This window comes from Mesorhizobium kamtschaticum (genome assembly GCF_056174585.1).
Genome location: NZ_CM149691.1, coordinates 3,351,160 through 3,457,576, shown reverse-complemented (window position 1 = coordinate 3,457,576; position 106,417 = coordinate 3,351,160). Strand labels below are relative to the sequence as shown.

General features: G+C 63.2%; 123 protein-coding genes and 9 pseudogenes (1 of these 132 cut by a window edge). 66 read left to right on the top strand and 66 right to left on the bottom strand.

Going from position 1 to position 106,417, the window contains the following annotated elements; genetic code table 11:
• Positions 1-55: 55 nt before the first annotated feature.
• The gene (locus AC0V7N_RS17040) at positions 56-1,225 is read left to right on the top strand and encodes a DUF1972 domain-containing protein (protein WP_475459537.1); all 1,170 of its coding nucleotides are present in this window, start codon (positions 56-58) and stop codon (positions 1,223-1,225) included.
• On the top strand, positions 1,222-2,526 hold the full coding sequence (locus tag AC0V7N_RS17035; RefSeq protein ID WP_475459534.1) for a glycoside hydrolase family 5 protein: 1,305 nt from the start codon (positions 1,222-1,224) through the stop codon (positions 2,524-2,526). Before AC0V7N_RS17040 ends, AC0V7N_RS17035 begins: the two co-directional genes overlap by 4 nt.
• Before the next feature lie 71 nt (positions 2,527-2,597).
• On the opposite strand, the gene AC0V7N_RS17030 is transcribed toward AC0V7N_RS17035, so the two are convergent.
• A complete protein-coding gene (locus tag AC0V7N_RS17030; protein ID WP_475459531.1) occupies positions 2,598-3,041 on the bottom strand; it encodes a MerR family transcriptional regulator in 444 nt (147 codons plus the stop codon).
• Positions 3,042-3,117: 76 nt separating this feature from the next.
• Here AC0V7N_RS17030 and AC0V7N_RS17025 point away from each other — a divergent pair, with 76 nt between their 5' ends.
• Genes AC0V7N_RS17025 through AC0V7N_RS17010 form a run of 4 tightly spaced genes read left to right on the top strand, consistent with a single transcriptional unit; the run spans position 3,118 to position 5,179 of the window.
• Positions 3,118-3,726, top strand: a complete 609-nt coding sequence (locus AC0V7N_RS17025; protein WP_475459528.1) for a hypothetical protein — start codon at positions 3,118-3,120, stop codon at positions 3,724-3,726.
• 1 nt (position 3,727) lies between these two features.
• A complete protein-coding gene (locus AC0V7N_RS17020; RefSeq protein WP_475459525.1) occupies positions 3,728-4,117 on the top strand; it encodes a thioredoxin family protein in 390 nt (129 codons plus the stop codon).
• 1 nt (position 4,118) lies between these two features.
• The gene (locus AC0V7N_RS17015) at positions 4,119-4,826 is read left to right on the top strand and encodes a cytochrome c biogenesis CcdA family protein (protein ID WP_475459522.1); all 708 of its coding nucleotides are present in this window, start codon (positions 4,119-4,121) and stop codon (positions 4,824-4,826) included.
• 14 nt (positions 4,827-4,840) lie between these two features.
• Positions 4,841-5,179, top strand: a complete 339-nt coding sequence (locus AC0V7N_RS17010) for a YnfA family protein (protein ID WP_475459520.1) — start codon at positions 4,841-4,843, stop codon at positions 5,177-5,179.
• Between the two features lie 30 nt (positions 5,180-5,209).
• On the opposite strand, the gene AC0V7N_RS17005 is transcribed toward AC0V7N_RS17010, so the two are convergent.
• On the bottom strand, positions 5,210-6,628 hold the full coding sequence (locus AC0V7N_RS17005; RefSeq protein ID WP_475459517.1) for a VpsF family polysaccharide biosynthesis protein: 1,419 nt from the start codon (positions 6,626-6,628) through the stop codon (positions 5,210-5,212).
• A 1-nt stretch (position 6,629) separates the two neighbouring features.
• Complete coding sequence (locus tag AC0V7N_RS17000; RefSeq protein WP_475459514.1) at positions 6,630-8,708, bottom strand: GumC family protein; 2,079 nt, start codon at positions 8,706-8,708, stop codon at positions 6,630-6,632.
• 354 nt (positions 8,709-9,062) lie between these two features.
• Here AC0V7N_RS17000 and AC0V7N_RS16995 point away from each other — a divergent pair, with 354 nt between their 5' ends.
• Together AC0V7N_RS16995 and AC0V7N_RS16990 are read left to right on the top strand one after the other, a co-directional pair.
• Positions 9,063-10,580, top strand: coding sequence for a glucosamine inositolphosphorylceramide transferase family protein (locus AC0V7N_RS16995; RefSeq protein ID WP_475459511.1), 1,518 nt, complete (start codon positions 9,063-9,065; stop codon positions 10,578-10,580).
• 153 nt (positions 10,581-10,733) lie between these two features.
• The gene (locus tag AC0V7N_RS16990) at positions 10,734-11,882 is read left to right on the top strand and encodes an FAD-dependent monooxygenase (protein WP_475459508.1); all 1,149 of its coding nucleotides are present in this window, start codon (positions 10,734-10,736) and stop codon (positions 11,880-11,882) included.
• Positions 11,883-11,894: 12 nt separating this feature from the next.
• Here the strand turns inward: AC0V7N_RS16990 and AC0V7N_RS16985 are convergent, their stop codons facing one another.
• The 5 genes from AC0V7N_RS16985 to AC0V7N_RS16965 all read right to left on the bottom strand — a co-directional run bounded on the left by AC0V7N_RS16985 (position 11,895) and on the right by AC0V7N_RS16965 (position 16,751).
• The gene (locus AC0V7N_RS16985) at positions 11,895-12,749 is read right to left on the bottom strand and encodes a sugar phosphate isomerase/epimerase family protein (protein WP_475459505.1); all 855 of its coding nucleotides are present in this window, start codon (positions 12,747-12,749) and stop codon (positions 11,895-11,897) included.
• 1 nt (position 12,750) lies between these two features.
• A complete protein-coding gene (locus tag AC0V7N_RS16980; protein ID WP_475459503.1) occupies positions 12,751-13,527 on the bottom strand; it encodes an ATP-binding cassette domain-containing protein in 777 nt (258 codons plus the stop codon).
• Positions 13,524-14,495, bottom strand: a complete 972-nt coding sequence (locus AC0V7N_RS16975) for an ABC transporter permease (protein ID WP_475459501.1) — start codon at positions 14,493-14,495, stop codon at positions 13,524-13,526. The genes AC0V7N_RS16980 and AC0V7N_RS16975 overlap by 4 nt, the downstream gene beginning before the upstream one ends.
• 131 nt (positions 14,496-14,626) lie before the next feature.
• Positions 14,627-15,616: a sugar ABC transporter substrate-binding protein gene (locus AC0V7N_RS16970; RefSeq protein WP_475459499.1), complete on the bottom strand. Its 990-nt coding sequence runs from the start codon at positions 15,614-15,616 to the stop codon at positions 14,627-14,629.
• A gap of 73 nt (positions 15,617-15,689) precedes the next feature.
• Complete coding sequence (locus tag AC0V7N_RS16965; protein WP_475459497.1) at positions 15,690-16,751, bottom strand: LacI family DNA-binding transcriptional regulator; 1,062 nt, start codon at positions 16,749-16,751, stop codon at positions 15,690-15,692.
• A gap of 204 nt (positions 16,752-16,955) precedes the next feature.
• Here AC0V7N_RS16965 and AC0V7N_RS16960 point away from each other — a divergent pair, with 204 nt between their 5' ends.
• From AC0V7N_RS16960 to AC0V7N_RS16950, 3 genes are all read left to right on the top strand, one after another.
• A complete protein-coding gene (locus AC0V7N_RS16960; protein ID WP_475459495.1) occupies positions 16,956-17,987 on the top strand; it encodes a hydroxyacid dehydrogenase in 1,032 nt (343 codons plus the stop codon).
• An 834-nt stretch (positions 17,988-18,821) separates the two neighbouring features.
• Positions 18,822-18,911, top strand: a complete 90-nt coding sequence (locus AC0V7N_RS16955; RefSeq protein WP_475459493.1) for a putative RiPP precursor — start codon at positions 18,822-18,824, stop codon at positions 18,909-18,911.
• A 293-nt stretch (positions 18,912-19,204) separates the two neighbouring features.
• Complete coding sequence (locus AC0V7N_RS16950; protein ID WP_475459490.1) at positions 19,205-19,420, top strand: CsbD family protein; 216 nt, start codon at positions 19,205-19,207, stop codon at positions 19,418-19,420.
• 13 nt (positions 19,421-19,433) lie between these two features.
• Here the strand turns inward: AC0V7N_RS16950 and AC0V7N_RS16945 are convergent, their stop codons facing one another.
• Positions 19,434-19,568 carry a hypothetical protein gene (locus tag AC0V7N_RS16945; protein WP_496627977.1) on the bottom strand — a complete coding sequence of 45 codons (135 nt, stop codon included), beginning with the start codon at positions 19,566-19,568 and terminating at the stop codon, positions 19,434-19,436.
• Here AC0V7N_RS16945 and katE point away from each other — a divergent pair.
• On the top strand, positions 19,567-21,675 hold the full coding sequence (gene katE, locus AC0V7N_RS16940) for a catalase (protein ID WP_496627976.1): 2,109 nt from the start codon (positions 19,567-19,569) through the stop codon (positions 21,673-21,675). The two genes, AC0V7N_RS16945 and katE, sit on opposite strands and share 2 nt — an antisense overlap.
• A 200-nt stretch (positions 21,676-21,875) precedes the next feature.
• Here katE and AC0V7N_RS16935 read toward each other — a convergent pair whose 3' ends face one another.
• On the bottom strand, positions 21,876-22,226 hold the full coding sequence (locus AC0V7N_RS16935; protein ID WP_475459486.1) for a low affinity iron permease family protein: 351 nt from the start codon (positions 22,224-22,226) through the stop codon (positions 21,876-21,878).
• Positions 22,223-22,453 (bottom strand): hypothetical protein, encoded by a 231-nt coding sequence (locus AC0V7N_RS16930; RefSeq protein WP_475459484.1) that lies wholly within the window; start codon positions 22,451-22,453, stop codon positions 22,223-22,225. The genes AC0V7N_RS16935 and AC0V7N_RS16930 overlap by 4 nt, the downstream gene beginning before the upstream one ends.
• 281 nt (positions 22,454-22,734) lie before the next feature.
• On the opposite strand from AC0V7N_RS16930, the gene AC0V7N_RS16925 reads away from it, so the two are divergent.
• A complete protein-coding gene (locus tag AC0V7N_RS16925) occupies positions 22,735-23,691 on the top strand; it encodes an NAD(P)H-dependent oxidoreductase (RefSeq protein ID WP_496627975.1) in 957 nt (318 codons plus the stop codon).
• 26 nt (positions 23,692-23,717) lie between these two features.
• Here AC0V7N_RS16925 and AC0V7N_RS16920 read toward each other — a convergent pair whose 3' ends face one another.
• Both AC0V7N_RS16920 and AC0V7N_RS16915 read right to left on the bottom strand, forming a co-directional pair.
• Positions 23,718-23,897, bottom strand: a complete 180-nt coding sequence (locus AC0V7N_RS16920; protein ID WP_475459481.1) for a hypothetical protein — start codon at positions 23,895-23,897, stop codon at positions 23,718-23,720.
• Positions 23,898-24,023: 126 nt separating this feature from the next.
• Positions 24,024-24,227 (bottom strand): hypothetical protein, encoded by a 204-nt coding sequence (locus tag AC0V7N_RS16915; protein WP_496627974.1) that lies wholly within the window; start codon positions 24,225-24,227, stop codon positions 24,024-24,026.
• A gap of 320 nt (positions 24,228-24,547) precedes the next feature.
• Between AC0V7N_RS16915 and AC0V7N_RS16910 the strand changes: the two genes are divergently transcribed.
• The 6 genes from AC0V7N_RS16910 to AC0V7N_RS16885 all read left to right on the top strand — a co-directional run bounded on the left by AC0V7N_RS16910 (position 24,548) and on the right by AC0V7N_RS16885 (position 27,681).
• Entirely contained in the window at positions 24,548-24,940 is a 393-nt protein-coding gene (locus AC0V7N_RS16910; protein WP_475459478.1) for a hypothetical protein, read from the top strand.
• Between the two features lie 275 nt (positions 24,941-25,215).
• A complete protein-coding gene (locus tag AC0V7N_RS16905) occupies positions 25,216-25,905 on the top strand; it encodes a helix-turn-helix domain-containing protein (protein ID WP_496627973.1) in 690 nt (229 codons plus the stop codon).
• A gap of 100 nt (positions 25,906-26,005) precedes the next feature.
• Positions 26,006-26,194: a hypothetical protein gene (locus AC0V7N_RS16900; RefSeq protein ID WP_475459476.1), complete on the top strand. Its 189-nt coding sequence runs from the start codon at positions 26,006-26,008 to the stop codon at positions 26,192-26,194.
• A gap of 245 nt (positions 26,195-26,439) precedes the next feature.
• Complete coding sequence (locus AC0V7N_RS16895; protein ID WP_475459474.1) at positions 26,440-26,700, top strand: hypothetical protein; 261 nt, start codon at positions 26,440-26,442, stop codon at positions 26,698-26,700.
• 7 nt (positions 26,701-26,707) lie between these two features.
• Positions 26,708-27,181: a hypothetical protein gene (locus AC0V7N_RS16890; RefSeq protein WP_475459471.1), complete on the top strand. Its 474-nt coding sequence runs from the start codon at positions 26,708-26,710 to the stop codon at positions 27,179-27,181.
• 308 nt (positions 27,182-27,489) lie between these two features.
• Positions 27,490-27,681, top strand: a complete 192-nt coding sequence (locus tag AC0V7N_RS16885) for a hypothetical protein (RefSeq protein WP_475459468.1) — start codon at positions 27,490-27,492, stop codon at positions 27,679-27,681.
• Positions 27,682-27,747: 66 nt separating this feature from the next.
• Here AC0V7N_RS16885 and AC0V7N_RS16880 read toward each other — a convergent pair whose 3' ends face one another.
• Positions 27,748-27,906, bottom strand: a complete 159-nt coding sequence (locus tag AC0V7N_RS16880) for a hypothetical protein (RefSeq protein WP_475459465.1) — start codon at positions 27,904-27,906, stop codon at positions 27,748-27,750.
• Positions 27,907-28,097: 191 nt separating this feature from the next.
• Here AC0V7N_RS16880 and AC0V7N_RS16875 point away from each other — a divergent pair, with 191 nt between their 5' ends.
• Entirely contained in the window at positions 28,098-28,328 is a 231-nt protein-coding gene (locus AC0V7N_RS16875; protein ID WP_496627972.1) for a hypothetical protein, read from the top strand.
• A 25-nt stretch (positions 28,329-28,353) separates the two neighbouring features.
• Here the strand turns inward: AC0V7N_RS16875 and AC0V7N_RS16870 are convergent, their stop codons facing one another.
• Positions 28,354-28,647 (bottom strand): hypothetical protein, encoded by a 294-nt coding sequence (locus AC0V7N_RS16870; RefSeq protein WP_496627971.1) that lies wholly within the window; start codon positions 28,645-28,647, stop codon positions 28,354-28,356.
• 269 nt (positions 28,648-28,916) lie between these two features.
• Between AC0V7N_RS16870 and AC0V7N_RS16865 the strand changes: the two genes are divergently transcribed.
• A complete protein-coding gene (locus AC0V7N_RS16865; RefSeq protein ID WP_475459457.1) occupies positions 28,917-29,162 on the top strand; it encodes a hypothetical protein in 246 nt (81 codons plus the stop codon).
• A 10-nt stretch (positions 29,163-29,172) separates the two neighbouring features.
• Here the strand turns inward: AC0V7N_RS16865 and AC0V7N_RS16860 are convergent, their stop codons facing one another.
• Together AC0V7N_RS16860 and AC0V7N_RS16855 are read right to left on the bottom strand one after the other, a co-directional pair.
• The gene (locus AC0V7N_RS16860; protein ID WP_475459454.1) at positions 29,173-29,355 is read right to left on the bottom strand and encodes a hypothetical protein; all 183 of its coding nucleotides are present in this window, start codon (positions 29,353-29,355) and stop codon (positions 29,173-29,175) included.
• On the bottom strand, positions 29,352-29,549 hold the full coding sequence (locus AC0V7N_RS16855; protein WP_475459452.1) for a hypothetical protein: 198 nt from the start codon (positions 29,547-29,549) through the stop codon (positions 29,352-29,354). Before AC0V7N_RS16855 ends, AC0V7N_RS16860 begins: the two co-directional genes overlap by 4 nt.
• Before the next feature lie 91 nt (positions 29,550-29,640).
• Between AC0V7N_RS16855 and AC0V7N_RS16850 the strand changes: the two genes are divergently transcribed.
• Positions 29,641-29,967: a hypothetical protein gene (locus AC0V7N_RS16850; protein ID WP_496627970.1), complete on the top strand. Its 327-nt coding sequence runs from the start codon at positions 29,641-29,643 to the stop codon at positions 29,965-29,967.
• On the opposite strand, the gene AC0V7N_RS16845 is transcribed toward AC0V7N_RS16850, so the two are convergent.
• Positions 29,951-30,163 carry a hypothetical protein gene (locus AC0V7N_RS16845; RefSeq protein WP_475459447.1) on the bottom strand — a complete coding sequence of 71 codons (213 nt, stop codon included), beginning with the start codon at positions 30,161-30,163 and terminating at the stop codon, positions 29,951-29,953. The genes AC0V7N_RS16850 and AC0V7N_RS16845 overlap by 17 nt on opposite strands.
• Positions 30,164-30,282: 119 nt before the next feature.
• On the opposite strand from AC0V7N_RS16845, the gene AC0V7N_RS16840 reads away from it, so the two are divergent.
• Positions 30,283-30,633, top strand: a complete 351-nt coding sequence (locus AC0V7N_RS16840) for a low affinity iron permease family protein (RefSeq protein ID WP_475459445.1) — start codon at positions 30,283-30,285, stop codon at positions 30,631-30,633.
• On the opposite strand, the gene AC0V7N_RS16835 is transcribed toward AC0V7N_RS16840, so the two are convergent.
• Complete coding sequence (locus tag AC0V7N_RS16835; protein ID WP_475459442.1) at positions 30,608-30,802, bottom strand: hypothetical protein; 195 nt, start codon at positions 30,800-30,802, stop codon at positions 30,608-30,610. The genes AC0V7N_RS16840 and AC0V7N_RS16835 overlap by 26 nt on opposite strands.
• Before the next feature lie 170 nt (positions 30,803-30,972).
• Here AC0V7N_RS16835 and AC0V7N_RS16830 point away from each other — a divergent pair, with 170 nt between their 5' ends.
• A complete protein-coding gene (locus tag AC0V7N_RS16830; protein ID WP_475459439.1) occupies positions 30,973-31,167 on the top strand; it encodes a hypothetical protein in 195 nt (64 codons plus the stop codon).
• A 361-nt stretch (positions 31,168-31,528) separates the two neighbouring features.
• A pseudogene (locus AC0V7N_RS16825) lies at positions 31,529-32,261 on the top strand (Crp/Fnr family transcriptional regulator).
• A 127-nt stretch (positions 32,262-32,388) separates the two neighbouring features.
• Here AC0V7N_RS16825 and AC0V7N_RS16820 read toward each other — a convergent pair.
• A complete protein-coding gene (locus tag AC0V7N_RS16820) occupies positions 32,389-32,658 on the bottom strand; it encodes a hypothetical protein (protein ID WP_475459437.1) in 270 nt (89 codons plus the stop codon).
• Between the two features lie 278 nt (positions 32,659-32,936).
• Between AC0V7N_RS16820 and AC0V7N_RS16815 the strand changes: the two genes are divergently transcribed.
• Both AC0V7N_RS16815 and AC0V7N_RS16810 read left to right on the top strand, forming a co-directional pair.
• A complete protein-coding gene (locus AC0V7N_RS16815; RefSeq protein WP_475459435.1) occupies positions 32,937-33,680 on the top strand; it encodes a helix-turn-helix domain-containing protein in 744 nt (247 codons plus the stop codon).
• A gap of 64 nt (positions 33,681-33,744) precedes the next feature.
• Positions 33,745-34,410: a GntR family transcriptional regulator gene (locus AC0V7N_RS16810; protein ID WP_475459433.1), complete on the top strand. Its 666-nt coding sequence runs from the start codon at positions 33,745-33,747 to the stop codon at positions 34,408-34,410.
• 28 nt (positions 34,411-34,438) lie between these two features.
• On the opposite strand, the gene AC0V7N_RS16805 is transcribed toward AC0V7N_RS16810, so the two are convergent.
• Positions 34,439-35,440 (bottom strand): NADP-dependent oxidoreductase, encoded by a 1,002-nt coding sequence (locus tag AC0V7N_RS16805; protein WP_475460358.1) that lies wholly within the window; start codon positions 35,438-35,440, stop codon positions 34,439-34,441.
• A 32-nt stretch (positions 35,441-35,472) separates the two neighbouring features.
• Positions 35,473-36,287, bottom strand: a pseudogene (locus AC0V7N_RS16800) (oxidoreductase).
• A gap of 107 nt (positions 36,288-36,394) precedes the next feature.
• On the opposite strand from AC0V7N_RS16800, the gene AC0V7N_RS16795 reads away from it, so the two are divergent.
• Positions 36,395-36,982 (top strand): TetR/AcrR family transcriptional regulator, encoded by a 588-nt coding sequence (locus AC0V7N_RS16795; RefSeq protein WP_475459427.1) that lies wholly within the window; start codon positions 36,395-36,397, stop codon positions 36,980-36,982.
• 29 nt (positions 36,983-37,011) lie between these two features.
• Entirely contained in the window at positions 37,012-37,200 is a 189-nt protein-coding gene (locus tag AC0V7N_RS16790; RefSeq protein ID WP_475459425.1) for an ABC transporter permease subunit, read from the top strand.
• A 269-nt stretch (positions 37,201-37,469) separates the two neighbouring features.
• On the opposite strand, the gene AC0V7N_RS16785 is transcribed toward AC0V7N_RS16790, so the two are convergent.
• Positions 37,470-38,180, bottom strand: a complete 711-nt coding sequence (locus AC0V7N_RS16785) for a hypothetical protein (RefSeq protein WP_475459423.1) — start codon at positions 38,178-38,180, stop codon at positions 37,470-37,472.
• Positions 38,181-38,188: 8 nt separating this feature from the next.
• Positions 38,189-38,938, bottom strand: coding sequence for a hypothetical protein (locus AC0V7N_RS16780; RefSeq protein ID WP_475459421.1), 750 nt, complete (start codon positions 38,936-38,938; stop codon positions 38,189-38,191).
• 214 nt (positions 38,939-39,152) lie between these two features.
• Here AC0V7N_RS16780 and AC0V7N_RS16775 point away from each other — a divergent pair, with 214 nt between their 5' ends.
• Complete coding sequence (locus AC0V7N_RS16775; protein WP_475459418.1) at positions 39,153-39,650, top strand: DUF2306 domain-containing protein; 498 nt, start codon at positions 39,153-39,155, stop codon at positions 39,648-39,650.
• 39 nt (positions 39,651-39,689) lie between these two features.
• Here AC0V7N_RS16775 and AC0V7N_RS16770 read toward each other — a convergent pair whose 3' ends face one another.
• The 3 genes from AC0V7N_RS16770 to AC0V7N_RS16760 form a co-directional block, all read right to left on the bottom strand.
• Complete coding sequence (locus AC0V7N_RS16770) at positions 39,690-39,782, bottom strand: putative RiPP precursor (protein ID WP_475459416.1); 93 nt, start codon at positions 39,780-39,782, stop codon at positions 39,690-39,692.
• A 152-nt stretch (positions 39,783-39,934) separates the two neighbouring features.
• Positions 39,935-40,033: a putative RiPP precursor gene (locus AC0V7N_RS16765; RefSeq protein WP_475459414.1), complete on the bottom strand. Its 99-nt coding sequence runs from the start codon at positions 40,031-40,033 to the stop codon at positions 39,935-39,937.
• A gap of 88 nt (positions 40,034-40,121) precedes the next feature.
• On the bottom strand, positions 40,122-40,457 hold the full coding sequence (locus tag AC0V7N_RS16760) for a hypothetical protein (protein WP_496627969.1): 336 nt from the start codon (positions 40,455-40,457) through the stop codon (positions 40,122-40,124).
• 11 nt (positions 40,458-40,468) lie between these two features.
• Between AC0V7N_RS16760 and AC0V7N_RS16755 the strand changes: the two genes are divergently transcribed.
• The 3 genes from AC0V7N_RS16755 to AC0V7N_RS16745 all read left to right on the top strand — a co-directional run bounded on the left by AC0V7N_RS16755 (position 40,469) and on the right by AC0V7N_RS16745 (position 44,660).
• A complete protein-coding gene (locus tag AC0V7N_RS16755; RefSeq protein ID WP_475459413.1) occupies positions 40,469-42,430 on the top strand; it encodes an acyltransferase family protein in 1,962 nt (653 codons plus the stop codon).
• A 102-nt stretch (positions 42,431-42,532) separates the two neighbouring features.
• Positions 42,533-44,131 (top strand): GmrSD restriction endonuclease domain-containing protein, encoded by a 1,599-nt coding sequence (locus AC0V7N_RS16750; RefSeq protein ID WP_496627967.1) that lies wholly within the window; start codon positions 42,533-42,535, stop codon positions 44,129-44,131.
• Positions 44,132-44,357: 226 nt separating this feature from the next.
• Positions 44,358-44,660, top strand: coding sequence for a hypothetical protein (locus AC0V7N_RS16745; RefSeq protein ID WP_475459408.1), 303 nt, complete (start codon positions 44,358-44,360; stop codon positions 44,658-44,660).
• Positions 44,661-44,719: 59 nt separating this feature from the next.
• On the opposite strand, the gene AC0V7N_RS16740 is transcribed toward AC0V7N_RS16745, so the two are convergent.
• The 3 genes from AC0V7N_RS16740 to AC0V7N_RS16730 all read right to left on the bottom strand — a co-directional run bounded on the left by AC0V7N_RS16740 (position 44,720) and on the right by AC0V7N_RS16730 (position 46,458).
• A complete protein-coding gene (locus AC0V7N_RS16740) occupies positions 44,720-45,313 on the bottom strand; it encodes a DUF6456 domain-containing protein (protein WP_475459406.1) in 594 nt (197 codons plus the stop codon).
• 301 nt (positions 45,314-45,614) lie between these two features.
• The gene (locus AC0V7N_RS16735; RefSeq protein ID WP_475459403.1) at positions 45,615-45,827 is read right to left on the bottom strand and encodes a hypothetical protein; all 213 of its coding nucleotides are present in this window, start codon (positions 45,825-45,827) and stop codon (positions 45,615-45,617) included.
• Between the two features lie 13 nt (positions 45,828-45,840).
• Entirely contained in the window at positions 45,841-46,458 is a 618-nt protein-coding gene (locus tag AC0V7N_RS16730; protein ID WP_475459401.1) for a YdaU family protein, read from the bottom strand.
• Between the two features lie 86 nt (positions 46,459-46,544).
• On the opposite strand from AC0V7N_RS16730, the gene AC0V7N_RS16725 reads away from it, so the two are divergent.
• Together AC0V7N_RS16725 and AC0V7N_RS16720 are read left to right on the top strand one after the other, a co-directional pair.
• Positions 46,545-46,826, top strand: a complete 282-nt coding sequence (locus AC0V7N_RS16725) for a DUF982 domain-containing protein (RefSeq protein WP_475459398.1) — start codon at positions 46,545-46,547, stop codon at positions 46,824-46,826.
• Between the two features lie 99 nt (positions 46,827-46,925).
• The gene (locus AC0V7N_RS16720) at positions 46,926-47,234 is read left to right on the top strand and encodes a DUF982 domain-containing protein (protein ID WP_475460356.1); all 309 of its coding nucleotides are present in this window, start codon (positions 46,926-46,928) and stop codon (positions 47,232-47,234) included.
• 2 nt (positions 47,235-47,236) lie between these two features.
• On the opposite strand, the gene AC0V7N_RS16715 is transcribed toward AC0V7N_RS16720, so the two are convergent.
• Positions 47,237-47,911, bottom strand: coding sequence for a GcrA cell cycle regulator (locus AC0V7N_RS16715; RefSeq protein ID WP_475459396.1), 675 nt, complete (start codon positions 47,909-47,911; stop codon positions 47,237-47,239).
• Between the two features lie 128 nt (positions 47,912-48,039).
• Entirely contained in the window at positions 48,040-48,471 is a 432-nt protein-coding gene (locus AC0V7N_RS16710; protein ID WP_475459394.1) for a hypothetical protein, read from the bottom strand.
• A 26-nt stretch (positions 48,472-48,497) separates the two neighbouring features.
• On the opposite strand from AC0V7N_RS16710, the gene AC0V7N_RS16705 reads away from it, so the two are divergent.
• From AC0V7N_RS16705 to AC0V7N_RS16695, 3 genes are all read left to right on the top strand, one after another.
• Entirely contained in the window at positions 48,498-49,202 is a 705-nt protein-coding gene (locus AC0V7N_RS16705) for an XRE family transcriptional regulator (protein ID WP_475459391.1), read from the top strand.
• A 2-nt stretch (positions 49,203-49,204) separates the two neighbouring features.
• Positions 49,205-49,384, top strand: coding sequence for a hypothetical protein (locus AC0V7N_RS16700; protein ID WP_475459389.1), 180 nt, complete (start codon positions 49,205-49,207; stop codon positions 49,382-49,384).
• Positions 49,385-49,521: 137 nt separating this feature from the next.
• Entirely contained in the window at positions 49,522-50,472 is a 951-nt protein-coding gene (locus AC0V7N_RS16695; protein WP_475458680.1) for an IS481 family transposase, read from the top strand.
• Between the two features lie 171 nt (positions 50,473-50,643).
• Here the strand turns inward: AC0V7N_RS16695 and AC0V7N_RS16690 are convergent, their stop codons facing one another.
• Positions 50,644-51,594 carry an IS481 family transposase gene (locus tag AC0V7N_RS16690; RefSeq protein ID WP_475460078.1) on the bottom strand — a complete coding sequence of 317 codons (951 nt, stop codon included), beginning with the start codon at positions 51,592-51,594 and terminating at the stop codon, positions 50,644-50,646.
• A 142-nt stretch (positions 51,595-51,736) separates the two neighbouring features.
• Positions 51,737-52,039 carry a hypothetical protein gene (locus tag AC0V7N_RS16685; RefSeq protein WP_475459385.1) on the bottom strand — a complete coding sequence of 101 codons (303 nt, stop codon included), beginning with the start codon at positions 52,037-52,039 and terminating at the stop codon, positions 51,737-51,739.
• 180 nt (positions 52,040-52,219) lie between these two features.
• Here AC0V7N_RS16685 and AC0V7N_RS16680 point away from each other — a divergent pair, with 180 nt between their 5' ends.
• Entirely contained in the window at positions 52,220-52,582 is a 363-nt protein-coding gene (locus AC0V7N_RS16680) for a hypothetical protein (protein ID WP_475459383.1), read from the top strand.
• A 103-nt stretch (positions 52,583-52,685) separates the two neighbouring features.
• Entirely contained in the window at positions 52,686-53,264 is a 579-nt protein-coding gene (locus AC0V7N_RS16675) for a flagellar basal body-associated protein FliL (protein ID WP_475459380.1), read from the top strand.
• 232 nt (positions 53,265-53,496) lie between these two features.
• Here the strand turns inward: AC0V7N_RS16675 and AC0V7N_RS16670 are convergent, their stop codons facing one another.
• From AC0V7N_RS16670 to AC0V7N_RS16655, 4 genes and pseudogenes are all read right to left on the bottom strand, one after another.
• The gene (locus AC0V7N_RS16670) at positions 53,497-54,510 is read right to left on the bottom strand and encodes an ABC transporter permease (RefSeq protein ID WP_027044287.1); all 1,014 of its coding nucleotides are present in this window, start codon (positions 54,508-54,510) and stop codon (positions 53,497-53,499) included.
• A 249-nt stretch (positions 54,511-54,759) separates the two neighbouring features.
• Positions 54,760-55,824 (bottom strand): sugar ABC transporter ATP-binding protein, encoded by a 1,065-nt coding sequence (locus AC0V7N_RS16665; RefSeq protein ID WP_475460354.1) that lies wholly within the window; start codon positions 55,822-55,824, stop codon positions 54,760-54,762.
• A gap of 42 nt (positions 55,825-55,866) precedes the next feature.
• Positions 55,867-56,247 (bottom strand): annotated as a pseudogene (locus tag AC0V7N_RS16660) (ATP-binding cassette domain-containing protein); the annotation flags it as partial.
• Between the two features lie 317 nt (positions 56,248-56,564).
• Positions 56,565-57,512: a substrate-binding domain-containing protein gene (locus AC0V7N_RS16655; RefSeq protein WP_475459377.1), complete on the bottom strand. Its 948-nt coding sequence runs from the start codon at positions 57,510-57,512 to the stop codon at positions 56,565-56,567.
• A gap of 372 nt (positions 57,513-57,884) precedes the next feature.
• Here AC0V7N_RS16655 and AC0V7N_RS16650 point away from each other — a divergent pair.
• From AC0V7N_RS16650 to AC0V7N_RS16640, 3 genes and pseudogenes are all read left to right on the top strand, one after another.
• Positions 57,885-58,071 (top strand): annotated as a pseudogene (locus AC0V7N_RS16650) (type II toxin-antitoxin system HicA family toxin).
• Positions 58,072-58,076: 5 nt separating this feature from the next.
• Complete coding sequence (locus AC0V7N_RS16645; protein WP_475459375.1) at positions 58,077-58,478, top strand: type II toxin-antitoxin system HicB family antitoxin; 402 nt, start codon at positions 58,077-58,079, stop codon at positions 58,476-58,478.
• A 65-nt stretch (positions 58,479-58,543) separates the two neighbouring features.
• Positions 58,544-59,242, top strand: a complete 699-nt coding sequence (locus AC0V7N_RS16640) for a RibD family protein (protein ID WP_475459373.1) — start codon at positions 58,544-58,546, stop codon at positions 59,240-59,242.
• 120 nt (positions 59,243-59,362) lie between these two features.
• Here AC0V7N_RS16640 and AC0V7N_RS16635 read toward each other — a convergent pair.
• Together AC0V7N_RS16635 and AC0V7N_RS16630 are read right to left on the bottom strand one after the other, a co-directional pair.
• Positions 59,363-59,857: pseudogene (locus tag AC0V7N_RS16635) on the bottom strand (SGNH/GDSL hydrolase family protein); the annotation flags it as partial.
• 121 nt (positions 59,858-59,978) lie between these two features.
• Positions 59,979-60,867, bottom strand: a pseudogene (locus tag AC0V7N_RS16630) (SDR family oxidoreductase).
• An 89-nt stretch (positions 60,868-60,956) separates the two neighbouring features.
• Between AC0V7N_RS16630 and AC0V7N_RS16625 the strand changes: the two are divergent.
• Positions 60,957-61,799: a helix-turn-helix transcriptional regulator gene (locus AC0V7N_RS16625; protein WP_475459367.1), complete on the top strand. Its 843-nt coding sequence runs from the start codon at positions 60,957-60,959 to the stop codon at positions 61,797-61,799.
• An 18-nt stretch (positions 61,800-61,817) separates the two neighbouring features.
• On the opposite strand, the gene AC0V7N_RS16620 is transcribed toward AC0V7N_RS16625, so the two are convergent.
• From AC0V7N_RS16620 to AC0V7N_RS16570, 11 genes are all read right to left on the bottom strand, one after another.
• Entirely contained in the window at positions 61,818-62,723 is a 906-nt protein-coding gene (locus AC0V7N_RS16620; RefSeq protein ID WP_475459364.1) for an SDR family NAD(P)-dependent oxidoreductase, read from the bottom strand.
• Between the two features lie 53 nt (positions 62,724-62,776).
• The gene (locus AC0V7N_RS16615) at positions 62,777-63,343 is read right to left on the bottom strand and encodes a TetR/AcrR family transcriptional regulator (protein WP_475459361.1); all 567 of its coding nucleotides are present in this window, start codon (positions 63,341-63,343) and stop codon (positions 62,777-62,779) included.
• Positions 63,344-63,466: 123 nt separating this feature from the next.
• Positions 63,467-63,913, bottom strand: a complete 447-nt coding sequence (locus AC0V7N_RS16610; protein ID WP_475459358.1) for an SRPBCC family protein — start codon at positions 63,911-63,913, stop codon at positions 63,467-63,469.
• Entirely contained in the window at positions 63,910-64,692 is a 783-nt protein-coding gene (locus AC0V7N_RS16605; RefSeq protein ID WP_475459355.1) for an IclR family transcriptional regulator, read from the bottom strand. The genes AC0V7N_RS16610 and AC0V7N_RS16605 overlap by 4 nt, the downstream gene beginning before the upstream one ends.
• Positions 64,693-64,736: 44 nt before the next feature.
• The gene (locus AC0V7N_RS16600) at positions 64,737-65,945 is read right to left on the bottom strand and encodes an adenosylhomocysteinase (RefSeq protein ID WP_475459353.1); all 1,209 of its coding nucleotides are present in this window, start codon (positions 65,943-65,945) and stop codon (positions 64,737-64,739) included.
• Positions 65,946-66,051: 106 nt separating this feature from the next.
• A complete protein-coding gene (gene arsK / locus AC0V7N_RS16595) occupies positions 66,052-67,332 on the bottom strand; it encodes an arsenite efflux MFS transporter ArsK (RefSeq protein ID WP_475459351.1) in 1,281 nt (426 codons plus the stop codon).
• A complete protein-coding gene (locus AC0V7N_RS16590) occupies positions 67,329-68,714 on the bottom strand; it encodes an NAD(P)-binding protein (protein ID WP_475459348.1) in 1,386 nt (461 codons plus the stop codon). The genes arsK and AC0V7N_RS16590 overlap by 4 nt, the downstream gene beginning before the upstream one ends.
• Before the next feature lie 42 nt (positions 68,715-68,756).
• A complete protein-coding gene (locus AC0V7N_RS16585; protein ID WP_010910714.1) occupies positions 68,757-69,077 on the bottom strand; it encodes an ArsR/SmtB family transcription factor in 321 nt (106 codons plus the stop codon).
• A 65-nt stretch (positions 69,078-69,142) separates the two neighbouring features.
• Complete coding sequence (gene arsC, locus AC0V7N_RS16580) at positions 69,143-69,565, bottom strand: arsenate reductase (glutaredoxin) (RefSeq protein WP_475459344.1); 423 nt, start codon at positions 69,563-69,565, stop codon at positions 69,143-69,145.
• On the bottom strand, positions 69,562-70,248 hold the full coding sequence (locus tag AC0V7N_RS16575; protein WP_475459342.1) for an aquaporin: 687 nt from the start codon (positions 70,246-70,248) through the stop codon (positions 69,562-69,564). The genes arsC and AC0V7N_RS16575 overlap by 4 nt, the downstream gene beginning before the upstream one ends.
• A gap of 10 nt (positions 70,249-70,258) precedes the next feature.
• Positions 70,259-70,591, bottom strand: coding sequence for an ArsR/SmtB family transcription factor (locus AC0V7N_RS16570; RefSeq protein ID WP_475459339.1), 333 nt, complete (start codon positions 70,589-70,591; stop codon positions 70,259-70,261).
• A 125-nt stretch (positions 70,592-70,716) separates the two neighbouring features.
• On the opposite strand from AC0V7N_RS16570, the gene AC0V7N_RS16565 reads away from it, so the two are divergent.
• Entirely contained in the window at positions 70,717-71,502 is a 786-nt protein-coding gene (locus AC0V7N_RS16565) for a sulfite exporter TauE/SafE family protein (RefSeq protein WP_475459337.1), read from the top strand.
• A gap of 23 nt (positions 71,503-71,525) precedes the next feature.
• Here the strand turns inward: AC0V7N_RS16565 and AC0V7N_RS16560 are convergent, their stop codons facing one another.
• Complete coding sequence (locus AC0V7N_RS16560; protein ID WP_475459334.1) at positions 71,526-73,439, bottom strand: diguanylate cyclase; 1,914 nt, start codon at positions 73,437-73,439, stop codon at positions 71,526-71,528.
• Between the two features lie 275 nt (positions 73,440-73,714).
• Complete coding sequence (locus tag AC0V7N_RS16555) at positions 73,715-74,548, bottom strand: SDR family oxidoreductase (protein WP_475459331.1); 834 nt, start codon at positions 74,546-74,548, stop codon at positions 73,715-73,717.
• 96 nt (positions 74,549-74,644) lie between these two features.
• Here AC0V7N_RS16555 and AC0V7N_RS16550 point away from each other — a divergent pair.
• Positions 74,645-75,525, top strand: a pseudogene (locus tag AC0V7N_RS16550) (LysR family transcriptional regulator); the annotation flags it as partial.
• Positions 75,526-75,542: 17 nt separating this feature from the next.
• On the opposite strand, the pseudogene AC0V7N_RS16545 reads toward AC0V7N_RS16550, so the two are convergent.
• The 4 genes and pseudogenes from AC0V7N_RS16545 to AC0V7N_RS16530 all read right to left on the bottom strand — a co-directional run.
• Positions 75,543-75,881, bottom strand: a pseudogene (locus AC0V7N_RS16545) (type 2 periplasmic-binding domain-containing protein); the annotation flags it as partial.
• A 69-nt stretch (positions 75,882-75,950) separates the two neighbouring features.
• Positions 75,951-77,333 carry a virulence factor family protein gene (locus tag AC0V7N_RS16540; protein ID WP_475459329.1) on the bottom strand — a complete coding sequence of 461 codons (1,383 nt, stop codon included), beginning with the start codon at positions 77,331-77,333 and terminating at the stop codon, positions 75,951-75,953.
• On the bottom strand, positions 77,330-79,798 hold the full coding sequence (gene mprF, locus AC0V7N_RS16535; protein ID WP_496627966.1) for a bifunctional lysylphosphatidylglycerol flippase/synthetase MprF: 2,469 nt from the start codon (positions 79,796-79,798) through the stop codon (positions 77,330-77,332). The genes AC0V7N_RS16540 and mprF overlap by 4 nt, the downstream gene beginning before the upstream one ends.
• Complete coding sequence (locus AC0V7N_RS16530) at positions 79,791-80,105, bottom strand: hypothetical protein (protein ID WP_496627965.1); 315 nt, start codon at positions 80,103-80,105, stop codon at positions 79,791-79,793. Before AC0V7N_RS16530 ends, mprF begins: the two co-directional genes overlap by 8 nt.
• A 159-nt stretch (positions 80,106-80,264) precedes the next feature.
• Between AC0V7N_RS16530 and AC0V7N_RS16525 the strand changes: the two genes are divergently transcribed.
• Positions 80,265-80,498 (top strand): hypothetical protein, encoded by a 234-nt coding sequence (locus AC0V7N_RS16525; RefSeq protein ID WP_475459325.1) that lies wholly within the window; start codon positions 80,265-80,267, stop codon positions 80,496-80,498.
• Between the two features lie 219 nt (positions 80,499-80,717).
• On the opposite strand, the gene AC0V7N_RS16520 is transcribed toward AC0V7N_RS16525, so the two are convergent.
• The gene (locus tag AC0V7N_RS16520) at positions 80,718-81,623 is read right to left on the bottom strand and encodes a LysR family transcriptional regulator (protein WP_475459322.1); all 906 of its coding nucleotides are present in this window, start codon (positions 81,621-81,623) and stop codon (positions 80,718-80,720) included.
• Positions 81,624-81,716: 93 nt separating this feature from the next.
• On the opposite strand from AC0V7N_RS16520, the gene AC0V7N_RS16515 reads away from it, so the two are divergent.
• The 7 genes from AC0V7N_RS16515 (at position 81,717) to AC0V7N_RS16485 (ending at position 87,361) form a co-directional block, all read left to right on the top strand.
• On the top strand, positions 81,717-82,598 hold the full coding sequence (locus tag AC0V7N_RS16515; RefSeq protein ID WP_475459320.1) for an aldo/keto reductase family oxidoreductase: 882 nt from the start codon (positions 81,717-81,719) through the stop codon (positions 82,596-82,598).
• Between the two features lie 146 nt (positions 82,599-82,744).
• Positions 82,745-83,080 (top strand): ArsR/SmtB family transcription factor, encoded by a 336-nt coding sequence (locus AC0V7N_RS16510; RefSeq protein WP_475459318.1) that lies wholly within the window; start codon positions 82,745-82,747, stop codon positions 83,078-83,080.
• A complete protein-coding gene (locus AC0V7N_RS16505; RefSeq protein WP_475459316.1) occupies positions 83,077-83,571 on the top strand; it encodes an SRPBCC family protein in 495 nt (164 codons plus the stop codon). Before AC0V7N_RS16510 ends, AC0V7N_RS16505 begins: the two co-directional genes overlap by 4 nt.
• Positions 83,561-84,385 carry an alpha/beta fold hydrolase gene (locus AC0V7N_RS16500; protein WP_475459314.1) on the top strand — a complete coding sequence of 275 codons (825 nt, stop codon included), beginning with the start codon at positions 83,561-83,563 and terminating at the stop codon, positions 84,383-84,385. The genes AC0V7N_RS16505 and AC0V7N_RS16500 overlap by 11 nt, the downstream gene beginning before the upstream one ends.
• 307 nt (positions 84,386-84,692) lie before the next feature.
• Positions 84,693-85,100 carry an esterase/lipase family protein gene (locus AC0V7N_RS16495; protein ID WP_475459312.1) on the top strand — a complete coding sequence of 136 codons (408 nt, stop codon included), beginning with the start codon at positions 84,693-84,695 and terminating at the stop codon, positions 85,098-85,100.
• Between the two features lie 11 nt (positions 85,101-85,111).
• A complete protein-coding gene (locus tag AC0V7N_RS16490; protein ID WP_496627964.1) occupies positions 85,112-86,521 on the top strand; it encodes a hypothetical protein in 1,410 nt (469 codons plus the stop codon).
• Positions 86,522-86,608: 87 nt separating this feature from the next.
• Positions 86,609-87,361: a pseudouridine synthase gene (locus AC0V7N_RS16485; RefSeq protein ID WP_475459306.1), complete on the top strand. Its 753-nt coding sequence runs from the start codon at positions 86,609-86,611 to the stop codon at positions 87,359-87,361.
• A 946-nt stretch (positions 87,362-88,307) separates the two neighbouring features.
• Here the strand turns inward: AC0V7N_RS16485 and AC0V7N_RS16480 are convergent.
• Together AC0V7N_RS16480 and AC0V7N_RS16475 are read right to left on the bottom strand one after the other, a co-directional pair.
• The gene (locus AC0V7N_RS16480) at positions 88,308-88,490 is read right to left on the bottom strand and encodes a hypothetical protein (protein ID WP_475459304.1); all 183 of its coding nucleotides are present in this window, start codon (positions 88,488-88,490) and stop codon (positions 88,308-88,310) included.
• A gap of 79 nt (positions 88,491-88,569) precedes the next feature.
• Entirely contained in the window at positions 88,570-88,839 is a 270-nt protein-coding gene (locus tag AC0V7N_RS16475; protein ID WP_475459301.1) for a cyclase, read from the bottom strand.
• A 220-nt stretch (positions 88,840-89,059) separates the two neighbouring features.
• On the opposite strand from AC0V7N_RS16475, the gene AC0V7N_RS16470 reads away from it, so the two are divergent.
• From AC0V7N_RS16470 to AC0V7N_RS16460, 3 genes are all read left to right on the top strand, one after another.
• A complete protein-coding gene (locus tag AC0V7N_RS16470; RefSeq protein ID WP_475459299.1) occupies positions 89,060-89,806 on the top strand; it encodes an SDR family NAD(P)-dependent oxidoreductase in 747 nt (248 codons plus the stop codon).
• Positions 89,807-89,816: 10 nt separating this feature from the next.
• On the top strand, positions 89,817-90,923 hold the full coding sequence (locus AC0V7N_RS16465) for a sigma-70 family RNA polymerase sigma factor (protein WP_475459297.1): 1,107 nt from the start codon (positions 89,817-89,819) through the stop codon (positions 90,921-90,923).
• Between the two features lie 91 nt (positions 90,924-91,014).
• On the top strand, positions 91,015-91,416 hold the full coding sequence (locus AC0V7N_RS16460; protein WP_475459295.1) for a VOC family protein: 402 nt from the start codon (positions 91,015-91,017) through the stop codon (positions 91,414-91,416).
• Between the two features lie 169 nt (positions 91,417-91,585).
• Here the strand turns inward: AC0V7N_RS16460 and AC0V7N_RS16455 are convergent, their stop codons facing one another.
• The 3 genes and pseudogenes from AC0V7N_RS16455 to AC0V7N_RS16445 all read right to left on the bottom strand — a co-directional run bounded on the left by AC0V7N_RS16455 (position 91,586) and on the right by AC0V7N_RS16445 (position 96,522).
• The gene (locus tag AC0V7N_RS16455) at positions 91,586-92,167 is read right to left on the bottom strand and encodes a histidine phosphatase family protein (protein WP_475459293.1); all 582 of its coding nucleotides are present in this window, start codon (positions 92,165-92,167) and stop codon (positions 91,586-91,588) included.
• Between the two features lie 83 nt (positions 92,168-92,250).
• A pseudogene (locus AC0V7N_RS16450) lies at positions 92,251-95,447 on the bottom strand (efflux RND transporter permease subunit).
• A gap of 4 nt (positions 95,448-95,451) precedes the next feature.
• Positions 95,452-96,522 carry an efflux RND transporter periplasmic adaptor subunit gene (locus tag AC0V7N_RS16445; RefSeq protein WP_475459288.1) on the bottom strand — a complete coding sequence of 357 codons (1,071 nt, stop codon included), beginning with the start codon at positions 96,520-96,522 and terminating at the stop codon, positions 95,452-95,454.
• A gap of 286 nt (positions 96,523-96,808) precedes the next feature.
• On the opposite strand from AC0V7N_RS16445, the gene AC0V7N_RS16440 reads away from it, so the two are divergent.
• Positions 96,809-98,341, top strand: a complete 1,533-nt coding sequence (locus AC0V7N_RS16440) for an alkaline phosphatase family protein (protein ID WP_475459285.1) — start codon at positions 96,809-96,811, stop codon at positions 98,339-98,341.
• Positions 98,342-98,552: 211 nt separating this feature from the next.
• Here the strand turns inward: AC0V7N_RS16440 and AC0V7N_RS16435 are convergent, their stop codons facing one another.
• Positions 98,553-99,404, bottom strand: coding sequence for a VirK/YbjX family protein (locus tag AC0V7N_RS16435; RefSeq protein WP_475459283.1), 852 nt, complete (start codon positions 99,402-99,404; stop codon positions 98,553-98,555).
• A 459-nt stretch (positions 99,405-99,863) separates the two neighbouring features.
• On the opposite strand from AC0V7N_RS16435, the gene AC0V7N_RS16430 reads away from it, so the two are divergent.
• The 3 genes from AC0V7N_RS16430 (at position 99,864) to AC0V7N_RS16420 (ending at position 101,345) form a co-directional block, all read left to right on the top strand.
• Positions 99,864-100,313 carry a universal stress protein gene (locus tag AC0V7N_RS16430; RefSeq protein ID WP_475459281.1) on the top strand — a complete coding sequence of 150 codons (450 nt, stop codon included), beginning with the start codon at positions 99,864-99,866 and terminating at the stop codon, positions 100,311-100,313.
• Between the two features lie 105 nt (positions 100,314-100,418).
• Positions 100,419-100,694 (top strand): type II toxin-antitoxin system TacA family antitoxin, encoded by a 276-nt coding sequence (locus AC0V7N_RS16425; RefSeq protein WP_475459279.1) that lies wholly within the window; start codon positions 100,419-100,421, stop codon positions 100,692-100,694.
• Between the two features lie 93 nt (positions 100,695-100,787).
• Positions 100,788-101,345, top strand: a complete 558-nt coding sequence (locus tag AC0V7N_RS16420; protein WP_475459277.1) for a sugar O-acetyltransferase — start codon at positions 100,788-100,790, stop codon at positions 101,343-101,345.
• A 7-nt stretch (positions 101,346-101,352) separates the two neighbouring features.
• Here AC0V7N_RS16420 and AC0V7N_RS16415 read toward each other — a convergent pair whose 3' ends face one another.
• Together AC0V7N_RS16415 and AC0V7N_RS16410 are read right to left on the bottom strand one after the other, a co-directional pair.
• Entirely contained in the window at positions 101,353-102,102 is a 750-nt protein-coding gene (locus AC0V7N_RS16415) for a sulfite exporter TauE/SafE family protein (protein ID WP_475459274.1), read from the bottom strand.
• A 15-nt stretch (positions 102,103-102,117) separates the two neighbouring features.
• Positions 102,118-102,321: a hypothetical protein gene (locus AC0V7N_RS16410; RefSeq protein ID WP_475459272.1), complete on the bottom strand. Its 204-nt coding sequence runs from the start codon at positions 102,319-102,321 to the stop codon at positions 102,118-102,120.
• Positions 102,322-102,444: 123 nt separating this feature from the next.
• On the opposite strand from AC0V7N_RS16410, the gene AC0V7N_RS16405 reads away from it, so the two are divergent.
• The 5 genes from AC0V7N_RS16405 to AC0V7N_RS16385 form a co-directional block, all read left to right on the top strand.
• On the top strand, positions 102,445-103,320 hold the full coding sequence (locus AC0V7N_RS16405) for a LysR substrate-binding domain-containing protein (protein ID WP_475459269.1): 876 nt from the start codon (positions 102,445-102,447) through the stop codon (positions 103,318-103,320).
• Between the two features lie 168 nt (positions 103,321-103,488).
• The gene (locus AC0V7N_RS16400; protein WP_258582368.1) at positions 103,489-103,989 is read left to right on the top strand and encodes an Lrp/AsnC family transcriptional regulator; all 501 of its coding nucleotides are present in this window, start codon (positions 103,489-103,491) and stop codon (positions 103,987-103,989) included.
• Complete coding sequence (locus AC0V7N_RS16395) at positions 103,986-105,146, top strand: saccharopine dehydrogenase family protein (protein WP_475459266.1); 1,161 nt, start codon at positions 103,986-103,988, stop codon at positions 105,144-105,146. Before AC0V7N_RS16400 ends, AC0V7N_RS16395 begins: the two co-directional genes overlap by 4 nt.
• A 99-nt stretch (positions 105,147-105,245) precedes the next feature.
• Positions 105,246-106,034 (top strand): ABC transporter substrate-binding protein, encoded by a 789-nt coding sequence (locus tag AC0V7N_RS16390; protein WP_475459264.1) that lies wholly within the window; start codon positions 105,246-105,248, stop codon positions 106,032-106,034.
• Positions 106,035-106,235: 201 nt separating this feature from the next.
• Positions 106,236-106,417, top strand: partial view of an amino acid ABC transporter permease gene (locus AC0V7N_RS16385; RefSeq protein WP_475459262.1) — the 5' end (the start) only. 490 nt of this gene lie beyond the right edge of the window; 182 of the gene's 672 nt are visible here — the first part of the coding sequence; it begins with the start codon at positions 106,236-106,238; its stop codon lies off the right edge, out of view.

Sequence of the window (106,417 nt, the reverse complement as noted above, 5' to 3'; positions counted from 1 at the left end):
TGAAATGGGACAGCCGCGCATCGCGGATCGGGCGGACTTGAAAGTGCCAGCAGTCATGAAATCGGAACAGCCTGCCATCCTGATCCTGGGAACGCGCGGCATCCCCGCCGCCCATGGCGGCTTTGAAACCTTCGCCGAGAAGCTGGCGCTTTTTCTGGTCGGGCGCGGCTGGAAGGTCGGCGTCTACTGCCAGGACGAGGTCGAGCGGGTCGACCAGAGGGTGCGCACCGAAACCTGGAACGGCATCGACCTCATCCACATCCAGGTCGCCTCGAAAGGCCCGCGCGCGACGCTGGAATTCGACTGGCAATGCGTGCTCGACGCCGCGCGCCGGCCCGGCGTCTGCCTGGTGCTCGGCTATAATGGCGCGGTCTTCCTGACCTGGCTCAGGCTGATGCGGCGCAAGATCATCACCAATATGGACGGCATCGAGTGGCGGCGCCCCAAATGGGGGCGCGCGGCGCGCACATGGTTCTGGCTCAATGAATGGATCGGCGCCTGGGCCTCGCACCGCCTGGTCGCCGACCATCCTGTTATCGCCGATCACCTGGCGACACGCCGGCCGCGCAGCGCCATCACCACCATCGCTTATGGCGCCGACCCGGTGACCTCGGCACCCGAGGCGCCAGTGCGCGCACTCGGCCTCGAGCCTGGAAAATACCTGATCTCGATTGCGCGCATCGAGCCCGACAACAACATCCTGCCCATCGTCGAAGCCTTCTGCAGCCAGAAGCGCGACATGAAGCTGGTGGTGCTAGGTACGCTGTCCGACCAGATTCCCTATCATGTCGCCGTCCGCAAGGCGGCGAACGCCTCGGTGGTCCTGCCGGGCGCCATCTACGACCAGGCGGCGGTGAAGGCGCTGCGGTATCACGCGCGCGCCTATATGCATGGCCATACGGTCGGCGGCACCAACCCGTCGCTGGTCGAGGCGCTGGCCGCCGGCAACATGGTGATCGCGCACGACAATCCCTACAACAGGTGGGTCGCGGGTGCTGCCGCCATCCATTTCACCGACAGGCAAAGCTGCGCCGAGCGGATGCAGCAGGCGATGGAGGATGACGCGCTGGTCAAGGCCTGCGGCGAAGCCGCCAGGACGCGTGCCCGCGAAGCCTTCCGCTGGGACGATGTCCTGCTGGCCTACGAGAACGAAGCCTACCGGCTTCTCGGCGTGAGCGCCCCAAGAACGGCCGCGATCGACCGTCCCTCGCCCGGCGCCGTATGACGGGCTGGTCGCGACGGCGGGTTCTGAGCACCGCGCTGTCGACCGCGCTGGTGCCCGCTGCCGCGGTGCTGGCGCCGCTGTCGTCCGCACCGCCCGCGCTTGCCGCCAGCGGCGAGTGGCGGTTCCGCCGCGGCGTCAATGCCTGGCCCTGGTTTGCGCTGACGCGTGAGTTTCCGGCACCGCGCACCGACTATGACTGGCCGCCCTTCCAGTCGCAGCGGCCGGTGCCGACCCCAGACGACCTCCGTCGGCTGCGTGCGACAGGGCTCGATTTCATCCGCCTGCCCGTCGATCCCGGCCCGTTCCTTGCCTTTGAGGGCGAGCGCCGCCGCGAGCTGATGGCGATGCTGATCGAGGCCGTAAACGCAGCCCTTGCCGCCGATCTCGGTGTCATCGTCAATGTACAGCCCAACGCCGCCACGCATTACTGGACCCCCGACCGCATGATTTCCAGCAGGCTGGCGCCGGAATTCGGACGCTACGCGATGTTCATCTCCGAGTTGGGCGGTCACCTTAGTATCATTCACGAGAAGGCGCCCGGCAAAGTAGCGTTGGAGCCGGTCAACGAGCCGCCGCAGGACTGTTCTTCGGAAGAATGGGTGGAAGTTCAAAAGCAGCTGCTTTTAATGGCGCGGTGGCCTATTGGCGCAATGGCTGGGCCTCCGTTCCTGCCGCTGGTCGTCACCGGCGGCTGCGGCTCGATGGTGCGCGGTCTCACCGCGCTCGACCCGGGGCCGCTGGCGGGCGCTGAGCCGATCCTGTTCACCTTCCACTTCTACGAGCCCTATCTGTTCAGCCATCAGGGCGCGCCGTGGATGCGCGAACCCGTCTACCGCGCGCTGAACAATGTGCCGTGGCCGGCCTCCGCCGGCTCGCTCGAACAGACACTGGCCTCCGTCAGGGCACGCATGGCTGCGGATACCGAGACCTCCGAAGCAGACAAACAGGCCGCCTATGCGGAAACCGAGCGCGTGCTGAAAGTCTATTTCGACGCCCAGCCCGACCGCCGCTTCGTCGACAGCTATCTCAGCCAGGTCAGCGCTTGGGCCGACAGCCATGGCATTGCGCCCAGCCGCATCATCATGGGCGAGTTCGGCGCGCTGCGCACCGACGCCCGCTACACCGCCGCCCCCAACCCCGACCGCGCCCGCTATATCGCCGATGTCAGGCAGAGCGCCGAGTCGTTCGGCTTCCCCTGGGCGTTCTGGGATCTCTTCGACGGCATGGGCATGATGGACGGCCCCACCCGCGCGCTCGACCCGGCGATGGTCGAGGCGCTTGGGTTGAGGATGCCGCAGTAGGCCAAAGCCCATTCTTTTGAACAACCGAATTCAATCGTCCCGGACTGACGAGCAACCGCGACAGCCAGCTATCAACCACAGCAGCCGCCCTTGGTCGGCGCCGCCATTTCCTTGAAGATCACGCAGTCCTGGCCGGCCCCGCCGACGCAGGCGACATTGCAGCGGGTAACAAAGCTCTCTAGCCGTCGTTCGAGCAAGCGCAGTTCGGCGAGTTTCTGGCGCACCTGGTTGAGATGTTGCTGGGCGATGTCGCGTGTCTCGACGCAGTCGCGGCTGCTGCTGATCGACAGGTCCAACAACACACGCACCTGATCGATACCGAAGCCAAAGTCGCGGCATTGCTTGATGAACGTCAACCGCCCCAAATCGTCGTTGTCATAGGTGCGCTGACCTCCGGCCGTTCGCGGCGCGGGAGGCAACAAACCGATCTCCTCGTAGTAGCGGATGGTGGGCGTCGAGACGCCGGCAGCCTTGGCGAGCGCGCCAATGGTGAACACGCGGATGTGAAGGTTCATCGAAAAATACTCCTTGAACCTCAAGTTACTTGAAGGAGTAAGCCATTGCAAAGGTAGAAACCGGAAGGCCACTTTGATGAACAACACCGTGAAATGGGCCGGTGCTGCCACCGTCGCCTGTGGAGCCTGCTGCGCGGTCGCCGTCGTGCCGGCAGCTCTTGTCGGGACGAGCTTGGCAACTATCGCCGGTGCCGCATGCACTTGGGGCCTTGGCCTGCTCGCACTCGCCGTTCCTGTCGGTGGGATCTATCTCCTATCTCGTCGCAAAGCAGCAACGGCCGCCACATTTCAGTCATTGATGGCACAAGGCGAGTGCGGCTGCGGTCCATCCTGCACCTCCGCGGACGACAATGACGCTCTGTCCATCGCCTGCACCCTTGGTGCCTCTGATTTCAAGGAGCGAGTTGCAGGCATTCGCGCGTTGGCCCGTCGCTCACTGCATCACGCCGAGCGTACGACGCTATCGCTCAAGCTGACCTATGGAGCGGAAGTACTCGAAGAGGTCGCCGACCTGATGCGCAAGGAGCAGGCTTGCTGCTCATTCCTAACCTTTGACCTGAAGACAAGCCCGCGCGCCGTTGTTCTCACCATCACCGCACCACAGGCAGCGGCCGATGCGGCCGACCTGTTGTTTGACCACTTTGCCCCTGAACTCGCTGCATCCAACCCTAGGGAGACCGCATAACATGCAACGTCGTCACTTTCTGATCCTCTCGGCTGCTGCCGGTATTGCGGCGGCTGTCTTGCCTGCGCTGGCCCACAATGGCGACGAAACCATTCCCGGCTTTGACGAAGCCCTCAAGGCAGGCGGCCCTGTGATGATCCATGTCACCGCGCCGTGGTGCGAAACCTGTCAGGCGCAAAAGCCCATCGTGGCGTCGCTGCTGGCGTCGCCTGACTTCAAGAGCATGAAGAAGTTCGATGTCGACTTCGACACGCAAAAGGAAATCCTGGCTCGCTATCGCGTGCAGATGCAAAGCACGATGATCGTCTACAAGGGTGGCAAGGAAGTCGACCGACAGACTGGCCAGACCGACCCGGCGGTCATCGAGGCCCTGCTGCGCGAGGCGCTGTAGCATGCTGCTTGCGCTCCTTGCTGGCGTCCTGTCGATCCTCTCGCCCTGTGTGCTGCCGCTGCTGCCGGTCGTCCTGACTGGGGCGGTGGCCGAACACCGGCTGGCACCATTGGCCCTAGCCGCAGGCGTCGCCGTCTCTTTCACCGCGATAGGCGTGTTCGTCGCCACCATCGGCTTTTCAATCGGCCTCGACATGACCGTGTTTCGTACCGCTGCCGCTGTGCTGCTGATACTGGTTGGCGCGGTGCTGCTCGTCCCTCGGTTCCAGACGCAGTTCGCGACGGCGGCCGGTCCGGTAAGCAACTGGACGCAGAGCCGTTTCGGCGGGTTCTCGACGTCCGGCATCTCTGGTCAATTCGGCGTTGGATTGCTGCTCGGCGCGGTATGGACGCCTTGCGTCGGACCGACTCTCGGCGCCGCGTCCATCATGGCCGCGCGGGGTGAGAACCTTGGCATGGTGGTGCTGACGATGCTGGCTTTCGGCATCGGCACATCATTGCCGCTGCTGGCTCTAGCTCTAATGTCCCGCGAAGCGTTGCTCCGCTGGCGGGGTCGAATGCTCGGCGCGTCCAGTGGCATCAAAATGGCCCTCGGCGCGCTGCTTGTCGTGGCCGGAGTCATGACCCTGTCGGGGTTTGACCGCACTATACAAATCGGCCTTGAACAGGCTTTGCCGGACTGGCTGGTGGCTATCACCACGCGCTTGTGAGAAATTCAGACTTCATGCCTATTCTACTAAGCACGTTCCTGACGTTTGCATCTGCTGCGCTCGCCGAGATTGCAGGCTGTTTTGCCTTCTGGGTTTGGCTGAGGCAGGGGAAATCGATCCTGTGGCTGGTGCCGGGTATCGCCTGCCTGGTGCTGTTCGCATATTTGCTTACGCTTATTCCCAGCGACTATGCCGGCCGCGCATACGCGGCCTATGGCGGCATCTACATCGTCGCGTCGCTGCTTTGGCTGTGGCTGGCCGAGGGGCATCGGCCGGACACATGGGATCTCGTCGGCGGGGTAATCGCGATACTGGCGGCCGCGATTATTCTGTTTGCGCCTCGAGGAACATGACCACGTGCTATAGAACGCCCTCTTTCGCACTCAATGGCGGCAGCCTGTTGGATTTGCGTCAAGACAAAGAGTTGGAGCGGTTTTGCGCTTGCCGGGCGGGATGAACCGCTCTGTTCGCCCCACCACCTTGCCCACCGGCCGGTAAAGCACCAGCGCGATCACCACGAATTTGGTCATCAGCGTCGTCTTCGACGCCAGGCTTTCGGAGGTGTTGAGCAGGATCAGCCAGCCCAGCATCGTCAGCCAGAGGCCGGAATGGCAGCGGCGCGCCACTTCGTGCATGAACAGGGCGAAGCCGACAAACAACAGCAAGGTGAAGAAGGCGCCCTGGTAGAGGATCAGGCGGATGACCGGGTTCTCGATGCCCTGTTCGAGGCCGCTGATGCGGCGCAGGCTTTCGATGAGATCGATATCGGGCCCCACGATCAGGTCGCGCAGTTCGAAATGTTTGAAGAGCTCGAACATTTCGACGCGGGCGTTGGCGCTGCCACTGTCCGACACGAAGCGCTCGAGCAGCGCGTCGAAGAAGCCGTATGACGCCGCGACCGCGATGACGACCGGCACCAGCGCGGCAAGGATGAGGCCGAGTGCCGCGCCAAGCAGGTTGACGCGCCCCGTGCGCAGGCTGCGCAGGCCCTGGATGAGCAGATAGCAACCGCCGAGCACGATCGTCGTCACCATCGCCGAGCGGCCGCCGAAGGCAACGAGAGCCGCGCATTGCAGGCCGATAAGGCCGAGCCGCAGTGGCGTGGACAGGGATTTCGAACCGGAGAGCAGCGCCAGCACATAGACCGAGGTGACCGTGGCATTGGACAGCGGATGGCCCTGAAGCGCCGTCGAGCGCAGGTCGGCCATGAACACCTCGCCGTCGAGGCGATAGGGAAAGATCAGCGTCTTGGTGGCGAACTCGAACAAAGCGAGCAAAGCGTTCACGGTCATGATGGCGTGAACGACGGTCTGCATCCGGGCGAATGTCTTTTCGTCGTCCTCGCCCAGCATCATCACCAGCAGTGCCGGCGCCACGAAGGTGTCGATCATGCCGGCCATGCCGGGACGCTGCCTGGCGATGACGATGACCAGCAGCACGATCGAGATGACCGCCATCAGCGTGCTGGCCGGCCGCCGGTCGGCGACGGCGACCATATAGCCGATCGGATTGCCGAAAGTGCAGGCGCGCCAGGCAAACACCAGCACGAGCAGATAGGTCGAGGGATGGATCTTGGTCGCCGGATTGCCGGTCAAGCCATCGTAATTATAGCCCACCAGCCACAGCATGCCGCCGGAGATGCTGAACAGCAACGCCACCGTTGCGACCAGGCCGAAGCGGGTCAGCCAGTCGACGGAGCTGCCCGCGCGCCCAGTGGCCTGACCCGAACCGCCTTGACCCGAACCGGGCCAGCCGGCAGCCGGGTTGGCGGCCCCCCCGGTGGCTGTCCCGGTGGTGGCCATGTCAGGCCGCCTCGTCGACCAGCAAGGCGCCGGTCGGCAACCGCCCCATGACGGAAATGGCCTGCGAGGCCGCCGTGACGTCGGCCATCGGCGTCGAGTTGAGCGTCGCGACCATCACGATCTCGTCGACCATGGCGACCAGCGGCGAGGCGTTGAGATTGTCGGCCAGCGCGCCGCCGTCGACGACGACGAGGTCGAAGTTGCGGCCGGCCTGGGCCAGCATGTGCTGCGTGAAATAGACACCCTGCGCTTCGGAGAAGACGGCCGTCTGCCGGCCCCTGCCCAGAACAGCGACATTGCTGCCGGCCGTGTACTGGCTCAGCGCCTCGAAGGCATATTCGCCGCGCAGCACGTCGAGGAGACCGGGCTGCGACTCCTTCTTGCCGCTGCCGGCATTGGTGTCGATGAACAGGACACGGCTGCCCCTGGCAGCCGCGGCATTGGCGAGCAGGCGTGCCACCCGGCTCCGATGCGCGGCGTCCTCGGGCGGCGACGTCAGCAGTATGGACGGCACCAGCGGCCAGTTCGGCGGACGCCGGCTGGAGGCGAACAGGCGCCTCAGCGCCAGGCCCGCGACCGCATCCGTCTTCTGCCCTGCAGCAGTGGCGGCGCCGAAAGGCCACCAGCGGCGACGGGACGATTTTGCCGGCAGCACGCCGAACACCGGCGCGTCGATGGCCGATTGCATCTGCGCGCTGGAAAGCACGGTCGGCGAGGAATATTCCGCGATCAGCGCCAGCGCGGTGCCCAGCCCCAGCCCGCCGAAGAGAGCGCCGAAAAGCAGCAGCGGCAAAGGCGGCCAGCTCTTCTTCAGGGCGGGCATGGCGTTGGAGATGATGCGCGCATTGGTGCTGTCGACATTGATCTGCTCGCGCGTCTCCTGCGCCCGCTGCAGATAGGTGGCGTAGACCGAGCGCACCGCCTCGAGATCGCGCTGCAATTCGCGCAGCTTGACCGAAGCCTGGTCGGTGTCGAGCGACTTGCTCTTCATGCCGGCGACCTTGGCTTCGAGCGCCTGCTGGTTGGCCAGCGCCCGCTCATAGTCGGTTTCGGCGGCGGCGCCGATGCGGCCGAGTTCACGCGCGATGAGCGCGCGCGTGTCGCGCAGCTGCTGCTGGGCGGCGATCATCGAGGGGTGGCGCGGCCCGAGTTCGGTGCCAAGCTGCGAGACCTGGTCGACAAGCGTCGCCTCCTGTGCCCGCAGGCTGGAGATCACCGACGAGCGCATCGCTTCCGAGGTGGCGTCCGGCGCGCCGCCGGACCGGCGCAATTGGTCGACCTGCGCCTTCAGCGTCGCGGTGCGGCTCTGCGCGGCCGAGAGCTGCGTGTTGATCTCGGTCAGTTCCTGGTCGCTGACCAGATTGCCCGCCGCCATCACCATGTTGTTGGCGGACTTGTAGGCCTCGACAGCGTTCTCGGCCTTCTGCACGCGCTTGCGCTGCTCGTCCAGCCGCGCGGTGATGGAATCGGAAGCGTCCGTGGCCATCTTGGCGCGCGCGCTCGCCTGGTCGGCCAGATAGGCCTGCGCGATGGCATTGGCGAGCTTCGCCGCCTTGTCGGCGCTCTTGGCGGTGACGATCACGTCGAGGACCAGCACCTTGTCGGCCCGTTTCACCGCCAGCCGCCGGCGCAGCGCATCGAGCGTCTTGCCCGTCCTGTCGGTTTCGGCCGAGCCCGAGCCCAGCACGCCGCCGAGCAAACGGCTCAACAACCCGCCCTGCCCGTTGAATTCCGGATCGTCGGTCAGGTTGGTTGCCTGGATCGCCTTGAGCAGCACGCCCGTCGACTGGACGACACTGACCTGGCTTTCCACCATGGTGATGCCGCCATCGGGCGGAACGCGGCTCGGATTGACGTCGTTGGTGACCACCTGCAGGTCTTGTGGATCGATGAGGATTTCCGAAACCGAACTGTACAGCGCCGGCGTGAGCAATCCATAGGCCAGCGTCACCAGGGTCAGCAACGCGGCGGTGGCGAGGATCAGGAAACGGCGGCGCACCAATATGCGCTTCAGGTCACCCAGTTCGACGGTCGAGGATGAATAGGTCGGCATCGGCACCGGCTCCGGGGCATATTGCATCGCCTCCGGAGCGTTTTGTTGCGGCAACGAGAGCAGGGATGATTGCAACGGTCGCTCCGACAACACTCCATGTGCCTGCAAAGATTAAATTGCGGCTTCAGCCTAGCTATTCCTCCAACTGTTAAAACACTGTTAATTATGTTGGGAGCTCTTCTGATTTTCGGCAGGGAGTTTACGCATTTTTGGCATGGAGTTTGCGTAATATTAGGCACAGGCGCTGATACGGGCGCGAGCGAGCAGGAGACGAATGGAAATGGGGCAGCACTTCAGTCCAGCCCTCCCGTGCCGCCATCTCCCCTGCCCTGATATCGAACGCCGGCCAGATACAAGACATCACAACGCCAGGGGTGCGACATGCAAGTGAGCCTGCGCCTGGACGGCGAATGCGTCCGTGCTTTTCACCTGACGCTGCTGCAGCGGCTGGCGGCGCTTGCGCAGGTCGAGGTGTCCGTCGACGCCAGGCCGGCCGGGGGCGGCATTCCGGGCAGCGCCGCGGCATTGTTCCAGCTTGAAACGGTCCTCCATGGCCTGCCGGCGGACGGGCTTGCCAAGCGCCTGCCGCTGTCGGCGCTCGCGCCCTACCGGACGCAGCCGCCCGCTTCACCCGATCTGGTGATCGACCTCTGCGGCGACGTGAGCTTGGAAGCAACGCGGGTCTGGCCCGTCACCTATGACGGCGCCGCCGGCGAAGCGGCTCTGCTGGCGCTGATCCTCGACGGCCGCACGCCGATTGCCCGCATCGAGGAAAGCGGCACCATTGTTGCCGAAGGACGCCTGGGCACCGAATATGGCGGCATCGCGCTGGCCTCCTTCCAGGACATGCTGGCACGCACGGCAAGCCTGATCGTCGCGGCAATGCCCCCCTCAGCAATGAATGGCGCGGCGCGGGCCGTGCCCGTGCTGCCCGAACCGGCGCAAGCCGGTGCCTCGCCGCAGATACCCTCCGCCGCCAAGCTTGGCATCAGGGCGGGCAAGGCGCTGGCGCGGCGCATCGTCCAGAAGATCTACCACCTCTGCTACAACGCCCCGCACTGGAAGGTCGGCTGGCGCCAGACCAATGGCCGCGACCTCTACGACCTGCGCGCCCATCCGGCATCCGGCTGGCAGGTGCTGCCCGACGACGGCAGCCGCTTCTACGCCGATCCGTTTCCGATCCTGTATCAGGGACAGGTCACCCTGTTCGTCGAGGATTATATCCACCGTCTGGGCCGGGCCATCATCTCCGCCGTGCCGTTCGGCCCGTCAGGGCCGATCGGACGTCCCGAGCCGGTGCTCGACCTGCCCTTTCACCTCTCCTACCCCTTCGTCTTCGAGCGCGACGGCGAGGTCTGGATGGTGCCGGAAAGCTGCGCCAACGGCACGGTCGACCTCTACCGCGCCACCGCCTTCCCCGGCGGCTGGGTCAAGGAAGCGACGCTGCTGTCCGACATCGTCGCCAGCGACGCCACTTTGGTCGAGGATGGCGGGCGCTGGTGGCTGTTCGCCACCGTCCGCGACGGCGGCGGCGCCTTCTCCGATGCGCTGCATCTGTGGTCGGCGCCGGACTTTCGCGGCCCGTGGACGCCGCATCCCAAAAATCCCGTTTTGGTCGACATTGCCTCGGCGCGGCCGGCCGGCCGCATGGTCAAGCGCGGCAACGATCTGCTGCGTCCGGTGCAGGATTGCCGCAGGAGTTATGGCGCCGCACTTGGTATCGCACGCGTCGCTCACCTTGATTTGAACGGCATGGAGCAGGTTGTCGAGACCATCTTAACTCCTGGCGCGCTATGGAATGGGCGCAAGCTGCACACGCTCAACGAGGCGGGCGGCCTGGAATTCATCGATGGCTCGGCGATCGCGCCGCGCTGGAAACAGAAGGGCGACCGTCGTTAACCTAAACGTTCGTTACTACCAGCCACGCGCGCTGGTTGCTTGAGGTTGATATGGGTCCACGAGATATTTCCACCACAGATTGTGGAGACGGAAGATGACTAGCATGAAGGGCGGTGACTTGCCCCCGCCGAGCCCGCCCCGGCTGAAGTCGACGTGGCAATCATTGGCGCCGGAATGGCCGGCACCACCCTGGCAACGGTGTTGGGAAACGCCGGCCGCAAGGTGGCGCTGATCGACCCGCACCGCGTTCATCACGACGAGTTCCGGGCCGAGAAGATCGGCGCGAACCAGATGCAACTGTTCGAGAAGCTCGGTCTCGACAAGATGGTCATGCCTCTCGTCACCCCGTTTACCGACATCGATGTCTTCCGCCTCGGTCAATTCTTCGCGCGTGAAAAGAAGTGGGAATACGCATTTTCCTACGGCGCGCTGATCAATGGCCTGCGCGATGCCTTGCCGTCGCAGGTACCGCTAACGGTCGGCAAGGTAACCGAGGTCTCGACCGGACCGGACCGGCAGCGGCTTGTGCTGGGCGACGGCACCGTCATCAATGCCCGCCTGCTGGTGGTGGCCACCGGCTACAGCGAATTGGTGCGGCGCGCCATCGGCGTCGAGCGCATCGAACTGTCGAAGGCGCATTCGCTGTCGATGGGATTCGACCTCGCCATTGCGCCGCGTGACTGCGCCTATCAGGCCGTCACCTGCTACGGCAAGCGGGCCTCGGACCGCATCGCCTATCTCACCGTCTTTCCCATCGGCGACAAGATGCGGGCGAACATGTTCGTCTATCGCACCGTCGCCGAACAGTGGACGCGGGATTTCCGCGCCGATCCGCAAAAGATGCTGTGCGAACTGATGCCCGAAATAGCGGCGCAGTGCGGCAACTTCGAAGTGGCGAGCCCCGTCGAGGTCAGGCAGGTCAATCTGACCACGACGCAAGGCCATCGTCGCGACGGTGTCGTCTTCATTGGCGATGCATTCGTGACGACATGCCCGACGCCGGGCGTCGGCATCGGGCGGGTCATGATCGATGTCGAACAGCTCCATTCGGTTCACATTCCGCGCTGGCTGGAAACGCCAGGCATGGCGGCTGACAAGATCGGCGCTTTCTATGACGACCCGGTCAAGGTGGCCTCCGATGAGGAAGGCATGCGCGTGAGCGTCTACGCCAAGCGGATCACCACCGAAACCGGACTGGAATGGCGCGTGCGGCGCCTGCGCAACAACACGGCGCGGCAGCTGATGATCCTCGGCCGCAAGGTGCGCCATCTGGGACCGCGGCGGCAGCCCGGCATGGCGTGAGGGTCTTCCCCCTCACCCCAGTTGCAAGCCGGCCTTCCTCGCCTCCTCGCGCAGGAACGGCAGGCCGACGCCGATCACATCATCGGGATTGTCCGCTACCGGCCGCCACACCGCGAGCCCGCCGGCAATGTCGACATCGACATGGTTCATGCTTTCCAGCGTAATGGCGCCGGTGTAGCCGATGGCGGCGATTGCGTTCATGCAGGCCGCCCAGTTGAGCATGCCGCGCCCGGGCACGCCGCGATTGGCTTCCGAGACATGGACATAGCCGAGATAGGGTGCCGCCGCCCTGAAGCCGGCGTCGAAACTCTCCTCCTCGATATGCATGTGGTAAGTGTCGAGATGGATGAAGATGTTGTCGGCGCCGACGCGCTCGATGATGTTGGTCGCATCGATGCCGCGGTTGATCAGGTGCGTCTCGTAGCGGTTGCAAGGCTCGATGCCGAGCTTCAGCCCATGCGCCTTGGCGGCCTTGGCCGCGCGCACCAGGAAGCGGCACATGCCGTCGATCTCTTCTTCCGTCGGCGCGCGGCCGGACGTCTTGCCGATCGTGCCATAGGTGACGCCGCCAAGTGCTGCGCTGCCCACCGCTTCGCAGACGCCAAAGGCCGGTTCGAGAAAGGCCAGCGCCTGGTCCGGCCGCGCCACAACGTCAAGTGAAGCCGGCAGGCCAAGCGACGGAATAAGCTCGACATTCCACCGCTCAGCGAAAGCGCGCGTGCGCCGAGTGTCGATCTCCTCGGGACGCAGCAGCGGGATTTCCAAGAGGCCGATGCCGAGCCCCTTCAGCCGCTCCATCTGCGGCTCGATCAGGTTCAAATCCCAGACCGGGGCGATGGCGAAAGTGTGCAGTCCAAAGGTGTTCATCTCAGCCTCTCTGTTCATGCGCCGCCGCGGCGCTGGTGTCGCCGCCGCCGACGATGCGGCCGACGACTTCGTTCATGTTCGTTTTCGCCGTGACGAGATTGGCCTCGGCGCGGCCGTGGCGCAGCACGACGATGCGGTCGGTGACGGCCAGCACGTCGTTCAGCCGGTGCGAGATCAGGATGACGGCGATGCCTTCCGATTTCAGCCGGCGGATGAGATCGAGCACGCTCTGCACCTCGCGCACGGCAAGTGCCGCCGTCGGTTCGTCCATGATCACCAGCTTCGGGTTGAAGGTCAGCGCCCGGGCGATCGCCACCGTCTGCTGCTGGCCGCCCGAGAACGAGCCGACCGAGCGGTTGATCGACGGCAGATGCGCGCCGAGCCGCTCAATCATTTTTGTCGCCTGGCGGTCCATCTCGGCCTTGTCGACAAAGCCTGGGATGAGACCGAACAGTTTCTTCACCGGCTCGCGGCCGAGGAAGATGTTGGCCGCCACGTCCTGCTGCTTGGCCAGCGACAGGTCCTGGTAGATCATCTCGATGCCGAGCTGGCGCCGCTGGCCGGGATCGAGCGGCAGGATATCCCGGCCGTCGAGCTGGATCGAGCCGGCATCGGCGCGATAAATGCCGGTGATGGTCTTCATCAGCGTCGACTTGCCGGCGCCATTGTCGCCGACCAGGCCGATCACTTCGCCGGCCTCGACCGAGAGGTCGACGCCATGCAGCACGTCGACCGCGCCGAAGCTTTTGCGGATGCCTTGCAGGGTAAGGAGGGTCATACGCGTGACTCCTTGCGCACCTGATACTGGTCGATGAACACCGCCAGGATCAGAACCGCGCCGATCGCCATCTGCTGGTAGTAGGATTGCACGGCAAGCAGCGTCAGCCCGTTCTGCAGCACGCCCATGATCAGCGCGCCGATCATGGTGCCGAGGATCGAGGCGCGGCCGCCGAACAGATTGGTGCCGCCGATGATCGCCGCGGTGATGGCGGTCAGTTCGTAATTGATGCCTGCGGTCGGGTCGCCGGCATTGACGCGGGCGGTGAACAGCAGGCCGGCGAGACCGGCGAGCGCCCCGGACAGCGTGTAGATGATGCGGCGGTGGTGTTCGACGCGGATGCCGGCGGCGCGCGCCGCGCCCTCGCTATCGCCGAGCGCCAGCGTGTGGCGGCCAAAGCGCGTGTAGGCGAGCAGGCAGTGCGCGACAACAGCCGTCAGCACCAGAAGGATGACCGGCATCGGCACGCCGAACGGGCGGCCTTGGCCGATATAGACGATTTCGGGCGGCAGGCCGTAGATCGCCCTGCCCTGCGAGATGACCAGCGCCAGCCCGCGCGCCAGGCCCAGCATGCCGAGCGTGACGATAAAGGCCGGCACGAAGGCGCGGGTGACCAGCTGGCCGTTGATATAGCCGGCAATGCCGCCGGCGATGATGCAGGCGGCAACCGCCAGCGGCGACCACCAGCCAAGATTGACCGCGACGAAGGCGCCGGCGACGCCGGACAGGCCCATCACCGAGCCGAGCGACAGGTCGAGCCCACCCGAGCCGATGACGAAGGTGGCGGCGATCGCCAGCACGCCGATCGTCGAGGTCGCCAGCAGGATGTTGAGGAAATTGCTCAGCGACAGGAAATACGGCGACAGCACCGCCATGACGGCGCTGAGCGCCACCAGCACCAGCAGCGATTCCAGCCTGATATGAAGCCGTTCAACGGCTGCACGCTGCACCCGGGACCAGAATGACATTTGGTTGCACCTTTGAGAGAGGGCAGTAGGGCAGTAAGGCAGTAGGGCAGTAGGTGAAATAGAATAGAGCCGCGACGCGCAAACCGTCTGGTTCCCCTACTGCCTTACTGCCCTACTGCCCTATTCCCTTCCTACTTGACGTATTCCAGCATCGGCTCCTTGCCGGCGTCGATGACCTCTTTGGTCAGCACCAGGGTCGGCACGGCGATGCTGTCCTCGACCTTCTCTCCGGCCAGCGCCTTCTTGACGTTTTCGACCGCCTGCTTGCCGACGAGATAGGGCAGCTGCGCGACGGACGCATTCAAGCGGCCTTCCTTGATCGACTTCACGGCATCGGAATTGCCGTCGACGCCGATGATCGTCACTTGCGGCCCCTTGCCGGCGGCGTAGACGGATTCCACGGCACCCAGAGCCATGCCGTCATTGGCGCAGAAGATGGCGACGAGGTCGGGATGCGCGGTCAGCGTGTCGGTGGCGATCGAGGCCGCCTTGCCGCGATCCCAGTCGCCGGGCAGCGAGGCGACGATTTCCAGGCCGGGCGCCAGTTCCTTCAACTTGTCGGCAAAGCCCTTGGCGCGCTTCTCGCCGGTGATGTTGCCCGACAGGCCTTCGATCACCAGCACCGGACCCTTGGCGTCCTTGCCGAGCTTCGAGACCAGATACTCGGCGCCTTGCGCGCCGGCGGCATTGTTGTTGGAGCCGATGTGGAATGTGACCTTGATGCCTTCCTTGTCGAGCACCGCCTGGTCGAGATTGTTGTCGAGGTCGACGATCTTGACGCCGGCCTCCTGCGCCACCTTCAGGCACGGCAGAAGATTGGTCGAGTTGATGGCGGCGGTGATCATCGCCGCCGGCTTGCGCTCCAGCATGGTGTTGCAGAGGTTCAGCTGCGGCTCGGCCGCCTGGTCGCTCTCGGCCGCCTGCTCGAAGATGTTCACGCCGGCGCCCTTGGCGCCGGCTTCCACGCCCTGGCTCATCGCGCCCCAGAACGGATTGGCCAGCGTCTTCATCAGCACGCCGTATTCGGCATCGTCGGCCTTCGCCGAAGTCGCGGCGCAAAGCGCCATGGCAACGCCAAAAGCCAGAGTAAATCGATTTATCTTCGGGATGAACGAGGTCATTTGTTTCTCCTCCGGTTGATGTCTGATGCCGCGAGCCGAGGCCAGGCGCGGCTTTGGTTGTCGACAATGGGGGCTATTGTCGGTTTCCTCCCCCGGAATGCGGGCCGCTGCCTGGCGAGCCAACGGATTCCCGCATCAAAACCCGGCAAGGCTCGAGCCGCGCTCTCGGCGGCCCCTCCTCGCCTTCAATCCTGGCAAACAGCGCCTCCATGGCGTGGACGGCGATCTGCCGCACCGGCTGCACCACGGCGGCGATGGCCGGCCATGTCACCTGCATCCATTCGGCGTCGTCGAAGCCGACCAGCGAAATATCGTTCGGACAGTGCCAGCCGCGCCGGCGGAATTCCGACAGCGCCACCAGCGTGCCCTTGAGGAAAAGCGAATAGACCGCCGTCGGGCGCTCGCCTTTTGCGAAATAGTCGCGCAACTGCGCCCTGAGCGGCTCGACATCGGTTTCGGCAAGCACGACATCGATGCGCACGTCCGGCGCCAGATGGAGCGCGGTGGCGCGAAACCCGTCGAGACGGGCGCGCACCGTCGCCGCCTGCTCGCCGAGGCCCACCACCAATATGTGGCGGTGGCCCTTGCCGATCAGTTGGCTCGCCACCTCGGCGCTGGCGGCAGCACTGTCGGCCGACACGGTGTCGAAGGCGTCGTCGGACAGCACGCGGTCGATCAGCACGCCGGTCATACCATTGGCCTTCATGAACGCGGCCGCCGGGCCATGCTCGTTGCGCACCGGCGCCAGCACCACGCCGGCCACGCGCCAGTCATGCATGCGGGCCAGGATTTCCGTTTCGCGCGCTTCGGATTCGCGGCTCGACGCCGCCACCAGCGTGTAGCCGCGCTGTTCGGCCAGGCTCTCGAGCTGGGTGACCATCTGGCCGAAGAATTCGCTTTCGAATTCCGGCATGATGGCGCCGATGATGCGGCGCTTGGCCCGGCGCATGTCGGAGGCCAGCGGATCGACGCGGTAACCAAGCTGTTCAATGGCATCGAGGACGCGCTGCGCGTTCTCGGGCTTGACCGTGGTGACGCCCGCCATGACCTTGGAGACGGTGGCGGCGGACACGCCGGCACGGCTGGCCACGTCGTGGATCGACGGACGCCGCTGCTGGTCCTGCCTATGCGCCATTGCTCCTCCTCCCGAGGCGCGGACAGAGGCATCTTCGTGTCCGCTGAGAAATGAGTAAATCGATTTTTCGCAGTTGTAAATCGGTTCATCGGCGGTATTTTAGCCGCCGAGCCACATGCCACCCAAAAACTATACAGCGGTTTTGGGATAACGACATGTGCAAAGCAAAAACGCGCGGGTAGCATCGCGCCGGGAGGAATCGTCATGCCGAACAAGGATTTGCCGCTGGTCATCAGCGCGCCGGAACCACGCTCGCTCGAGCTGATCTTCACGCCACCGCAGCTGGCGCGCTTCAGGGCGAAGTACCGCATCGTCGAGACGACGGACGAGGGCTTCGCCAAGCTGCCGGCCGATGTGCTGGCAGAGGCCCGCTACATCGTCGGCCAGCCGCCGATCTCGCCCGAGACGCTGGACACGATGAAGGCGCTGCGCTGCGTCTTCAATGTCGAGACCAACCTCCTCAACAACATGCCCTACGAGACGCTGTTCGCGCGCGGCATCCATGTCGTCACCACCGGCCTCGTCTTCGCCGAGCCGGTGGCCGAGCTTGGCCTTGCCATGGCGCTCAACCTTGCCCGCAATATTGTCGATGCCGACCTCGCCTTCCGCAAAGGCGAGGAGCTGTGGGGCGGCGACGGCAATCTGACAGCGCGGCTCTTGTCGGGCGCCGATGTCGGCATCATCGGCTTCGGCGATCTCGGCCGCGCTCTGAACCGCCTGCTCACAGGCTTCCGCACCCGCACCAAAGTCTTCGATCCCTGGCTGCCGCCGTCGATCCTGATCGACAATGGCGTCGAGCCGGCATCGCTGGACGAGGTGCTGACGCAGAGCGACTTCATCTTCGTCGTCGCCTCGGTGACCTCCGAGAACCAGGGTTTTCTCGGCGCGGACGCTTTTGCCTCGATGCGCAAGGGCGTCGCCTTCATCCTGCTCAGCCGCGCCGGCGTCGTCGATTTTCCCGCGCTGATGGCGGCGGTCAAAAGCGGCCACATCGTCGCCGCCAGTGACGTCTTTCCAGAAGAGCCGCTGGCGAGCGACCACCCGGTTCGCGCCCTCCCCGGCTTCCTGCGCTCCGCTCATCGCGCCGGCGCATTGGACATCGCCTTCAAGCGCATGGGCGACATGGTGCTGGAGGACATGGACCTGATCGACCGCGGCCTGCCGCCGCTGCGCTCCAAGCGCGCCGAGCGCGAGACGGTGTCGAGGATGCGGTCCAAGCCTGTGGACAGGAATTGAGGGCAAGCGAGAGTCGTTTCCGCGCCCGCATTTGCGAAAGGCCTATGACAAGCCGACCCTCGTCAAGCGGCAGAAGCTGTCGGCGGTAACGGCACAAGAAGTGATCTCGGGCTCAATCGGCCCAGCCGGCTAGTTGTCCACCCTCGATAGCAGCAAATGCCTGGTCGCTCGGCCCAGCGCCGCGCGGCCAAACAAACCGACCGACGCCCCGGCCATCGGAACCTTTTCCGCAACGTTTGCGTTTTTATCCGGATCGTCTCCCATTCGATCCGTTGATCCTCCAATCAACACCCCGTCAGGCTCCGGCGGGCGGGGTTTTTTGCGTCTGTTTGCGGCGACAGAAACTGTTGGCCAGCCCTTCTTCTCGGCGAAATCCAGCCATTTCGCGCCATTTTGTGGGGTTTTAGCATCAGCAGGCCCTAAAACAACGAACGCCTCGTGTCCCAGGGACCGAAACGTTTTGACACCGCGTTTTCTCCGGCGTCATGTGGACTGGCTAACGATGGGGTAAGGGGAAATAAAATGAAGAAAAACTACGCAAAACCAACACTTTTGAAACGCCAGAAACTGTCGTCGGTTACCGCGCAACTTTGTCCAATCTCGCAGTGCGTGGACGTTTGAAATCATCGTGCGCCCGGGGTTAGGGGCGCCTTGTTGACACCTGAATAACAGCGGCCCGGGACAGAGCGCTCCTCGGGCATATCAGAACGGGGATTGCATGAAAAAGACCTACCAGAAGCCACTTTTGGTGAAGCGTGACAGGCTGTCGGCTGTGACCGCCAACTGCACCCCTTCGAACCCTTGCCAAAGCTGACCTGACATAGGGGATAGGCCATGAAGAAAACCTACGCCAAGCCGACGCTTTTGAAGCGCGAGAAACTCTCGGCGGTTACCGCGGGTAACTGCACCTCGATTTGCATCTGAAGCTTGAGACATAGGCGTGGTCTTGCGACCTCGCGCCAGCAAGACCGGCACGATCGGCAAGGCCCGAAGCCCGCTCCCCTGAGGAGGTGGCTTCCTGTTGTGATGGAACGATCATGGCGCCGTGAAGTTTTCCAGACAGCCGGGCGGTGGGACGCCCGGTGTACTCCAGAAGGCCCGTCACGATTCGCGTCGGTGGCGGGCCTTTTCGTTTTGCTTGGTTCTCTCCACGGCATGCGGAACTTTCCAAACAAAGCGACGTTGGTCCTCGCAAACAATCCGCGAAAGGAACTCCCATGGGAAGCACCAGCGACAAGGCATCGGGTCTCGCCAATCAGGCCGTCGGCAAGGCCAAGGAAGGCGTCGGCAAGGCCGTCGGCAATGACCGCCTGCGCGCCGAAGGCGCGGCACAGGAAGCCGAGGGCAAGGTCCAGAAGGCCGTCGGCGACGCGAAGTCCGCCGTCAAGGACGCGACCAACAAGACCGCCGCCGCGATCAACAAGAACCTCTGAGGGTTCTTCGCTCTCAAAGTTGAAGGCCGCCGTGCCAACCGGCGGCCTTCTTCATTTGCGGATTTGAAACGGCAGGGAACGCATTGCCATTCCAGAGATTGAGGACCCAGCGCAGCCCGCGCATTTGGCCCCAGGGATTTTCAGTCATGGCGAAGCAAGCATCCAAATTGGCCGGGACGGCCACGACCATCCACGATCAGAAACTGCAGCGTGGCGAAGGCGGCGAACTGCACCAGACCGCCTCCGGTTCGACAGAGGTACTGACCACCGCGCAGGGCGGCCCTGTCGCCGACGACCAGAACTCGCTGAAGATCGGTGCCCGTGGCCCGACAGTGCTCGAAGACTTCCATTTCCGCGAAAAGATCTTCCATTTCGATCACGAGCGCATTCCCGAGCGCGTCGTCCATGCGCGCGGCTATGGCGCGCACGGCTATTTCGAAACCTATGAATCGCTGGCCAAATACACGCGTGCCGACATCTTCCAGCGCGCCGGCGAAAAGACACCGGCTTTCGTGCGCTTCTCCACCGTGGCCGGCAACAAGGGCTCGGCCGACCTTGCCCGCGACGTGCGCGGCTTTGCCGTCAAACTCTACACGCAGGAAGGCAATTGGGACATTGTCGGCAACAACATGCCGGTGTTCTTCATCCAGGATGCGATCAAGTTTCCCGACCTGATCCATGCCGCCAAGGCCGAGCCCAACAGCGACTTCCCGCAGGCGCAGACCGCGCATGACAATTTCTGGGATTTCATCTCGCTCACGCCTGAAAGCATGCACATGATCATGTGGGCGATGTCGGACCGCGCCATCCCGCGCTCGCTGCGCTTCATGGAAGGGTTCGGCGTTCACACGTTCCGGCTGCTCAACGCCAAGGATGAATCGACCTTCGTGAAGTTTCTCTGGAAGCCCAAGCTCGGCCTCCAGTCGGTCGCCTGGAACGAGGCGGTCAAGATCAACGGCGCCGATCCCGACTTCCACCGCCGCGACCTCTGGGACGCCATCCACGCCGGCAATTTCCCGGAATGGGAGCTGCAACTGCAGCTGTTCGACCAGGCCTTCGCCGACAGTTTCGATTTCGACATCCTCGATCCCACCAAACTCATCCCCGAGGAGGTGTTGCCGCCGATCGCGGTCGGCCGCCTGGTGCTCGATCGCATGCCCGACAATTTCTTCGCCGAGACCGAGCAGGTGGCGTTCATGACGCAGAACGTGCCGCCGGGTGTCGACTTCTCCAACGACCCGCTGCTGCAGGGCCGGAATTTCTCCTATCTCGACACGCAGATCAAACGGCTGGGCAGCACCAACTTCACCCATCTGCCGATCAACGCGCCGAAATGCCCCTTCCACAATTTCCAGCAGGATGGGCACATGGCGATGCGCAACCCGGTCGGCCGCGCCAACTACCAGCCCAATTCATGGGATGAAGGCCCGCGTGAATCCCCGGCCAAGGGGTTCCGGTCGTTCGCTGAAGCCGAAGCCGGACCAAAGGCGCGGTTGCGGTCGGAGACCTTTGCCGATCATTACAGCCAGGCGCGCCAGTTCTACATCAGCCAACAGCCCGTCGAGCAAGGCCACATCGCCGCCGCGCTGACCTTCGAGCTGAGCAAGGTGCAAACGCCTGTTATTCGCGAGCGCATCGTTTCCCACCTTCTCAACATCGATGATGCGCTGGCTCGCAAGGTGGCGGATGCGCTCGGCTTGAAGGCGATGCCGAAGCCTGCCGATGCGGCGGTGCCGACGCGTCGGGATCTTCCCGCGTCGGATAAGCTCAGCATCCTCAAGAACGGCCCCGGCCGTTTCGAGGGCCGCAAGCTCGGCATACTGGTGACCGACGGCACCGACGCGGCTCTTCTCAATGCACTGAAGCAGGCGCTGACCAAGGCCGCCGCCAAGTTCGAGATCATCGCGCCGAAGGTCGGCGGGGCCAAGGCGAGCGACGGCAGCTGGATCGACGCGCAGCAGATGATATCAGGCGCGCCGTCGGTCCTCTACGACGCGGTCGCACTGTTGCCGGCGAAACCCGCAATGGCCGACCTACTGAAGGAATCCACCGCCCGCGACTTCGTCGCCGACGCCTTCGCGCACTGCAAGTTCATCGGCTTCGTCGAGGCGGCGGCCCCGCTGCTGGACAAGGCCGGCGTTGCCGAGGATGAGGCGGTCATTGCGGTTGCATCCGCCAAAGATATTGCAGGCTTCGTCACCAGGCTCGGCGACCTGCGCTTCTGGGCGCGCGAACCGAAGGTGAAGCTGGGGTAAAATGCCGGCGGCAACTGGATTTGGCCGTGGTCGCGTCATACCGCCAAGCCAAATCCAGTCGCTCGTTCTTGAGGCAATTATTTAACAAACCCGCCCATGACGTCGAGCATGTCTCGGCCTTCGCCTTCGACGTGGTGCCGCAAGCTTTCGGAAGTCCGTCCGCGACCGTGGTTTTCAACCGCGATCATAGATCAAACAAATCAAACGGGCCGATTCCGCCCAACTGTTCGTGCCGCTTCCCCTTCGAGCATGGTAAGCTTTTCCCGGATTTCTTCCGGTTCAGCATGCTCCAATCCGACAACGTCGTTTCTGGTCTCGTCCAGTGAAACGATGATCTCATCGAGCTTGGCGTGGATGGCAGCAGTGTCGCGATAGCCCTGTATCAGGACCACCCCGGTGATCACGATGGCCGCGACCGATAGTGCGTAGGTCACCGCATTTGTCATGCCGAAAGGCACCAGCGCGGTGCACAACACCATCACAATCATCATGACGTAGAAACCCGGTGGCCGAGAAAGAAAGTCGGCCGCCACGAACAAGATGCGGTTCATACCCTGGCCAAGGTTAACAATGCGAGCAGTGCAGTGATGGCTACGCAAATCGGCACTGCCGCGAGCAATCCTGCCTCAAGGAACCGGGTCTCTTTGTCGCGGAACATCAGAACCTCACGCTCGAATTTGGTTTGGATAGAGGGTTCGCTCGCCACATGGGCGGCGGAGCGAACCCTATCAGCGCAGGAAGGGACATAGCTGCGCGGATCAGCACGAATGTCAGCCAACGATCATCCCCATGAGTAGAAATGTGAGGGCAGTTGCGAAGATTGGCGCGAGCAACCAGCGCGCTTGGCCGACACTCCTATCCATCTGTTTTCTCCCAATTTTCGGAGAGACAACCTCACGAAGAGAGAGCGGTTCCACGGGTCGGCATCCCCCGGACCATTGCGTTTTTTTCATCGGACTTAGGTCCGGTACAACGTCTGACTGAGGCGGAAATATCGGAACGATGCCCGCTCGGCCCCGTTCTCCACTGGTTCGGACAATGCAAGCGATCGGAGCCGTCATGTCGATAAATGTCGCCGTCTTTGTTGGCAGCCTGCGCAAGGCCTCGTTCACGCGCAAGGTGGCGAACGCACTGATCGAAATGGCGCCGCCAGGCTTGACGTGCCGGGTGGTCGAAATCGGCGATGTCGCCATGTTCAATGAGGACCTGGAAAGCCACACGCCGGCGGCTTGGGCGCGGCTCCGGCGCGATGTTGCCGCCGCCGATGCCTTTCTGTTCCTGACGCCCGAATACAACCGGTCGATCCCGGCCTGCCTGAAGAATGCGCTGGACGTTGCTTCCCGCCCCGAGGGCAAGAATGTGTGGGCAGGCAAGCCGGCCGCCATTGTCAGTGTCACGCCTTACAAGATGGGTGCCTTTGGCGCCAATCACGCACTGCGCCAGGCACTGGTTTTTCTGAACGTTCCGGCCATGCAGCAGCCGGAAGCCTATATTGGCGAGGTCGCCTCCCTGTTCGACAAGGCCGGCAACCTGACCAACCAGAAGACCAAGGCCTTCCTCGGCAAATTCCTGACCGCCTTCGAACAGTGGGCTTCGGTGCTCGGCAAGGCTCACACCGGTGGCAGCTTCGACGACTTCATGGCGCAACGCGAAAAGATCGCCGCGGCCTATTCGAGCGGCGACGCCAGCCTGCTCGACGCGATCGTCACCCGCGAAGGCAAAGCCACCTTCTTCCCGCCAACCGGCGGTTCGGTTTCCGGCGCGGCAAAAGTCGCGGCACGCTATGACAGCGATGCGAAGGCGTTCTCGTCCGGAAACGACACGAAACTGAAGGTGTTGCAGGCCTCTCAGGACGTTGCCTTCTGGACCGGCTTCCAGGATTTCGACGGCAAGATCGGCGGACACGCCGCCAAGATGAAGCTGCGCATCACCGAGATATTCCGGCGCGACGGTAGTGAATGGAAGCTGATCCACCGCCACGCTGATCCCGCTTCAGCCCCGTCAAAACCGAAATAGCCGGAACCCAGCCTCGCCGGTGCAAATCAGGACGACCCCGAAGCCTGCAACTTGGTCAATTGCTTCTCGGCTTCCTCGACCGCGTTGGCCATCAGCCTGTCGAAGTCGATCATCGCTTCGAGGTGGCCATGGTCGGTGATGGATTTTCGTAGCATCCGGATCGCCAGGATCGCGTCAGCCATCGCCTGTTCGATACTTACCACCATGGACGCAATCCTCGCTTTGCAAGTAAACCCTTCTGGAAGGGTGCGGTTCCCGCCCGCGCGACAACAAGACGGCATTTTGCCAAACCGGTACTTGCCTGGTCTCGCATCGATGCGACGGCCTGCGCCCTACGCGTCCGAAGGGTCGCTCCTCCCCGTGTTCGGCCTGGTCCGGAAGATCCGCCTGAGAATGTCGCGCGCGATCTCGGCCCGATGCCTGTCCTGGCCGCGCAACTCAACGCCTCCGAGTTTTGCGGGCGCCCCGCCCTTGTGATCCCACACCATCCAGTCGCCGGAATCCTCCTTCAGGCACTCGAATCTCGTCCCTGGCATCAGGCAGATCTATCTCTCGGCATCAGCGTCTCCATTCACAGGCCCGCAATCGAGGCATTTTCACCGATGGCCATGCCGGCTTGGATGGTGGCCGTGTCCCGTGTCGGCCAAGGCGGCACCTGAGGTCCACCGCGTCGCGAAGCTAGCGAGTTGCCGGTGGCCGAACAATGAAGGAGGTCGCTTGGTACGTTTCCGAACAGTTCGCGGGACTGGCTAACCGATTGTCGGAAGCGTACAGTCGCCCCGTCGCCGGCCGTGGAATGGGCGCTGGCGCTTGAAAGAGCCGTTCGCGCTTTCGCCCCAACGATGGGAGAAGCGTGATGATATCAAACAGTTCGGCGGATTCAGATCAACTTTCGGTTTTGGCCAAAGTGCTCGATGACTACTGCCGACAGGCCGGCATCACCACCGGCCACCGGGCCAGGGAACGTCTTGGCCGTCGCGCCATGGAGCTGTTCCAGGGCGGCATGGACAATCCCACGGAACTGCATGCGGCCATTAACTCCAGCTACGACGAGTGGCTCGGCGAGGTCGATCTCGTATCCCCATCTCCACAACAGCCTGTCCTGTGGGCGATCGAACCGGCAATAACGGAACCATCGCCTGCCGAGGCAGTTGGTTCAGGTGGCGGCGGAGCATTGCGCTTCCCTCAAGCTGATGATGCGGATCACTCCGCCATTTCGTCGCCACGCCCCTCCACGGAAGAGTTGTAAGTAAGCAGCGCATCCAGCTGCAGGTCCGCTTGGGTTTTCCTTGGCCATGCTACCGTCCCGGAACGGAATGACTCGCTATTGGAATGTCGGAAGCGTACAGTTCTCCTGTCGCTAGCCACTGAACGGGCGCTGGCGCTTGAGAGTGTCGATCGTACTCCCGCCCCTGCGGGAGCTACGCGATGAATTACGAGATCCCAAAATCGACTGTCACCGGTCAGGCACTGGCCGACGAAACCTTCGCGCAGCCAAGATTCCGCAATGAATTGTTGCGCAAGATGAGCGAGCAGGATCTTGCGCTGCTGGAGCCCGGTCTGCAGCGGATAGCCCTGCCGCTGAGAATGCCACTTGTGACGCCCGGCGTGCCGATTGCAGCCGTCTACTTCATCGAGCACGGCATTGCGTCGGTGGTCGCGCACACGTCCGGCGGCCAGGAGGCGGAGATCGGGTTCATCGGCTTTGAGGGAATGGCTGGATGTTCGCTGGTGATGGCCGACAACCGCTCGCCGCAAGCCTGCTTCGTGCAACTCGAAGGCGAAGCAATGCGCATTGACGCAAACAGCTTTGACGCGGCTCTGACGACCAGCCCTACATTGCGATTGTTCCTGTTGCGCTTCGTCAATTCTCTGCAGATCCAGACCGGGTATACCGCACTCGTCAACGCGCGGCTGAAGTTGGCGGGTCGCCTGGCCCGGTGGTTGCTGATGTGCGACGACCGCGTGGTGGGCGTGCGGTTTTCCATTACCCACGAATTCCTCGCCACGATGCTGGGCGTCAGGCGGCCAGGCGTCACCATCGCCCTGCAGGAATTGGAAGGTCTCGCTCTGATCCGGTCGCGCCGGGGTGAGGTTGTCGTCCTGGACCGGCCTGGGCTGATTGCGCTGGCGGGTGGCGGGTATGGAGTGCCGGAAGCCGAATATGCCAGGCTTTTGGGAGCGATCGGTTCGGAGCCTGAATTGACTGGCTAATGGATTGTCGGAAGCGTACAATTCTCAAGTCGTCCGCCGTCTGCGGCACACGGACGCTTGGGAGCCAAATCAGGTGCTTTCGCCCTTCGGGAGGAAAGTCATGGCTGAAGCAGAACAACCTATTCCGGATGGCGTCGAAGTCACCGAGATCATGGGCGAATGGCGTGTTCGGGTCGTCATCAACGGCAACGTGCACTTGAGCACGTTTGACGTGGAATCCTACGCCCGGTCCTTTGCCGATAGCCAGCGCATGCGCGTAGGGCTGACCCGGCTCGCTTCGCGCATTTAATGCGAGTTGCCCGCGCCGCTCAGATTGTCGGCTTGGTACCAATACTAACCAAAGAAATGTCGGAACCGTACGGTTTTCACCAAGTAAACCTAGAAGTTTATAAAAATTGAATATTATTAGACTGATGCGTCATAGTTAATAGACGACGCCTTGTTTAAGTGCTTAGTCAAGACGTCATCAGCTTTTGCACGGGCGCTGGTGCTTGAGAGCGCTTAACATTCTCCCGCCCAAGCGGGAGCTATGCAGTGACCGTCAACCGGCCAAACATGTTTTCCGGAATTCCCATCGAGCGAAGTGACGGCTCCATTTCGGTGCTTTGTACACTTCCGCAAATGGCCGACGCCTTGGCAGACGACTGGCCGTCCAATGGTTCCATGTTTCTGGCGGCACTTGCCGCCCTGGTGGGGGAACGGGTGGGATGCTGCAGCACAAGGGAAGTCCACCGGGCTTTCATTGCGGCCGCGGTCGAAGCCGATTGTCTTCCTGACAGCTACATGAAGGAGTGAACGCGAAATGCCCCTCACCCTGCGCACGACACTTTGCGAAACGAGAGATGCGTTACACGTGCTGCGACGGGCTTTGTTTGTCCGCGGGCACATCGAAGCCATGGAAGAGATCGATTCCCTCATAGGCGTCGCGGAAGACAAGGCAGTCCACGCGATCGGCAACATTGACCGGGCGGAGATAAGAAAGCCTGTCCTGGTGGCGGTCGCACATCCGGCGGAGCCGGCAGGTATTGTTCTGCCGATTGCGCAGCCGAAGAACCTTGGCGAACTTCGCCAACAGGGCATGGGCCTCAGCGTGTATTGCGGCAATGCGCGCTGTGGTCATTTGCGTTCGCTGGACCTCGATGGCCTGATCGAGACCTACGGCACCCACTATGATTTCAACACCGAAAGGCGGCTGGCATCGAAGCTCGTCTGCAAACGGTGCCAGCATGTTGGAGGGAGATTGGTCGTCGTTTCCGACAAAAGGCCCCGCTATTGAAGACCGGGCGACGGACTAACCTCTGAGCCGCTCGCGCTTTTCGTGCGCGGGCGGAACCTCCTGCGTGACAGCCCGTTCCTGTCTGCGCCTCGGAAGCCCCCCGGCCGAAAAGGCGCAGGAAAGTTAGTCAAACAACTTTTCATTGAGCCCGCCACTGACCCCTCGGTGGCGGGCTCACATTTGTCGGTTTCGTACCAAGGCTCGCTATCGGATTGTCGGAAGCGTACAGTGTTGTTGTCGCTGGCCACTGAACGGGCGCTGGCGCTTGAGAGTGTACATCGTACTCCCGCCCTGAGGGAGTTGAGACGATGAACGACCACACCGACAGCCCGGTTTCTGCCCTCGATTTCCATACCCTTCGCAGCGCATTCAAAAGTCTGGTCGCCGAAGGCTTGTTGCCTGAAGCCATGTGGGTTGGCCATGCCGAGGAAATGGTCAGGAACCTGACCGGATCGAGTGTTGTCGACCCCGAGATTATCCTTCAGATCATCCGAAAGTGACGCCACGAGAATTGGGGAGCATGATCGGGGCAAGTTTGGAAGTTCGGTAGTGGGTCAATTTGAAATTTAGCGCCTTCCAGCCAGAATGCGGGCTTCCCGCAACAGTGACGGCCAATTGCGCCCAAGGAAGGCGATAAGATCGCGGGCTTGATCCTCAGTGATGCCGGTCACTTCGACCAGACGGTGAACAAGATCGTCCGGTGGGCTTGCCTGCTCGTCAGTCATTTGGATGAATTCCCTTCAGCTGGATCAACGCTACCCACACCAGCCAGTTCCTGGTCGCAAACGTACCAGCATCAGTGAATTGACTCGCTTACCAAGTGTCGGAAGCGTACAATTGCTACGTCGCCCGCCTCCAACGGCATACGGGCGCTTGGAAGAGTAGATCACGCTTTCGCCCTATGGGGATATGCGCGATGACCTTTCGCGGAACGGCTGACGAAATCCAGTTGGCAACCCTTACCAGAATTCTAGACGAATATTGCGAGCAAGCCGGGATCGAAGGCTCTCACCCTGCACGAGAGCACCTGGCACGCCGCCTGATCGCCCTTTTCACCGGCGGCATCGATAACCCGGACCATATCAGGACGGCTATGGATGGCATCGCAAAAGACTGGAAACCTGTTCACATGCCGAGAAACGGCTAGGCCGTCGGAAGCCTACAATCGAGGCTCAGGCGGCGCGACCAAACTCGTTCTGGACGATGTCGAGAAGCAGGCCGTCATTGTCCCAACCGACAGGCTCTTTCAGCCGCCAATCGCAGCCCGAGCGGTCGAACACGATCGGTGCCGAATAGAGCTGGGCGAAGCCAAGCACCAACCGTTCGGCGTCGGCGAAGGACAGGTCGCCGTGCCGGTCGGCCAGTTGAGCGGCCAGGACCGGAACGTTAACGATTCCAAACTCGTAGATTGTCTTGACCAGCGTGTAATTCAGGTCGTCGCGCAATTCGATGGGATAGTGGTGCATGGCAAACTCCTGTCCGAAGGACTGGGTTTTCCCTCACTTTCACCATGTGCCAGACGATTCGTTAAAGCAAGACAAATCTCAAAAAATAATTAATAAAATCAATTAGTTAGTATGTTTAGCCAGTGACGCAACAGAGGCACTTTGAGTAGCTGATGCAACAAATGTATTTGGCTACCTCGGAACCAAATAGGCCATTGGCAGATTGTGAGGCACATAAGTCACTTACTCATTCGGCTCACCGGCTGGATTGCCGGAAGCAGGAGGCCATGATGACCGACAATCTTGAACGCCCCGAACGGCTGCAGGTGATGCTGAACGAAGAAGAATTCGCGGCGCTCGACACATGGCGTTTCGACAAGCGTATGCCGAGCCGCGCGGCTGCGGTGCGTGAGCTGCTGCGTCGCGGCCTGGCCGCCGAGGGCTTTCTGCATGCCAACAGCGGCACCCGTTCAGCCGACTTCGGGCTTCTGAGCGACGAACAGGGCGCCGGCAAGACCAAGCGTGCGGATGGGTGAGGATATCAGCCTATCGCGCCGACGGCGGCGCGATAGCGTCCGCCGGGGCTTCGAAGCTTAAAACCTCGATCAGCATGTCGGCAGGTGCGGTCAGGCCCTTGAGGGTGGCATGGATGCCCAACGTCACCGCAGCAAGATGATCTTCAGGCTTGGCGTTGTCGTTCGCCAGCTTGGCGGCGGGCTGCCTTTTCACTTGCGGATGATCCACTCGATGAAGCCGGTATCGACGTGAAGACTGCCGGTGAGTTCGCGCATCATCGCCGTGGCATGCTCCACCCATTGCCCTTCAGGTAGTTGCAACTCGGCGATCGATGCCTTGAAGGCCTTTCTCAAAATGTGGGAATCGTGAGCGGATATCATACCGCCCGGGCCTTGGCCGTCTTCCATCTCATGCCTCCCGGCAGGGCGGGAGTACACGACACTCTCAAGCACCAGCGCCCGTTTCGTGGCCGGTGACCCCTTGGCCTCTAAGGCGATCGTGCGTGCGCGCAACAACAAATGTGATGTCGTTTTGTACCGAGTTGCGCGGCTGCCGGAACGTTTTCTGCCGACCCGCATTTTGAGTGCCATCGAAGCAAAGGAGAATGCCGTGGCCCGACTGCCTCAGGACAAGGACCGAATTGAACGCGCCACCCGCGAAGCCCAATCGATCATTGCCGTGGAACGCCAGGCGCGTGAGGCAAAGACTGCGCGGCTGCGTGAGCAGCGGCTTTCGGCGGGGGCCCCGGTTCCCGCCGGCGCCACTGCGGCAAAACGCAAGCCCAGCGCCCGAAAGGCGACGCACAAAACTACCGACGCGAGGTGAGCTCGTGCTCGACGCTGTATTCGAACACGTCGCCCTCGCCTTCGTCGACCACTCTGAACCAACGGTTCTGCAAGGCCGGCGTCCAAATCGTTTTGCCAGTGATCTTCTGCAGGGCTTCAAGAGCGTTTGTGCCGCTGGCGATATGCGATGCCGAAAGCTCACCGCCGTCCATTTCGTGGATCTGATAGCGTGGCATGGCTGTCCTTCCTCTCAGCCAAACTTCGAGAGGTCGCCTGGGTTCCTGGAACGAAATTCCTTCGACGAACTTGCTGGCATCATGGGCTTCTGTGCACAACACGACCATTGGTGGGCAGCATGAACAAATTCCTCTTCATCGCCGCTGATTTCCTGTCTCGCCCGCCGGGCTTCTACGTCATGATCGTCGCCATGGTGGTGTGTACCGCCTTGGTGCCTTTCGGCCTGACAAACGCCGTCACCTATGCCCTGTCGGTCGCGGCCATCGTCATCACCGGCGTCGTCCTGATCCAGGGCTACCGTGACACCGCCGCCATCCACGCCAAGCTCGACGAGATCATCGTCGCCCTCAACGACACCAGAAACGAAGTCGTCGGGCTGGAACATGCCGACCCGAAGGAAATCAAGGCGAAGCTCGTCAAGCTCGAGGAAGAGGCGGCGAAATCTACTTGCGCAAGATCCAGTCGATAATGTCGTCATCGACATCGTCAATCTCGGTCAGTTCGCGTGCCAGCAGTCTTGCATATTGGCGCCTGTCCCTTTCAGCGACGCGTCGTTCGACGACCGATCGTCTAAAGGCGCCGCGAAGGATCTCGCAGTCGAACGCCGTTACCCCATTGCCTGAATGGTCCTCTGCCATGTCAGTCTCCGCATCGTGGCGGGAGCACCTGAGTTGGCTACCAAGCGTCCGTATGCCGTGCAAGGCGGACGACCTGTGGAGTGTACGCTTTCGTACAGAGATAGCGAGTCAATTCGCAGTGGGGAACGTTGCCATCGCTTCATGGTTGTAGCCTGAGGAAGGGGCTACCGGTGCCGGATCAACCAAGCGTTGTCGAGACCCTGCGCGTCGTCAGGGGGCTGTTGAGCCTTGCACGCAAGGCGGTCATCGATGCGCGTCATGTCGAGGCGATGATCGAGATCGATACGCTCATGCAGGTCGCACAGGCGGAAGCGGACAAGCGGATCGCGATCCTGGAACGGGCCGCTGGTTTGTCCAGGCCATAGACCGCAAGCCGTGGCGCGGCTTCTCAGGCACGCTTTCGGAAAATCCCCGGGACCAAACCGAGCGACGCGCACCACCGTCGGATCGTTTAGCCGGCGGATTTCCACCGCCATCTTCCAAAGCAAGCCTTCGCGCAAAAATGTCGGTTTTGTACCAATGGTGAATTGGTACGTTTCCGACACTAACTTTGACGTCGATCTTTTCGTATGCGAGCGGCAGTGGGGGACGCCGTGCATCGAATTCCAGACCGTATTCCTAGGTTCTTCCGTTCAAAGCCCCTATATCTAGGCAATCGTCGGCACGTTGATACGGGCGCGGACGGCTGGGAGATCGGATGGCTCTTGCCCTGCATTGGGCCGCGCCATGACTAGATTCGATCTCGACCGAAACCATCAATACCGAAACCTGCTGCTGCTGCACATGAGCGCGGATGACCTCGCCCTGCTGGAGCCGCATATGCAGCGTTGCGAGTTGCCGCTGCGCATGATGCTTGTCACGCCCCATGTCCCGATCGAGGCGGTCTATTTTCCCGAACAGGGCATTGGCTCGGTTGTCGCCAGGACGGTGAGCGGCCACGAGGCGGAGGTCGGCTTCATCGGCGTCGAGGGCATGACCGGAAGCGCCCTGGTGATGGGCGACGACCGTTCGGCGCATGCATGCTTCGTACAGCTTGAAGGCGAGGCCATCCGCATCGATGCCGCGCCTTTCAACGCAGCCCTTGCGGCCAGCCCGACCTTGCGCCTGTTCCTGCTGCGTTTTCGTCAACGCCCTGCACACCCAGGCCGGCTGTACGGCGCTGGTCAATGCAAGGCTGAAACTCGAGGAGCGGCTGGCGCGCTGGCTGCTGATGTGCGACGACCGGGTGCCCGGTGAGCGCCTGGCCATCACCCACGAATTCCTGTCCATCATGCTTGGCGTGCGGCGGCCCGGCGTCACAGTCGCGCTGCAATTGCTGGAAGGCCGCGCGCTGATCCGCTCGCGCCGCGGCGAGATCGTCATTCGCGACCGCGCCGGGCTGCTGGAACTCGCCAATGGCGGTTACGGCGAACCCGAAGCGGAATATGCCAGGCTGATCGGTCAGATCATGCCAGGCTGATCGGTCAGATCATGCCAGGCTGATCGGTCAGATCATGCCAGGCTGATCGGAACGATCATGTCGGGCTGATCTGTGAGATCGTCTCCTGCCGGTGCGAAGTCTGGCGAAAAGGCTCAAGGCGGGCGCCTCAGGCGCGTCGCTGCCTTGCCCGCGTCCGGCTTGGCGCCCTTGCCTGGAAGTCGGCAACAGCGCCGCTTCCGCCAACCTCCCTGCCAACTGGCATGCCGGCATGCTCCAGGCCGGCGAGCTTGCACTTCGTCTGCTCGGCCGCCGCGCCGATCAGGCAATCGATGGCAAACATGGCGCCGGCGTGATCGCTTGCCGCGACCGCCTGGCGGATCTTGTTCAATTGAGCGTGAGTATAGTCGAGAAGATCGATCAGCTCTGCATGGTCCAAAGCACTCTCCATCATTCGATGTCGAGAGGCCGATCCAGGTCGCTCTTCGTGCTAAATTACGCCCATTCGCATGACTTGCATAGGCAATATGTAAGAAACGTACAGTTCCACGCCTCGGAACCGGCCGGCTGCACTGGCGACAGTATCCGATCGGGATTGACCAAGAATCCCGTGCGCATTGGCCAAAGGTCCCATTCGCCGAATCGTCGCTATGTGCGAGATTGCTGAATATAAGCAATTGCTGAACAACGGTCCGAACGGCTGTCGAGGGGCGTGCCGTGCCAATCCGCAAGAATCTTGCCGCGAATCTGCGACGGCTGGTCTCCGGCCATGCGTCGGTGAGCGCCGTATGCCGCGGATTGAACATGAACCGCACGCAGTTCGAGCGCTATCTGCAAGGCAAGAGCGTGCCCAACCGCGCGACGGCGAAGCTGATCTGCGCCTACTTCCGCATCGACGAGGATGAATTGTACCGCGCGCCGGAGCCCGTCGCGCCCGAACACCCGTTGCTGTCGCCGCTCCACCAGACGCTTTACGAGAACATGGTGCGCGGCCCCGCTCCCGCAATCGCCGGCGGCACCTATTTCACCTACTTCGCTGTTCCGGATCGTCCCGACCTTCTGATGCGGTCGGTCACCTTCGTGCGGCGCGGGGCCGAGCAGGTGACCTTCAGGCGCGTGACCCACTGGGCCGAAGGCCTCCGCCGGGGCGGAGCGCGGGCGCCGGGCTGGCACTATGGCGTGGCGATCTCGCAGCTGAACTGGATCTATTTCGCCGGCATCAACCGCCGCCAGACCGGCGAGCCGTCCATCGTTGCCGTGCAGTGGGCGCCGTTCTCGGAGCCGGTCCTGGTCGGCAGCGCCTTCGTCCTGACCGGAACGAGGCCGGTCTGCGTAAAGGTCATCATGCGCCAGGAGGTCGGCAAGATCAGCCTGAGGCAGGCGCTGCAGATGTCCGGCATCGTCAGCCTCGACGACCCGCGCCTCGACCAGCTTGTGGCCAGCCTTGTGCGTGAAGGCTAGAGTGCGGACCAACAGACGTTGGCCCGGGCCAACAGACGTTGGCCCGGGCTAACAGGAATTCGCGATGCTCAACAGCTTCGACTATGGCGGCAAGGAAGCCGACACGGTGCACGCGCTCGAGGAGGACATCATCTTCGGCCGGCTGGCGCCCGGCACGCGCCTGGTCGAGGATGTGCTGCTCGCCCGCTTCCCGGTTTCGCGCCACATCATCCGCCAGGCGCTCTACCAGCTGGAAAAACTCGGCATCGTCACGCGTGAGCGCAACAAGGGCGCCATGGTGCGCCGGCTCTCGCCCGACGAGGTGCGCCAGATCTACGAAGTGCGCGAAATGCTGCAGCGCCAGGCGGCGCTGATGATCCCCCTGCCGGTCAGCGACGAACTGATCGCGCAATTGACTGACATCCACCGCACCTACAGCGGCCATGTCGACAATGGCTATCTCAGAGGCATCCACGAAGCCAATGACCGTTTCCATCTCACAATGTTCTCGGCCTGCGGCAACGCCTATCTCGTCTCCTCGATCGAACACTACATGCGCCTCAGCCTGCCGGTGCGGGCCAATTCACTGGCCGACCGGGAAAAGCTCGACGTCTCGCGCCAACACCACGCAATGATGATCGAGGCGCTGAAACGCCGGGACAACTGGGTGCTGGCGCAGCTCTGCGTCGACCATTTGCAGCCGAGCAAGGTGTTTTATCTCCGGGAGATCGAGACGGTGGCGGCGGGCTAAAGCAACGGTCTTCCGCCGAACACTCTCCCTACCTGACCTTGACGACAACCTTGCCCTTGGCACGCCCCGCTTCGACATAGGCCAATGCCTCGTTGGTCTTCTCGAACGGAAACGTCCGGTCCATGACGGGGCGTATGAAGCCGGATTCGATGAGCGAGGTGATCTTGCCCAGCTGATCGCCCTGCGCCCACATGAACAGGAAAGAATATCCGACACCGGCGCGTCTGGCCTTGCCGCGTATGCCGCGGCTCAGCAGGCGCAGGACCAGCTTCAGCACCATGTTCAGCCCCTGCTTGCTGGCAAATGCGGGATCCGGCGGACCGGAGATGGAGATGAGTTTCCCGCCCGGCTTCAGCACATGCAGGGATTTTTCGAGCGTTTTGGCGTCCTGGCTGTTCAGGACGACGTCGTAGCCTTGCAGGATTTTCTCGAAATCGTCTTTCTTGTAGTCGATGACGATATCGGCTCCGAGACCTTTCACCAGATCGGCATTCGCCGCGCTCGCCGTTGTCGCGACGGTCGCGCCGAGATGCTTCGCCAGCTGGATGGCGAAGGTCCCCACTCCGCCCGAGCCGGCCTGGATAAACACCTTCTGACCTGTCTTCAGCCCGGCTGTCTCGACCAGCACCTGCCAGGCGGTCAGGCCCACCAGCGGAATCGAGGCGGCTTCTTCCATGCTGAGGTTTTTCGGCTTCAGCGCCACATCGGCTTCATCCATGGCGATAGATTGGGCGAACGTGCCGATCCGCCCGTCGCGCGACCGCGCATAGACTTCGTCACCTGGCTTGAATTTGCGGACCTTCGATCCGGCCCGCACGACGATCCCCGCCACGTCATGGCCCAGGATGAACGGCGGGCGATAGGGCAATATCGGCTTGAACTCCCCATCCCGAAGTTTTGAATCCAGAAGGTTCACCCCGGCGGCGTGAATTTCGACCAGGACATCATTGTCCCGCAACTCGGGCTCCGGCATCTCGGCGAGCCGCAGGGCGCCCTTCTTTTGATACTTGTCGACAACAAAGGCTTTCATCATGGTCGCTTTCTAAATATCCGCGGCTTCGTTCAGACAGGCAGGCGAAATTGCTTGCGCAAGATCTTGTCGAACATCGCTGCCGGCGCGAACCGGCGCAGCATGCTTACCTGCCGCGCTGCCTTGCCGGCGGTGTAGCGCCGCAGCGGATGCCTGTCGGTCGCGGCCTTAAGAACCACCTTCGCCACCACATCAGGCAGATCGGCCTTGGGCATCACGTCGCGAAGCAGTGCCTCGAAACCGGCCCGCGCCTCATCATATTCCTTCATGACGGAATCGGGCTCGAATCCGTTCTGGTCGAACACGGTGCGCACGAATGCCGGTTCGATGACCGAAACGCGGATGTTGAAGGCGCGAACCTCATGGTCAAGCGATTCCGAATAACCTTCAAGCGCGTGCTTGACGGCCGATAATGGGCCGAGTACGGCGCCGGGACCACCCCCAGGATCGAGCCGATATTGACGATGCGCCCCTCGCCCAGCCGCCGCATCGACGGCAGCACCGCGTGGATCATCCGCATGACGCCAAACAGGTTGACGTCGAACAGGGCCTGCGACTGCGAGACCGAGGACTCTTCCGCGCCGCCCAGCAGCCCGATACCGGCATTGTTGACCAACAGGTCTATCCGGCCGGTCTTGCCGAGGACAGTCGAGACCAGGGACGCGACGGACGCGTCGTCGGTCACGTCGCAAACCAGCATCGATATCCCGTTCGAGCTCTGGTTGGATGCCTTGCGGCTGGTGCCGAAGACAGTGAAGCCGGCGCGTGCCAAAATCTCGGCACTGGCACGGCCAATGCCCGAGGAGGCGCCGGTCACGACAGCGGTCTTTCCCGAATTCCGGTTCATTGTGAAGGCTCCAAACGTAAGAGGTCTTGCCTGCGGTCGGCAGTTGAATTATGATCGTAATATCACATTACACTCATAATGCAATAGGAAAACGAGAAGGAGCCATCATGCGCTATGACAAGGGCCGGAAGGACGCATCACGCAGCCGGATCATGGAGGTCGCTTCGCACCGCTTCCGAGGTGACGGCATCGCCGCGTCCGGACTGGCCAGCATCATGAGCGACGCCGGGATGACGAACGGCGCCTTCTATCCGCACTTCCAGTCCAAGGCCGACCTCGTGCGCGAGAGCATGGCATCGGCACTGGAAACCCAGTCGCAGCAATTGCAGCAGGCACTGGCCTCAGGCGGCCTGGAACTGGCCATGGCGATGTATCTGTCGCCCGAGCACCGGGATCATCCGGAGACCGGCTGTGCTTCCGCCGCGCTGTTGCCGGAAATCGCGCGTCAACCGCCCGAGACGCGTGGTCTCTACACCGAAAAACTGCTGACCCTGGTGCGCCAATTGACCAAGGACCTGCCGCCGCACACCCGTGATCCCGAAGGCGTGGCGTTGGGCGTCTTCGCCGCGCTCATCGGCGCCCTTCAATTGGCCCGTGCGGTGGAGGGAACGGAATTGTCGGACCGCATCCTCGCCGCGGGCGCCGATGCAGCGCGCGCGCTGACCCGGCCGCGGCAGAAGGACGAAGCGTCCTAGAGCCGCTGACGAACAGCGACGAGGTGGTGGTGGTGCAGTTCCTGGCCAGTGCCGGCCAGCGCACCATGCCGCTCGAAATGCTCATCGGCCTGCGCGAAAAACTCTCGCCCGCCATCACCGCCGCCGCGACGCTGATGATGGCGCTGTCGATCGCGCTGCTGGTGGTGGCGAACCTGCTTGCCCGGCGCGGCCAGGGCCGGCGGGTAGCAAGCGGTTGAGCCCTGCTTCAACAGCCATCGGCAATCCCCGCAGAAAACAGTGAAACTTTTCGCGCGGCGTCCTCGTTGCTGCTGGCATCGCCTTCCCAAGGCGATCGCAGACCTCCGATCAATGCCCCGCCGGCCCTGTCGGTGGGGCCTTTTTTCGAGGCGGCCGGCGCGGAACAATCGGAGAGTCGGAAATCGCAGGATGCTGCGACGTCCGGCCGGCTCAGCGTCTAGTCGCGATCCGCGTCGGTGGCGGGCGCTGTCATCCGAGGCGCGGCAGCCTATTCGTCGTAGGGATCGATAAGTTTGCCGGTGGCGACGTCGCGGCGCTCGCGCCGGATGACGGTCGCCCGCAACTCCCAGTCCGGCATGTGGCGATCGAAATCGAGGGAATTGGCCAATGACATACCGGAGGCGAGTTCGATGTGGCCGAACCGTTCCGTCCGGACGATCTTGCCACTGGCCGCTTCCGACAGATCGAACAGCTGGACCTTCCAGGTATAATCGTCACCCCAGATGCAGCCGGCGACAAAGCCGGTGGTCAGCGACAGCCAGGGGCCGATCGACCAGCCATAACTGAGCTTATCGTCTTCCGGCAGCTTGAACGTCTCGGCCCGGGTTTCGAACACCCATTTCTCTTTCAGCTCGCCCGTTGCCCGTTGTGTGTACGTCGCCTTCCTGTAGCGCGGCACATACAGCTCGACCGGACAAGAGCCATCGGGTGTCGGCTCCTCGCCGCCCAGGTCCCGGCAATCCGGCAGGCTCATCACCCGCGTCGCGGTGTAGTCGCTGGAGTAGAGCGCATACCAGGCGCCATCGATCTCGAACGGCTCGAAGGTTTCTTCGCCCCAGCGGGGGTGATTGCGCTCATACGTCCCAATCCAGCTGTTGCCATCGAAGATGTTGACGGTCGCCGATCCCCAGACGCCGGGCGAACGCGGCGCTGCAACCACCTCGACCCGGAACCGCCTTGCGCTCAATCCTGCCTTCATGCGGCGCTCTATATCAGCAAGGGCGGCTCGCCTTCCAGAGCCTGCCGCGTGGCTGAAACCGGCAGCGACGATTGCCAGACCGCCTGGAACGGCAGGAGGTTGTGCTCGAACAAGTCGCCGGCAATGCCGCTGATCTCGGCATCGGGTGATTCCATCGCCCATTCGACGAAACGGTCGACAACGACACGCCGCGCCTGGCTGGCCAGCCCGAGACCGAAGCGCCGCACCACCGGATCGGCATGGTCGAGCATAGATTTGACGATATCGGGAGTAACGCATCCATATTCGGGATAGATTTCAAGGATGGTCGAGAAGGACGATTTGGGTCTCAGCAGCGCCGCATGCTTGCGGGCAAGCTGCAACTGCCAGCCGCCGTGGCATTGGACGGACCGGATCGCACCCCATCGCGGGCCGGCATGCTCGTCATCGAGATGAAGAAGCGCACGCCCGAGGAATTCGCCATCACCTTGCTTGCTGCAGTTCCAGATCGACTCGGCGGCATCGAAACGGGTGCGCGTTCCCGGATCGTCGAGGAGACCGGCGAGATCGCCGATCATCGCGTTGATCTCGCGACCCTTGAAGGTGGCAAGAAACGCGCCCGTCGCCCTTGTATGTCCATTGCCGGAAGTGAGCAGCAGGCGCAGGCTCTCCAGCGGCACTGTCTTGCCGAGTTCGGACAGGAAGTCATTGGCAAGCCTGCCGTCGCCGCCATCATAGTCGGGCGACAACAGGGTCTTCAGCATATTTTGGGGGGTCATGGCAAAGGGTGGCTTTCCCACCCGCATAGGTTAGACGTTGAGCCTAGGATGACCGGCGGCAGTCGTCAACCATGGCTGGCCGCGCATCGCCGGCTGACAAAAGATCCACCACCAGTTGGACCTGAGGCGCGCGCCAGCTTATCCGGTCTTGCCGCGATGCAGTTGCGTCGGCGATAATCCGTAAGGCAGGCCAAGGCCGCCCCGGAGAACCCCGATGTCGCTCAGCCCTTTGCTCCATGCTTCGCCGGTCATCCAGATCCATGCGCTGATCGCCATCGCCGCGCTGCTGCTTGGCGCCATGCAGCTGTGGCGCGCAAAGGGCGACCGGCTGCACCGGGCGCTTGGCCGCGTCTGGGTGGCGCTGATGGCCACGGTTGCCGGCTCCGGCCTGTTCATCTGGACGATCCGGCTGTGGGGACCGTTCAGCCCGATCCACCTTCTGTCGCTGTTGGTGCTGGTGATGCTGTGGCGCGGCGTGCGCGCCGCGCGCGGCGGCACCATTGCTGCGCACCGCCGCATCATGCAGGGCACCTACATTTTCGGCCTGATCATTACCGGGCTTTTGACCTTCATCCCCGGCCGCACCATGTACTTCGTCGCCTTCGGCCCGCAGGGCGCGACACCACAGAAGTTGGTGGTGTTTGCCGCCTTGGTGGTGGCAGCGGCAGCGGCGGGGCTCTACGCCGCGCGCGGTGCCCGGGCGGCGAGTTGAGTGTCGCCGCCAACTTACGAGCGGCGACTCCCGGCCGGCTTATGCGCCCTTCCCAGACACGACGACGATCGCGGTGACGCGGGAGAGCTGCTCGCGCTTGCGCAGCGTCGGCTTTTCGTAGGTCTTCTTCATGATATCCCCTTGCCCAAGTGATGGGCCGAGATTGCACCATGGACCGATGGCGTCAAGCGGCGGCCGAGATATCAGCGCGGTGACGGCGACCGTAAACGCCACCGTGTTGCTCTGTCACCACGAACGGGCTGGCGAAAATGCTCCGCGCCCGCTCAGATCGGGCCGGACGCCACGAAGGCGACGACGCCGGACAGCTTCTCGCGCTTCACCAGAACCGGCTTTTCGTAGGTCTTCTTCATGGATATCCCCAATCAAATCAACAGCACCTGACGGCGCACACCGCCATCGAGGCACTTTGCAACTGCGATGCTTTGGAAGTGCGAAGCCGGGTTCAGCGCTTCACCTTGAGGCAATGCTGGCGACCACTTTCGACAGCTTTTCGCGCTTTTCGAGAATCGGCTTTTCGTAAGTCTTCTTCATGGAATGCCCCCGATGCCCAGAATTTGCCCCGCGCAGGTCGCTACGGAAGCCTTTGCTTGTCAAGCCATGACTAAACAAGGTTTCGTGATTGCCGTCGACTTTCGTGGCCCATCCCACAATTGCGCGTCGAGGCATCCTCGTCGCTTCCGACCGCTTCCTTTTTCTGGCCATGTTGCACTGCGAAAAACTTGTTGCATTGCGGTAGCGGCCTGCCAGGCCGACAGTGGCAAGAGTTGGGCTTGAGGGGGTTTGCACCAGGAGGCCTCGTGGCGACATCGTTCCGGCCTGACATACAGGGATTGCGCGCGCTGGCTGTCGGCGGCGTCGTTGCCTATCATTTCGGCCTCACCGCACTGCCCGGCGGCTTTGCCGGCGTCGACATCTTCTTCGTCATCTCCGGCTGGCTGATCACCACGCACCTGATGCGCGAGATCACCGAGACCGGCCGGCTCGACCTCTGGCGCTTCTATGCCCGCCGCGCCCGGCGGCTTTTGCCGGCAGCTTTGTTCGTCATCCTGGCGACTCTCGCCGCTGGCCATTTCATACTGGCGCCGCAGGAGCAGGCGCTCTATTCGCGCGGCGCCATGTTCGCCTCGGCCTACGCCATCAATCTGTGGCTGCTGCGCTGGTCGTTCGATTATTTCGCTGCCGATGCCCTAGGCAATCCGTTCATCCACTTCTGGTCGCTGTCGGTGGAGGAGCAGTTTTACCTCGCCTGGCCGGCGCTGCTGCTGTTGGCCGCCTGGCTGCAACAGGGCAAGCGCATGGCCGTGATCGTGATCGGTGTCGCCGGCCTCGCCTCCTTCGTCGCCTGCCTGTGGCTCACCAGCCTCTCGCCGGCCTGGGCCTTCTACTTCTCGCCGCTGCGCGCCTGGGAGTTCGCCGCCGGCGGCCTGGCGACGCTGGCGCCGGCGACATGGCTGCGCCGCGCATGGTTGCGGGCCGCACTTGGCTGGCTCGGCCTGGCGCTGATCGCCGTCGCCTATCTCTGCTTGAGCGAAGACTTGCCCTTCCCCGGCTGGTATGCACTGCTGCCGGTTGCCGGCACGGTGCTGGTGCTGCTGGCGGGCGAAGAGCACGACGCAGAGAGCCCGACCGGCTGGCAGGGCCTCACGCCCGCCGCGGCGCTCTCGCTGCCACCGCTGCAATGGATCGGCGCGCTCTCCTATTCGCTCTATCTCTGGCACTGGCCGATCATCGTCTATGCGCAAATGCTGGTGCCGGATCTCAGCGCCCCACAGCGGCTCGGCTGCGGCGCACTGGCACTGGCGCTGGCATTCCTCACCTATCGTTTGATCGAGAATCCGGCACGGCGCGGCGGCTGGCTGACGGCGGGCGCTCGAGCGTTGGCTCCGGCCCTGGCGCTGACCGGTGTGGGCGTGGCGGTGACCTATGCCAATGCGCATCTCGCCACGCGCAATATCGACCCGGCCCAGCGCGGCATCGAACAGGCCGCCGAACAGCCCTCCACCGCGCGCGCCACCGACGAAAACTGCCTGCTCGACTTCCACACCGTGACGCCGAAACCCTGCACATTCGGCGCGGCCGACGCCGCCCACACCATCGTGCTGTTCGGCGATTCGCACGCCGACCACTGGTCGACGCCGCTGGTCGAGGCGGCCAGACGCAACGACACCAAGGTCGTCACCTATCTCAAATCCTCGTGCCGCGCCTCGCGGCTGCCGACCTTCAGCGCGGTGCTGAAGCGCGACTACACCGAATGCGACGCCTGGCGCGAACAGGCGATCGCGGACATCATCCGCCGCAAGCCGCGCCTGGTGGTGATCTCGGAATTCTCGATCGGCAACCTGACGCGCGACATGCCCGCCGCCGGTCGCAAGGCCGAGACCGCGCGCTGGCAGGCCGGCCTGCGCTCCACGCTACAGGCCTTCAGCCAGGCCGGCGTCGAGACCGCCGTCATCCGCGACACCCCGATCGGCGACAGTTTCGCCGATTCCTGCGTGGCCCGCGCGCTCTGGTGGCGCGAAGCCCCCTCGCGCTGCGACACGCCGAGAGCGCAGGCCGCCAATGACGGTGCGGCAGCAGCCGAGCGCGCCGTGGTCAAAAGCGTGCCCGACACGCTCTATGTCGACCTCACCGACCGCTTCTGCGGCGCCACCGAATGCCACGTCTTCATATCAGGCAAACTGGCGTTTCGTGACAGGCACCATCTGGCGACGGCCTTTGCGGAGACGCTGGAGGGGCCGCTTGAGAGGGCGCTGTTTTAGGCGACTTGAGTTCCCATTCTCCCCGCTGACGGGGAGTTATCACGTTGATTGAACATATAGCATTCCCTAACATCGACGCCATTGGCGATGGGGGATTCTGCAATGGCTACCCGCAATGTTGTGAACCTTGATGCTCTTATCCCGCGGGAGGATTTATCGGCCCCGGCTGAGTCAGGAGGGGACATCCCCGGCCTTAAGATTAGCGATCTCAAGCCGGGGCTTGTCTATAGCTGGTTGCGCAAGCCAGACTTCCAGCGAGAAACCCCCAACTGGACGCCGGAACAGGTTGTTGGACTGATCGAGACTTTTGCCAACGGCAATATCATCCCCGCCATCATTCTTTGGCAGAACGGCCAGCGCGTTTTCGTCGTTGATGGCGCCCACAGGCTGAGCGCGCTTGCCGCTTGGGCCAATGATGACTATGGCGCGGGCACGATTTCCGCAAAACACTATGGGAACGCGGTTCCTGAACATCAGCGCGTTATGCACGATCTGACGCGGAAAATGGTGAAAGAAAGGATCGGCTCGTACGAAGCCCATGAGTTTGCCGCACAGTATCAGAAGGCAGACGATCCGGAATTGCTAAAACGCGCGTCCTTAATTGGCTTCAAATCCATTGATACTCAGTGGATCAAAAATGCCGGAGTCCAGCAGGCTAAGAGTGCGTTCTTTCGAATAAACGAAGGTGGCACCCCAATTGATGCGACCGAAACCAGAATACTGCGCGCCGGCAATTCAGCCCTTGCGATTGCATCGCGGGCTATTACGCGGGCCGGGACTGGACACGCGTATTGGAAAAAATTCGATCAGCTTCACAAGCAGCAGGTAGAGGAGTTGGGGGCCGCCGTGAACAAGCTTCTGTTTAATCCCCCGCTACAGCTGCCGATCAAAACTCTAGAGGTGCCGTTGGCTGGATTCGGCTACGGCGCATCCGTTCTGCCGTTCTGTTTCGACCTAATCTCTCTTGCCAATGGCCTACTCATTCCGGATTCTTCAACGAAGAAAAAAGGGCTGAAAAACGAACTCCCGGAAGATCCAGATGGGAGCGCAACCATCGATTATCTCAAATCTGCAAAGCGTTTGGTTGAGTTCCTGCTATCTACGGCACCTCAATCTCTAGGGTTACATCCCGCATTGTATTTCTACACATCTGCTGGTGGATTTCAGTCGGCCGCGCTGTTCAACGTCCTTTCATGGTTGATCCAGCTGGAGCAGAAGGGCGAAATTGTAAACTTTTTGAAGGTCCGCAATAAATTTGAACAAATGATCATGGACCATCCCGTACTCGGAAAGCCCGCAACCCATCGGCTGGGCAGCGGCGGACGAACGCGACGGCGAATGATGCTTCTCTACGACAGAATGCTGTATATCTTGAGTGTGGGAACCGCGCCCGGTGAAGCATGGACATCTATCATAGGTGAATCGGACTTTGCGTTTCTTGCCAGCGAGGACGCGGAGCATAAAGAGCGCCGGGGAACGGGAACGGCTGGTGCGGGCTTCTCTCGGGGGGCGAAGTCCGGTGGCTTCATTGAATCAGCTCTGCCCACCGCCCATAGATGCGTATTGTGTGGCGGTCTGCTGCATAGCAACGCCATCGTCACGGATCACGAGGACGAAAAATCGAAGGGTGGCAGCTCAGCAGGTGCGAATGGACGGCCAGTCCACCCGCGCTGCAACAGCGAGAGAGAGAACCTGATCTGAGCAAGCAACCCTTGGAAGATTTCTCGCCAAAGGAAACCGCTAACGCCGTGACGAGGTAATCCGCCGTATGGCGGAATACCCGCACTTCTGATCCCAATGCGCGAGCGCCAGGAAATGGCGGCCCAGCCGTCTTGCGCGCCTGTGTCCGCTTGGCTGTCACACGAATCCATGGAACGAGACCGCGCCTCGGGGGTTATATTAGACCAACCTTGAAAAGGAGGCAGCTATGAAGAAGCTCCTGCTCGTCTCGGTTATCGCCATTGCTTCGGCGGCGGCGATGATCGCCCCTGCCGCCGCCCGCAGCCACGTCTTTATCGGTATCGGCGGCGGCTATAACAACTATTACGGCAATGACTATTACGATGGTTATGGGGACTATGGCGGCCGCTACGTCTATAGCCCCTACGACGCCTATGACGACGGCTACCGGCCGCGCTATTTCCACCGGCACCACCGGTGCCACATCGAAGTGATCAATCACTGGCGTCATCATCACAGGATCGTCGAGGAAGTCCGCGTCTGCGGATGACCTGACCCTGGTGACACGGATCCGGCCGGCATCGCCGGTCGGATCGTTACGCCGTACTCTCACCGCCCCATCATCATCCCATAATGCACCGCCAGCAGGTCGAGCCCGACCTTCAGCAGCTTCGTCACCACATCCCTGCCCTCGCCGGCCTGTTCCGCCACGCCTTTGACCGACTCCCCCGCGCAGCAGACTTTTTGCACCACCGCCGCGACCTCCCAATGGCCCAGCGCCCTGGTGGCGGCGGCATGGGCGCGGCCGGCGTCGAGCACGCTGTCGGCGATGCCGCCGCCGTGGCGGCCGCCGTCGACGCGTTCGGTCCAGCGCATCGGTTTGACGCTGGCCTGGTGGCTGCACTGGAAATCCTCGCGGTAGCGCTGGCCGGCCTCGCGCTGCTGGCGCGACAGCGAGGTGATGCCGACAAGCGGGTCGATGGTGCGCACCCGCACGATGCCGCCGGTGGAGGTGTAGCCGTCATTCGACACTTCGTAGACGCGCCGCGCCTCGGCCGTTCCGGCAGCCAGCCGCTTGCGGCCGAAGGCGTCGTCGCTGAGCGCAAAATCATGACCGACCTCGCGGCGAATGCGCACCTGCTCGGCCTCGCCCTTGGGGAGCTTCGGCGCCTGCGGTTTGGCGGGTTTGGATTTTTTGGGCATGGGTGGCTCCTTGGGTTCTTGGGATTGGGTGGTGGTGTTTTGGTAGAGAGGTCGGCGGGACAGCGCCCCCCTCTGCCCTGCCGGGCATCTCCCCCACGAGGGGGGAGATCGGATGCGTCGCGGCCTTCGCCAATCGCCAGCGTTGCGGAGAAGGCGGCGCGGGCCGTACTGCCAATCTCCCCCCGTGTGGGGGTTGAGGAGTGGTCCGCGCAGCGGACGGGAAGCCAATTGCTTGGCTTTCCGAGCGACGAAAGCCGGCAGGCCAGCGGGGGGCGCTGTCCCGCCGACCTGTCTGAGATGATCATCCCATCACCTGCTTCACGGGCGCTTGCGCCACCCGCCGCGCCATCAGTTCGCGCATCACCCGCCGCTCCCGCACCTCAATGCAGAGCTGCGCGCTCGACGGGCAGAACTGGGCGTTGCCGCTTTTCACCTCGCCGCGCACGAAGCGCTGGATGGCGGCCTGCAGATCGGCAAGCTCGGCATCGCGCACGGCACCGAGATAGCCGCGCATCTGCATCTCGACATCAGTCAGGGCGGATTGCGGGAAGCATGAGAACATCGCGGCCAGCGCCTTCGTCGCCTGCTGCAGTTCGGCTGCGGTCATGGCTGCGGATGTCCTCGATGATGGCGTTGGCGGCGTCGGCATGGGTTTTCGGCCGCTGCCAGCCGGGTTTTTTCCCCGAAAAGACGGGAGCCGTTTTGTTTTTACCCGCGGGGGAAAAGGCGCCAGCCTTTTCCTTCTGGTTTCTGGAGTCTGGAGAATGCCGCGGCGAAGCGCCGGCATTTGCCGCCACATGGACCTTTGTTTTCAAGGCCGTAGCCATGCCACCGCGTGCCCCGGCGGCGGCCCTCGCCTCGCTTTTGACCTGCGCCTTGTGCAGCTCTTTGGTCAGCCTTTTGTGGCCGATCTCGCCCGCCTCGCGCTCGAAGAAGGTCAACAGATCGGCGCTGATGGCGCGCCACTTCTTGAGCGACAGCCGCGCCACCCGCGCCAGCTTGGCGTCGTCGTCGGGCAGCCGGCCGCCGGCGTTCCACATCGCCATCAGGATCAGCATGTAGGCGCCGATCTGCTCGGTGGAGAGCTGCAACGTGTCGCCGACGAAATCGGAGACGTAGAGCTGCATGAAGGGCCGCTCGCTCATGCCGGGCCCCTGCTTACACGCCAGCTAATGGAACCAGCCGCCGGTCCGCACGTTATGCCGCGACCAATCCAAGGGGAGGTTTGCCGATGACGGCTTTCATGCCGATTACGCTGCGCTTTTGCGACAACAAGACCATGCTGGTCGGTTCGGTGGCCGATGCCGAGACGGCGCTGCGCCAGCAATGGCCCGACAAGACCGCGCCCAGCTATCTCAATGCCGCAAGGCTGGTCAGGCTCGCCATCGAGGGCACTTGCTGCCCGCGCACCGCCTTCGAGGCCTTCAGCAAGGCCGCCAGACAGCAGAGCATATTGGTGGCCAGGCCGAGAAGCCGTGCGCATGACTGGCTCGATGCCGCCGCCAACCCGTGATACTGTGGCGACGGCGATGCAACCGCGCGACGGCCTCATGCGTTTATGAGCGTAGGCTTTAAAGCCGCGCCGAGATTGAAGGTGAACGCCGTGGGTACGATGAAAACCGGAGTGCCGCTTAAAGTGAGCCTGGACGGGCAGGTCGAGGAGATCGACAGCGTCAGCGATGCCGCCGATTTCCTGCAGCGCTGGCCGGTCGAACGGCGCGGCCACGTCTACCGCAGCGCGCTCAACGCCTGCAGTGCCGCGATCGCGGCGCAGATATCGGAATCCGACGCGATAAAAGTGTTCACCGGCTTTGCCCGCGTCAGCGGCATATTGGTCGAAGCCAGTGGCCCGCCGATGCGGCTGGAGGCACGTTCCGTGCAGAGCCGCATGCCCAAGCAGGGCCGGCAGATGCCGAAATAGGCTCACGCGCAGACCCGCCTCTGAAACCGCGCCTGGTGGTAGCTGCAGTAGCTTTTCAGCGCCCTTGTGCGCATGCCGCAGCACAGCATGTCGGCGCCGGGCCGGCCGCCTGGCGCGTCGTTTTCCGGATCCTCTTCCAGCGTCAGGTCCAGCGGCGCGCGGCAGCGGGAAAACAGGCAGTCGATGAAGCGCATCGCCACCCCATGCGGCTGGCGGCCGATCGGTCCGCGCGGCGGCGCCGGCACCTTGAAACGATAGGCCTCGCCATCGGCGATCAGCACGCCCACTTCGCGCACGAACAGGCGCGGCGGCAGCCAGGCCGGCGAAGAATCGTGCCTGGGCCGGGCCTTGTTCTTGCGCAGGACCGTGCCCTCGGCGGCATGGACGCCGGCGCGCTTTTCCACAGCCGCCTTGCCGTTCGCCTTGCCCTTTGCGGCTGCAGGCTTGCGCATTGCCCGCTCCCCGGCGGCTTGCCTGGCGACCGGCGGCATTCCCCGGCCATTGGCAAAGCCGATCGCACCCAGCATGGCGTTGCGGTGGACGATGCCGATGATGGCGTTGCGCGAGACCGGGCTGCCGCGCAGCGCGCTGAACGCCACGGCGATCCTCGAGGCCGAAAGCCCGTCCTTCAGCCAGCGGGCGATCTCTTGCAATTCGGCGTCGCTGTAGCTTGCCATGTCCAGGCTCCATTCAAGGGCCCGCCTTCGGCAGCACGCGAGAGCGCGCCGTCGGCCAGGCGTCAGGGTTCGGGCCCGGTCCGGGCCACGGTCAGGGTGTTCGGTGCGAAAGCCGGCTCGCGGCCGGATCAGCCGGAGCGGATCGAATGCCCGGCGCCGAAGCGCGCCAGCCGCGCCTCGGCCGTCTTCCTGTCGGGAGCGGAAACCGCCCTGCCCGTCATCGGCTCGAACTGGATGACGGTGCCGTCCTGCGTGCGGATGCAGGAACGCGCGTAGGGACCGGCAGCGTGCCGATCGAATTGGGGGCCGGAGCCGCGGGGAGCGGCGGCTCCGGCCGTTCCGGCCGCCGGTGACGGGCGGGCCGGACCCGAGGCATCAAAGCGCTCGGGCTTCGCCCCGGCCGGGGAGGAGGAAGGCCGGGGCGGAAGGGAATGCGTGGCAACCTCGGTCGCCGGATGGGCCTCACGGGAGGCCGGCGCTTCGGCGCCATGAAAGCTGGACAGGTTCTGCATGGCCAGATATAAGCATAACTCAAAAATATATGCAAGCCATTCTTTCATAGACGAGAGCCACTTTCATCGCTCACATGGGCGCCATGGCCAAAACGGAACTGTCGATCAAGGTCGGGGCGGCGATCCGCCAGGCGCGCAAGCAACGCGGCCTGGTCATGCGCCACATTGCCGAGCACAACGACACCGATGTTGCCGCCGTCGGCAATTGGGAAACGGGCCGCAATCTGCCCAAGACCGAGAACCTGCTGAAGACCGCCGCCTTCCTGCGCGTCGACCCGGTCGCGCTGGGCCAAGGGCAGGTCGTCTTCCTCGACGATGCCGGCCCGGTGGCCGACGCCGAGATCGTCACCGATGCCGGCCCCCTGCCCGCCGGCTCAATGGATATCGAGGTGCTGGGCGCCGCGGTCGGCGGCGATGACGGCGACTTCACCTTCAACGGCGAGCCCGCCGGCTACGTCCAGCGCCCGCCGGGCGTGCGCAACCTGCCAAAGGTGTTCGCGCTGCATGTGCTCTCGGATTCCATGGTGCCGCGCTACGAACCCGGCGACCTCATCTATTGCGGCGGCCGCGACGCGGTGCCCGGCGACCATGTGGTGATCGAGACGTTTCCGGAAGAAAACGAAAAGAACGGCAAGGCCTTCGTCAAGAAACTGGTCAAGCGCACGGCGGGCGAGCTGGTGGTCGAGCAGTACAATCCGCCGAAAACGCTGACCTTCAACCGCTACGCCATCAAGCATGTCTGGCGGGTTATACCGCTGAAGGAATTGCTGGGGTATTGAGGATGAACAACGCCGATACCAAGGCTGCGTACGCAGTTGCGATCGATCGCTGGTTGCGGGAAGCTGTTGCGCCGACAATTCAAGCCTTGGAAGGCGGCTCTGAGTATGTGACGACTCTTGAGGAAGTCCGTCGACGATTGCACGATCACATTGATGCACTGACAGGCAAGCGTTCACGCTAGCACAGAGGTACGGGTCGCTTTTCGCACCCCGGATGGTTCTGCACCGTAGCAACGTTCCGACGCCACGGCATGGATCCTAGGTGTTTGATCCCTGGCTTTAATGGTGTGATATTTTCTTCCGAATGGAAGGAGGCACTATGGGACAGGTTCTACACGGCCGGGCCACGACGACAGAGGCAACCCGTCGAGCAATACAAAATAGTCAAGAGAGCCTGAAGAAGCTCGCCAAGCGCTATGGCATCGATCCGAAGACGGTCGCGAAGTGGCGGCACCGAACCTCGACCGCCGATCTGCCGACCGGTCCCAGAGAGCCGCGCTCGACAGTGCTGTCGCTCGAAGAGGAAGCCGCCATCGTCGCCTTTCGCAAACATACGTTGCTGCCGCTCGATGATTGTCTATATGCCCTTCAGCCGACGATCCCACACCTGACGCGCTCGTCATTGCATCGCTGCCTTCAACGCCACGGCATTTCGAGACTGCCGGAGGTGGACGCCGACAAGCCGGCCAAGAAGAAGTTCGAGGCTTATCCGATCGGCTATTTCCACATTGATATCGCCGAGGTGCAGACCGCCGAGGGCAAGCTACGTCTCTTCGTTGCCATAGATCGAACGTCCAAGTTCGCTTATGCGCAATTGCACGAGACAGCGGGTAAGATGCTGATGGTCCAGTTCCTTCAGGATCTGATTGCGGCCGTGCCCTATGCCATCCACACCATTCTAACCGACAACGGCATCCAGTTCACCAATCGGACCTGCGATCAGCACGCCCCTCAGCACGTCTTCGACGACATTTGCGACAAGCATGGCATCAAGCACCGGCTCACAAAGATCAACCATCCTTGGACCAATGGCCAGGTCGAGCGGATGAACCGAACCATCAAGGAGGCGACCGTCAAGCGCTTCCACTATGACGACCACGATCAACTGCGTCGGCACCTCGCCGACTTCATCACGGCCTACAACTTCGCGCGCAGGCTCAAGACCCTCAAAGGCCTCACGCCCTATGAGTTCATCTGCAAAATCTGGGAAAAAGAGCCAAAACGGTTCCGGCTCGATCCAACCCATCAAATGCCGGGACTAAACACCTAGGGTCTTCGCGACGCCGCTGCGCGGCTGCTTCGCCCTAGGATGACGAAGTCATCGTAGCCGATGGATAATCGCCGAGGCGGACGGCAATCGCAACTTCGGAGATTAGCCACTAGCCTCTCTCGCTTCGTCATCCTAGGGCGAAGCAAGGAGCGCAGCGACGCGGCGCAGACCCTAGGTGTTTAGTCCTGGCGTTTGATGGGTTGGGTCGAGTCGGAAGCGTTTGGGCTCTTTTTTCCAGATTTTGCAGATGAACTCATAAGGTGTGAGCCCTTTGAGGGTCTTGAGCCTGCGGGCGAAGTTATAGGCTGTTAGGAAGTCGGCGAGGTGCCGGCGCAGTTGATCGTGATCGTCATAGTGGAAGCGCGTGACGGTGGCCTCCTTGATGGTGCGGTTCATCCGCTCGACCTGGCCGTTTGTCCAGGGGTGATTGATCTTGGTAAGCCGGTGCTCGATGCCATGATCGGCGCAAACGTCGTCGAAGACATGCTGGGGGGCATGGCGGTCGCAACTGCGATTGGTGAACTGGATGCCGTTGTCGGTCAAAATGGTATGGATGACATAGGGCACGGCTGCGATCAGATCCCGAAGGAACTGGACCATCGTGATCTTTTCGGCGGTCGCATGCAGCTGGGCATAGGCGAACTTGGACGTCCGGTCGACGGCAACGAACAGACGCAACTTGCCCTCGGCGGTCTGCACCTCGGCGATATCGATATGGAAATAGCCGATCGGATAGGCCTTGAACTTCTTCTTGCTCGGCTTGTCGGCGCCCGTCTGCGGTAACCGCGAAATGCCATGGCGCTGAAGGCAGCGATGCAATGACGAGCGCGTCAGGTGTGGGATCGTCGGCTGAAGGGCATATAGACAATCATCGAGCGGCAGCAACGTATGTTTGCGAAAGGCGACGATGGCGGCTTCCTCTTCGAGCGACAGCACTGTCGAGCGCGGCTCTCTGGGACCGGTCGGCAGATCGGCGGTCGAGGTTCGGTGCCGCCACTTCGCGACCGTCTTCGGATCGATGCCATAGCGCTTGGCGAGCTTCTTCAGGCTCTCTTGACTATTTTGTATTGCTCGACGGGTTGCCTCTGTCGTCGTGGCCCGGCCGTGTAGAACCTGTCCCATAGTGCCTCCTTCCATTCGGAAGAAAATATCACACCATTAAAGCCAGGGATCAAACACCTAGGATCCATGCCGCGACCTAGACGAAGGTCACCGCGAAGCAGAACAATTCACGCCAGCCAGCGCTGTCGGACGATCACCCCCCTCAAGCCCGCCTCGACCCCTCCACCAACACCTCCCGCTCGCTCAGCATCTGCGCCTCGCTGCGCACGCGCTGGCGCTCATCGACAAACGCCGCCTGGATCGACACCGCCGTGCCCGGCAGCCCATCGGCGCGGCAGGCCGAGCAGACGATGCGCCCCGACAATGCCGCCAGCGGCGTGTTGCCGTTCACGCCGAACCGCTTCAGCTGATCGGGCCGCCACCATCTGTTGCGGCCGCAATCGGCGCACTCGACCGAGATCGAGGCGACCTGCGCGATTACTGCTTCCCTGCCCGGCAATACCATCGCCCCTCCTCGCCTTTTGTTCGTGATTTGTTCTTATATTCCTGCGTTTCGAGCCAGGAGTCGAGTCGCCGTTTAACACTTTCCCAAAAGTTTCTCTTCTACCTATGTTTGAGTTATGCTTATATAAACTCGCAAATATGAGTCGGCGGGGAATTCGCCGCATCAGACCCGGGAGCAGTGATGGATGCCGCCGATTTCGCCCGCGCCTGCGGTTACACCGGCGACAGCCCTGCTTTGCTCGAAGCCTTCGAGGCGATCCGCCGCAGCGGCATCGCGCAGGCCCGCCACGACCATTTCAGGCGCAAGGCCGTCATCGACGCGTTGAAGCAGTCGGAGCTGCTGTTCCTGGCCGCGATCGGCCCGGCGCTATCGGCGGGCGAGGCCATCGAGGATACCGCCCGTTTCATCGCCTGCTGGCGCAACATGCCGCGCTGGCGCCAGGAGAGGCGCCTGCCCGACCTCGTCAGGGCGAGGCAACAACGGCTTGTAGCGCGCTTCTTCCGCCGCTACGGCCACCGCCTGTGGGCGCGCGAAGCGGCCTGAGGCGCTTCGCATCTTGATCACCCGACTGGCTGGCACCGCACCGGCCCTGATTCCGTCGGATTGCTGCGCTGATTGGTGCTTCGAAAACCAGGGAAGGACCACCATGAAACGCCTTGTTCTCGTAGCCCTGTGGATCATGGCGCTGGCCTTGTCCGCTCACGCCGCCGGCGACAGCACGACCGGGCTTGCCGACACCACCGTGCTGATCGTGCGCCATGGCGAAAAGCCTGACAGCGGCCCCGGCCTGTCGCCCGCCGGCGAAGCCCGCGCGCAAGCCTATGTCGCCTATTTCCAGCCCTTCATGCTCGACGGCACGCCGTTCCGGCCCGACATGCTGGTGGCCAGTGCCGATTCCAAGAACAGCGCGCGCGAACGACTGACGTTGACGCCGCTCAGCCAGGCTTTGAAACTGCCGATCGACCAGCGCTTCGCCGACCACGAAGTCCAGAACCTCGTCGCCGCGCTGTCGACTGAAAGCCACGGCAAGTCGATCCTGATCGCCTGGCATCACGGCCAGCTGGGCAAGCTCATCAAGGCCTTCGGCGCCGACCCCAAGGCACTGTTGCCGAACGGCAGATGGCCTGACGATGTCTTCAACTGGGTGGTGGTGCTGCGCTTCGACCATACCGGGCAGCTGGTGCCGGATTCGGCGCGGGTGATTGAGGAGAAGTTGGCGGGGTGAGGCGCCAGTCACATAGCGTCGGAGCGTGACAGACTCTGTTCGCCTGCTGGCGCGAGGCACCCCCCTCTGTCCTGCCGGACATCTCCCCCTCAAGGGGGGAGATTGGATGTCGCCATCGCTTTCGCCAATCAACAATGTTGGAAGATGGGCGGAACGTCAAAGCTGCCGATCTCCCCCCTTGAGGGGGAGATGTCCGGCAGGACAGAGGGGGTAAGCGCAGACCTCTCGCCCCTCACCGTCTCACCCTTGACTTCAGCCACCTGTCAAACGCCACCGCCAGGATCAGGATCAGCCCGATCACGATGCTCTGCGTGTAGGACGACACATTGTTGAACTGCAGCCCGTTCTGCAGCACGCCGATCAGCGCCGCCCCCACCACCGTGCCGCCGACCGAACCGATGCCGCCGAACAGCGAGGTGCCGCCGATGACCACGGCCGAAATCACCGTCAACTCGTAGCCGATGCCGGCGACCGCTTCGGAAGAATTCAGCCGCGCCGACAGCACGAAGGCGGCGAGGCCGGCGAAGAAGCCGACGATGACATAGACCGAGACCAGGATGCGGTCGACGCGCAGGCCCGACAGCCGTGCCGCCTCGGCATTGCCGCCGACGGCATAGACGGCGCGGCCATAGCGCGTGTAGCGCAGCACGATGTGGCACAGGATCGCGGCAATGGCGAAGATGATTGCCGGCACCGGCACCGGGCCGATCAGGCCGGTGCCGAACCAGCGCATCGAGGCGTCGAAGCCCGAGATCGGGCCGCCATTGGAAATGGTCAGCGTCAGCCCGCGAAACACCGTCAGCCCGCCCAGCGTGACGACGAAGGGCGGTACTTTCAGCCTGGTGATGGCAAGCCCCTGCACGCCGCCGGCGGCAGCGCCGACAATGACGGCGGCAAGCAGTGCGGCGAACCAACCGAACCCTTGTGTGCCTGAGGTCGACAGCGACAGCGTGTTGGCGGTGCCGCCCTTGGCGACGACGGCGGCGACCATGCCGCAGAAAGCGAGCAGCGAGCCGACGGACAGGTCGATGCCGGCGGTGAGGATGACGAAGGTCATGCCAAGCGCGATCAGCCCGGTGATCGAGATTTGCCGCGTGATGTTGAACAAATTGATCGGGTCCATGAAGCTCGGCTTCAGCACGGTGAAGACGACGATCAGCGCCGCCAGGAACAGCAGCGGCCCGAAGCTCATCAACAGCCGGGCGAAATTGATGCCACCACGCTCGCTCTGTTCCGTCACGCTCATCGTGCCTCCTTTTCTTTCGTCATCCTAGGGCGGAGCAGTCGCGAAGCGGCTGCATAGACCCTAGGATCCATGCCGTGAAACCTACCGTCGAACGCAGCGGTGCAGAATTCCGCACCCTTGCAACACGTTGAAGTAACGGAATGGATCCTAGGGTCTCCGCCGCGTCGCTTCGCTCCTTGCTTCGCCCTAGGATGACGAACTCCAAGGGCGGTTACGCCAATCTCCAAAGTCGGCACCTCCTTCGACTCGTCAAATCCCGCTCGCATGCCCGTTCGTTTCCCGCCTGTCGAGCGCCATCAGTTCCATCAATCTTTCCTCGTTTGCCTCGACGCCCGGCATCTCGCCGGTGATGCGGCCCCGCCGCATGGTGACGATGCGGTCCGACACCGCCAGCACTTCGGGCAGTTCGGACGAGATCATCATCACCGCTATGCCGCGCGCTGCAAGCTGCACCAGGATCTGGTGCACCTCCGCCTTGGCGCCGACATCGACGCCGCGCGTCGGCTCGTCGACGATCAGCACCTTGGGATCGCGCGCCAGCCAGCGCGCCAGGATCACCTTCTGCTGGTTGCCGCCCGACAGGCCTTCGATCGCCTGCTCGGCCGAGGCCATGCGGATCGACAGCATTTTTCGGAAACCCGACAGCGCATCGCGCTCGCGCCGCTCGGCCATGAAGCCAAAACCGTTGCTGAAGCGGCCGAGCGAGGCGACGGAGAAATTCGGCAGGATGCCGAGCGCGGCAAAGATCGCCTGGTGCTTGCGGTCCTCCGGCACCAGGCCGATACCGAGCGCGATCGCATCCGCCGGCGATGCGGGCGCGATGGGATTGCCGTCGAGCGTGATGGTGCCCGCCGCGATCCGGTCGGCGCCGAAAATAGCGCGCGCCAGTTCGGTGCGGCCGGAGCCGACGAGGCCGGCAACGCCGAGGATTTCACCGGCCTTGAGGTCGATGTCGACGCCATCGAGCACGATGGCATGCGGCGCCTCGGGGTCGCGCACGGTGCGCAAGCCGCGCACCGACAGCACGACATCGCCGGCGACGGCGCGCTGCGCTGGTCGCGCATAGAGTTCGGAGGCGGCACGACCGACCATCTTCTCGATGATCCGCGGCAACTGGATCGGCCCGCCCTGGCGGTCGAGATGCCCGGCCAGCCGGCCGTCGCGCAGCACGGTCATGCGGTCGCAGATGGCGGACGCCTCCTCCAGCCGGTGGGTGACGAACATGATGGCGACCTTGTCCTGGCGCAGCCGGTCCATGATCGACAGCAGCCGCTGCACCTCGGTCTCGGTCAGCGCCGAGGTCGGCTCGTCCATGATGATCAGCCGGCTCTTCAGCGACAGGGCGCGGGCAATCTCGACCAGCTGCTGTTCGGCCACCGACAGCGCCGACACCGGCGTCATCGGATCGATGGAAAGGCCGACGCGGGCGATGATGTCTCGCGATGACGCCTCCATTCGCCGCCAGTTGACCAGACCAAGCGGGCCAGTCGGAGCGCGGCCGATGAAAATGTTCTCGGCAACCGTCAACGTCGGGATCAGGCTGAGTTCCTGGTAGATGGTGACGATGCCAAGCCGCTTGGCATCCTGCGGGCTGGATGGCGCGTATTCGGCGCCGTCGAAAATGATGCGCCCACTGGAAGGCGGCATGACGCCCGAGAGAATTTTCAGCAGCGTCGATTTGCCGGCGCCGTTTTCGCCGAGCAGGCCGAGGATTTCGCCGGGGCGGATGTCGAGCGAGACATCGCTGAGCGCGGTGACGCCGGAAAACTGCTTGGTGACGCCCTCGACGGCGAGCAGAGCGGCTTCAGCTGGCAAGGGTTGCTCCCGGATTATGGTTCATGCTGGCTCCGTCAGCGCGCGAACACCCCCCTCTGTCCTGCCGGACATCTCCCCCTCAAGGGGGGAGATTGGCCATGTCACCGGTGGCGCTTTTCCTCGAATTGGCGAAAGCAGAAAACCCAGCCGATCTCCCCACTTGAGGGGGAGATGCCCGGCAGGGCAGAGGGGGGCGATGCCCCGCCTGCCTTGCCAATCGGCCGATCCCCACCGGCCCCCTACTTCGTCTCGCTCAGCCTCTCCGCCTTATCGAGATTGTCCTTGCCGATGACGATCGGCGTCAACAGCACCAGCTTTTCCTTCGGCTCGGTCTTGTTCTTGGCGTAGGCGACCGCGATCTGCACGGCGGTGCGCGACTGCTGGCCGGGGAACTGTTCGACCGTGCCGGCGAGCTTGCCGTCGCGGACCGCAACCAGCGCTTCGGGCAACGCGTCGAAGCCGTAGATCTTGACGTCGGTGAAGTTGCGCGCGGCGCACGCCTCGAGCGCGCCGAGCGCCATGTCGTCATTGGCGCAGATGATGGCGTCCGGCTTGCCGTTGGCGGCGAGGCCGGCTTCCGTCACCGACAGCGCCTCGGCGCGGGCAAAGTTGGCGGTTTGCTCGAAGATGATCTGGTACTTGTCCTTCAGCGGATCGAGCACATTGTGCACGCCCTTGTTGCGGTCGATCGCCGGACCGGCGCCTGGCTGGCCCTGCAGATGGAACAGCTTGGCGCCGTTGGGGAACGCCGCCACCATGGCCTGCGCCTCGGCTTCGCCGCCCTTGACATTGTCGGCGCCGACATGGGCCAGGATGCCCTCGACACCGTCGACGCGGCGGTCGATCGTCACCACCGGAACGCCGGCCTTGACCGCTTCCTCGATGGCGGGCGCCAGCGCGTTGACGTCGAGCGGCGAGATGACGATGGCGTTGACCTTCTGCACCAGCGCCGCCTCGATGTCGGCGGTCTGCTTGGTGGCCGAGTTCTGGCCGTCGCTTTCGGTCAAATTGACGCCTTGCGCGGCGGCTTCCGCCTTGATCTCGTTCAGCATGTGCACGAAGAACGGAAAGCCGAGATTGGGCACCGAGCCCAGTATGGTCAGCTTGTCCTCGGCGAACGCCGAAGGCGCGGCCAGCATCATCGCGCCCGCGGCCACGGACGTCATCAGGAATTCGCGTCTGTTCATGGTTGATCCTCCTCCACAGAGACGCATAATTCCCAAGACCGGGATCGGTCTTCGGAAGGGATCATGCGTCGGTTCAAAGTGTTGGAGCATCCTCCTTGCACAAGACAGCGCATGCCGCTCCAGCTGATTGCCGTTGCAAAAACTGCCTCCCATCGGCATCAGCAAATGGATGCTAACCCAGGGTCAACCATTTGTGCAACATCGATATAACAGTGTTTAGCGGCCAATTATCGGAATTGTCGGAATTTTGGATGCGGGGGCTTCCTGCCCTGCATGACAAACGCGACGCTCCGCCGATCTGGCCGGCTTATTGGCTCTGGCTGACTTTCACATTCTGGTTGAAAGGTAACTTGTCAGTGTGTATAAATACACATGAATGGCGCCGACATTATCCGCCTGTTGCAAGCTGATGGTTGGTTCGAGGTTGCCGAAAGGGCAGCCATGCACATTCAAGCACCGCGATAAGCAAGGGCGGGTCACTGTTCCTCATCCCAAGCGCGATATCCCAATAGGCACTCTACGCAGCATCGAAAAGCAATCTGGACTGAAACTGAGGTGACGGACATGAAGCAGTATATCGGACTTATCCATAAGGATGCCGGCAGCGACTTCGGTGTGTCTTTCCCTGATTTCCCAGGCGTGATTACCGCCGGAAAGGATCTGGATGACGCCCGGTCCATGGCCGAAGAGGCGCTCACCCTCCACATCGAAGGGCTGGTCGAGGATGGCGAAGCTATTCCGGAGCCTTCCAGTCTGGAGGCTGTGATGGCAGTCGCCGATAATCGTGACGGTGTCGCAATCCTGGTCGCGGCCAGGACCGAGGCCAGGAAGGCGGTGCGTATCAACGTGACGTTGCCGGACGACGTTCTGCGACGGATCGATGCCTTTGCCGAAGCCCACGGCTATACGCGATCGGGGTTTCTCGCGAAGGCGGCTGAGAAAGCGATGGAGCTTGAAGCGGCCTGATGCATGGGGGCGACATGCACGACAAACAAGGGCTGAACTTTCGAAGCCCATGAGCTGGAGAAACCATGAAGCCGCGCATCATCTGCCATATGCTCGCCTCGCTCGACGGCAGCCTTCATCCGAGCCGCTACACCGCCAGCCCGGATGGGACCACGGCCGAGTGGTCAGGCCTCTATGAACGGATCCACGGAGATCTCGAAGGCGATGGCTGGATCGTCGGCCGCGTCACCATGGCCGAGATGAGCAAGGCAACCGCGCACCCGCCGATGCATGCCGGCAAGGTCGAGCGGCCGCACCATTTCGCCCAACGCGACGCGGGCAGCTTTGCCGTCGCGCTCGATGCCTCGGGCAAGCTCCACTTTGCCAAGCCGGATGTCGGCGGCGACCATGTCGTGGTGCTGCTTGGGTGTGACGTTGACGACAGCCATCTGGCCGAGCTCGCCGCCGACGGCGTGTCCTACATCGTGTCGGAGACGGCCGAGATCGATCTCGCCGCCATGCTCGATGTGCTCGGGCATGAACTCGGCATCAGCCGGCTGTTGCTCGAAGGCGGCGCCGGCATCAACGGCTCCTTCTTCGCGGCCGGCCTTGTCGACGAACTCAGCCTGCTCGTCGCCCCCGCGCTCGATGCGCGGGCGGCAAACCAGGGCTTTGTCGAGTTCGGCGAAAGCGGCCTCGCCGGCAAGATGCAACTGTCGCTGACAAGCAGCGAAACCCTTGCACACGGGCTGATCCACTTGCGCTACGCTGTCACGTCTGGCTGACGCGGCTCCCTCGTGATGTGGACAAAAGACCCTTTCTTCGGGCCTTGGTCACGCCTGCCAATTCGCTATTGAGAACACGGCCCAGCTTCCATAGACGCAGTTCGTTCTTCAGACGGGTGTTCAACGCGATTGCACCTGCGCGAGTAGCGCCTCCACCATAGGGAGCATGTTTCTAACGATGATCGCATCACCCGCTGAATTTGGGTGGTCGTTGTCCGCTTGCAGCAACTCCGGATGCCCAGTCACGCCATCCTTGAAGTCGGCGTAGAGCAAGTCTCCATGCTTGATCGCTAGCTCGGAGAACATCTTTGAAAACGGCTCGGCATAGTCAACCCCGCAATGTTGATAGGCCGCGGTTCCAACCACAAGCACGGGAACGCGCTTCTGGGCGAGGATACCCAGGAGCTGGTCGAGGTTCGCTCGCGTGTGATCCAGGTCGAAGAGAGAGCAATCGTTCTGACCCAATTCAACGATGACAACGTGGTTTGCAGGGCTCGCCTGCAGGTCAAGGCCGTCCTTGGATTCCGCCAGCCAAGCGAGACCCCGTTTGCTGTCGTTTCTGTACCCCACCTCGACAATTGTCACTGGGTGCCCGGCAGCGTTCAGCGCCGACTTGAGCGTGGCCGCAAATGCGTCAGCCGGAGCTACTCACGATCGCATCGGCGAAGGAAGGTGGCCGCGCCGTGCTGAATGGGATGGCCGCCAACCCGGTCATCCCGGATTAGCGGCCAACCCATCAATCGCCATAGTGCATGGCGTCGAGATCGGCGATCAGCTTCGGCCGGTCGGTGCCAGCCCAGCCTTGCCTGGGTCAGCGCGCTCGAAGCCGGCAGGTCCATGGGGGCGAACATCGCCATCCAGCCGAAATGCTCCGCTGCCTTTTCCGGCGCGATGGAAACGACCGGCAATTTCAGGCCCCGGCCGAGCGCCTCGGCGATGGCGCGCACTTCGACGCCTTCCTCGCCGACCGCGTGATAGCGCGCGCCCGGCTGGCGCTTTTCCACGGCGAGCCGGTAAAGCCGCGCCACGTCGAGAAGATGGCCCGCGGAGAAACGATTGCGGCCTTCGCCGACATAGGCCGAGACGCCTTTTTCACGCGCGATTTCGATGAGCGGCGAGATCAGCCCCTGCTTGACCGGATTGTGGACCTGCGGCAGGCGCATCACCGAGACATTGACGCCGGCCTCCAGCAAGGCATTGCCGGCGAGTTCCGAGGCGATGCGGGGATTGGGATGGCTGGCGTTGAAGATGTCCTCGACCGCCGGCTGGCCATGTCCGGGGCTGCCCATGCCGACACCCGAGGTGATCACCAGTGGGCGGTCGGATCCGGCCAGCGCCGCGCCGAGGGCGGCGATGACGCGCTTGTCCTTTTCGCAGTTCTCGGCAAAGCGCGAGAAATCATGGTCGAAGGCGGTGTGGATCACGGCGTCCGCCTTGGCCGCGCCGTCGCGCAGACCCTCGGGCTCTTCAAGCGTCCCGCGATGCACCTCGGCGCCCGCGGCGGTCAGCGCCTCGGCGCCGGCATCGGAGCGGGTGACGCCGACCACCTGATGGCCGGCCTGGATGAGTTCGGGAACGATGGCCGAGCCGATGAAACCGGTCGCGCCGGTGAGAAAGATACGCATGCAAAATCTCCTGACAGTTGCCTGCGTAATATCGACGGTCTATTATTCCATTAAAGTAGTGACCTTATCATGGTATAATCTTTAACAGGATGGCTAACAGGATGCCCACCAGTTCCCCCGGCACGCTCGCTGCCTTCCTGAAAGACCGGCGCACCCGGCTCGATCCCTCGTCGTTCGGCTTTTCCGGCCGCCGGCGCACGCCGGGGCTGCGCCGCGAAGAGGTCGCCCAGCGCGCCAACATCAGCCCGACCTGGTACACATGGCTGGAACAGGGCCGTGGCGGCGCGCCTTCGGCCGATGTGCTGAACCGCATCGCCAAGGGGCTTCTTCTGACCGAGGCGGAACGCGAACATCTTTTCATGCTCGGGCTCGGGCGCCCGCCCGAGGTCCGCTACCGGGGCGACGAAGGCGTCAGCCCCCGGCTGCAGCGCCTCATCGACACGCTCGATGCCAGCCCCGCTCTGATCAAGACCGCGACCTGGGACGTCGTTGCCTGGAACCGCGCCGCCGAGATCGTGCTGACCGACTATGGCACCATCCCCGCCGGCCGGCGCAACGTCCTGCGCTTCATGTTCCTCACGCCCCACATCCGCGCCAAACAGCACGATTGGGAAAACCTCGCCCGTTTCGTGGTCGGCGCCTTCCGGGCCGATGCGGCGCGTGCCGGCGCGGTCTCCGAGGTCACCCAGCTGGTGGACGAACTCTGCAGCGGCAGCGCCGAATTCGCCAAGTTGTGGCAGGAGAACGACGTGCTCGCCCATGGCGACGGAACAAAGCGCCTGAAGCACCCGGAACTGGGTGACATCGAGCTGGAATACTCGTCCTTCGCGGTCGACGGCCGGCCGGATTTGAACCTGACCGTCTACAACCCGATCGACAGCAAGGTCGCCGACCGCATCCGCGCGTTGGCCGGGCGTCCTCCTGCACTTTGAAGGCTGCAAGTTTGCCGCCTAACCTACTGCCTTGGAAAGGAAAACCCGCGTCTGCTCGACGACGCGATCCTGGAATTGCGTGTCGCGGGCAAGTGTCGAGCCGAGCATTGGCTCACCGACCTCGTCGTAATAAATTCCTGTCGCGCCTGACGGATTGAGTAAGGCCCCGGTGATGATTCGGGCCGCGCGCTTTGGCGTGCTCCAGTATTTGATGTAAGGCGCGGCCAGCGACAGCACAGGCAGCAGCAGGTAGCGCAGCAACACATTGGCATCGCGTCCGAGTCCGGTCGCCGGAGCGAAGCCCGGTTCGACTGCGTTGAATCGCAGGCGCGGCGTCTCGCGGGCAAATGCCATGGACGAGGCGAGAATGCACAGCTTGGACGTGGCGTAGGCATCTCCGCCCGGTATGCTGGAACCGCCCGGCAGCCACTCCCCGCGCGCGCCGGCCTCCACGGAGATGAAGCGGCCGCCGCGAAAACCGGGGATCCGGGCCGGCCTGCGTTCAGGGTCTTCGACCCCCGAGGCGATGAAGACGACATTGGCGCCGTCGGGAAGATGCGGCACGAGCGCTTCGGTCAGCGCGAACGGACCAAGGTGGTTGGTGGCGAACGCCAGGTCCCAGCCGAGTGCGTTTTGCCGGGCGCCGAGCGGCATGATGCCGGCATTGTTGAGCAGGCCGGCTATGGGCAGATCCAGCGCGACGATCTCCGCCGCTGCCCTGCTCACACTCTCGGGATCGGCCAGGTCGCACAGCACGGACACAGCATGCTGGCCTCGTCCCGCAATGATCTTGCGCACATCGTCGAGCTTGCGCTGGTCGCGGCCAACCAGCACCACCGTGCCATGCCTGGCCAGTTCGAGTGCCGTGAAATGGCCTATGCCCGAGGTCGGGCCGGTGATGACGAAGGCTGGTTGTCCGGTCATCTGCGTATCCTTTATAATTGTCTGTCTAGTCAGTCATTAATTGGCGAAATTTTTTAGGCGACCATGCGCCACATCGCATCGAACGAGTCCGCGCAATGCTTCTCTGCATTGGCTGGATCCCTGATGATGAAATCGACGACAGCGTCAGCGACCCCGGTCATCAACGTGGCGACGAGCGCGATTGGAACATCGCGCATGGGGCCGTCCGCGCGGCTCTGCTCCAACAACTTCGCCACGCCGGCCATGGTCCGGTGCCCGATCTCCCGGCTTTGCGGCGTGATGTCGTCCGATACCGCCAGATGCGCCAGCGTCCGGCGTTTTTGCGGCCAGGATGTCGCCCATTGCAGCGAGTTGAACCAGACACGGCGCATCTGTGTGCGGATGTCGCTTTCCGTTGGAAGTCCGTCGAGCGAAGCAGCGGCCATCTCCGTCTTCAACTCGACGTAGAGTTGATTCAGCAGATCGGCCTTGGTCGCGAAATAGGTGAACAGCGAGCCGTTGGAGACGCCAGCCTCCCTGGCGACGACAGCCGTTGGCGCACTCAAGCCCTGGGATGCGATGACACGGGTGGCCGCTGCCAGTATGGCACTGCGCTTGTCGTCGCTTTTGGGTCTGGCCACGGTTTTCTCCAACTTCCGGTGCTCGATTTATAAAAGAGTGACCAGTCAGTCAAGAGATTTTTACGAACTGCGAAGTGAAGGGCGAATTGGATTACGTGCCAGGCAGGGGAAGATTTGACCGGCTCAGCAGCGCTCGCACACCGCCTTCAGGATCTGCAAGGTCGGACCCCAGCAGAGATTGGCATGCGGGCGGATCGCCGGTTCGGCGAAGTCGCCGAGCGTCAGCGTCAGCAGCGTTCCGCCATCCGCCGGCGACAGCGCGAAGCTGACCAGCGTGTGGTTTTCCGGCGCGTCCGCCAGGCGCGAGGCCGACAGCGTGCTCCAGTGGCTGTAAGCAAAACTCTTCTCGGGCTCGAAGGCGCGGACGGTGCCATGGTTCTCGAACGACATGCCGTGCAGCAGCCCGCGTATCACGATCGCGCCGCCTTCATGGCCCTCAAGGCTGACGGTCAGCTCCTCGTCGGACATCCATTGCGGGATCATCGCGGGCGCCGTCAGCACGCGCCAGACCTTGGCCGGCGCGGCGCCAATAGCAACGGTCTTGACGATCGGCGCGCTGGGATCGGTCATGGCGCGCTTTGGCCTGATGGCTCGGGCGCCAGCACCAGCCCGATCTCCTGCGCCGCCTGCGCGGCGTGACGGCGCACGGTGGCGAGGTCGAGCATGCTGTAGCTGGTCGCCACATAGGGCACGGTGAGCGCTGCGACCGACTGGCCGAACGGCCCGATAACCGGAAAGGCAAGATCGATGACGCCCGGCTGCAAACCGTCGGCGACCTCCTCGTGGCCAGCGGCGCGGATGCGGGCAAGAGCGCGCTCGATATCGGCCTTTTCATCAGGGATACCAGAGGCTTGCAGCCATTGATTGACTCTGTCCTGCGGCTGGAACGCCATCAGCGTGCGGCCGGTCGCGGTAGCAAACAGCGGAAACTCGGCACCGACGCGCACGCGAAAGCCAAACGCCGCCGGGCTCTCCACCTGCGCCAGGATCAGCACCCTTCCGGCATTGTGGACGCCGAGATTGCAGGATTGCTGGACGGCGTCCGACAGCCGCCGCATCGACGGCAGCGCCGCCTGGACGAGGCCGCGCAACGGCTCGTGCCGGTGCGCCAGTTCGAACAGGCGCGGCGACAGGAAGTAGAGCCCGGCCGGGCGATCGCGAAAAATGTAGCCGCGCCGCTCCAGCGCCTGCAGCACGCGGTAGATCTGGTGGATCGAGCGGCCGACCGCCTCGGAAATCTGGCCCTGGTTCAGCCCGTCCTTCTGCTCGGCCAGCAGTTCGATAATGTCGAACGCCTTTTCCAGGGCCGGTACCGAATAATCCGGCGCGTCAGCAATTTTGCCAGCCATGCAAGCTTTCCAGAACCAGAATCAGGAACTGCGGGGAAGTATAGTCAGCGTGCCGCCCCCATCGTAGCCATCATCAGCCGGGCGATGCGCCGGTTGATGTCGTCGGGCACCGGCTGCGCGCCCGCCGCCAGGCTTTCGCCCGAAGCACCTTCGCCCTTCACCACCCGCTCCAGCGACAGCGCCTGCAGCATGAAACCGATATCCATGGATTCGATCGAATTGCCTTTTGGCTCGACGCCGGCAAGGTTGAACATCCGCCCCTCGGCGACGAGGATGACATGCCTTCCATTGGCGAGGTCGAGACGCCGCAAGGTGCCGTCGAGATCGGTGGTGCCGGTCGTCATGGCGGCGAGACCCTCAGTGTCGATCTCCCACGGAAAATGCCCGGAATTGGCCAGCACCGCGCCATCCTGCATGGCGGCGATCGCCTCAGCCGGCAGCACGCCGGCGCGGCCGGTGGCGGTGATGAACACCTGCGCCCACGGTGCCAGCTCCGCCAGCGGCGCCACGCGATAGCCGTCGAGGGCCGCCTCCAGCGCCTTGATCTCGTCGACCTCGACGACCGCCACACGGCCGCCCAGCGCCCGCAAATACTGGGCGATGCCGCGCCCGCACCAGCCATAGCCGATGACGCAGAAGCGGCGGCCAGGGATCATCAGATTGGTGATGCGCATGAAGCTTTCGACCACCGACTGGCCGACCGCGTGCTTGTTTTCGCCGATCGCCTTCAGCGGGCTGTCATTGATGACGATGGACGGGAACGGCACCTTGCCGGCCAGCGCGCCGCGCAGCCGGTCGCCACCCGAGGTCGTCTCCTCGGTGCCACCCAGGATGGACGCCGCCCTGCCGCGTTCGACAATGCCGGCGGCAAGATCGGCGCCATTGTCGAGCAGCATGTCGGGCTTTGCGTCCAGCACTCGCGCCAGATTGGCGTGATGGTCGGCCAGCGTATCGGCACGACGGCCGAACACGCCGATGCCCTGGCTTTGCAGGAAGGCCACGACATCGTCCTGCGTCGAGCCGTGATTGCCGGTGCCGATTATCTCGGCGCCGCCTTCGGCCAGCACTTCGAGCAGCACCGCCGTCTTGGGCTCGATATGCAGCGACATGCCGATGCGCTTGCCGGCGAAGGGGCGACTGGCGCGGAACTCCTCACGCAGCGTGGCCAGCATCGCCATGCGCGACCGGATCCAGGCGACACGGCCGCGGCCACGCTCGACCAGCTCGGCGGTCGCCGGATTGACCTGGGTCATTCAAAATCTCCAACACATACAAAAAAGTTTTTTGCATATGACGGGATGCGCGGAAGATCGTCAAGCCCTGGCGCCTGACGCTTCAATCGCGCAGGGGCGTGCCTGACTATCGCGACTGCGGGGGCGAGGCCATCGCCGGCCCCAGCGGCGGCGCGTACGGCGGTGCCGCATCGGGCGTGCCGCTGTTTTCGCGCTTACGCGATTGCCGGCTGATCAGCGCCACGGCGGCGAAGGCCGCGATGCCGAACAGGCCGGCTCCCACATTGAGCCACAGGGCCGGGAAAACGCCGAGGCCCGATATCATCAGGGTCAGGCCGAACGGGGCGAAGGCGGAACTGAACTGGCGCGCCGCCGTGATCCAGCCGACATAGGACCCGTAGCGCTCCTGGCCGAACAATTCGAGCGGCAGGGTGCCGCCGACAATGCTCATCAGGCCCGAGCCGAAGCCGAAAAGCACGGCGAACAGCATGGCGCCGGGCACGGAGGGCGCCACCAGCAGCAGCACAGCGAGGCCGCCGGCGAGTGCTGCGGTCGCGCCGAGCGCCAGCGATGTCTGCGTCAGGCCCCGGCCAAACAGCATGTTCACCAACCGGCTCGCCACTTGCGACGGGCCAAACAGGCTGGCGACCAGCACCGAGGCGCCGCCGAGACCGACCAGAGTGAGCAACGGCACCATCTGCACGAGAACCGCCGAAAGCATGAAGCCTTCTATGGCAAATCCGGTCAGCACCAGGACGAACAAAGGCGACCATCGCCGGTCTGGCCCGGGGTCCGACAGGCCCGATGTGACCGGGATGATCCTCTCCCGCGCCTTTCCGGCATGGCTGGAAAGCCTGGCCAGCCACCAATGGATCGGCAGGCAGACGAAGGCATTGAGCGCGGCAAAGAGAACGAGCACCTCCCGCCAGCCGAGATGCTGGTGCAGCAGCGTCGTCAATGGCCAGAACAACGTCGAGGCGAAGCCGGCGATCAAGGTGAGATGGGTGATGCCACGACGCGCGCCGCCGAGCTGCACGATGGCGACGAAGGCCGTGCTGTAGAGCACGAAGCAGGATGCGAGTTCCATGGCCAACACGCCGAGCGCAAAGCCGGCGCGCCCCGGGGCCAGCGCGCACAAGAGCAACGCACCCGCCGCCGCCAGCGATCCCGGCACCATCAGGCGCCCTGCTCCGACCCGGTCCGCGAGACTGCCCGCGAACGGCGCCAGAACAGCGCTTGCCAGCAGCGACACCGACAGCACGGCGAACACCCATTGCTGCGACCAGGCGAGCTCCGCCGCCACCGCCGGCGCCAGGATGCTGTAGCTGTAATAGAGCGTGCCATAGCCGATGATCTGGGTGGCACCCAGAGCCCAGATGGCCGAGGCAGGGATCTTGCCGTCGGTCACTCGGCCGCTTCCATCTTGCCGGCGCAGCCGCAACCGCTTTTGCCGGCGGCCTTGGCGTCGGCATCCGCCACGCAGCAGGCATCGGTCGCCGCCGGCGCCGGCCCGCCGCAACAGCCTTGCGAGGCGCGCCCTGCCGGCACCGTGCAGACGCCGGTTTCGGGCAGCACCAATTGCACCGCGTCGGCCGCCGCCATGTCGCCGGCGAGCGCCGCCGCGACCGAGCGGACCTGTTCGTAGCCGGTCAGCAGCAGGAAGGTCGGCGCACGGCCATAGCTCTTGATGCCGACCGTGTAGAAGCCGGGCTCCGGATGGCTGAGTTCACGGTGGCCGTGCGGCGGCACGTCGCCACAGGAATGCTCATTGGGATCGATGAGCGGACCGAGCGCCTTGACGCTTTCCAGCCACGGATCGAGATCGAGCCTGAGCTCCCTTGTCAGCGACAGGTCCGGGCGCTGTCCCGTCGCGGCGATGATGCGGTCGACGGGGCCAAGTTGCAGCAAACCCTGCTGACCCTGCCCCTCGACGATCAGTCGGCCCTCATGCTCGCGGATCGCAAGCGTCGCAAAGCCGGTCACCAGCCTGACGCGGCCGCTTTCGGCGAACTCGCGCACATCGGCGCCGAGTTCGCCGCGCGCCGGCAGCTGGTCGGCGTCGCCACCGCCGTAGATGCGCACGAGGTCGGTTCCGCGCACCGCCCAGATGAAAGCCGTGCCGGCTTCGGCCTCCGCCAGCCTGGCAAGGTCGAGCAAGGCGTTGGCCGCCGAGTGGCCCGAACCCGCGACCAGCGTCGTGCGGCCGGCATAAAGCGCGCGGTCGCGGCCGAGAACATCGGGGATGCCGTAGGCGATGCGATCGGAAAACTCCGCCTCGCCCTCCGCCGCGATGCCGCCGGCGCCGAGCGGATTGGGCGTGCGCCATGTCCCCGAAGCGTCGATGACCGCGCGGGCACTGTCGCGCCTCGTGCCATTAGCGGTCTCGACGACGAGCATGAACGGCCGCGTCCCGCGCTCACTGCCGCGCACCTTGTCGGCGCCCCAGCGCGATATGGCCACGACACGCGCCTTGGTTTCGATCGCCGGCGCAAGTTGGCTGGCGAGCGGCTCGAGATAGTGCGCGACCAGTTCATCGGCGGTCGGGAACGCTTCCGCGTCCGGCATCCGCCAGCCATGGCCTTCGAGCAGCCTGCCGGCTGCCTGGTCGACGCAATAGCGCCACGGCGTGAACACGCGGACATGGCCCCAATCGCGCAAATTGGCCGCGACACCGCTGCCGGCTTCATAGAGCTTCACCGGCAGGCCCCGGGCCAAGAGATGAACGGCGGCCGCCAGGCCAACCGGGCCGGCGCCGATGACGGCGATGGGCAGATCGTTTTGTGTGGCCATAGCTTCTATCCTTCCGGTATTATCGAAATAACAGGCAAAAATTTATGCGGCCGCGTCACCCGCCGCCGGATTGCAAGCCGCATCGGCGCAGCATTCGTCGGCCAGGAAGCCGATGAGATCGTTCATCATGGGATAGTTGGCGCGGCAGATCAGCGTCGTCGCCTGCCGCTCCTGGCTGACCAGCCCCGTCAGGATCAGCCGGTGCAGATGGTGCGACAGCGTCGAGGCGGCGATGCCGAGGCTCTCCTGCAGGAAGCCGACCGGTCGGCCGGCCTCGCCAGCCCGAACCAGGATACGATAGAGGTTCAGCCGCGTCGGATTGCCGAGCGCTTCCAGTTGCTTCGCTGCTTGTTCGAGTTTCATGGAAATAGGATGCGGCCAGCGACAGGAACCGTCAAGCCCTATTTCGAAAAATATCGAAATAGGCGTCAGACGACCCGCTTGCCGCCGGCATCGACGACGACCTCGCCGTCCTCCTTGGTGAACGGGCCGATATCCGGATTGGGCAGGATATCGAGCACCGCCTCTGACGGCCGGGCCAGCACGACGCCGAGCGGCGTCACCACGATCGGCCGGTTGATCAGGATCGGATGCGCCAGCATGAAATCGAGGATCTGGTCGTCGCTCCATTTGGCATCGCCAAGGCCGAGTTCCGCATAGGGCGTGCCCTTTTCGCGCAGCAGCGCGCGCGGCGTCATTCCCATTGCCGCGATCAGCTCGATAAGCTTTTCGCGCGACGGCGGGTTCTTCAGATACTCGATCACCTCCGGCTCCTCGCCGGACTGGCGGATGATCGCCAGCGTGTTGCGCGAGGTGCCGCAATCGGGATTGTGGTAGATGGTGATGGTCATTGCGCGGCTTTCATGTGCGTGGGTGTTCTGGGTTCAGCCAGCAGCCAGCCGGCGAGCGCCAGCGCGAGCAGCGCGCCCGCCAGTTCCGCTGCTATGAAGGCCGGCACATCGGAGGGCCGGATGCCGGCAAACGTGTTCGAGAAGGCACGGGCAATGGCCACCGCCGGATTGGCAAACGAGGTCGAGGCCGTGAACCAGTAGGCAGCGGTGATATAAAGCCCGACCAGCCAGGAGATGGCATCGCTGCGGAAGCGCAAGCCGGCAAGGATGGTGAAAACCAGGCCGAAACTCGCGACCAGTTCGGCCAGCCACTGCCCCTGCCCGCTGCGCACCGTTGCCGACACCTCCAGCAAGGGCAGGTCGAACATGGCATGCGCGACCAGCGTGCCGGCCAGGCCACCGACAATCTGCGCGGCGATATAGCCCAGCACGGCCAGCCAGCCAATGTCGCGCCGCAGCCCGAAAACCAGTGTGACAGCCGGATTGAAATGCGCGCCGGAGATCGGTCCCAGCGTGGTGATCAGCACAACCAGAATGGCGCCGGTGGGAATGGTGTTGCCGAGCAGCGAAAGTGCGGCATCGCCGGTCAGCCGGCTGGCCATGATGCCCGAGCCGACCACCGTGGCAACCAGCATGGCGGTGCCCAGTGCTTCGGCCGCGAGACGGCGTCGAAGGTCGGTCATGGTTGCCGCCTCAACATTTGCAGGTCACCGCCTGGATGATCGGCTGGCAAAGCTCCGGCGCGCCGTTGCAGCAATCCTCCATCAGATAGGCCAGCAGATCGCGAAACCCGGTCATGTCGGCCGTGTAGCGGATGCTGCGCCCGTCGCGTTCGGCATCCACCAGCCCGGCCTGGCCGAGGATTTTCAGATGCGCCGACATGGTGTTCTGCACGGTGCTCAGCCGGGTGGCGATCTCGCCGGCCGGCACACCTTCGGCCCCAGCCCGAACCAGCAGCCGGAACACCTCCAGCCTGGTTTCCTGGCCGAGTGCTGCAAGCGCCAGCAATGCCGTTGTCTTGTCCATAAATCCATTTATCCAGATTTATGGATTAATGGCAATAAGCCCCGAAACGGAAAACCCGATGGGTCGTAAGCGATACAAACAGCGAGCCTATTGAAACGCCCGATCGTGTCGCTGCATATGGGCGCATGGCTCAACGCGGCATACTGTCTTTCATCGTTGGAACTGGCGTCGGTTCGCTTGGCGGATTGATCGGGCTTGGCGGTGCCGAGTTTCGTTTGCCGTTCCTGATCGGCCTGTTTCGCTTTGCCGCCTTGGAAGCGGTCATTCTCAACAAAGCCACCAGTCTGGTTGTCGTTGCCAGTGCGCTGCCTTTCCGGGCATCCATCGTGCCGTTTGGTGATATCGCCGCCCATTGGCCTGTCATTCTCAACCTGCTTGCCGGCTCGCTGGCCGGTGCCTGGTTCGGGGCCGGATGGGCAACGCGATTGAAATCAGAAACGCTCTACAAGGTTATTGCACTTCTGCTGGTCGGGATCGCGGTCGTCCTGCTGATCGGCCATGATCCCCAATCGAGTGGCGATCCCGTCGCCGGCGGCTGGCTGCAGATTGTCCTGGGGGTCATCGCGGGCTTCGCGATTGGCGTCGTGGCCAGCCTGCTTGGCGTAGCCGGTGGAGAGCTTCTGATACCGACGCTGATCCTCCTGTTCGGAGCCGATATCAAACTTGCTGGCAGCCTCTCCCTGGCCGTGAGCCTGCCAACGATGATTGTCGGCTTCACCCGCTACAGTCGCGACCAGAGCTTTGTCGTGCTCAGCAAAAACAAGGCATTCGTCGCCGCAATGGCAGCCGGATCGATCCTCGGAACGTTCATCGGCGGAAGGCTGCTCGGCATCGTGCCGGCATCATTGCTGCTGCCGTTGCTCGCCGCAATTCTGATCGTGTCTGCTTACAAGGTCTGGCGTCACCAATAGGGCTTAGACTTCAAACTGAAGCCTCACGCTTTGCGCCGGGAACCTGTCGAGCGCGGCTCGCTGAGATGCGGGCGCCAGCCATGCACGCGATCCCGCCCCGCGGCCTTGGCGCCGTAGAGCGCCTCGTCGGCGCGCCTAAGCAGATCGGCGATCTCGATGGCCGCACTGCCGTCGAAAGTGCCGACCCCGATGCTGACGGTGACGATGCCCTTTTCGCTGCCGGCATGCGCGAGCCTGAGATCGCGCACCTTGCCCCTGAGGCTTTCGGCGATGACGAAGGCGCCCCGCGCGTCGGTCTCCGGCAGGACGATCGCGAACTCCTCGCCGCCATAACGGGCCGCCGCGTCAGCCGGCCGCCGCGCCGTCGCCTCGATGCAGCGGCTGACGGCGCGCAGGCATTCGTCGCCCGCCGGGTGGCCGTAATGGTCGTTGAAGCGCTTGAACCAGTCGACATCGATGATGAGCAGGCTGAGCGGCATCGTGTTGCGCCGGCCGCGGGCGAATTCGCGCGCCAGCGCGTCGTCGAAGGCCCGGCGCGTCAACAGTTCGGTCAGCCCGTCGCGGTGCGCCAGCAGGTTCAGCTTCTCGTTGGCCGCCATCAATTCGGCCTCGATCTGCTTGGCCTCGGTGATGTCGGAAAACACGCTGAGGCTGCCGCCATCGCCGGTCGGACGGGTCCGCACATCCAGCCAGCGCCCGTCGGCGAGCCGCACCTGGCGGTGGCTGGCCTGCGTCTGCAAGGCCATGATGTCGGCGATCCACGCCTCGACCGCGTCCGATGGCGTGATACTTTCTCCCCGCGCTGCCGACGCGCGCAGTATGTCGCGGTGGTTGGCACCCGGCACCCTGATATCGGCCGTCTTCGGAAACATGGCGCGGTATTGAGCGTTGCACAGCACCAGCCTGTCCTCGGGGTCGAACATCACCAGGCCGTCGGCCATATGCGTCAGCGCGTCTCCGAGCCTCGCCTGGCTTTCCGCCAGTTCGGTCTCCAGCTGCTTGCGCTGGGTGATGTCGCGATTGTGGGTGATCAGGCCGATGATGGCCCCGGTCCTGTCGCAAAACGGCGCCTTCAGCGTCGCCAGCCAGGCATCGGTGCCGTCCTCATGGTGCAGGCGCTGCTCGATGGTGGTGGAGACACCCGACGCCAGGGCGGCAAGCTCATCCTGGCGGAATTGCTGCGCCGTTTCCCGGGGATAAAAATCGAAATCCGTCTTGCCGATCAGCGCCTTGGCATCAGGCGCCTGCATCAGTGCGGCCGTTGCCGGATTGGCGGCGATGAAGCGCCCGTCAAGATCCTTGACGTTGAGGCAGTCGGGCAAGGTCTCGACCACGGCCTTGAAGATGCGCCTCGATTGCAACGCTTCAAGACGACGCCGTTCCTGGTAAATCGCCAGCCCCGACATCGCCACGGAGACGAAGATCAGCAGGCTGGAGGGAAACACCACTTTTGGCAGGACCGTCTCGATAATGGACCGCGGCAGGACACTGAGGCCAAGCAGCGATCCGCATGCGGCGGCCGCACCCAGGATCATGATATCGCGCATGGTGGGGGCGCGGCCCCTCAGCGCAAGATTGCCGGCAATGCCGATCAGCATGGTGGCCGCGATCCCGACCGCGCCGGCGAAAGCGCCGATGCCGCCCTCGAAAACCCGGAAGGCACCGGCCATGACGCCGGCGACAATGCCGGCGACAGGACCACCGAAGAAGCCGGCAACGGCAATCATCGTCGCCCGGAGATCGACCATGACGCCCGGCTGCAACTGCATCGGCGTCAGCATCAGGATGATGGCGCCGGCGCCCATCAGCAGGCCGAAGGCCGCGGCCTTTACAACGGCCGGCCTGCGGTCCAGCCACACATGCGTGTGGATCCAGACCGAAACGAACATCGCAACGACCGCGAGGTTGGCCAGCAATTCAGACCAGGGCGAACCCATTTTCCTGCGTGTCCCCCTTCTTTCATGCGTCGAGGGTGCGTCGGCCATTGGCGACGCTGCCCTCGTGGATACGCCGGGCAAGAAAACAAACCGTTACAGACCGGGTTTGGATTGTTCGGATGTGCGGACGGAGTGGGGTTTCCCGAGGGGGTCCGGTTCAGCACCGACAGGACCTCAACTTTCTACCGAGACATGCATTCATGCATAAAAATAGGCACTTAAGCGCGTCTAATGAATCTGTTTCGACCCAGTGCACTTGACCCCCGCAGCAAGGATTACCCGTCGATCGCCAGCGCGCTTGAAAGCGCGCGATAGGCTTCGATCTGTTGCTGCAGTGTCGCAATCTTCTGTTCGGCCGCAAGGATGGCATCGGCGCCGGCCAGGAAGCGGCGGGGAAGCGCGGCCTCCTTGTCCAGCGTGATCAGGGCCTGCGCCAGTTTTGCGGGGTCGCCGCCCTGAGTGCCGTTCGCACCGGTCCAGAAGGCTTCCTGCTGCGCACGACGCGCGCTGTAATCCGTAATAGTGAGATCGGCATATCTGGTCGATTCCTCGGTGAGAAGTTCGGTGCGGAAGAAGCCCGGATTGACGATCATGGTCTCGATGCCGAACGGCGAAACCTCGACCTGCAGCGCTTCCATCCAGCCGTCGAGACCGAACTTGGACGCCGAATAGGCGGTGCAGAATTCGTAACCCACGAGGCCCGCCGTCGACGAGATCGAGATGATCCTGCCCGATCCCTGCTTGCGCATCGCCGGCAGGAAGGCGCGGGTGACATTCATCGGGCCGACAAGGCTCGTGGCCAGTTGAAGGTCCATCTGCCGAGGCGACAGTTCCTCGAAATAGCCGGCCTGGAAGCTGGCTGCGTTGTTGACCAGGACGTCGATGCGGCCAAAGCGCTCTATGGTGGCCTTTGCCGCCATCTCGGCGTCGGCGCTGCTGGTGACGTCCAGCTTGACGACCAGAAGCCTGTCGGATTGGCCGACAGCTTTCGCCACCTTGTCTGTATCGCGGCCGGTGGCGACCACTTGATGGCCGGCGGCCAGGGCAGCCCTGGCAATATGCAGGCCCATGCCTCGCCCGGCGCCGGTAATGAACCAAACTTTGCTCATGTTCTGAAATCCCTTCGTTGCCGGGGTTAGATAACCCCTGCTGATGAACGGGATTAGATGGTATTATCGGCATGAACTTAGAAATGGGATTGATGAATGCGAAGGCAGAACGTGAACGACCTGCTGGCCTTTATCCCGTCGCCCGTGAGCAGAGCTTCACCAAGGCGGCCGCCAGGCTCGGCGTGTCACAGTCTGCGCTAAGCTATACCATCCGCACCCTCGAGGAGCGGCTTGGCCTTCGGGTTCTGACCCGCACGACCCGCAGCGTCGCCCTGACCGAGGCCGGGGAAAGGCTGCTGGGCAGCATCGGACCAAGGTTCGATGAGATCGAACGCGACATCCAGGCATTGGGAGAGATGCGCGACAAGCCGGCCGGCACGGTCAGGATCAATTCCGTCGAGCACGCCGCTGAAACCATCCTCTGGCCGGCCATGGCGCGGTTGCTGCCGCAATACCCTGACGTGAACGTCGAGATCATTTCGGACTATGGTTTGATCGACATCGTGGCGGAGCGCTACGACGCCGGCGTGCGGCTTGGCGAGCAAGTGGACAAGGACATGATCGCGATGCGTATCGGTCCTGATTTCCAACAGGCGGTGGTCGGGGCGCCGGCTTACTTCGAAGGCCGGACGCTTCCAGGCACACCGCAGGAGCTTACCGAGCACCAATGCATCAACCTGCGGCTGCCGACGCATGGCGGCTTCTATGTCTGGGAGTTTCGCAACGATGGCCGCGAACTGAATGCCCGTGTCCAAGGTCGTGCCGTGTTCAATTCCATAAGCTTGATACGGCAAGCAGCGCTGGACGGATTGGGACTTGCCTACCTGCCATTGGACGTGGTGGAGGCCGACATCAGCACCGGCCGGCTGCTGCGCGCACTGGACGACTGGTGCACACCACGCCCCGGCTATCATCTCTACTATCCCAGCCGACGCCAGCCTTCACCTGCCTTCGCTCTCGTTCTCGAGGCCCTTCGCTGCCATTCATCCACCCCTCACCCCCAACGCATCGTCCCGACAAAGTCGATGAACGCCCGCAGCGGCGCCGGCGTGAGGCGGCGGCCGGGATAGTAGAGGAACGGGCCGGAAAATTCCTGCCACCAGGGCTCCAGCACCGGCTCCAGCCGGCCATCGTCGAAATAAGGCCGCAGCCAGTCCTCGAACAGCGAGACGATGCCGCCGCCGGCGATCGACACCTCGAGCGCCAGCGCCATGGCCGTGCAGGTGCTGACCAAAAGCGGGCCGGTCGGTTCGACGCTCACCACCTCGCCGTCGCGTTCGAACTCCCAGGCCGGCGTCAGGCCGCTGGCGAAGCGGCCACGCAGGCAGGCGTGCTTTGCCGTTCTTCGGCTTGCATCAAACCTTGCGATAGAAGCACTGTCCGCGCTCCCGCGATCGCGGCGCTACGACATTCTCGGTTTCATGCGGGCAAGAAGAATCTTGGCCAGCGCGGGGTAGTCTTCATCGAAGTGATGTCCGCCCTTCATCTTCAGCGTCTGGATTCCCGCAAGCAAGGGATCGGTGCAGGCCGTGTCATCCTCGTCCTCGCCATAGACGCACAGTAGGCGCTCGCTCGGAATGGTGGCAATCGCCGGCACGACGAAATGGTCGCCTCCACCGCCGAGCCAGCTACCAACGGTCACCTGGAAGGTAATCGTTTTCTGGGTGGCGAGGAGTCCGACAAACCGGATGCGATCCTTTACCCGCTTCGGCAGCAAGGTCCAGGCAAACGGAAAGACATCGGCGCCAAATGAATAACCGTAGACCGCGACGGGCATTTTGCCCGAGGGATCGGCGCGGTCGATGATGGATACGGTATCATTTGCGATTTGCCGTGGCGTACGTTCCGCCCAGAAGTAACGAAGCGAATCGATGCCCACCACATGAACGCCGTGTTTGCTCATCTCGTCGCCAATCACCTTGTCGAGGTCGCGCCAGCCGCCGTCGCCTGAAAAGAACAGCACAAGGGAATCTGGCTTCGAACTGGCGGGGATATCGATGGTCGGCAGGTCATTTGACGATGCATCGCTCGCGGCGATTGACATCACGGCGTCTACCGCCGCGTCGAGGCGGCCAGACACGCTATCGACGACAACCGCCTTTGCCCGCATCGCATTGTCGGACGATTGCGTGGAAATACCCGCAAGCGGCGCGGCCGAAACCAATGTTGCAGGGGAAGGCAATCCCGCGTCGAGGGCATAGTCGAAGCCGCCCGCCGGATCCGCCGTCGGTGTTGCGCCGCCCGGGCAGGTTGGCAGCGACGTGACCAGGCCGCGCGTCGGTTCGAGCGCGACTGCACCGGCCAGCGTCGTCACCGGCGCATCGGCCAACGCTGCATAAGCCAGCGTGCCTCCTTCGCCGATACCTGCCACCACCGGATGAAAATAGCTGCCGCCGCCGGCAGCGCGGATGGCCGCCTTGGACAGCGCCTCCAGATCGGAGCCGAGATACATGCACGCGCCATCGGCTGCATTGAGCTTGTTGCGATATTTTTCTAGGTCGACCTGCAGCACGATCAAGCCCTTGCTTAGCAGGGCGGTCGCCAGATCAAGGTCGCGCTGACCGATGCCGCCTTTTTGCGAGAACAGGATCACCAGCCCGGCCGGTTCCTGTTGCGGTAGCTGAACAGGAATATCGACCAGCCGCTCAGCGGAAACGCGGATCTGGCGTTGGACGGCCCGTGTCAGGTTGAAATGCAGCGCTAGGCCAAGGCCGGCAGCGATGACAAGAGCAGCCAGAACCAAAGTCGACAGGCTCTTGGTCATCTGCGCAAAATACGCAATCATTTCCGAACGAGTTCCAGCGGACCGCCGCCGATCAGAGCGGTGACGTCGAACAGGGATCGTATGGTGCCCAGTCCGGGCGGACATATGAAATAATGCGGGGTCCAGACGGGATCGAACTTGTCCTTGAAAGCCTTGAGCCCGTCGAAGCGATAAAAGGTCTGGCCACGCCGGTAGAGAAAGGACCCGAACCGGTTCCACCGGGAAGCGAGCCGGCCCGCCGACAATCCGGAAAGCGGTGCCGCGCCCAGATTGAACCAGCGATAACCCTGCAACTTGCCATGAAGAAGCAGTTTGGTCAGCAGCGCGTCCATGACGATCTTGGGCGCGTCAGGCACATGGCGCATCAGGTCGACGGTCAGTTCGCTTTTGTCGGCGCTTCCCCACAAATTGGCGAAAGCGATGATGCGGCCCTGCCAACGCATGACGGCCACATCGAATCTGCTGACATAGTCATCTTCGAAATAGCCCAAAGAAAAACCTTTCTCGGAGCTCGCCTTCATCCGGAGCCAGGCATCCGACACCTCTCGCAATTCGCCGAGAAGCGGTCTCACATTGGCGGCTTCTATGATTTCGAAAACCAGACCATCCTTTTCAGCGCGTCGATCGGCGTAGCGCAGCGGCTGGCGGCGTGGGCCGTCGAGGTTGAAAGCCGTCAAGTCGACGCGCGCGACCTCGCCGAGCTTCAGCGCGACGAGGCCCATGTCCAGGTACATGGGCAATTGGTCCGGTTGCACACCGTAAAAGGCTGTACGGACCGCGGAGCGGTCGGCCAGGTCGTGAAAGGCCCAGGCGAGCTTGCTGTCGCCCTCGACAGGCCCGATCGGCCCGCCGAGCGCGATAAGGCTGCCGCCCGAGCGCGCATACATGATGAAGCCCCGGCCGTCCGGCGACATCAGGAATTGCTTGTCGCCGAGCATTGCCAGAGCCGCATGGGTCACGTTCGAGGAGGCGACGATCGCGCTGACGGCCGGAGGGATTTCGGCGCGTTGCTTGCGGTCGATGGCCTTTCGATTGATGGCCGTGTGAAGCGCCGCCGCTGCCGTGGCGATCAGGATCACGATGCTGGCGCGCAGGAAGCGTGGCGCGTCGCCGTCAATGGCAAATTGCCAGAACAGTTGATTGGAATAGTCGATGTCGCGATAGCTGAAGAATCCAAGCCAGATCGAGATCGCGACGATGCTGATGACGCTGGCGAGCCAGCCCCATGACAGCGTTCCGATTCCCTCGATCGGGCGGCGATAGAAAGCCTTGCGGAAGCTGATCAAGACTGTCGACAGGATCAGGAGGACGCTCGCATCCTCCCAATCGAGGCCCTTGCCGATCGAAAAGGCGGCTCCCAGGATGAACAGGATGAGCGACGCCGCCCATGCCTGCTGAAGCCGCCGCGCCAGCCCCCGCGCAAGGATCAACATTGCAATGCCGGCGAAGCTGGCTGCGAGGTGCGAGACCTCTATGAATGGCAGCGGCAGCATGTCGGACAGAAGGTCGAGGCGTTCGGCAGCACCTGGAATGGAACTCGAGAACAACAGCATTATCCCGCCCAGGAAGGTCGCGCCGGCGGCAATTGGTGGGACGAGAGGCTCCAGGACTCGGCCTGCATAGAGCACCCGCTGCGACACTTCGGCGTGCCGTGCGTAGATCTCGAATGTCAGGACACCGACGACGGCAACCAGAAAGGGCAAAAGCGTAAAGATGATCCGGAAGGCGAGCAGAGCTGCGATGGCATCCGGATTGTTGCCCAGGCCAAGGCCGGCGATCATCGATGCCTCGAAGGCGCCGAGACCGCCTGGAGCGTGGCTGGCGATGCCGATGATGGTCGCCACGACAAAGACAAGCGCAAAGACCGCCGGACTGGTGGTGACCGTCTCGGGCATCAAGACGTAGAGCGTTCCGGCGGCGGCGCAGACGTCAACCAGGCCGGCCACGATCTGTGTCAGCGCGCCGCGCGAACCGGGCAATTTGATGGAAAACCTTCCCACCGTCAGCGTACGTTCGCCGCGCGACAGCCATACGACCAGCAAGCCAACCGAAAGAATCATCGCGATGCCGAGCGTCAGGCCCAGGCGAGGATCAAGCTGGTCGACAAACGGTGTACGAGCCGGGTCGAGGACCAGGGCAAGAGCGATCATCACGGTGAAGGCGAACCAGATCGACAGCCACGAGGTGGCGATGATTCGACCGATATCGGACAAGGCAATGCCTTCGCCGGCATAGATGCGGTAACGCAGCATCCCGCCTGTCAGCAGCGAAAAGCCCAGTGCATTGGAGATGGCGTAGCCGGCAGCGCCGACGCATGCCGCCAACAGCTTGGGGACGCGGCCCGGCGCGATCGTCTCCACAGCCACGACATCGTAAAAGGCGACGGCGGCAAAACTCAAAAATGTAAGTGCAAGCGCGACCAGAAGGTGCTTGCCAGGGATGTTTCGCGCCGATTCCAACACATGGTCGAGCGAAAGGTCATTCAAAAATCGCTGTAGCACCACCACGGTGATTACCGCGATGGCCACGCCAGCGACGGGGATGGCAAAATGCTGGTAGCGTCCCCGAGAAGCCGAACATCTGCAGCCGCGCATCGCGCGTGGCCATCGGATCGGCTATGGGATCCAGGTGGCTCGGATTGGGAAATTCAGGCTTCGGAATCATACTGCTCAAAATGTCCTTGGTCTTGTCGGAGCTGGCGGCTACCCACGTCAATAAGGGGTTTTCAAGATTGATGCTCGCTGGGCGTCGGACGGGTTTGCTGGCAAGGCCCGCCTTCGACGGCGAGACCATCCCGTATCCGTCAATCCCGAGAGCCCATGGCACAACGGGCGCTTCCTAGCTTCCTCGCCTAACGTTCTTGTTGCTTTTGTGTCCCCAACGCCGGCTGCAATGTCGATGACGGCGTTTGCCTAGGGCATTTACAGCACTACGACGACAGCACTACGACGGATGAACGACGGTATAGGTCGTCTCAATGGTGGGAGGAACCGGGGGCTGTGCAGTCGCGACTTCTCGAGTGACATCGCCATGACGGTGTTGCCGACGAAGCGTCCGCATGGCCACAAGAAGCGCGAGTATCGAAAAACAAACGATCACTACGATTGGTATCAAGACGATTGCAAGCGCGCCGCCCAGAACCACCGCGAGCGCAATTCGAAAGGTTTCAGCGACCCTGTTCATTGAAACGACTCCATTCCCGCCGGAAACAATGGACCACTGAAATTTCCCGCGCATTGCCGCTGCAATAAATATTCGTAAGGTCTGTTCGACAGGTCGGACACGAAAATATGAGAAAGGCTCGCTTTCTTTTCATCGCTCCTTCAGTTCATCGGGGCGCGCATGTGACAGGCTAACCATCGGGCAAGAGGCCGGTACGCTTGGCGCCACGATGCCCGTCCGAAATCACCCCCAGCGCATCCCACCAACAAAATCGATGAAGGCGCGCAGCGGCGCCGGCGTGAGGCGGCGGCCGGGATAGTAGAGGAACGGGCCGGAAAATTCCTGCCACCAAGGCTCCAGCACCGGCTCCAGCCGGCCATCGTCGAAATAGGGGCGCAGCCAGTCCTCGAACAGCGAGACGATGCCGCCGCCGGCGATCGACACCTCGACCGCAAGGGCCATTGCCGTGCCGGTGCTGACCAAAAGCGGGCCGGTCGGCTCGACGCTCACCACCTCGCCGTCGCGTTCGAACTCCCAGGCGGCCATAACGCCGCTGGCGAAACGGCCGCGCAGGCAGGCGTGATCGAGCAGGTCGCGCGGATGCTCGGGCCGGCCGTGCCGGTCGAGATAGGCTGGTGCTGCGGCGGTGGCGAAGCGCTGCCGGCGCGGGCCGATGGGCACCGCGATCATGTCCTGCTCCAGCCGCTCGTCATAGCGGATGCCGGCGTCGCAGCCGCTCGCCAATATGTCGACGAAACTGTCCTCGGCGGTCACTTCCATGCGGATGTCGGGATAGGCGGCGAGGAAGGGCGGCAACAGGCGCGGCAGCACCAGCTTGGCCGCGACGACCGGCACGTTGAGCCGCAGCGTGCCGGCCGGACGGCCGCGAAAGCCATTGACCACGTCGAGCGCCGCCTCGACCTCGCCCAGCGCCGGGCCGAGCCGCTCGAGCAGGCGCGCGCCGGCCTCGGTGGGCGCCACGCTGCGCGTCGTGCGGTTGAGGAGCCGCACGCCGAGCCCGGTCTCCAGCCGCCGCACCGTCTCCGAGAGGCTGGAGGCGCTGACGCTGCCCACCCGTGCCGCCTCGCGAAAGCCGCCGGCGCGCGCCACCGCCATGAATGCCTGAAGGTCGCCCAGATCCGTTGCCATTGTTCGCTTTTCTGCACAGGCTGTGCCGATTGCACCATATTATCGCGCAGGCGTGCTTTGTCTACATTGGGTTGATCCAAAGGAGATGAGACCATGACCGACATCAGCAAGGCCGGAACTTTCAAACTCGGCGACCGCACAGTGAAGCGCCTCGGCTACGGCGCCATGCAACTGGCAGGACCGGGCGTCTTCGGTCCGCCGAAGGACCGCGACGCCGCCCTTGCCGTGCTGCGCGAGGCGATCGCCAGCGGCGTCGACCACATCGACACATCGGATTTCTACGGCCCGCACGTCACCAATCTGATCATCCGCGAGGCGCTGCACCCCTACCCGGCCGACCTCACCATCGTCACCAAGATCGGCGCCCGCCGCGACGACAAGGGCGCATGGCTTCCGGCCATGGCTCCCGACGAGCTCCGCCAGGCCGTGCACGACAATTTGCGCAATCTCGGCCTCGATGCGATCGACGTGGTGAACTTCCGCCGCACCGACGGCCTGCATGAACCGTCCGAGGGCTCGATCGCCAAGGAAGTGACGGTTCTGGCCGAACTGCAACAGCAGGGCCTGATCAAGCATATCGGGCTGAGCAACGTCACGCTCACCCAGGTCGAGGAGGCGCGCCGCATCGTCCCCATCGTCTGCGTGCAGAACCTCTACAACATCGCCAACCGCAACGATGACGCGCTCATCGACAAGCTTGGCGCGGCCGGCATCGCCTATGTGCCGTTCTTCCCGCTCGGCGGCTTCACCCCGCTGCAGTCGGACACGCTGGCCAATGTCGCCAGGAAACTCGGCGCGACGCCGATGCAGGTGGCGCTCGCCTGGCTCTTGCGCCGCGCGCCCAACATCCTGCTCATCCCCGGCACCTCGTCGGTCGGTCATCTCCGCGAGAACCTGGCGGCGGCCGAACTGGAATTGCCCGGCGACGTGATCGCGGTGCTGAACGGCATCGCGGGCGAGAAGGCAGCCGCCTGAGCGTTTGAACACCCCTTTGCCGGGCGACAGTTTTTCCCGGCAAAGGGACGCATTGCGCGCAACACCATAGGCCAGCCAGAACCCATTGACGTGGTGGGCTTGCTCCTCTATAGAACCATTCAGTTCCAGAACTAATCGGTTCCATAATGGCCACTCAAATCTCCCTCGACGACACGTTCGCGGCCCTCGCCGATCCCACGCGCCGGGCGATCCTCGCCCGGCTGCTCGACGGCGAAGCCTCGGTTGCCGAACTGGCGCAGCCCTTCGCGCTCACCGTGCGTGCCGTCTCCAAGCATGTCGGTGTGCTGGAACAGGCCGGCCTCGTTACCCGCAGCCGGGCGGCGCAAAAGCACCTCAGCCGCATCGAACTCAGACCGCTGCGCGACATCGACCGCTGGCTGGATGACTACCGCAAGCTGTGGGAAGACCGTTTCGACCGCATGGAAGACCTCCTGCGGCGCGGCGCGGACAGGCCGGAATGAGCGCGCCCGCAACCGCCGACCGCAGCTTTGCCATCGAGCGGATTTTCAACGCCCCGGTCGAGCGCGTCTTCAAGCTGTGGACCGATCCGCTTCTGGTGGCGCAATGGTGGGGCATCAGGGACTGCACCATTCCCCATTGCGCGCTCGATTTGCGTGTCGGCGGCCGCTGGCGCATCGACATGCTGACCCCCAGTGGCGCGCTCTATCGCAACCAGGGCAGCTATCTCGAGATCGTCGAAAACGTCAGGCTGAGCTACCGCGACGAACCGGACCCCGAAATCCAGGAATGGGCCGGCAAGCCGCCCGGCCAGAGCCGCCATACCGTGACCTTCGCGCCCGATGGCGCGCGTACCCATGTCCATTTCGAGGTGACGCTGGCGAGTGCCGCCGACCGCGAACGCCTGCTGGCGCTCGGCATGCGCGGCGGCTGGATGCAGAGCTTCGACCGGCTGGAACAGTTGATCAACAGAGGAGCCGACCATGCTGGCTGAAAGCGCCAGGCCGACCACGCAAGCCGTGTTGTCGCGGGATGGAACACCGATCGCCTGCGAGCGCCGGGGCCGCGGCCATCCGCTCATCCTCGTCGACGGTGCGCTCTGCTCGCGCGCCATGGGTCCGAGCGGCCCGCTGGCCAAGGCGCTGGAAGGCGATTTCACAGTGTTTCGCTACGACCGCCGTGGCCGTGGCGACAGCGGCGACACCTTGCCTTACGCGGTCGAGCGCGAGGTCGATGACATCGAGGCCGTGCTGCAGACGGCCGGCGGTGAAGCCTATGTCTGGGGCATGTCTTCAGGCGCCATGCTGGCCCTGATGGCGGCAGCCCGCCTGCCCGGCATCAGGAGGCTCGCGCTCTACGAAGCGCCGCTGATCGTCGACGACGGCCGCGCGACCACGCAAGGCGACTGGGCAACGATCCGGCAAGCCATGGCGGCCGGCCGGCGCGGCGACGCCGTGAGCGCCTTCCTCAAATCGGTCGGCATGCCCGGCCTGCTCATCGCGGTCATGAAGCTGACGCCGATCTGGCGCAAGCTCAAGGCGGTGGCGCATACACTGCCTTATGACGGCGCCATCGTCGCCGGCGACCAGTTCGGCAAGCCGCTGGACCCCGCCCGCTGGACCGCGCTCAGCGTGCCGACACTGGTGACCGATGGGGGAAAAAGCCCGCCCTGGATGCGCCATGGCAACAAGGCGTTGGCGCAGGCTCTGCCCAATGCCCGCCACCAGACACTGGCAGGCCAGAACCACATGCTGAAACCCGCCGCGCACGCGCCTGTACTGACAGAGTTCTTCAACAGGCGGGACTAGGTTCGCTCGGTGGCTCGAGCGGCAGACATCAATCACAGGAAAGGCCCAGGCCTTCAAATTTTTGTCAGCAATTTGCCAATTGAGTAGACTTCCGCACCATCAAGTTTAAGGTATTTCCCCGGGGACTTGGAAGTATTTGAGCGGGGACCACAAATGCCCGGCGCTGGAGCCGGAATTGGAAATTTGAAGACATCGCTTCTTCCAGCACTTTTGCATGCAACCCTTCGCCAATGCTTGAACCGTTCCCGACAGTGAGCCGTAATCTGGTTCGCCGTCAGCGGGATCTCGGTCGGAAAAGGGATAGGACGTGGCAATCAAAGGTTTTGTACAAGGTAGCGGCGATGCCGATCGGGCACCTGTTCTGGCAGTTATATTGCATGGCTGGCGGTCCGGACCTCGACGAATGAAAGATGTCGCACAGGCTACTCGTGAGACATTGGGACAAGCAAACCGCGTCGATGTCTTTGTCCCGTCCCTTCCGTATCATCAAAAGCTCAGTACGGCGCGAGCCATTGATATTGTGGCGCAATTACTTTCCGATATCGACGAGATAGTTACTTCGGAGCCACGATACGAGCGGATCGTTCTTATCGGCCACAGCATGGGGGCAACAATAGCACGGCGTGTGTTTCTCGTCGCGTCGGGCAATCCGCCTGGATTTGCGACCGAGGAAATCTTTCGCAACGAAAAAAGAGAGCGTGGGCGAGCAAGGTAGACCGCATTATCTTGCTTGCAGCCTTCAATCGCGGTTGGCAGATTTCGCCGCGTTTATGGTGGTGGTATTCGCTTGGCTTCAGTCTTTGTGCGCTGATTGGGCAAGTTTTTCCTGGATGGGTCCCTACCATCTTCGATATCAGGCTGGGCTCGCCGTTCATGGTCCAGACACGATTGCATTGGCTAGCCTACCGGCGCGGGCAGCTCGTCTCTGGAATGGCGAATGAAGCGTCATCGCGGCAACTGGCAGGCCACCACTCGATCGCGTCGCCGGAACCCATCTTGATACAACTGATTGGCAGCCGGGACGACCTCATATCTCCATTCGATCAGGTCGACATTGCAGTCGACGGCAGCTCTTCAAATGACCGCTCGTATTTCCTGATTAAACTTGATCAAACAGACCACAACAGTTCTATCCGCTTTACCGGCAAAGGCAGCAAAGAGCGGGCGGCTCTGGCACGACGGGCACTGTTTGAAACCGCACTGAATGGCACCAAACAAGCGTTGGTCGCGGTGGCTACCGACCCGACCCTGCTGATGGATGAAGTCGACAAACCGGACGACGCGGTAGAGCAGACGGTGTTCGTCATTCACGGCATCCGCGACGACGGCTTCTGGACCCGTCGCATCGCGGAACAGGTGCGTGAGCAGATCAAACACCCCACGAAATTCCGCGCCTGGACACCGACTTATGGGTACTTCGCCATGCTGCCCTTCATTCTGCCCTGGGCACGATTCCAGAAGGTGGAATGGTTCATGGATCAGTATGTCGGCGCTGTGGCGCAGTACCCGGGGTCTTTGTTTCACTATGTCGGCCATTCCAACGGCACTTATCTCGCCGCGCGTGCGCTGGTGAGCTATCCCGCCTGCACCTTTCGCCATGTGTTCTTTGCGGGCAGCGTGGTGCGGACCAGCTACGATTGGAAAACACTTGTCGACGCGGGCCGCGTCGGACGCGTTCTGAACATCGTCGCCAGCAGGGATTGGGTCGTCGCCTTGCTGCCCAAAAGCCTCGAGCGGTTTCGCAATTTTGATCTGGGGGGAGCTGGCTTCGATGGTTTCGAGCAGGCCGATTCAAGTCCGGCTGCCGAAACCGATCGGAAAATCAAGGTTGTGCAGCGTCAGTTCGTGCAAGGCAGCCACAGCGCCGGCATCGCCGAGACTCAATGGAAGAATATTGCGAAGTTCATTGTTCACGGCGAGGTCTTCCCGGCGACCATCGAGGATGGTTTTGTCGAGAAGCAACGCTGGTTTCTCAAACTCGTATCCAGCACCCGAGCCACTCTGTGGTTGGGAGCAGCAATCGTCTTCCTTGCAATTCCAGCGTTGATCATTTGGTTGAGAACAAGCACCTGGCAGTGCGCAACAATCCTGCTAGTCTACGCCCTGATCGTGAAATTTGTCGTCACGCGCGTCTGACGCGGCCGTCGCCGATACCTTGCACCTTCCTCGCCGCCCGTGGCATCAGTCCGCGCGGCAGATCACGCGGGACGACGACGCGCAAGCATGGCACCACGAGGAATAAACAACACCGGCAGGCCGGCAAGCGCCGGCGTCAGCCTTAACCGCGCGCTGTCAAAACTCGGCCTGTGCTCGCGCACGCAGGCCGAGGCGCTGATTGCCGAGGGCCGCGTGCGCGTCGGCGGCAAGGTGGTGCGCGATGCAGCACTTCGCGTCGACCTGAACCGCGACCGCATCGTCGTCGATGGCGAGCAAATCGTTGCCGAGCGCAAGGTCTATGTCATGCTCAACAAGCCGCGCGGGCTGGTCACCACCCGCGACGACCCGCAGCAGCGCGACACCGTCTATGCCTGCCTGGAAGGGCTAGACCTGCCCTTCGTCTCGCCGGTCGGCCGCCTCGACAAGGCGAGCGAAGGCCTGCTGCTGATGACCAACGACACGCATTTCGCCAATCGGCTGATGGACCCGGCCTCGCATCTGCCCAAGACCTATCACGTCCAGGTCGGCACGGTGCCGGACGAAGCGATGCTGGAGACGCTGCGTGCGGGCGTCACCGTCGACGGCGAGATCCTGACGGCAAACTCGATCGCGTTTTTGCGCAGCGGCGGCCGTACCGCCTGGCTGGAGATCGTGCTCGACGAGGGCCGCAACCGCCACATCCGCCGCCTGCTCGCCGCCCGCGGCATCGAGGTCAAGCGCCTCATCCGCATCGCCATCGGCCGGTTGCCTCTAGGCGACCTCGCCAAGGGCACGGCGCGCCATCTGACGGCGGAGGAGCTGGTGTTGGTGGGTGGGTGAGTTGGTGAGCGCCACGCTGTCATTTAACGGTAATATTTATGACAACTGTATAAGACTCTCCCGTAATTGTATGGATCGAGAACGTTATCTGATCCCGCCCTTTAAATCCAGGATTTGACCTGTAAAGACCACTTACTCCGTCAACTTTTCGAGAGTCACATTTATAGCGGTCACTCCCCTTGGAATAGACAGGATAAATCTTTCCAAATACGATCCTGATCGTTCCGTGACTCGGCCCAGCGATTGCCCTTACATCTTGTCTACCCTCAGTTGAACAGTCTGGGTTCAGACTCGAGCCCTTGATGACAGAGACCTCTTTTCCAGAGGGTGCTGTCTTCTCTTGGCTTGACCAACGCGCCATCGCGGCCACCGGACCGACAGTGAGCCCTAGAAAGGCAAGCATCGCTATGATACCAGTCGCGCGGCAGATCATCTTGGCTTTCCCATACATGCTGATTCTATGAAAATATAAAGAAATTCTCCGGATCGCCGGCTGTATGAGATATAGGCACCGCTTCGTCTCACAAAAATGAATTTCTACTCGACCTTAATCTTTATAAAAAACTTATAAGAATTTCCAGTTACCGTATGAACAGCTATAGTCACCTGATCCGTCCCTTTAAATCCTGGGCTTGACCTGTAAAGCGCCCTAACCCCGTCGACTTTCCGAGAGTTGCATTTGTAATGGTCATTTCCCTTGGAATAGGAGGGGTAAACCTTTTCATGCACAAGCCTTACCTTGCCGTGACTTGGACCAGCGATTGCTCTCACATCGTCCCTACCCACACTCGAGCAGTCGGGGTTCAGGTTTGCGCCCTTGAAGATGTAAATCTCTTGTCCGGAGAGCGCTGTCTTTTCATAGCTCGACGAACTGGCGGCCGCCGGACAGACCGAAAACCCCAGAAGCGCAAGGACCGTTATCACACTTGTAGTACGGCAAATCATATCACCCCCTCAGCTTGGCGAATTCTCTAAGTGATAGCTCTATGACGACTTCAAGCAGACGGCCAATCACGGAATCAGTACGTCCAATCAATTCATGGTTATCAGAATACAGCTTGGATACTGTGCCGATGCATTTTGATTTCAACAATAAATCCGCCCCAGTGCCGCTGGCCAGCTGAGCCAAGCGTCCCGCTCGCCAGGCCCGAGGCGGCTGGCCAGTCATTGCGGCACATGCAGTCGGATAGACCGGATGGAGCGGTCGATCAGGCCTTATTGGTGATCCACATGGTCGGCGCGCCGACCACGCCGGCGTTCCCCATCGCCTCTTTCAATTTTGGGTTTTTGATGAAGGCCTGTGCCTCGGCGACACTGGCGAAATCATGCGTCACGGTGACGTCGTTGGGGTTGTCCGCCGCCTGATAGACGGTCTCAGCCTTCACGCCGCCGGCCTTTTGAACCGGGGCGAACCCGTCATAGACTTTGCGCCAGGCCTTGTAGTCGGACACGGTATGTCTCACGAACAGCGTCGTCATCGTCCATTCCTCCCAGGGTTATTGGTGCGCCCAAGAGGTCGGCGATGGGCCGTCCAGTTTATCACCTCAAGCAGCTCTTTGGCAAACCGGCGAACGAATGAGATGCGCCTGACAAGCGCCCCGCCAAAGTTCTTTTGGCCCACCGATGATTTCCACCCACCCGCGCTGTCTTCACCTACAGGCGCCGGAATCCTCCGGGCCGGAAGAAGCGAGGTGAGCCATGCAATCGTTGAAAGGTCAAAATGTCGTCGTGGTCGGAGGCAGCCGGGGTGTCGGCCGCTCGATCGTGGAAGCTGCGCTCGGCGAGGGAGCAACCCTGCTTGCCGTCGCCCGCGGCGCGGAAGCTTTGAAGGAGCTCTCCTGGGAAGCGTCAGGCGTGAAGACCCTTGCCGCCGACGCCACGCAGGACACCGCGCCCGACGCGGTGTTTGCCGCCATGCAGCCGGACGTGCTGGTGATCTCAGCCGGCGCCTTCGCTCCGTCGGCCTCCATCCAGGACCAGAGCTGGGACGATTTCTCGGCGAATTGGGAGACGGACGTCAAGGCATCGTTCCTGTTCTGCAAGGCGGCCCTGCAAGGCGCGCTGAAGCCGGGCAGCCGCGTGGTGCTGATCTCCAGCGGCGCGGCATTCAGCGGCGGCCCGCCGAACTCCGGCGGCTATTCCGGCGCCAAGCGCATGCAGATGTTCCTGGCCGCCCACAGCCAGAAGGAAGCCGACAGGTTGGGCCTTGGCCTGCGCTTCATGGCACTGGCGCCGATGCGCATCATGACCGGCACCGGCGTCGGCCAGCGCGGCATATCGAGCATTTCCGCCTATCTCGGCATCAGCCCGGCGGATTTCCTGGCCAGCATGAGTGATGTGCAGACACCCGCCGATGTCGGACGCGCCGTGGTCGCGCTCGCCGCCGGCAAGGCGCAGGGAACCGCCTTCACGGTGAGCGGCAGCGGCCTTGCAGCGGCGGCATGAGGCGCGCAGGATGTCAGACAAATTCCGGCACATTCCGCTTGGCAGGCTCGACATGACAGATGCTCCCGGCCCGCTTGAGCCGCTGAGCCCGACAGGCCGGCCGATCCTCGATCGGCCTGCCTTCGAGCGCCTGACGATGGCCCACCGCCGTGAGCTGAAACTGCACTGCTACCGGATGATGGGCTCGCTGCACGAGGCCGACGATCTCGTCCAGGAGACGTTGCTGAAGGCCTGGCGCGGCCGCGCGCAATTCGACGGGCGCGGCTCGCCGCGCGGCTGGCTCTATACGATCGCCACCAACGCCTGCCTCAACGCCATCAAGGCGCGGGGCACAGCGCATCGCATTCTCACAGAGTCCGCGCGGCCGCCGAGCGAAGGACGTGCCGCCGCCGGGCCAGCCGCCGAGCTCTCCTGGCTGGAGCCTTACCCCGACGCCGAGCTGCCGGACCTTGTTGATGGCGAACCCGGCCCGGACGCGCGCTACGAGACAAACGAAGCGGTGCGGCTTGCCTTCGTCGCCGCCATCCAGCTGCTGCCGCCCCGGCAACGCGCATCCCTTCTGCTGTGCGACGTGCTCGGCTGGTCGGCGCTGGAGACCGCGCAGTTGCTGGGCGGCTCGACCGCCTCGGTCAACAGCGCCTTGCAGCGGGCGCGCGCGACGCTTGGTGAGCGCTATCCCGCAGGACGCCCCCTGCAGCGATCGCAGCCCAACCCGGAGGAAGGTGCGCTGCTCGACCGTTACATGCAGGCCTGGCAAGCCGCCAATCTCGACGGCTTCATCTCTCTGCTGCGTGAGGACGCCACCTACCACATGCCGCCATGGCGCGACTGGTACCAGGGACGCCCCGCGATCCACGGTTTCTTCAAAACCGTGTGGGGCAATTTCGCCGGCTACCGCGCGGTGGCGACACGGGCCAACGGCCAACCCGCCGTCGCGATCTACGCCCAGCGCCATGACAATCCCGAATGGCGTGCGCAATCGCTGCATGTCATCGAGCCGGCCGATGGCGGCATCGCCTCGCTCACGGTCTATGTCGGCCCGCTCGCGGCAGAGCTGTTCGCCGCCTTCGGCCTGCCGCCAATGGTGCAGGAGAGTTGGTCCGAATCGAAAGCGTAGCCGTCTCTCCTGACAGAAAGCTGGCAGGAGGCTTGGCCTATAGATCGGTCAGGAAGCCCGCTTGCGGCTTTAGCGATCAAGGAGCCCTGCGATGAATTTCGTCTCTGTCCGCATCATCACCTCGGATGTCCAGCGCCTCGTGCGCTTCTACGGCGAGATCACCGGCATGCCGGTGACGGTCTACACGGAAGACTTCGCCGAACTGGCGACACCTTCCTGCACGCTGGCGATCGGCAGCACGCGCACCTTGATGCTGTTTGGTGGCGACATCGCCCGCCCCGCCGACAACCACACCGCCATCCTCGAATTCCGCGTCGGCGATGTCGATGCCGAATTCGCCCGGCTGTCGGACTTGATCAGAAACGTCACCGTGCAGCAGCCGACCACCATGCCCTGGGGCAACCGCTCGCTGCTGTTTCGCGACCCCGACGGCAATCTGGTGAATTTCTTCACGCCGGTGAGCGCTGAAGCCATCAGGAAGTTCGACAAGTAGGAGGCGGACGGGCGCCGGTTTCAAGCCCTTGCAGCGCCAGACATTCGGCATTGGCCGAAGCCTTCCCGCGTTCGTCATCCACGGGCGGAGCAAGGAGCGCAGCGACGCAGCGCAGACCCGAGGATGACGAACGCGAGGAGGCGCCCGTGCCGAGCGCTGTTGCCCGCCGCTACTTCAAGTTCCACTTGCGCACCACCGGCTCGCTCAGATCATGCTCATAGCCGAGCACGCTGATGCTCGCCGTATCGAGCACGAACAGCGCGCCGCCTTCCGGCGGCAGGCCGAGCCAGCGGGCGGTGAGCAGGCGCAGGAAATGCGCGCTGGAAAAGATCAGGGTCGAGCCGCCAGCTTCGCGAAGCTGGCTGATGATCCTGTCGGCGCGGGCGCCGACATCAGCCGCCATCTCGCCTTGCGGGCAGCCGTCGCGAAAGACGTTCCAGCCCGGCCGCTCGGCCAGGATTTCCTTGGTGGTGCGTCCTTCATAGGCGCCGTAGTCCCACTCCTGCAGATCGTCGTTTCTGACACTTGTCGCGCCAAAGCCGGCCAGCACGCTGGTGTTGTAGGCACGCTGCGAGGGGCTCGACCATACCGCCGAGAACGACAAGCCCTTGAGCCGATCCGCCACGCCCCGCGCGGCGGCTTCGCCCGCCGGCGTCAGCGGCATGTCGGTGCGGCCGGTATGCTGCCCCGAAAGGCTCCACGCCGTCTCGCCATGCCGGACCAGATGGATTTGCGGTAACGCGCTGCTCATAAGCTCGGCCTTTCGTTGATGTCAGGCCAAGCTGTAGCGGTCGGCACAAGACAGCGAAAGACCCCGGCGGCCGTCGCAGCACTTCAGCGCCGCTTCGCCACCTGTGTCTCGCGCCGCTTGGGTGGCGGCGGTGCTTGCCTGACCTCCGCCCGTGGGCCGGCCGCCAGCGTCGGCTCAGCGGCGGGCACGACGATTTCAGGATCGGCCTTGCGGCGCCAGAACCAGCGGAGATGGCTGAACCGGCTGAGGTAGATGTAGATGACGGGCGTGGTGTAGAGCGTCAGGAACTGCGACAGGAGCAGGCCGCCGACGATGGCGATGCCCAGCGGCCGGCGCAGCTCGGAGCCGGCACCGCTGCCCAACGCCAGCGGCAGGCCGCCGAGCAGCGCCGCCATCGTCGTCATCATGATCGGCCGGAAGCGCAGGATGCAGGCCTGGTAGATCGCCTCCTCCGCCGGCAGGTTGCGTCGTCGCTCGCCCTCCAGCGCGAAGTCGATCATCATGATCGCGTTCTTCTGACGATGCCGACCAGCAGGATGACGCCGATCAACGCGATCAGCGAAAAATCATAGCCGAGCGCCATCAGCGCCAGGAAGGCGCCGACACCGGCCGACGGCAGCGTCGACAGGATGGTGAGCGGGTGCACGAAGCTCTCATAGAGGATGCCGAGCACGATATAGACGGCGATGATCGCCGCCAGGATCAGATAGGGCTGGTTGGCCAGCGACGACTGGAACACCTTTGCCGAGCCCTGATAGCGCGTCGTCAGCGCCGGCGGCAGGATCATCGACTGTTCGAGCTTCTGGATCGCGGTGATCGCGTCGCCGAGCGAATGCCCGGCCGCCAGGTTGAACGACAGTGTCACCGCCGGAAACTGGTCCTGGTGGTTGATCGTCAGCGGCGACACGGACATCTCGTAATGCGCCAGCGCCGACAGCGGCACCATCTGGCCGCTGGTGCCGGAACGCACGAACAGCCGGGCGAGCGCCGAGGCGTCCTCCTGGAAGCGCGGCTGCAATTCCAGCACGACATGGTGCTGGTCGAGCTGGGTGAAGATCGTCGCCACCTGGCGCTGGCCGAAGGCGTCGTACAGAGTGTCGTCGACGGCCTGCGGCGTGATGCCGAGCTGGCCGATCAGGTCGCGGTCGATCTTCAGCGTCATCCTCGGCGCGCTTGCCTGCAGGTCGCCGGTCACATCCTGCAATTCTGGCAAGGTCTGCAATTTGGCCAGCATGATCGGCGCCCATTTGAACAGCTCGTTCACGTCGGGATCCTGCAGCGTGTACTGGTACTGCGTCTTGCTGACCCGCGCGCCGATCTGCACGTCCTGGCGGGCCTGGCCGAACAGGGCGATGCCCTCGACCTTGGCCGCCGCCTTGCGCAGGCGGCTGATCACCTGCGTCGCCGTCGCATGGCGCTCGCGCAGCGGCTTGAGGTCGATCATCAGCCGGCCGCTGTTGACGGTCGGGTTGGCGCCGACCCAGTAGTAGACCGTCTGCACGTCAGGGTCGGCGGTCACCACCTTGGCCAGTTCGTGCTGGCGCAGCACCATGGCGTCGTAGGAGATGTCCTGCGCCGCCTCGGAACTGCCCGAAATGGTGCCGTTGTCCTGCTGCGGGAAAAACCCCTTCGGGATGATCTGGTAGAGATAGACGGTGGCCCCGAGCGTTGCCGCCATGAACAGCAGCATCACCGGCTTGTGGCGCAGCACCCAGCGCAAGCCCACCTCGTAGACATGCAGCATGCCGTTGAAACTGGCTTCGAGCGCCCGCGACGCGATGTTCTCGCGCGCATTGTGGTCGATCGGCTTCAACAGCCAGCCGCACATCATCGGCGTCAGCGTCAGCGAAATCAGCCCCGACATCATGATGGCGATGCTGACGGCGACCGCGAATTCGCGGAACAGCCTTCCGATCAGGCCGCCCATCAAAAGCAGCGGAATGAAGACGGCGACCAGCGACAATGTCATCGAGATGATGGTGAAGCCGATCTCGCGCGATCCGCTGAGTGCCGCCTGCAGCGGCGGGTCGCCATTCTCGATGTGGCGGATGATGTTTTCCACCATGACGATGGCGTCGTCGATGATGAAGCCGACGGCAATGGTCAGGGCCATCAGCGACACGTTGTCGATTGTGTAGCCGAGCAGGTACATCGCCGCGCAGGTGCACAGCAGCGACACCGGAATGGTGATGCTGGGGATGAGCGTGGCGCGCACATGCCGCAGGAACAGGAAGATGACCAGCACGACCAGGCCGATGCTGATCGCCATGGTGAACTGGACCTCGGAAACGGACGAGCGGATCGTCTGGGTGCGGTCGCCCAGGATCTGCATCTTGAGCGACGGCGGCAGCGTGCGCTGCAGCTCCGGCAACGCATCCTTGATCAGCTGCACCGTCTGGTTGATGTTGAAACCGGGCTGCTTGTGGACATCGATGATGACCGCGCGCTGGCTGCCGAGCCACGCCGCCTGCCTGATATCCTCGACGCCGTCCACGGCCGTGCCGACGTCGCTGATGCGAACCGGCGCTCCGTTGCGATAGGCAATGATCACCGAGTTGAACGAGGCCGCGTTGGAGAGCTGGTCGGTGGCGGCGAGCGTCAGCGATTGCCTGGGACCGTTCAACGTGCCCTTCGGCGCGTTGACGCTTGCCGTCGCTATCGCGGCGCGGATGTCTTCCAGGCTGAGGCCGAGGGCTGCCGCCGCCGACGGATTGACCTGGACGCGAACCGCCGATTTCTGCTCGCCATGGAAATCGACAAGCCCGACGCCGGTGATCCGCGACAGCTGCAGCGCCAGATAGTTCTCGACATAGTCGTCGACCTTGTCGATCGGCAGGTCGGCGGAGGTGACGGCGATCGACATCAGCTGCGCGTCGGCCGGATTGGCCTTCTCGTAGGTCGGCGGACTGGGAAGGTCCTTCGGCAGGTCGCCGCTGGCGGCGCTGATCGCGGTCTGCACGTCTTGTGCTGCGCCGTCGAGGCTGCGGTCTAGGTCGAACTCGACCTGGATCGAGGTGCGCCCGAGCGAACTGCTCGAACTGATCGACGTCACGCCAGAAATCAGCGCCAGCTGCCTTTCCAGCGGTGCCGCGACCGTCGTCGCCATCGTCTCGGCGTTCGAGCCCGGCAGGTTGGCCGAGATCTGCAGCGTCGGGATGTCGACTTGCGGCACGCCGGCAATCGGCAGCAGGAAATAAGCGACGAGGCCGACCAGGGTCACGCCGATGGCCAGGAGGGTGGTGGCGATCGGCCTGACAATGAAGGGCGCCGACATGTTCATGGCGTCAGTTCGCCGCCTGGGCCGGGCCGGTGACGTCGACCAGGTCGCCTTCCTGGATGCGGTACTGCCCGTCGATGACGACGGTGTCGCCGGGCTGAACGCCTTCGCCGACGACCGCAAGCTCGGTATTCGAATACGTCACCGTCACCGACTGTTTGACGATGTGCCGATCCTTGCCGACCACGAAAGCATAGGTCCCGTCAGGGCCGCGCACGATGGCCGTCACCGGGACCGTGACCACACCCTTTTGCAATTCGACCTGGACGCGGACATTGACGAACTGTCCTGGCCACAGCAGGTCGTCGGCATTGTCAAAGACGGCGCGTATCCTGATTGTCGCGGCGGCGCTGTTGATCTGGTTGTCGATTACGCTCAGGCTGCCGGTCGCCAGCTGCTGGCCGCTATTGTCCTGCGCGACCACGGGGGCATTGCCTGCCTTCATCACGGCCTGGATACGGGGAAGCGTATCGGACGGCAGCGAGAAGTCGACGGCAATGGGGTGGATCTGGCTGATGCGGACGATGCCGCCGGTGTCGCTGGCGCGGATGATGGTGCCGGCATCGACCGTGTGGATGCCGGCCCGGCCGTCCAGTGGCGAGCGGATCTGCGTGAAGCGCAGCTGGATCTGCTGGATATCGATGGCGGCTTGGTCGACCTTGACGGTTGCTTCCAGCTGCGCCACAGCGGCCTTGGCCGTGTCCAGCACCTGCGTCGAGCCGACGCCCTTGGTGGTCAGCGTCTGTGCCCGACCAAGGTCGAGCCTGGCATTTGCCAGCGCCACGTCGTCCCGCACCTTGTTGGCCTGCGCCTGCGCAAGGGCGGCCTGCGGCGGCTCCGGGTCGATCTCGGCAAGCAGGTCGCCGGCATGCACATCCTGGCCATCGGTGAAATCGAGCTTGATGAGCTGGCCATCGATGCGGCTGGTCACGGTCACGCTGTGCAACGGCGCCACCGAGCCGAGGCCAACCAGGAATACCGGAACATCGCCGCGGCGCGCCACATCGGCAACCACCGGAATAGCCGCCGCCAATGGGCGGCTGACAGCCGAGGCGCTTGCGACGCCCAGACTCAGCAAGCCAAAGGCAGTGGCCCGAAAGATTCGGGAGGCCTTGCACCAGTCGGCGATCATATGCGGTCTCTCGTCCGTCCGGTTCTAGGTCGTGGACTCAACAATGGACGTGACGCGAGTTCCTGACAAACCACGGTCCCGTGAGCTGTATCTTGCAGAGGCAAACCTTTCCGCTGCATCACCGCTGGCTTACCAATCCGTAAGGTCCTTTGCCAACGAGTTTTCATGAACCTGTCATGCCGCCTCGCCTATCCTTTACCCATCGCGGGGCTGCGAGACGAGGGAGACTTCAATGAAAACGCTATCTCTGGCGCTGGCTGCGGGTACGCTGTCGGCGGCGTTGGCGGGCGCGCTGTCTTGTTCCAGCGCCGTCGCCGCACCCTACAAGCACGTCCTGCTCATCAGCGTCGACGGGCTTCATGCACTCGATCTGGCAAATTATGTCGCCGCAAACCCGACAAGCTCGCTCGCTTCGCTCGCCCACACCGGGATTTTCTATCCGAATGCGCTCGCCAGCGCCCCGTCCGACTCGTTTCCTGGCCTTGTGGCACAGGTAACCGGCGGCACACCCAAATCGACGGGCGTGTTCTACGACGACAGCTACGACCGTACCTATTTCGCGCCGGCCTCGGATTGCAAGGGCGAGCCGGGTGCCGAGGTGGCCTTCGCCGAGAACATCGACGTCGATTCGACCCGCCTTGATGGTGGTGGCAAGCCCGGCGATTACCGCAGCCAGATCGACCCGGCAAAGCTGCCGATGACGCTGATCAACGGCAAGTGCTCGGTGGTCTATCCGCATGATTTCGTGCGGGTCAACAACGTCTTCGAAATCGTGAAAGCTCATGGCGGCCGCACGGCCTGGTCCGACAAGCACCCGGCCTACGAATGGCTGAACGGACCTTCAGGCAAAGGCGTCGACGATCTCTACGCGTTGGAACAGGACAGCTTGATTCCCGGCACGAAGGTGAAGACGACGGGCAGCTTCAAGGCCGAGCGTGACTTCGATGAAGCGCGGGTCCAGGCGGTGATCAACGAAATCAAGGGTCTCGACAGCACCGGCGCGCACCACGTTGCGGTTCCCGCGCTTTTCGGCATGAATTTCCAGGCGGTGAGCGTGGGGCAGAAGCTTCCCAAGGCCGGTCCTGGCGACGAGGCCGGTCTGGTGGGCGGCTATCTGGATGCCAGCGGCGCGCCCAGCAATGGTCTTGCCGGGCAGCTCGCCTATGTCGATGGCGCTCTCGGCGAACTGATGGTCGCACTCAAGGACAACAAACTCGCCAATTCGACCCTGATCATACTTGCCTCGAAGCATGGCCAGTCGCCCATCGACCCGGCGTCGTTCCAGCCACTGGACGATGATCCCTATACGAAGACACCGGGCTACGCCTTCCACATCGCCGACGACGCCGCGCTGATCTGGCTCAAACCGCAAGACAGGGTCAAGAACCTGGCGGCGGCGCAGGATTATCTCGAGAAATCGAGCAAGGCTGAAGGCATCGCCCAGATCCAGCCGCCGAATGCGCTTGCTCTCGCCTATCAGGATCCGGCCACCGACAGCCGTACGCCGGACTTCATAGCCACCGTCAATCCGGGTGTGGTCTACACATCCGGCTCGAAGATTGCCGAGCACGGTGGCGCCAATGCGAACGATCGCAACGTGGCGCTTCTCATCAGCGCTCCTTCGCTCAAGCCGGGATCGGTGCCAGCTCTGGTGCAGACGACACAGGTAGCTCCCACCATCCTGCGGGCTCTTGGCTATGACGCGAACGAACTCCAGGCTGTGAAGCTCGAAGGCACCCAAGAGTTGCCGGCGGCACCGTTCTAAGCTTAGGGATGATACCGCTTCACGATTGACCGCCGGGCATGCTCGGCGGCCAATTGTGAATTGATACCCAAGCACGATGCGCGACGGATGCGTCCCAGAAGTGGCTGTCCGGAACACCGCTACAGTCTGGAGAGCCCATTAGCCCTCTTTGACCATCAAGCGCCTTCCCGATCGTGGTTCGGGGTTGGAAGCCATTTTCCATCCGAGGCGTTCAGCTCCGCAGCAGCGGCCTGACAGCTTCGCTGACAGAACGCGAAATTTCGACCTCGAGGCGCTGACGCTTGCGTATTTGCGCCCGTTTGTTCGGCTTGTAGTCGGCCGGGTCGCGTTGAGCCTTCACGAGGGGCAAGGCATACATTGTCCGACGTATTGGCCTGCCGCCGGACTCCGCCCAGAAGCTGTCATAGTCCGCCGTGATGCGGCGGCGCAAAGCATAGTCCCTCGAAAAGACGTGGCCTGCGTTTGATGCCGCGACAAGGCCACGGAGTTTGAGTGAGGATGCCAACGTCTGGGCGACCAGGAGCAGCAGAGTTTTCGGTCGCAAACCCTCCATGGCTTTGGTCAATATTCGGGAATCCTCGAGACCTTGCACACCGGTCGACGTCGACTTTAGAGCGCCAATATAAAGAATCTTGCCGCCGCCACCGAGTTGTAGAAGCGACCGGTCCACAATCGCGAGCCCCATTTCGATAACGGGACGTCCCTCCAGGCGCAAGAGAAGGCGCCATTCCCCCTCTCGGTACAAACCTGCCTGACCCGTCAGTTCCACCGTGACTTCACCAGCAACGGTCGACATTGCCAAAAGACGATGACCGCGAGTGTGGCTTTCGACCAAGGCGGTGTCGGTCAAAAGACGCGCCGCCTCGGTGTAGTGACCAACAACGGCGATCGAGCGACGGTTACGCGCCAAGTCAGCCGCGAGGTACGGCCGAACGGGCTTCAGCGCAATGTCGGGATATTGGGCAAGAATTGCAGCGAACGGCTCAACACCGAGGGCGGACCGGATGGCGGCGATATCGCGCCGGAATACCCACTGAAGCGCCGCCCATTTGGTTGCATGCACCCAATTGTTCAGCTCGCGCCGAAACTTGGAGGGCGGCCGTCTTAGTGGGCCTCTTGGCCGTGTTGGCTGCAGAGTGCCCATGGCAGTCGTCATTTGCTGTATTCTCGGTCGGACGCGTCGATCAAAGGCAACTGATGATCTGAATGTCGGATATCGGGCTTACCGCCGCCTCGCCGCGAACATACAAATTCGTAAGTTAGCCATTTTGGACAACCTTCTCGCGCATGGTCTCCGGCGCCACGTCCGCTCTCGTTGCAATCGCCCCGGTTGCGGCGCAACCGAGCCAAGGCCGACCAGGGATACCGGAACATTGCGGCGGCGCACGCCCCTCGCCTGGCCCTGATCCGCATCGCGCTGGCCCTGTGAGGGGGCCCATGACGCAACTATATCAAGACGAGCCGCACCAAGGCTCCCGCCACTCCGAAGGGCGCAAGCCCTTGCACAACAGGTCAGATCATCATGTACAAACATCTGCTCATCGCCACCGACGGATCGGAACTGGCCGACAAGGGCGTTGCCCATGGCCTCACTTTGGCGAAAGGCATCGGCGCCACCGTCACCTTCGTCACCGTCTCGGAACCGTACCCCATCTTCGCCTGGGGCGGCGCCATGGCCGGCTATGCGGCGGGCGACGAACTGGCCGTCTACCAGGAAGAATCGCGCAAATATGGCAAGGAGGTGCTCGACAAATGCAAGGCATCGGCCGATGCCGCCGGCGTGTCCGCCAAGCTTGTGCATGTCGAGGACAAACGGCCCGCCGAAGCGATCCTGGAACTGTCGCAGGCGCAGGGCTGCGATCTGATCGTGATGGCCTCGCATGGCCGCCGCGGACTGGGCAAGCTGCTTCTGGGCAGCCAGACGGCGGAAGTGCTGTCCTACACCGAAATCCCAGTGCTGGTGGTTCGGTAGTAGATTGACCCGGCGCGCTCTTCGCATGCCTTGAGGTCAATGCGACGGGATTCATGTTGTACGGATTCAATCCGTACTGAATAATTGGGGGCAAAGGAGATACCTATGCCCCGCAACGTCATTGACAACGGTCGAATCGATCTTCGGATTCTGCCCGAAGCGAAAGCCGTAATCGCTCGTGCGGCGGCCTTGTCGAATGTCGGCCTGACCGAGTTCGTCACGCGCTCCGCATTGCGTGACGCTCAGGCCACGATCGAGCGCGCCGAACAACTTGCACTGTCAGAACGGGACAGCCTGCGCATCCTCGACCTGCTTGAAAACCTGCCCTCCCCGACCAATCGCCTTATCCGCGCCGCCAAGGCCGGTCAGACCCTCGCGTGATCTCCATTACGTGGCAAGAAGTGCCGATCGGGAAACAACACAACCGTGCCGACTTCGCCATTCGTTCGACCGTGCCCTGGAGGAAAGCAACGAATGGCGCATGAGGATCGCACCAGGACAATCCCCGGGAGAACACCGGAATCGGCAGCGATGCTGGCGGACGTCAAACGGGCGATGGCAATCACCGCCCGTCTCAACCGTCTGACATTCAACGACGCGGATGAAGTCCGCGCTTTGTTCAGCGAACTCATCGGCAAGAAGGTCGACGACAGCTTCCTGCTGATCCCGCCCTTCTACGCCACCGGCGGTGCCGACATCCGTGTGGGGCGCAATGTCTTCATCAATCAGAACTGCACTTTTTATGATCTTGGCGGGCTCGACATTGCCGACGACGTGCTGGTCGGGCCGAATGTGAGCCTCATCACATCGGGCCATCCGCTCGAGCCGTCGCGGCGCCGCGCCTTCACCACGGCAAAGCCGATCGTCATCGAACGCAACGTCTGGATCGCCGCCGGCGCAACAGTCATTGGCGGCGTGACGGTGGGCGAAAACGCCGTCGTCGCGGCGGGCTCGGTGGTGACGAGGGACGTGCCCCCCAACACCCTTGTCGGCGGCAACCCGGCCAGGGTTATCAGGTCGATTGCCGAATGAGGGCAAATCACCAAAGCGCCTCCAGCGCAAGATACGCCCCAAGCGCCAGCAACCCCACGAAAAACACCTTGCGAAACGTCTCGACGCTCATCGTCTGGCGCAACGCCTGGCCGATGAACATGCCGGCCAGCGCCGGCAGCAGCGCCAGGATCGACCCTGTCAGTTGCGCCGTCGGCGAGGCCAGAGCGCCCGTCCGGAACAGGCCAATGGCAAGGGCTGCCGTCGAGACCGTGAAGGAGAGGCCAAGCGCCTGGATGAGGTCCTCCTTCTCCAGCCGAAGCGATTGCAGATAGGGCACCGCCGGGATGACGAAGACGCCGGTGGCGCCGGTGACCAGCCCGGTCGCCACGCCGACCAGCGGTGACATCAAGACCTCGTGGCGCGCCGGCGTGGTGAAGCCAAGCTTGAGCAGGCCGAGAATGGCGTAAAGCACCAGCGCCGCACCCAGCCCTGCCGAGGCCGCGCCCGAATGTGCGCCGGTGAACACCGTTGCCCCGGCGACGGTGCCCAGCATGATGCCGGCCATCATCGTCCACAGCCGCTTGCACAGGCCGCCGAAGGAGGGGCCGGTGAACAACTGCCAGAGGTTGGTGATCAGCGACGGGATCAAGAGCAGTGCGGCCGCCTGCGCCGGCGGCATCGTCACCGCCAGCAGCCCCATCGCCACCGTCGGCAGCCCCATGCCGACGACGCCCTTGACGAAGCCCGCGGCGAGGAAAACGGCACCGATCCAGGCGATGATGCCGGCACTCAGCATGACCGCACCACAGGATCAATCATGCAGCAGCATGTCCGTAGCGTCGGCATCGGGGTTGGGTTTCGCCAGCGCGGCATCGGGACTGATTGAAGCCGCAATTGTCGTACATCCCCGCAACCCGGGCTGCGCCGGCGCCATGGCAAGCGAAGCCACCGCGACCGCCAGCACGATGGCCATGGTTTCAAGAAGGCCTGGCCGGCCTGTCGCTTTTTCGCTCATCGCACATCTCCATCGCAAAAGATTTGACTGACATGTGGGCCGCGCGCAATGTGGAAGTTGCGGTGTCAGCCTTCGTTCTGGACGAAGGCTGAAGCAGCGCCGAACGCCTTGCAGGAGCAAAAAATGCGCTTCGATCTCATCGACCTTCGGCTGTTCCTGCTGGTGGCCGAGCGCGGCAGCATCACGCGTGGCGCCGAGCTTGCCGGGCTGGCGCTGGCCTCGGCGAGCGCCCGCATCAAGGGCATGGAGGAGCGGCTCGGCGCGCCGCTGCTGGAGCGCCGCCGCCGGGGCGTGGTGCCGACGGCCGCCGGCCACGCGCTGCTGCACCATGCACGCGCCGTGCAGAACCAGATCGAGGCGATGGCCGGCGACCTCGGCGCCTATGCCGGCGGCCTGCGGGCGCGTGTACGGCTGATGGCCAACACCGCCGCCACGGCCGAGCTGCTGCGCGACATCCTGCCGGCCTTCCTGGTGGCGCATCCCGGCATCGACATCGATCTGGACGAGCGCCCCAGCCACGAAATCGCCGAGGCGGTGGCCAGTGGTGCCGCCGACCTCGGCATTGCCGCGACCTGGGCCGGTCTTTCGCATCTCGAACAAAGACCGTTCTTCGTCGACCGGCTGGTGGTGATCACCGCGCGGAACTGGCCGGGGCTTGCCGGCCTGCATGCTGTCAACCTAGCCGACATTCTGAGTGAATCCTTTGTTGGCCTGAGCCTCGGTCACGCCCTGCAGGAGCACATCACCCGCCAGGCCGCCAGGCTTGGCGGGCATCTGCATATCCGCATCCGCGTGCCCGGTCTCGACAATGTCTGCCGCCTGGTCGCCCAAGGCGCCGGCATCGCCATCGTGCCGGAAAGTGCGGCGCGCCGCTCGGCCCGTACGCTCCGCAGCCTGCGGCTCAGCGACGACTGGGCGACGCGCCAGCTCAACCTCTGCGCTCGCAGCTTCGACGAGTTGACGCCGCAGGCAAAGCTGCTGGCCGCCGCCCTGGTCTGAGCCTGACAGCCCTGACAGGAAGGTGGTCGCGATCGTGCGCCGGCCGGCGCACGGTTGCCATCCCGGCTAAAAAACAACGCCTTGCTTTCTAGAAAGCCATGACATAGCTTGTTTTCATATAGGCAAAAAGATTGCCGATATTTTTTCTCTTTATGAAAGACAAGGCTTTTGCGGGAACATCTCGATCTGACCGATCGGCGGCTGGTCAAACAGCTGTCGCAGGACGCCCAGCCGGGCATCAACCGGCTCGCCGAGACATTGGCGATTTCGGTGCCGACGGTGCGCTCGCGGCTGCGCAATCTGCTCGATCGCAACCTGCTCAAGATCGTCGGGCTGCTGAACCTGACCGAGCGGCCCGAACTGATCTCGGCCATTGTCGGCATCAATGCCCAGGGGCGCGGCCGGGCCCGCGAACTGGCGCAGCGCATTTCCGAACTGCCTTTCGTCAACTCGGCTTCGGTGGTCACCGGGCGCTTCGACATCATCGTCGACGTGACCGTGGCCGGTGACGTCGCCGATCTCTACCGCGTCACCAGCGAGCTGATCCCGGGCGCAGGTGAGCCGGGCGAAGTCGTGCGCAGCGAAACCTTCGTCGTCATGGCGTCGTGCAACAAATGGGTCAGCCTTCCCGAGGGCTGCTGGTCTGACGACCGCAAGGAGCCGGCATGAAGATTGCGGTTCTCGGCGGGCTCGGCCTGCAAGGCCGGGCCGCCATCGCCGATCTCGTCGCCAGCGGTGTCGAGGAGGTCATCTGCGTCGATACCGCACCGGATGGTGCGGCCCGATTGGCTGATCTGACCGACCTTGCCCGGGTGCGCTTCGTCGTGCCTGAAGGCGCGATCGGTCCGGCTCTGGCCAGCGTGCTGGCCGATGCCGACGCCGTCATCGATCTGTTGCCGCAGCCGCTGATGCGCGAGGCGGTTCAAGCCGCGATCGCAACCCGCACGCCGCTGGTCACCACCAATTACGGCAAGGCCATCGCCGACCTGGCGCCGGAAGCCGAACAGGCTGGCGTTTCGATCATGACCGAATGCGGGCTCGACCCCGGCATCGACCTCGTGCTCTACGCCCGCGCCGCGAAGCAGTTCGATACCATCACCGCGATCGATTCCTATTGCGGCGGCATTCCCGAACCGAAGGCAATGGCGAAGCCGCTTTGCTACAAGGTGAGCTGGAACTTCGACATGGTCCTGGTCAGCCAGAACCGCGACAGCGTGATGATCGAGGACGGCAAGCGCGTCGCCGTGCCGGCCGCCCGCCAGCACGACAGTCATTTCATCCATGAGATCGAGGTCGCCGGCCTTGGCCGGCTGGAAGCCTTCCCCAATGGTGATGCGCTGCACTATGTCGAGATGCTTCCCGCGGCGAAAGGGCTGCAGCGCTCCGGCCGCTACACGCTGCGCTGGCCCGGATGGTCGGCGTTCTGGGCGCCGCTGAAGGAGCTTGGTTTCCTGTCCGAGGACAAGCTGCCCGGCACCTCCAACAGCCCGCGCGAATTCCTCGGTCGGCTGCTCGGCCCGCAACTGCAATATGGCCCCGGCGAGAAGGACCTGTGCGTGATGCGCAATGTCTTTTCCGGCCTCGAAGGCGGCCGCGCCAAGACGGTGACATCGGATCTGATCATCGAGCGCGACCTTGCCTCGGGCCTGTTCGGCATGAGCCTCGGTGTCGGCTATCCCGCCAGCATCGTGGCGCAGATGCTGGCACGACGCGAGATCACCACACCGGGCCTTTTGAACCCGCTGCTGCATGTGCCCGACGGCCCCTTTTTCGATGCGCTAGCCAAACGCGGCATCAAGGTCACGGAAACGGTGGCCTGGGACTGAGAATTTTCGAACGGTGGCTGCCGCCGGCAAACGGCGCCGCCGCTCAAAAAAGAGCCCAAGGGAATCCGCGGGCAAACAACAACAGGGAGGAATACCAAAATGAAGATTGCCAGACTTTTCATCGCCGGACTTGCCCTTGCCGGGCTCGCCACGGCAGCCAGCGCCGGAACGCTCGACGAGATCACCAAGCGCGGCGAACTGCGCGTCGCGGTACAGACGCAGGGACCGCCCTTCTCGCTGGTCGGCGCCAATGGCGAACGCACCGGCAGTTCGGTTGAACTCGCCGAACTGATGGCCAAGGAAATGGGTGTGAAAATCAAATTCCTCGACTTCGACTGGGACGGCCTGATCCCGGCGCTCTTGTCGGGCAAGGCCGATCTTCTGGTCGCCGACATGACGCCGACGCTGGCACGCGGCATGAAGGTCGCCTTCACCACGCCTTACATGTATACGGGCAGCACCGTCTTCACCAAGGCCGACAGCAAGTTCAAGACCACCGAGGACTGCAAGGCCAAGGGCACCAAGATCGCCGTGCTGCTCGGCGCCACCGGCGAGAAGGAAGCCAAGGTTGCCTTCCCCGATGCCGACATCAAGAGCTACAAGGGCGGCGGCCCGCTGCTGCTCGACGCCGTCAACAACGGCCAGGCCGATTGCGGCGTCAACGACGTCTCGGCGGTCAAGGGCCAGTCGACAGCCTATCCCACCGGCAGCTTCACCATCATGCCGGACCTCCTGTCGAAGGAGCCGCTTGCCTTCGCCACCCGCTATGACGAGCCGGACCTGCTGGTCTGGATGAACCTGTTCCTCAACCAGGTCTCGATCGACGGCCGCCTGCAGAAGAACCTCGACTACTGGGTCAATTCCGACGCCTGGAAGAAAGACCACTGAGGAGACGCAGGTAGTGAGTAGGAAGTAGTGAGTAGGAAGTAGGGAATTGCGAATGGTGAATGGCCATTCCGACACGCTTCCCTACTGCCTACTGCCTACTGCCTACTGCCTACTGCCTACTGCCTACTCACTACTCACTACTCACTACTCACTACTCACTACTTGCCACTCACCGCTCTCACAATTCACCGCCGCGCACCCATGCTCGAAAATTTCAGTTTCCGCACCATCGTCGAATATCTGCCGCTGTTCGGGCAGGGCCTGGTCACGACCGTCTGGCTGTCGGCGCTGTCCTTTGTCGGCGCGCTCGTCGTCGGCATCGTACTGTGCGCCATGAATTTGCAGCGCGGCTGGCTGTTTCGCGCCCCGGCCAAGGCCTATAT

What these genes read in the sequence shown, in the direction of transcription:
- AC0V7N_RS17040 (WP_475459537.1), top strand. Translation starts at nt 56, where the DNA reads ATGAAATCGGAACAGCCTGCCATCCTGATCCTGGGAACGCGCGGCATC.
- AC0V7N_RS17035 (WP_475459534.1), top strand. Translation starts at nt 1,222, where the DNA reads ATGACGGGCTGGTCGCGACGGCGGGTTCTGAGCACCGCGCTGTCGACC.
- AC0V7N_RS17030 (WP_475459531.1), bottom strand. Translation starts at nt 3,041, where the DNA reads ATGAACCTTCACATCCGCGTGTTCACCATTGGCGCGCTCGCCAAGGCT.
- AC0V7N_RS17025 (WP_475459528.1), top strand. Translation starts at nt 3,118, where the DNA reads ATGAACAACACCGTGAAATGGGCCGGTGCTGCCACCGTCGCCTGTGGA.
- AC0V7N_RS17020 (WP_475459525.1), top strand. Translation starts at nt 3,728, where the DNA reads ATGCAACGTCGTCACTTTCTGATCCTCTCGGCTGCTGCCGGTATTGCG.
- AC0V7N_RS17015 (WP_475459522.1), top strand. Translation starts at nt 4,119, where the DNA reads ATGCTGCTTGCGCTCCTTGCTGGCGTCCTGTCGATCCTCTCGCCCTGT.
- AC0V7N_RS17010 (WP_475459520.1), top strand. Translation starts at nt 4,841, where the DNA reads ATGCCTATTCTACTAAGCACGTTCCTGACGTTTGCATCTGCTGCGCTC.
- AC0V7N_RS17005 (WP_475459517.1), bottom strand. Translation starts at nt 6,628, where the DNA reads ATGGCCACCACCGGGACAGCCACCGGGGGGGCCGCCAACCCGGCTGCC.
- AC0V7N_RS17000 (WP_475459514.1), bottom strand. Translation starts at nt 8,708, where the DNA reads ATGCAATATGCCCCGGAGCCGGTGCCGATGCCGACCTATTCATCCTCG.
- AC0V7N_RS16995 (WP_475459511.1), top strand. Translation starts at nt 9,063, where the DNA reads ATGCAAGTGAGCCTGCGCCTGGACGGCGAATGCGTCCGTGCTTTTCAC.
- AC0V7N_RS16985 (WP_475459505.1), bottom strand. Translation starts at nt 12,749, where the DNA reads ATGAACACCTTTGGACTGCACACTTTCGCCATCGCCCCGGTCTGGGAT.
- AC0V7N_RS16980 (WP_475459503.1), bottom strand. Translation starts at nt 13,527, where the DNA reads ATGACCCTCCTTACCCTGCAAGGCATCCGCAAAAGCTTCGGCGCGGTC.
- AC0V7N_RS16975 (WP_475459501.1), bottom strand. Translation starts at nt 14,495, where the DNA reads ATGTCATTCTGGTCCCGGGTGCAGCGTGCAGCCGTTGAACGGCTTCAT.
- AC0V7N_RS16970 (WP_475459499.1), bottom strand. Translation starts at nt 15,616, where the DNA reads ATGACCTCGTTCATCCCGAAGATAAATCGATTTACTCTGGCTTTTGGC.
- AC0V7N_RS16965 (WP_475459497.1), bottom strand. Translation starts at nt 16,751, where the DNA reads ATGGCGCATAGGCAGGACCAGCAGCGGCGTCCGTCGATCCACGACGTG.
- AC0V7N_RS16960 (WP_475459495.1), top strand. Translation starts at nt 16,956, where the DNA reads ATGCCGAACAAGGATTTGCCGCTGGTCATCAGCGCGCCGGAACCACGC.
- AC0V7N_RS16955 (WP_475459493.1), top strand. Translation starts at nt 18,822, where the DNA reads ATGAAGAAAACCTACGCCAAGCCGACGCTTTTGAAGCGCGAGAAACTC.
- AC0V7N_RS16950 (WP_475459490.1), top strand. Translation starts at nt 19,205, where the DNA reads ATGGGAAGCACCAGCGACAAGGCATCGGGTCTCGCCAATCAGGCCGTC.
- katE (WP_496627976.1), top strand. Translation starts at nt 19,567, where the DNA reads ATGGCGAAGCAAGCATCCAAATTGGCCGGGACGGCCACGACCATCCAC.
- AC0V7N_RS16945 (WP_496627977.1), bottom strand. Translation starts at nt 19,568, where the DNA reads ATGACTGAAAATCCCTGGGGCCAAATGCGCGGGCTGCGCTGGGTCCTC.
- AC0V7N_RS16935 (WP_475459486.1), bottom strand. Translation starts at nt 22,226, where the DNA reads ATGAACCGCATCTTGTTCGTGGCGGCCGACTTTCTTTCTCGGCCACCG.
- AC0V7N_RS16925 (WP_496627975.1), top strand. Translation starts at nt 22,735, where the DNA reads ATGTCGATAAATGTCGCCGTCTTTGTTGGCAGCCTGCGCAAGGCCTCG.
- AC0V7N_RS16920 (WP_475459481.1), bottom strand. Translation starts at nt 23,897, where the DNA reads ATGGTGGTAAGTATCGAACAGGCGATGGCTGACGCGATCCTGGCGATC.
- AC0V7N_RS16915 (WP_496627974.1), bottom strand. Translation starts at nt 24,227, where the DNA reads ATGCCAGGGACGAGATTCGAGTGCCTGAAGGAGGATTCCGGCGACTGG.
- AC0V7N_RS16910 (WP_475459478.1), top strand. Translation starts at nt 24,548, where the DNA reads ATGATATCAAACAGTTCGGCGGATTCAGATCAACTTTCGGTTTTGGCC.
- AC0V7N_RS16905 (WP_496627973.1), top strand. Translation starts at nt 25,216, where the DNA reads ATGAGCGAGCAGGATCTTGCGCTGCTGGAGCCCGGTCTGCAGCGGATA.
- AC0V7N_RS16900 (WP_475459476.1), top strand. Translation starts at nt 26,006, where the DNA reads ATGGCTGAAGCAGAACAACCTATTCCGGATGGCGTCGAAGTCACCGAG.
- AC0V7N_RS16890 (WP_475459471.1), top strand. Translation starts at nt 26,708, where the DNA reads ATGCCCCTCACCCTGCGCACGACACTTTGCGAAACGAGAGATGCGTTA.
- AC0V7N_RS16885 (WP_475459468.1), top strand. Translation starts at nt 27,490, where the DNA reads ATGAACGACCACACCGACAGCCCGGTTTCTGCCCTCGATTTCCATACC.
- AC0V7N_RS16880 (WP_475459465.1), bottom strand. Translation starts at nt 27,906, where the DNA reads ATGACTGACGAGCAGGCAAGCCCACCGGACGATCTTGTTCACCGTCTG.
- AC0V7N_RS16875 (WP_496627972.1), top strand. Translation starts at nt 28,098, where the DNA reads ATGACCTTTCGCGGAACGGCTGACGAAATCCAGTTGGCAACCCTTACC.
- AC0V7N_RS16870 (WP_496627971.1), bottom strand. Translation starts at nt 28,647, where the DNA reads ATGCACCACTATCCCATCGAATTGCGCGACGACCTGAATTACACGCTG.
- AC0V7N_RS16865 (WP_475459457.1), top strand. Translation starts at nt 28,917, where the DNA reads ATGACCGACAATCTTGAACGCCCCGAACGGCTGCAGGTGATGCTGAAC.
- AC0V7N_RS16855 (WP_475459452.1), bottom strand. Translation starts at nt 29,549, where the DNA reads ATGGAAGACGGCCAAGGCCCGGGCGGTATGATATCCGCTCACGATTCC.
- AC0V7N_RS16845 (WP_475459447.1), bottom strand. Translation starts at nt 30,163, where the DNA reads ATGCCACGCTATCAGATCCACGAAATGGACGGCGGTGAGCTTTCGGCA.
- AC0V7N_RS16840 (WP_475459445.1), top strand. Translation starts at nt 30,283, where the DNA reads ATGAACAAATTCCTCTTCATCGCCGCTGATTTCCTGTCTCGCCCGCCG.
- AC0V7N_RS16835 (WP_475459442.1), bottom strand. Translation starts at nt 30,802, where the DNA reads ATGGCAGAGGACCATTCAGGCAATGGGGTAACGGCGTTCGACTGCGAG.
- AC0V7N_RS16810 (WP_475459433.1), top strand. Translation starts at nt 33,745, where the DNA reads ATGCTCAACAGCTTCGACTATGGCGGCAAGGAAGCCGACACGGTGCAC.
- AC0V7N_RS16805 (WP_475460358.1), bottom strand. Translation starts at nt 35,440, where the DNA reads ATGAAAGCCTTTGTTGTCGACAAGTATCAAAAGAAGGGCGCCCTGCGG.
- AC0V7N_RS16795 (WP_475459427.1), top strand. Translation starts at nt 36,395, where the DNA reads ATGCGCTATGACAAGGGCCGGAAGGACGCATCACGCAGCCGGATCATG.
- AC0V7N_RS16785 (WP_475459423.1), bottom strand. Translation starts at nt 38,180, where the DNA reads ATGAAGGCAGGATTGAGCGCAAGGCGGTTCCGGGTCGAGGTGGTTGCA.
- AC0V7N_RS16780 (WP_475459421.1), bottom strand. Translation starts at nt 38,938, where the DNA reads ATGACCCCCCAAAATATGCTGAAGACCCTGTTGTCGCCCGACTATGAT.
- AC0V7N_RS16775 (WP_475459418.1), top strand. Translation starts at nt 39,153, where the DNA reads ATGTCGCTCAGCCCTTTGCTCCATGCTTCGCCGGTCATCCAGATCCAT.
- AC0V7N_RS16770 (WP_475459416.1), bottom strand. Translation starts at nt 39,782, where the DNA reads ATGAAGAAGACCTACGAAAAGCCGACGCTGCGCAAGCGCGAGCAGCTC.
- AC0V7N_RS16750 (WP_496627967.1), top strand. Translation starts at nt 42,533, where the DNA reads ATGGCTACCCGCAATGTTGTGAACCTTGATGCTCTTATCCCGCGGGAG.
- AC0V7N_RS16745 (WP_475459408.1), top strand. Translation starts at nt 44,358, where the DNA reads ATGAAGAAGCTCCTGCTCGTCTCGGTTATCGCCATTGCTTCGGCGGCG.
- AC0V7N_RS16740 (WP_475459406.1), bottom strand. Translation starts at nt 45,313, where the DNA reads ATGCCCAAAAAATCCAAACCCGCCAAACCGCAGGCGCCGAAGCTCCCC.
- AC0V7N_RS16735 (WP_475459403.1), bottom strand. Translation starts at nt 45,827, where the DNA reads ATGCGCGGCTATCTCGGTGCCGTGCGCGATGCCGAGCTTGCCGATCTG.
- AC0V7N_RS16730 (WP_475459401.1), bottom strand. Translation starts at nt 46,458, where the DNA reads ATGAGCGAGCGGCCCTTCATGCAGCTCTACGTCTCCGATTTCGTCGGC.
- AC0V7N_RS16725 (WP_475459398.1), top strand. Translation starts at nt 46,545, where the DNA reads ATGACGGCTTTCATGCCGATTACGCTGCGCTTTTGCGACAACAAGACC.
- AC0V7N_RS16720 (WP_475460356.1), top strand. Translation starts at nt 46,926, where the DNA reads ATGAAAACCGGAGTGCCGCTTAAAGTGAGCCTGGACGGGCAGGTCGAG.
- AC0V7N_RS16715 (WP_475459396.1), bottom strand. Translation starts at nt 47,911, where the DNA reads ATGGCAAGCTACAGCGACGCCGAATTGCAAGAGATCGCCCGCTGGCTG.
- AC0V7N_RS16710 (WP_475459394.1), bottom strand. Translation starts at nt 48,471, where the DNA reads ATGAAAGAATGGCTTGCATATATTTTTGAGTTATGCTTATATCTGGCC.
- AC0V7N_RS16705 (WP_475459391.1), top strand. Translation starts at nt 48,498, where the DNA reads ATGGGCGCCATGGCCAAAACGGAACTGTCGATCAAGGTCGGGGCGGCG.
- AC0V7N_RS16700 (WP_475459389.1), top strand. Translation starts at nt 49,205, where the DNA reads ATGAACAACGCCGATACCAAGGCTGCGTACGCAGTTGCGATCGATCGC.
- AC0V7N_RS16695 (WP_475458680.1), top strand. Translation starts at nt 49,522, where the DNA reads ATGGGACAGGTTCTACACGGCCGGGCCACGACGACAGAGGCAACCCGT.
- AC0V7N_RS16690 (WP_475460078.1), bottom strand. Translation starts at nt 51,594, where the DNA reads ATGGGACAGGTTCTACACGGCCGGGCCACGACGACAGAGGCAACCCGT.
- AC0V7N_RS16685 (WP_475459385.1), bottom strand. Translation starts at nt 52,039, where the DNA reads ATGGTATTGCCGGGCAGGGAAGCAGTAATCGCGCAGGTCGCCTCGATC.
- AC0V7N_RS16680 (WP_475459383.1), top strand. Translation starts at nt 52,220, where the DNA reads ATGGATGCCGCCGATTTCGCCCGCGCCTGCGGTTACACCGGCGACAGC.
- AC0V7N_RS16675 (WP_475459380.1), top strand. Translation starts at nt 52,686, where the DNA reads ATGAAACGCCTTGTTCTCGTAGCCCTGTGGATCATGGCGCTGGCCTTG.
- AC0V7N_RS16670 (WP_027044287.1), bottom strand. Translation starts at nt 54,510, where the DNA reads ATGAGCGTGACGGAACAGAGCGAGCGTGGTGGCATCAATTTCGCCCGG.
- AC0V7N_RS16665 (WP_475460354.1), bottom strand. Translation starts at nt 55,824, where the DNA reads ATGGACGAGCCGACCTCGGCGCTGACCGAGACCGAGGTGCAGCGGCTG.
- AC0V7N_RS16655 (WP_475459377.1), bottom strand. Translation starts at nt 57,512, where the DNA reads ATGAACAGACGCGAATTCCTGATGACGTCCGTGGCCGCGGGCGCGATG.
- AC0V7N_RS16645 (WP_475459375.1), top strand. Translation starts at nt 58,077, where the DNA reads ATGAAGCAGTATATCGGACTTATCCATAAGGATGCCGGCAGCGACTTC.
- AC0V7N_RS16640 (WP_475459373.1), top strand. Translation starts at nt 58,544, where the DNA reads ATGAAGCCGCGCATCATCTGCCATATGCTCGCCTCGCTCGACGGCAGC.
- AC0V7N_RS16625 (WP_475459367.1), top strand. Translation starts at nt 60,957, where the DNA reads ATGGCTAACAGGATGCCCACCAGTTCCCCCGGCACGCTCGCTGCCTTC.
- AC0V7N_RS16620 (WP_475459364.1), bottom strand. Translation starts at nt 62,723, where the DNA reads ATGACCGGACAACCAGCCTTCGTCATCACCGGCCCGACCTCGGGCATA.
- AC0V7N_RS16610 (WP_475459358.1), bottom strand. Translation starts at nt 63,913, where the DNA reads ATGACCGATCCCAGCGCGCCGATCGTCAAGACCGTTGCTATTGGCGCC.
- AC0V7N_RS16605 (WP_475459355.1), bottom strand. Translation starts at nt 64,692, where the DNA reads ATGGCTGGCAAAATTGCTGACGCGCCGGATTATTCGGTACCGGCCCTG.
- AC0V7N_RS16600 (WP_475459353.1), bottom strand. Translation starts at nt 65,945, where the DNA reads ATGACCCAGGTCAATCCGGCGACCGCCGAGCTGGTCGAGCGTGGCCGC.
- AC0V7N_RS16590 (WP_475459348.1), bottom strand. Translation starts at nt 68,714, where the DNA reads ATGGCCACACAAAACGATCTGCCCATCGCCGTCATCGGCGCCGGCCCG.
- AC0V7N_RS16585 (WP_010910714.1), bottom strand. Translation starts at nt 69,077, where the DNA reads ATGAAACTCGAACAAGCAGCGAAGCAACTGGAAGCGCTCGGCAATCCG.
- arsC (WP_475459344.1), bottom strand. Translation starts at nt 69,565, where the DNA reads ATGACCATCACCATCTACCACAATCCCGATTGCGGCACCTCGCGCAAC.
- AC0V7N_RS16575 (WP_475459342.1), bottom strand. Translation starts at nt 70,248, where the DNA reads ATGACCGACCTTCGACGCCGTCTCGCGGCCGAAGCACTGGGCACCGCC.
- AC0V7N_RS16570 (WP_475459339.1), bottom strand. Translation starts at nt 70,591, where the DNA reads ATGGACAAGACAACGGCATTGCTGGCGCTTGCAGCACTCGGCCAGGAA.
- AC0V7N_RS16565 (WP_475459337.1), top strand. Translation starts at nt 70,717, where the DNA reads ATGGCTCAACGCGGCATACTGTCTTTCATCGTTGGAACTGGCGTCGGT.
- AC0V7N_RS16560 (WP_475459334.1), bottom strand. Translation starts at nt 73,439, where the DNA reads ATGGGTTCGCCCTGGTCTGAATTGCTGGCCAACCTCGCGGTCGTTGCG.
- AC0V7N_RS16555 (WP_475459331.1), bottom strand. Translation starts at nt 74,548, where the DNA reads ATGAGCAAAGTTTGGTTCATTACCGGCGCCGGGCGAGGCATGGGCCTG.
- AC0V7N_RS16540 (WP_475459329.1), bottom strand. Translation starts at nt 77,333, where the DNA reads ATGATTGCGTATTTTGCGCAGATGACCAAGAGCCTGTCGACTTTGGTT.
- AC0V7N_RS16530 (WP_496627965.1), bottom strand. Translation starts at nt 80,105, where the DNA reads ATGGTCTCGCCGTCGAAGGCGGGCCTTGCCAGCAAACCCGTCCGACGC.
- AC0V7N_RS16525 (WP_475459325.1), top strand. Translation starts at nt 80,265, where the DNA reads ATGAACGACGGTATAGGTCGTCTCAATGGTGGGAGGAACCGGGGGCTG.
- AC0V7N_RS16520 (WP_475459322.1), bottom strand. Translation starts at nt 81,623, where the DNA reads ATGGCAACGGATCTGGGCGACCTTCAGGCATTCATGGCGGTGGCGCGC.
- AC0V7N_RS16515 (WP_475459320.1), top strand. Translation starts at nt 81,717, where the DNA reads ATGACCGACATCAGCAAGGCCGGAACTTTCAAACTCGGCGACCGCACA.
- AC0V7N_RS16510 (WP_475459318.1), top strand. Translation starts at nt 82,745, where the DNA reads ATGGCCACTCAAATCTCCCTCGACGACACGTTCGCGGCCCTCGCCGAT.
- AC0V7N_RS16505 (WP_475459316.1), top strand. Translation starts at nt 83,077, where the DNA reads ATGAGCGCGCCCGCAACCGCCGACCGCAGCTTTGCCATCGAGCGGATT.
- AC0V7N_RS16500 (WP_475459314.1), top strand. Translation starts at nt 83,561, where the DNA reads ATGCTGGCTGAAAGCGCCAGGCCGACCACGCAAGCCGTGTTGTCGCGG.
- AC0V7N_RS16485 (WP_475459306.1), top strand. Translation starts at nt 86,609, where the DNA reads ATGGCACCACGAGGAATAAACAACACCGGCAGGCCGGCAAGCGCCGGC.
- AC0V7N_RS16475 (WP_475459301.1), bottom strand. Translation starts at nt 88,839, where the DNA reads ATGACGACGCTGTTCGTGAGACATACCGTGTCCGACTACAAGGCCTGG.
- AC0V7N_RS16470 (WP_475459299.1), top strand. Translation starts at nt 89,060, where the DNA reads ATGCAATCGTTGAAAGGTCAAAATGTCGTCGTGGTCGGAGGCAGCCGG.
- AC0V7N_RS16465 (WP_475459297.1), top strand. Translation starts at nt 89,817, where the DNA reads ATGTCAGACAAATTCCGGCACATTCCGCTTGGCAGGCTCGACATGACA.
- AC0V7N_RS16460 (WP_475459295.1), top strand. Translation starts at nt 91,015, where the DNA reads ATGAATTTCGTCTCTGTCCGCATCATCACCTCGGATGTCCAGCGCCTC.
- AC0V7N_RS16455 (WP_475459293.1), bottom strand. Translation starts at nt 92,167, where the DNA reads ATGAGCAGCGCGTTACCGCAAATCCATCTGGTCCGGCATGGCGAGACG.
- AC0V7N_RS16440 (WP_475459285.1), top strand. Translation starts at nt 96,809, where the DNA reads ATGAAAACGCTATCTCTGGCGCTGGCTGCGGGTACGCTGTCGGCGGCG.
- AC0V7N_RS16430 (WP_475459281.1), top strand. Translation starts at nt 99,864, where the DNA reads ATGTACAAACATCTGCTCATCGCCACCGACGGATCGGAACTGGCCGAC.
- AC0V7N_RS16425 (WP_475459279.1), top strand. Translation starts at nt 100,419, where the DNA reads ATGCCCCGCAACGTCATTGACAACGGTCGAATCGATCTTCGGATTCTG.
- AC0V7N_RS16420 (WP_475459277.1), top strand. Translation starts at nt 100,788, where the DNA reads ATGGCGCATGAGGATCGCACCAGGACAATCCCCGGGAGAACACCGGAA.
- AC0V7N_RS16415 (WP_475459274.1), bottom strand. Translation starts at nt 102,102, where the DNA reads ATGCTGAGTGCCGGCATCATCGCCTGGATCGGTGCCGTTTTCCTCGCC.
- AC0V7N_RS16410 (WP_475459272.1), bottom strand. Translation starts at nt 102,321, where the DNA reads ATGAGCGAAAAAGCGACAGGCCGGCCAGGCCTTCTTGAAACCATGGCC.
- AC0V7N_RS16405 (WP_475459269.1), top strand. Translation starts at nt 102,445, where the DNA reads ATGCGCTTCGATCTCATCGACCTTCGGCTGTTCCTGCTGGTGGCCGAG.
- AC0V7N_RS16395 (WP_475459266.1), top strand. Translation starts at nt 103,986, where the DNA reads ATGAAGATTGCGGTTCTCGGCGGGCTCGGCCTGCAAGGCCGGGCCGCC.
- AC0V7N_RS16390 (WP_475459264.1), top strand. Translation starts at nt 105,246, where the DNA reads ATGAAGATTGCCAGACTTTTCATCGCCGGACTTGCCCTTGCCGGGCTC.